The sequence below is a fragment of the Shewanella sp. SM95 genome (assembly GCF_025653595.1).
GTDB classification, from domain to species: Bacteria; Pseudomonadota; Gammaproteobacteria; order Enterobacterales; family Shewanellaceae; genus Shewanella; species Shewanella oncorhynchi.
Genome location: NZ_JAKKSE010000011.1, coordinates 1 through 115,343 on the forward strand (window position 1 = coordinate 1; position 115,343 = coordinate 115,343).

The 115,343-nt window shown below is 44.6% G+C and carries 94 protein-coding genes, 12 tRNA genes, 2 rRNA genes and 2 pseudogenes (1 of these 110 running past the window's edge); 73 read left to right on the plus strand and 37 right to left on the minus strand.

Going from position 1 to position 115,343, the window contains the following annotated elements; translation table 11 throughout:
* Both L5M29_RS12875 and rrf read left to right on the plus strand, forming a co-directional pair.
* A 23S ribosomal RNA gene (locus tag L5M29_RS12875) occupies positions 1–110 on the plus strand; the annotation flags it as partial.
* A gap of 188 nt (positions 111–298) precedes the next feature.
* A 5S ribosomal RNA gene (gene rrf, locus L5M29_RS12880) occupies positions 299–414 on the plus strand.
* Between the two features lie 559 nt (positions 415–973).
* Here rrf and L5M29_RS12885 read toward each other — a convergent pair.
* Positions 974–1,723 (minus strand): DUF2057 domain-containing protein, encoded by a 750-nt coding sequence (locus L5M29_RS12885; protein ID WP_263168125.1) that lies wholly within the window; start codon positions 1,721–1,723, stop codon positions 974–976.
* Positions 1,724–1,929: 206 nt separating this feature from the next.
* A complete protein-coding gene (locus tag L5M29_RS12890) occupies positions 1,930–3,975 on the minus strand; it encodes a bifunctional 2',3'-cyclic-nucleotide 2'-phosphodiesterase/3'-nucleotidase (protein WP_219255565.1) in 2,046 nt (681 codons plus the stop codon).
* Positions 3,976–4,681: 706 nt separating this feature from the next.
* On the opposite strand from L5M29_RS12890, the gene L5M29_RS12895 reads away from it, so the two are divergent.
* Positions 4,682–6,826, plus strand: a complete 2,145-nt coding sequence (locus L5M29_RS12895; protein ID WP_263168127.1) for a M3 family metallopeptidase — start codon at positions 4,682–4,684, stop codon at positions 6,824–6,826.
* A 207-nt stretch (positions 6,827–7,033) separates the two neighbouring features.
* On the opposite strand, the gene L5M29_RS12900 is transcribed toward L5M29_RS12895, so the two are convergent.
* The 3 genes from L5M29_RS12900 to L5M29_RS12910 form a co-directional block, all read right to left on the minus strand.
* Positions 7,034–7,417, minus strand: coding sequence for a GCN5 family acetyltransferase (locus L5M29_RS12900; protein ID WP_263168129.1), 384 nt, complete (start codon positions 7,415–7,417; stop codon positions 7,034–7,036).
* Positions 7,418–7,867 (minus strand): acetyltransferase, encoded by a 450-nt coding sequence (locus L5M29_RS12905; RefSeq protein WP_263168276.1) that lies wholly within the window; start codon positions 7,865–7,867, stop codon positions 7,418–7,420.
* A 269-nt stretch (positions 7,868–8,136) separates the two neighbouring features.
* Entirely contained in the window at positions 8,137–10,350 is a 2,214-nt protein-coding gene (locus L5M29_RS12910; protein ID WP_263168131.1) for a M3 family metallopeptidase, read from the minus strand.
* Between the two features lie 241 nt (positions 10,351–10,591).
* Between L5M29_RS12910 and L5M29_RS12915 the strand changes: the two are divergent.
* Both L5M29_RS12915 and L5M29_RS12920 read left to right on the plus strand, forming a co-directional pair.
* Positions 10,592–10,804: pseudogene (locus L5M29_RS12915) on the plus strand (hypothetical protein); the annotation flags it as partial.
* Positions 10,805–11,193: 389 nt separating this feature from the next.
* Positions 11,194–13,668 (plus strand): hypothetical protein, encoded by a 2,475-nt coding sequence (locus L5M29_RS12920; protein WP_263168133.1) that lies wholly within the window; start codon positions 11,194–11,196, stop codon positions 13,666–13,668.
* 734 nt (positions 13,669–14,402) lie between these two features.
* Here L5M29_RS12920 and ggt read toward each other — a convergent pair.
* Positions 14,403–16,142: a gamma-glutamyltransferase gene (ggt, locus tag L5M29_RS12925; protein ID WP_263168135.1), complete on the minus strand. Its 1,740-nt coding sequence runs from the start codon at positions 16,140–16,142 to the stop codon at positions 14,403–14,405.
* A 108-nt stretch (positions 16,143–16,250) separates the two neighbouring features.
* On the opposite strand from ggt, the gene L5M29_RS12930 reads away from it, so the two are divergent.
* Positions 16,251–17,591 carry a GNAT family N-acetyltransferase gene (locus tag L5M29_RS12930; RefSeq protein ID WP_263168136.1) on the plus strand — a complete coding sequence of 447 codons (1,341 nt, stop codon included), beginning with the start codon at positions 16,251–16,253 and terminating at the stop codon, positions 17,589–17,591.
* 74 nt (positions 17,592–17,665) lie between these two features.
* Here the strand turns inward: L5M29_RS12930 and L5M29_RS12935 are convergent, their stop codons facing one another.
* Both L5M29_RS12935 and L5M29_RS12940 read right to left on the minus strand, forming a co-directional pair.
* Positions 17,666–18,289 (minus strand): LysE family translocator, encoded by a 624-nt coding sequence (locus tag L5M29_RS12935; RefSeq protein ID WP_263168138.1) that lies wholly within the window; start codon positions 18,287–18,289, stop codon positions 17,666–17,668.
* Between the two features lie 225 nt (positions 18,290–18,514).
* Positions 18,515–18,997: a hypothetical protein gene (locus tag L5M29_RS12940; protein ID WP_263168140.1), complete on the minus strand. Its 483-nt coding sequence runs from the start codon at positions 18,995–18,997 to the stop codon at positions 18,515–18,517.
* A 297-nt stretch (positions 18,998–19,294) separates the two neighbouring features.
* On the opposite strand from L5M29_RS12940, the gene L5M29_RS12945 reads away from it, so the two are divergent.
* The 6 genes from L5M29_RS12945 (at position 19,295) to L5M29_RS12970 (ending at position 23,811) form a co-directional block, all read left to right on the plus strand.
* Positions 19,295–19,828 carry a YbhB/YbcL family Raf kinase inhibitor-like protein gene (locus L5M29_RS12945; protein WP_263168142.1) on the plus strand — a complete coding sequence of 178 codons (534 nt, stop codon included), beginning with the start codon at positions 19,295–19,297 and terminating at the stop codon, positions 19,826–19,828.
* 11 nt (positions 19,829–19,839) lie between these two features.
* The gene (locus L5M29_RS12950) at positions 19,840–21,006 is read left to right on the plus strand and encodes a major royal jelly family protein (RefSeq protein WP_231466222.1); all 1,167 of its coding nucleotides are present in this window, start codon (positions 19,840–19,842) and stop codon (positions 21,004–21,006) included.
* A 146-nt stretch (positions 21,007–21,152) separates the two neighbouring features.
* On the plus strand, positions 21,153–21,629 hold the full coding sequence (locus L5M29_RS12955; RefSeq protein WP_131525029.1) for a VOC family protein: 477 nt from the start codon (positions 21,153–21,155) through the stop codon (positions 21,627–21,629).
* Positions 21,616–22,605, plus strand: coding sequence for a glycine betaine ABC transporter substrate-binding protein (locus L5M29_RS12960; protein ID WP_263168146.1), 990 nt, complete (start codon positions 21,616–21,618; stop codon positions 22,603–22,605). Before L5M29_RS12955 ends, L5M29_RS12960 begins: the two co-directional genes overlap by 14 nt.
* Positions 22,602–23,087, plus strand: a complete 486-nt coding sequence (locus L5M29_RS12965) for an Atu1372/SO_1960 family protein (protein ID WP_198573679.1) — start codon at positions 22,602–22,604, stop codon at positions 23,085–23,087. The genes L5M29_RS12960 and L5M29_RS12965 overlap by 4 nt, the downstream gene beginning before the upstream one ends.
* A gap of 169 nt (positions 23,088–23,256) precedes the next feature.
* Positions 23,257–23,811: a sugar O-acetyltransferase gene (locus tag L5M29_RS12970; protein WP_131525027.1), complete on the plus strand. Its 555-nt coding sequence runs from the start codon at positions 23,257–23,259 to the stop codon at positions 23,809–23,811.
* Between the two features lie 124 nt (positions 23,812–23,935).
* On the opposite strand, the gene hppD is transcribed toward L5M29_RS12970, so the two are convergent.
* Both hppD and L5M29_RS12980 read right to left on the minus strand, forming a co-directional pair.
* Positions 23,936–24,976 (minus strand): 4-hydroxyphenylpyruvate dioxygenase, encoded by a 1,041-nt coding sequence (gene hppD / locus L5M29_RS12975; protein ID WP_028759590.1) that lies wholly within the window; start codon positions 24,974–24,976, stop codon positions 23,936–23,938.
* Positions 24,977–25,052: 76 nt separating this feature from the next.
* Entirely contained in the window at positions 25,053–26,213 is a 1,161-nt protein-coding gene (locus L5M29_RS12980) for a homogentisate 1,2-dioxygenase (RefSeq protein ID WP_263168148.1), read from the minus strand.
* Positions 26,214–26,420: 207 nt separating this feature from the next.
* On the opposite strand from L5M29_RS12980, the gene L5M29_RS12985 reads away from it, so the two are divergent.
* Positions 26,421–27,335, plus strand: a complete 915-nt coding sequence (locus L5M29_RS12985) for a LysR family transcriptional regulator (RefSeq protein WP_263168150.1) — start codon at positions 26,421–26,423, stop codon at positions 27,333–27,335.
* A 180-nt stretch (positions 27,336–27,515) separates the two neighbouring features.
* Complete coding sequence (locus tag L5M29_RS12990) at positions 27,516–28,310, plus strand: TIGR00266 family protein (protein WP_263168152.1); 795 nt, start codon at positions 27,516–27,518, stop codon at positions 28,308–28,310.
* A 113-nt stretch (positions 28,311–28,423) separates the two neighbouring features.
* On the opposite strand, the gene L5M29_RS12995 is transcribed toward L5M29_RS12990, so the two are convergent.
* The 3 genes from L5M29_RS12995 to L5M29_RS13005 all read right to left on the minus strand — a co-directional run bounded on the left by L5M29_RS12995 (position 28,424) and on the right by L5M29_RS13005 (position 30,974).
* Positions 28,424–29,695, minus strand: coding sequence for a hypothetical protein (locus L5M29_RS12995; protein ID WP_263168154.1), 1,272 nt, complete (start codon positions 29,693–29,695; stop codon positions 28,424–28,426).
* Positions 29,696–30,064: 369 nt separating this feature from the next.
* Positions 30,065–30,403 (minus strand): hypothetical protein, encoded by a 339-nt coding sequence (locus tag L5M29_RS13000; protein WP_105252185.1) that lies wholly within the window; start codon positions 30,401–30,403, stop codon positions 30,065–30,067.
* A gap of 109 nt (positions 30,404–30,512) precedes the next feature.
* Positions 30,513–30,974, minus strand: coding sequence for an EVE domain-containing protein (locus tag L5M29_RS13005; RefSeq protein ID WP_105252186.1), 462 nt, complete (start codon positions 30,972–30,974; stop codon positions 30,513–30,515).
* A 277-nt stretch (positions 30,975–31,251) separates the two neighbouring features.
* Between L5M29_RS13005 and L5M29_RS13010 the strand changes: the two genes are divergently transcribed.
* From L5M29_RS13010 to L5M29_RS13030, 5 genes are all read left to right on the plus strand, one after another.
* Positions 31,252–31,632 carry a DUF6508 domain-containing protein gene (locus tag L5M29_RS13010; RefSeq protein ID WP_168827411.1) on the plus strand — a complete coding sequence of 127 codons (381 nt, stop codon included), beginning with the start codon at positions 31,252–31,254 and terminating at the stop codon, positions 31,630–31,632.
* Positions 31,633–31,771: 139 nt separating this feature from the next.
* On the plus strand, positions 31,772–33,484 hold the full coding sequence (locus L5M29_RS13015) for an AMP-binding protein (RefSeq protein ID WP_263168156.1): 1,713 nt from the start codon (positions 31,772–31,774) through the stop codon (positions 33,482–33,484).
* Positions 33,485–33,828: 344 nt separating this feature from the next.
* A complete protein-coding gene (locus tag L5M29_RS13020; RefSeq protein WP_263168158.1) occupies positions 33,829–34,575 on the plus strand; it encodes a substrate-binding periplasmic protein in 747 nt (248 codons plus the stop codon).
* 165 nt (positions 34,576–34,740) lie between these two features.
* Complete coding sequence (locus L5M29_RS13025) at positions 34,741–35,781, plus strand: M14 family metallopeptidase (RefSeq protein WP_263168160.1); 1,041 nt, start codon at positions 34,741–34,743, stop codon at positions 35,779–35,781.
* Positions 35,778–36,668: an alpha/beta fold hydrolase gene (locus L5M29_RS13030; RefSeq protein WP_263168162.1), complete on the plus strand. Its 891-nt coding sequence runs from the start codon at positions 35,778–35,780 to the stop codon at positions 36,666–36,668. The genes L5M29_RS13025 and L5M29_RS13030 overlap by 4 nt, the downstream gene beginning before the upstream one ends.
* Positions 36,669–36,703: 35 nt before the next feature.
* Here L5M29_RS13030 and L5M29_RS13035 read toward each other — a convergent pair whose 3' ends face one another.
* The gene (locus tag L5M29_RS13035) at positions 36,704–37,111 is read right to left on the minus strand and encodes a YccF domain-containing protein (protein WP_028759602.1); all 408 of its coding nucleotides are present in this window, start codon (positions 37,109–37,111) and stop codon (positions 36,704–36,706) included.
* Between the two features lie 267 nt (positions 37,112–37,378).
* Here L5M29_RS13035 and L5M29_RS13040 point away from each other — a divergent pair, with 267 nt between their 5' ends.
* The 4 genes from L5M29_RS13040 (at position 37,379) to L5M29_RS13055 (ending at position 41,930) form a co-directional block, all read left to right on the plus strand.
* The gene (locus tag L5M29_RS13040) at positions 37,379–38,407 is read left to right on the plus strand and encodes a pyridoxal-phosphate dependent enzyme (protein WP_263168163.1); all 1,029 of its coding nucleotides are present in this window, start codon (positions 37,379–37,381) and stop codon (positions 38,405–38,407) included.
* 81 nt (positions 38,408–38,488) lie between these two features.
* Positions 38,489–39,202, plus strand: coding sequence for an NrtR DNA-binding winged helix domain-containing protein (locus L5M29_RS13045; RefSeq protein ID WP_113940909.1), 714 nt, complete (start codon positions 38,489–38,491; stop codon positions 39,200–39,202).
* 357 nt (positions 39,203–39,559) lie between these two features.
* Complete coding sequence (prs, locus tag L5M29_RS13050; protein WP_263168165.1) at positions 39,560–40,447, plus strand: ribose-phosphate diphosphokinase; 888 nt, start codon at positions 39,560–39,562, stop codon at positions 40,445–40,447.
* 10 nt (positions 40,448–40,457) lie between these two features.
* Entirely contained in the window at positions 40,458–41,930 is a 1,473-nt protein-coding gene (locus L5M29_RS13055; protein WP_263168167.1) for a nicotinate phosphoribosyltransferase, read from the plus strand.
* A gap of 157 nt (positions 41,931–42,087) precedes the next feature.
* Here L5M29_RS13055 and L5M29_RS13060 read toward each other — a convergent pair whose 3' ends face one another.
* The 5 genes from L5M29_RS13060 to L5M29_RS13080 all read right to left on the minus strand — a co-directional run bounded on the left by L5M29_RS13060 (position 42,088) and on the right by L5M29_RS13080 (position 45,632).
* Entirely contained in the window at positions 42,088–42,348 is a 261-nt protein-coding gene (locus tag L5M29_RS13060) for a hypothetical protein (protein WP_011789018.1), read from the minus strand.
* 309 nt (positions 42,349–42,657) lie between these two features.
* Positions 42,658–42,831, minus strand: a complete 174-nt coding sequence (locus tag L5M29_RS13065; protein ID WP_006082106.1) for a hypothetical protein — start codon at positions 42,829–42,831, stop codon at positions 42,658–42,660.
* A 726-nt stretch (positions 42,832–43,557) separates the two neighbouring features.
* A complete protein-coding gene (locus L5M29_RS13070) occupies positions 43,558–44,280 on the minus strand; it encodes a ChrR family anti-sigma-E factor (protein ID WP_263168169.1) in 723 nt (240 codons plus the stop codon).
* Complete coding sequence (locus L5M29_RS13075; RefSeq protein ID WP_028759609.1) at positions 44,273–44,935, minus strand: sigma-70 family RNA polymerase sigma factor; 663 nt, start codon at positions 44,933–44,935, stop codon at positions 44,273–44,275. The genes L5M29_RS13070 and L5M29_RS13075 overlap by 8 nt, the downstream gene beginning before the upstream one ends.
* Positions 44,936–45,080: 145 nt before the next feature.
* The gene (locus tag L5M29_RS13080; protein ID WP_028759610.1) at positions 45,081–45,632 is read right to left on the minus strand and encodes an LON peptidase substrate-binding domain-containing protein; all 552 of its coding nucleotides are present in this window, start codon (positions 45,630–45,632) and stop codon (positions 45,081–45,083) included.
* A 101-nt stretch (positions 45,633–45,733) separates the two neighbouring features.
* Here L5M29_RS13080 and L5M29_RS13085 point away from each other — a divergent pair, with 101 nt between their 5' ends.
* Both L5M29_RS13085 and L5M29_RS13090 read left to right on the plus strand, forming a co-directional pair.
* On the plus strand, positions 45,734–46,348 hold the full coding sequence (locus L5M29_RS13085; protein WP_263168171.1) for a class I SAM-dependent methyltransferase: 615 nt from the start codon (positions 45,734–45,736) through the stop codon (positions 46,346–46,348).
* Between the two features lie 310 nt (positions 46,349–46,658).
* The gene (locus tag L5M29_RS13090; RefSeq protein ID WP_105252200.1) at positions 46,659–47,603 is read left to right on the plus strand and encodes a chemotaxis protein CheV; all 945 of its coding nucleotides are present in this window, start codon (positions 46,659–46,661) and stop codon (positions 47,601–47,603) included.
* 184 nt (positions 47,604–47,787) lie between these two features.
* Here the strand turns inward: L5M29_RS13090 and L5M29_RS13095 are convergent, their stop codons facing one another.
* Both L5M29_RS13095 and L5M29_RS13100 read right to left on the minus strand, forming a co-directional pair.
* On the minus strand, positions 47,788–48,429 hold the full coding sequence (locus L5M29_RS13095; RefSeq protein ID WP_263168173.1) for a hypothetical protein: 642 nt from the start codon (positions 48,427–48,429) through the stop codon (positions 47,788–47,790).
* A gap of 51 nt (positions 48,430–48,480) precedes the next feature.
* Positions 48,481–48,840, minus strand: coding sequence for a DUF2750 domain-containing protein (locus L5M29_RS13100; protein ID WP_028759614.1), 360 nt, complete (start codon positions 48,838–48,840; stop codon positions 48,481–48,483).
* A 419-nt stretch (positions 48,841–49,259) separates the two neighbouring features.
* On the opposite strand from L5M29_RS13100, the gene L5M29_RS13105 reads away from it, so the two are divergent.
* Together L5M29_RS13105 and L5M29_RS13110 are read left to right on the plus strand one after the other, a co-directional pair.
* Positions 49,260–50,564, plus strand: a complete 1,305-nt coding sequence (locus L5M29_RS13105) for a lytic murein transglycosylase (RefSeq protein ID WP_263168175.1) — start codon at positions 49,260–49,262, stop codon at positions 50,562–50,564.
* 147 nt (positions 50,565–50,711) lie between these two features.
* Positions 50,712–51,200 carry a peptidylprolyl isomerase gene (locus L5M29_RS13110; RefSeq protein ID WP_105252202.1) on the plus strand — a complete coding sequence of 163 codons (489 nt, stop codon included), beginning with the start codon at positions 50,712–50,714 and terminating at the stop codon, positions 51,198–51,200.
* A gap of 167 nt (positions 51,201–51,367) precedes the next feature.
* Here the strand turns inward: L5M29_RS13110 and L5M29_RS13115 are convergent, their stop codons facing one another.
* Positions 51,368–53,311: a M1 family metallopeptidase gene (locus tag L5M29_RS13115; protein WP_263168177.1), complete on the minus strand. Its 1,944-nt coding sequence runs from the start codon at positions 53,309–53,311 to the stop codon at positions 51,368–51,370.
* Positions 53,312–53,565: 254 nt separating this feature from the next.
* On the opposite strand from L5M29_RS13115, the gene L5M29_RS13120 reads away from it, so the two are divergent.
* From L5M29_RS13120 to L5M29_RS13140, 5 genes and pseudogenes are all read left to right on the plus strand, one after another.
* Entirely contained in the window at positions 53,566–53,793 is a 228-nt protein-coding gene (locus tag L5M29_RS13120; protein ID WP_263168278.1) for a DUF3389 domain-containing protein, read from the plus strand.
* Between the two features lie 92 nt (positions 53,794–53,885).
* Positions 53,886–54,557, plus strand: a complete 672-nt coding sequence (locus tag L5M29_RS13125) for an alpha/beta hydrolase (protein ID WP_263168179.1) — start codon at positions 53,886–53,888, stop codon at positions 54,555–54,557.
* A 363-nt stretch (positions 54,558–54,920) separates the two neighbouring features.
* Positions 54,921–56,636, plus strand: coding sequence for a bifunctional UDP-sugar hydrolase/5'-nucleotidase UshA (gene ushA, locus L5M29_RS13130; RefSeq protein ID WP_263168181.1), 1,716 nt, complete (start codon positions 54,921–54,923; stop codon positions 56,634–56,636).
* A 288-nt stretch (positions 56,637–56,924) separates the two neighbouring features.
* A pseudogene (gene ushA / locus L5M29_RS13135) lies at positions 56,925–57,203 on the plus strand (bifunctional UDP-sugar hydrolase/5'-nucleotidase); the annotation flags it as partial.
* A 421-nt stretch (positions 57,204–57,624) separates the two neighbouring features.
* Positions 57,625–60,285 (plus strand): TonB-dependent receptor, encoded by a 2,661-nt coding sequence (locus L5M29_RS13140; RefSeq protein WP_263168182.1) that lies wholly within the window; start codon positions 57,625–57,627, stop codon positions 60,283–60,285.
* Between the two features lie 89 nt (positions 60,286–60,374).
* Here the strand turns inward: L5M29_RS13140 and L5M29_RS13145 are convergent, their stop codons facing one another.
* Together L5M29_RS13145 and L5M29_RS13150 are read right to left on the minus strand one after the other, a co-directional pair.
* Entirely contained in the window at positions 60,375–60,734 is a 360-nt protein-coding gene (locus L5M29_RS13145) for a TraR/DksA C4-type zinc finger protein (protein ID WP_263168183.1), read from the minus strand.
* Between the two features lie 187 nt (positions 60,735–60,921).
* The gene (locus L5M29_RS13150) at positions 60,922–61,872 is read right to left on the minus strand and encodes a tRNA-dihydrouridine synthase (RefSeq protein ID WP_105253104.1); all 951 of its coding nucleotides are present in this window, start codon (positions 61,870–61,872) and stop codon (positions 60,922–60,924) included.
* A 267-nt stretch (positions 61,873–62,139) separates the two neighbouring features.
* On the opposite strand from L5M29_RS13150, the gene L5M29_RS13155 reads away from it, so the two are divergent.
* The 11 genes from L5M29_RS13155 (at position 62,140) to L5M29_RS13205 (ending at position 71,900) form a co-directional block, all read left to right on the plus strand.
* On the plus strand, positions 62,140–62,568 hold the full coding sequence (locus L5M29_RS13155; protein ID WP_028759624.1) for a hypothetical protein: 429 nt from the start codon (positions 62,140–62,142) through the stop codon (positions 62,566–62,568).
* 116 nt (positions 62,569–62,684) lie between these two features.
* A complete protein-coding gene (locus tag L5M29_RS13160) occupies positions 62,685–63,554 on the plus strand; it encodes a DUF692 domain-containing protein (protein ID WP_263168185.1) in 870 nt (289 codons plus the stop codon).
* Complete coding sequence (locus tag L5M29_RS13165) at positions 63,554–64,300, plus strand: DUF2063 domain-containing protein (protein WP_263168187.1); 747 nt, start codon at positions 63,554–63,556, stop codon at positions 64,298–64,300. Before L5M29_RS13160 ends, L5M29_RS13165 begins: the two co-directional genes overlap by 1 nt.
* 150 nt (positions 64,301–64,450) lie before the next feature.
* The gene (locus tag L5M29_RS13170) at positions 64,451–64,573 is read left to right on the plus strand and encodes a hypothetical protein (RefSeq protein WP_006082086.1); all 123 of its coding nucleotides are present in this window, start codon (positions 64,451–64,453) and stop codon (positions 64,571–64,573) included.
* 81 nt (positions 64,574–64,654) lie between these two features.
* The gene (locus L5M29_RS13175) at positions 64,655–65,023 is read left to right on the plus strand and encodes a YbaN family protein (RefSeq protein WP_263168189.1); all 369 of its coding nucleotides are present in this window, start codon (positions 64,655–64,657) and stop codon (positions 65,021–65,023) included.
* A 268-nt stretch (positions 65,024–65,291) separates the two neighbouring features.
* A complete protein-coding gene (gene apt, locus L5M29_RS13180; protein WP_263148526.1) occupies positions 65,292–65,843 on the plus strand; it encodes an adenine phosphoribosyltransferase in 552 nt (183 codons plus the stop codon).
* A 37-nt stretch (positions 65,844–65,880) separates the two neighbouring features.
* Positions 65,881–69,183 carry a DNA polymerase III subunit gamma/tau gene (dnaX, locus tag L5M29_RS13185; protein WP_411569043.1) on the plus strand — a complete coding sequence of 1,101 codons (3,303 nt, stop codon included), beginning with the start codon at positions 65,881–65,883 and terminating at the stop codon, positions 69,181–69,183.
* Between the two features lie 223 nt (positions 69,184–69,406).
* Positions 69,407–69,736 carry a YbaB/EbfC family nucleoid-associated protein gene (locus L5M29_RS13190; RefSeq protein ID WP_028759630.1) on the plus strand — a complete coding sequence of 110 codons (330 nt, stop codon included), beginning with the start codon at positions 69,407–69,409 and terminating at the stop codon, positions 69,734–69,736.
* A 12-nt stretch (positions 69,737–69,748) separates the two neighbouring features.
* On the plus strand, positions 69,749–70,348 hold the full coding sequence (recR, locus tag L5M29_RS13195) for a recombination mediator RecR (protein WP_028759631.1): 600 nt from the start codon (positions 69,749–69,751) through the stop codon (positions 70,346–70,348).
* Positions 70,349–70,789: 441 nt separating this feature from the next.
* A complete protein-coding gene (locus L5M29_RS13200) occupies positions 70,790–71,281 on the plus strand; it encodes a GNAT family N-acetyltransferase (RefSeq protein ID WP_113940894.1) in 492 nt (163 codons plus the stop codon).
* Between the two features lie 205 nt (positions 71,282–71,486).
* Entirely contained in the window at positions 71,487–71,900 is a 414-nt protein-coding gene (locus L5M29_RS13205) for a hypothetical protein (RefSeq protein WP_263168193.1), read from the plus strand.
* 206 nt (positions 71,901–72,106) lie between these two features.
* Here L5M29_RS13205 and L5M29_RS13210 read toward each other — a convergent pair.
* The 4 genes from L5M29_RS13210 to L5M29_RS13225 all read right to left on the minus strand — a co-directional run bounded on the left by L5M29_RS13210 (position 72,107) and on the right by L5M29_RS13225 (position 72,756).
* Positions 72,107–72,183 (minus strand) — tRNA-Met (locus tag L5M29_RS13210).
* A gap of 156 nt (positions 72,184–72,339) precedes the next feature.
* Positions 72,340–72,416, minus strand: a tRNA-Met gene (locus L5M29_RS13215).
* A gap of 145 nt (positions 72,417–72,561) precedes the next feature.
* A tRNA-Met gene (locus L5M29_RS13220) sits at positions 72,562–72,638 on the minus strand.
* A 41-nt stretch (positions 72,639–72,679) separates the two neighbouring features.
* Positions 72,680–72,756: transfer RNA gene (locus L5M29_RS13225), tRNA-Met, on the minus strand.
* A gap of 257 nt (positions 72,757–73,013) precedes the next feature.
* Here L5M29_RS13225 and rlmKL point away from each other — a divergent pair.
* The 5 genes from rlmKL to rmf all read left to right on the plus strand — a co-directional run bounded on the left by rlmKL (position 73,014) and on the right by rmf (position 79,542).
* Positions 73,014–75,143: a bifunctional 23S rRNA (guanine(2069)-N(7))-methyltransferase RlmK/23S rRNA (guanine(2445)-N(2))-methyltransferase RlmL gene (rlmKL, locus tag L5M29_RS13230; RefSeq protein WP_168827462.1), complete on the plus strand. Its 2,130-nt coding sequence runs from the start codon at positions 73,014–73,016 to the stop codon at positions 75,141–75,143.
* Positions 75,136–75,390: a glutaredoxin family protein gene (locus L5M29_RS13235; protein WP_131523279.1), complete on the plus strand. Its 255-nt coding sequence runs from the start codon at positions 75,136–75,138 to the stop codon at positions 75,388–75,390. The genes rlmKL and L5M29_RS13235 overlap by 8 nt, the downstream gene beginning before the upstream one ends.
* Position 75,391: 1 nt before the next feature.
* Complete coding sequence (locus L5M29_RS13240) at positions 75,392–77,317, plus strand: ABC transporter ATP-binding protein (RefSeq protein WP_263168195.1); 1,926 nt, start codon at positions 75,392–75,394, stop codon at positions 77,315–77,317.
* A gap of 28 nt (positions 77,318–77,345) precedes the next feature.
* A complete protein-coding gene (locus L5M29_RS13245; protein WP_263168197.1) occupies positions 77,346–79,178 on the plus strand; it encodes a DUF3466 family protein in 1,833 nt (610 codons plus the stop codon).
* A gap of 187 nt (positions 79,179–79,365) precedes the next feature.
* Entirely contained in the window at positions 79,366–79,542 is a 177-nt protein-coding gene (gene rmf / locus L5M29_RS13250; RefSeq protein WP_006082074.1) for a ribosome modulation factor, read from the plus strand.
* A gap of 122 nt (positions 79,543–79,664) precedes the next feature.
* Here the strand turns inward: rmf and fabA are convergent, their stop codons facing one another.
* Both fabA and L5M29_RS13260 read right to left on the minus strand, forming a co-directional pair.
* On the minus strand, positions 79,665–80,180 hold the full coding sequence (fabA, locus tag L5M29_RS13255) for a bifunctional 3-hydroxydecanoyl-ACP dehydratase/trans-2-decenoyl-ACP isomerase (RefSeq protein ID WP_028759638.1): 516 nt from the start codon (positions 80,178–80,180) through the stop codon (positions 79,665–79,667).
* Between the two features lie 74 nt (positions 80,181–80,254).
* Positions 80,255–81,988: an AAA family ATPase gene (locus L5M29_RS13260; protein WP_263168198.1), complete on the minus strand. Its 1,734-nt coding sequence runs from the start codon at positions 81,986–81,988 to the stop codon at positions 80,255–80,257.
* Positions 81,989–82,209: 221 nt separating this feature from the next.
* Here L5M29_RS13260 and L5M29_RS13265 point away from each other — a divergent pair.
* The 11 genes from L5M29_RS13265 to L5M29_RS13315 all read left to right on the plus strand — a co-directional run bounded on the left by L5M29_RS13265 (position 82,210) and on the right by L5M29_RS13315 (position 89,906).
* A tRNA-Ser gene (locus tag L5M29_RS13265) sits at positions 82,210–82,300 on the plus strand.
* 452 nt (positions 82,301–82,752) lie between these two features.
* Complete coding sequence (locus L5M29_RS13270; protein WP_263168199.1) at positions 82,753–84,750, plus strand: methyl-accepting chemotaxis protein; 1,998 nt, start codon at positions 82,753–82,755, stop codon at positions 84,748–84,750.
* A 178-nt stretch (positions 84,751–84,928) separates the two neighbouring features.
* Positions 84,929–85,019, plus strand: a tRNA-Ser gene (locus L5M29_RS13275).
* A 376-nt stretch (positions 85,020–85,395) separates the two neighbouring features.
* Positions 85,396–85,486 (plus strand) — tRNA-Ser (locus L5M29_RS13280).
* Positions 85,487–85,964: 478 nt separating this feature from the next.
* Positions 85,965–86,609 (plus strand): UvrY/SirA/GacA family response regulator transcription factor, encoded by a 645-nt coding sequence (uvrY, locus tag L5M29_RS13285; protein ID WP_006082070.1) that lies wholly within the window; start codon positions 85,965–85,967, stop codon positions 86,607–86,609.
* Positions 86,610–86,712: 103 nt separating this feature from the next.
* Positions 86,713–88,542, plus strand: a complete 1,830-nt coding sequence (gene uvrC, locus L5M29_RS13290) for an excinuclease ABC subunit UvrC (protein WP_173497734.1) — start codon at positions 86,713–86,715, stop codon at positions 88,540–88,542.
* A 47-nt stretch (positions 88,543–88,589) separates the two neighbouring features.
* Complete coding sequence (gene pgsA / locus L5M29_RS13295) at positions 88,590–89,138, plus strand: CDP-diacylglycerol--glycerol-3-phosphate 3-phosphatidyltransferase (protein WP_028759642.1); 549 nt, start codon at positions 88,590–88,592, stop codon at positions 89,136–89,138.
* Between the two features lie 214 nt (positions 89,139–89,352).
* Positions 89,353–89,428, plus strand: a tRNA-Gly gene (locus L5M29_RS13300).
* A gap of 44 nt (positions 89,429–89,472) precedes the next feature.
* Positions 89,473–89,546: transfer RNA gene (locus L5M29_RS13305), tRNA-Cys, on the plus strand.
* Between the two features lie 49 nt (positions 89,547–89,595).
* Positions 89,596–89,682 (plus strand) — tRNA-Leu (locus tag L5M29_RS13310).
* 137 nt (positions 89,683–89,819) lie between these two features.
* Positions 89,820–89,906 (plus strand) — tRNA-Leu (locus L5M29_RS13315).
* A 467-nt stretch (positions 89,907–90,373) separates the two neighbouring features.
* Here the strand turns inward: L5M29_RS13315 and L5M29_RS13320 are convergent.
* Complete coding sequence (locus L5M29_RS13320) at positions 90,374–91,957, minus strand: glucan biosynthesis protein G (RefSeq protein ID WP_263168280.1); 1,584 nt, start codon at positions 91,955–91,957, stop codon at positions 90,374–90,376.
* Positions 91,958–92,409: 452 nt separating this feature from the next.
* Positions 92,410–93,123 carry a dipeptidase PepE gene (pepE, locus tag L5M29_RS13325; protein WP_219251641.1) on the minus strand — a complete coding sequence of 238 codons (714 nt, stop codon included), beginning with the start codon at positions 93,121–93,123 and terminating at the stop codon, positions 92,410–92,412.
* A gap of 434 nt (positions 93,124–93,557) precedes the next feature.
* Here pepE and htpX point away from each other — a divergent pair, with 434 nt between their 5' ends.
* Positions 93,558–94,421 carry a protease HtpX gene (gene htpX / locus L5M29_RS13330; RefSeq protein ID WP_006082065.1) on the plus strand — a complete coding sequence of 288 codons (864 nt, stop codon included), beginning with the start codon at positions 93,558–93,560 and terminating at the stop codon, positions 94,419–94,421.
* A gap of 109 nt (positions 94,422–94,530) precedes the next feature.
* Here htpX and L5M29_RS13335 read toward each other — a convergent pair whose 3' ends face one another.
* Complete coding sequence (locus L5M29_RS13335; protein WP_263168201.1) at positions 94,531–95,466, minus strand: LysR family transcriptional regulator ArgP; 936 nt, start codon at positions 95,464–95,466, stop codon at positions 94,531–94,533.
* Positions 95,467–95,591: 125 nt separating this feature from the next.
* On the opposite strand from L5M29_RS13335, the gene L5M29_RS13340 reads away from it, so the two are divergent.
* Positions 95,592–96,209 (plus strand): LysE/ArgO family amino acid transporter, encoded by a 618-nt coding sequence (locus tag L5M29_RS13340; RefSeq protein ID WP_028759646.1) that lies wholly within the window; start codon positions 95,592–95,594, stop codon positions 96,207–96,209.
* A 245-nt stretch (positions 96,210–96,454) separates the two neighbouring features.
* Here L5M29_RS13340 and bcp read toward each other — a convergent pair whose 3' ends face one another.
* Positions 96,455–96,922, minus strand: a complete 468-nt coding sequence (gene bcp / locus L5M29_RS13345; RefSeq protein WP_263168203.1) for a thioredoxin-dependent thiol peroxidase — start codon at positions 96,920–96,922, stop codon at positions 96,455–96,457.
* Between the two features lie 3 nt (positions 96,923–96,925).
* Positions 96,926–97,477 (minus strand): glycine cleavage system protein R, encoded by a 552-nt coding sequence (locus L5M29_RS13350; RefSeq protein WP_028759648.1) that lies wholly within the window; start codon positions 97,475–97,477, stop codon positions 96,926–96,928.
* Positions 97,478–97,649: 172 nt separating this feature from the next.
* Here L5M29_RS13350 and dapA point away from each other — a divergent pair, with 172 nt between their 5' ends.
* From dapA to nadE, 10 genes are all read left to right on the plus strand, one after another.
* Complete coding sequence (dapA, locus tag L5M29_RS13355; protein ID WP_263168204.1) at positions 97,650–98,534, plus strand: 4-hydroxy-tetrahydrodipicolinate synthase; 885 nt, start codon at positions 97,650–97,652, stop codon at positions 98,532–98,534.
* Between the two features lie 3 nt (positions 98,535–98,537).
* Positions 98,538–99,635, plus strand: a complete 1,098-nt coding sequence (gene bamC / locus L5M29_RS13360; protein ID WP_198572357.1) for an outer membrane protein assembly factor BamC — start codon at positions 98,538–98,540, stop codon at positions 99,633–99,635.
* 368 nt (positions 99,636–100,003) lie between these two features.
* Positions 100,004–101,086, plus strand: a complete 1,083-nt coding sequence (locus L5M29_RS13365; protein ID WP_198572356.1) for an efflux RND transporter periplasmic adaptor subunit — start codon at positions 100,004–100,006, stop codon at positions 101,084–101,086.
* Entirely contained in the window at positions 101,083–104,178 is a 3,096-nt protein-coding gene (locus tag L5M29_RS13370) for an efflux RND transporter permease subunit (protein WP_263168206.1), read from the plus strand. The genes L5M29_RS13365 and L5M29_RS13370 overlap by 4 nt, the downstream gene beginning before the upstream one ends.
* Positions 104,179–104,359: 181 nt before the next feature.
* Complete coding sequence (htpG, locus tag L5M29_RS13375) at positions 104,360–106,273, plus strand: molecular chaperone HtpG (protein ID WP_028759653.1); 1,914 nt, start codon at positions 104,360–104,362, stop codon at positions 106,271–106,273.
* A 184-nt stretch (positions 106,274–106,457) separates the two neighbouring features.
* Positions 106,458–107,321, plus strand: a complete 864-nt coding sequence (locus L5M29_RS13380; protein ID WP_263168207.1) for a co-chaperone YbbN — start codon at positions 106,458–106,460, stop codon at positions 107,319–107,321.
* A gap of 140 nt (positions 107,322–107,461) precedes the next feature.
* On the plus strand, positions 107,462–108,106 hold the full coding sequence (gene adk, locus L5M29_RS13385; protein ID WP_028759655.1) for an adenylate kinase: 645 nt from the start codon (positions 107,462–107,464) through the stop codon (positions 108,104–108,106).
* A gap of 112 nt (positions 108,107–108,218) precedes the next feature.
* Positions 108,219–109,223, plus strand: a complete 1,005-nt coding sequence (gene hemH, locus L5M29_RS13390) for a ferrochelatase (RefSeq protein ID WP_263168208.1) — start codon at positions 108,219–108,221, stop codon at positions 109,221–109,223.
* A gap of 164 nt (positions 109,224–109,387) precedes the next feature.
* Positions 109,388–110,692, plus strand: coding sequence for an inosine/guanosine kinase (locus L5M29_RS13395; protein ID WP_028759658.1), 1,305 nt, complete (start codon positions 109,388–109,390; stop codon positions 110,690–110,692).
* A gap of 201 nt (positions 110,693–110,893) precedes the next feature.
* Positions 110,894–111,724, plus strand: a complete 831-nt coding sequence (gene nadE / locus L5M29_RS13400) for an ammonia-dependent NAD(+) synthetase (protein ID WP_263168210.1) — start codon at positions 110,894–110,896, stop codon at positions 111,722–111,724.
* 120 nt (positions 111,725–111,844) lie between these two features.
* Here nadE and L5M29_RS13405 read toward each other — a convergent pair whose 3' ends face one another.
* Complete coding sequence (locus L5M29_RS13405) at positions 111,845–112,342, minus strand: DUF6942 family protein (protein WP_263168211.1); 498 nt, start codon at positions 112,340–112,342, stop codon at positions 111,845–111,847.
* Positions 112,343–112,581: 239 nt separating this feature from the next.
* On the opposite strand from L5M29_RS13405, the gene L5M29_RS13410 reads away from it, so the two are divergent.
* Positions 112,582–114,111: an alpha/beta hydrolase gene (locus L5M29_RS13410; protein ID WP_263168212.1), complete on the plus strand. Its 1,530-nt coding sequence runs from the start codon at positions 112,582–112,584 to the stop codon at positions 114,109–114,111.
* A gap of 310 nt (positions 114,112–114,421) precedes the next feature.
* Positions 114,422–114,498, plus strand: a tRNA-Pro gene (locus L5M29_RS13415).
* Positions 114,499–114,647: 149 nt separating this feature from the next.
* Here the strand turns inward: L5M29_RS13415 and L5M29_RS13420 are convergent.
* On the minus strand, positions 114,648–115,343 hold the 3' portion of the coding sequence (locus tag L5M29_RS13420) for a recombinase (protein ID WP_173497743.1). It continues 489 nt past the right edge of the window; the window shows 696 of its 1,185 coding nt (coding positions 490–1,185); its start codon lies beyond the right edge, outside the window — the gene reads right to left on this strand; the stop codon is at positions 114,648–114,650.

The following is a 115,343-nucleotide window of genomic DNA, read 5'->3' on the forward strand; positions in this document are numbered from 1 at the left end:
ATTTAATTCCTCTAAAGAGCCGTTCGAGACTAGGACGTTGATAGGCATGGTGTGTAAGCGTTGTGAGGCGTTGAGCTAACATGTACTAATGACTCGAGAGGCTTAACCATACAACCCAGATGGGTTTTACTGAAAATGTTCCAGACATTTTCTAGCACTTCCTCCTTCCATGGAGGTCGTACGAAAAGCCTTAGACAGAATATCGACACTTGATAAAGTTAAAGACTCAACAGAAAATCAGCTTTCCGAATTATTATTAACGTGAGCCAGAGATGGACACGGTAATAAACAGAATTTGCTTGGTGACAATAGCCTTGTGGAACCACCTGATCCCATCCCGAACTCAGAAGTGAAACGCAAACGCGCCGATGGTAGTGTGGGGTCTCCCCATGTGAGAGTAGGCCATCGCCAAGCATCCAAATAAACACCAAAGCCCTAGCCTAAACCGCTAGGGCTTTTGTGTTTATACGCTCCGCGAAAACTTATCTCGATGTCGGTCAATAAATGTTCCTCCAATATTGACACTTCCACCATCCATGGCGGTCGCCCGCCGCTAAGCGGACTCCCCGGCTACGAAGACAAGCTTCTTCGCGTTCAATCATGCTAAATACTCCGTATTTATAGCGCTATGATTTCACCCCCATGTGAGAGTAGGTCATCGCTAAGCGCCTAATGATCTCATTGAGATGTAACGAAGCCAGCTGATAAGCTGGTTTTTTTGCGTCTGCAATTTACATGTTTTAGCGTTTTTGAAACCGTTTCATTGTTTGAAATAACATTAAGCTGTGAAGTGGTAATGGGTTTACTGAACGCTTTCTTAATGAGCTTAAGTTTTACTAAGTTCTCATTTTATGAACTGTAATAGAGCCGCCAGTTCATAGTGACACTAAGCTGGCGGTTTGAAATAGATAGCTGAAGCAATGTTGATGGTTAGAGGACAAATACCCTCTTCAACGCTTGCGTGCTCTATGGGTCACTCTTTGTTGATTTTGGCTTTGAAGCTGGCTTTGGTATTGTCGTTAGCTTGTTTGTACCAGTAATCCAGCATTTGACTGATTTCAGCTTGGCTAGGTGTCGTCGCTGGAGTGATTTGCTGAGCCTTATCATTGTTCGCTGCGACTGCTGACGACATAACTGCTGGCGCGATCAAGCTCGTGGATGTGGCTGCTGATGTTTGGTGTATTTGCGGCAGGCTTGCCAATACTGGTGCAATGGCGTCGCTTGCTTGCGTTGTTGCGGTATTCATAGTGAGATTTAATGAAGCCGGATGATTGCTAAGGTTGTACTGCAGTATCTCGTGTTCGAAATCCCGTCCCAGTTGAATGCCATTCTTAATCAATTTATCGCTGGTAAAAACCACTGCTTCATCTTGAGCATTTAATAGTGTCAGCTTAGGTGACTCATCAAATTTCTTTGCATCTCTGGCTGAGTTGATAGCGGGAAGTGTCAGCGTGAGTGTTTGTGCTGATGCATCAAAACGGACGATGAGCACGTCGGAAAGATAATGCACTGAGTCAGCTTGTTGTCGATATTGCGCGGCATAGCGAAAGGCAATCTGATTGGTCCCATCGGCTAAAATGAGATCGCCACTCTTTACGGCTGGCTTGCCATTGACCGTTAGCACTTCAGCATTTTTAGGCAGATTGAGATGAACATCGGCCGTTGCAGGTTGCACTGCGCCCAGTATTAACGCAGTGGCACATAAGATTGATTGATATTTCATAAGCTTTCTCTGTTGTTGCGAGGACGCCGCTAAATAATAAGGCAGATATTTGGCGACACAAAGCAGGTTTAACCTTCAGTGTGGAGCATGATGAACTAAATGGCGACACACTGTTTATAGCGCGCAGATTAGCGTTAATTTAATCTGTATGGAATAAAAAAGGCTCACGATGAGCCTTTTTGAGCATGATATTTGGGATTGAACGCTTATTTGGTTAGGTTGATGCTATAAACGGCGAAACCCAGTTCATCCTTACCGATCTTCTTCATTTCACGTTGTTTATTGGCTTCGATAAAGGCAGCGGCTTTGTCACTGTCTTGGGTTTCGAAGCGAATGTCTAATGTGACGTTGGTAGTGATGGTTTTGAAATCCCAGTTGTAATCGGCACTTGGATTGACCATAGCTTCGTACTTACCTGTGGTTTCGTTGTACTGAGATTGCGCTGTGATATAGGCAGCTAGTGCTTCACGGTTAGTATCGGGCAGTTCAAGCACCACATGGTCGCTACCCGTACCAGCAAACTTACCCCCAAAGGCGCGGTAGTTATTTGAGGTGACGATAAATTCTTTCGCGGCAAATTCTTCACCTGTAATGACTTTGCCATTTTCGTCTTTATAGCTTAAATCAACGATACGGTTTGCGTTGGCATTAACGACGGCGCAATCGCGGTCAAACTTGCTTGGTTGAGTCACATCAATTTTATAGGTTAACCCATCGAGTACGTCGAAGTTGTAGGTTGGATGACCATCCCAGTTGATTAAACCTTGTGGGGTAGTTTTTGCTGGGTCGATTTGATTGAACTGGTTTGCTGAGCACTCGAGCCAATCTTTCAATTCGGCGCCCGTCGCTTTGACTGCCACCATAGTATTGGGATACAGGTACAGATCGGCGGCGTTTTTAAAGGTCAGTGGGCCTTTATCAACTTGCACAAATTGATCGGCATCACTGGTTGTACCGTGGCGACCGCCCGCTTTAAAGGGTGCGGAGGCTGATAGCACTGGCAGACCTTTTAATGCTGCAGGTAATTTCGCTTTCACGTTAGCGATTTGCGCATCGGAAACGATTTGTACCGTAGGGTCGTCCTGCACTAAGGTAAGGAAGCTGTACATGTCGGCTGCGGCAACGCCGATAGGTTCATCCACAAAGGCGAGGGTTCCTTGGTGCTCGGCTGCGACTGCATCTTTAATTGCGGGATCTTGGCTAACTAACTCTTCCTTAGTTGCACCATTATATATGGGGCGAGCTTGCGTTTTCGCACTAAGGACATGCCATTTGCCATCTCTACGTTCAAGTTTAAAGTCAACAACCCCTAAGTTATCACCCCAACGACCTGGCATCACTGCTGGGACGCCGTTCAGTAGGCCCTTAGTGACATCGGTATTGGGTAAGTCGGCATACTTAGCATCAGGGAAGATAGAGTGGCTGTGACCGAATAGAATCGCATTGATACCATCAACATAAGTCAAAGCGTAAGTGGCATTTTCAGCCATAGGATCGCCAGGATTTTCCGTTGAACCAATGCCAGAGTGAGGAATGGCGATAATGATATCGGCCCCTTTGGCTTTCATTTCTGGGACATATTTTTTCGCGGTTTCAATAATATCTTCGACCGTCACTTTACCCGTCAGATTTTGTTTATCCCACAATAGAATTTGCGGTGGCACAAAACCAATATAACCAATGTTAATGGTTTGATTATTACCTTCACTGTCGATGATGTTTTTTTGTTTGATGATATAAGGGGTGAATAAATGCTCACCTTTTTTAACCTCATTCCAGCAACCATTATCGTCGGCGCAATAAACGTTTGAGTTGATATAAGGGAAATCTGCACCACTAATGGATTTATTTAAGAAATCTAAACCATAGTTAAATTCATGGTTACCGATATTACCGACTTCATAATCTAATAGGTTCATGGCTTTATAGGCTGGATGAATATCACCCATTTGCAGGCCAACTTTAGCCATGTAATCGCCCATTGGGCTGCCTTGTAGTAGATCGCCGTTGTCGACGAGTACGCTGTTTTTGGCTTCGTTGCGTGCAGCGTGGATTAAGCTTGCAGTACGGGCTAGACCGATAGTTGGGTCATTTTTGCCACTGTAGTAGTTGAAATCCATGATATTTGTGTGCAGATCTGTGGTTTCGAGTACCCGTAAATCGGCTTGAACGACTTTGTCGTCATCAGAATTACAGGCGCTTACACCAAGGGCGGCAGTGATCATCACTGCGAGTATTTTCTTATTTAACATAGTTATCTCTATTTATATTTATTTGACCCCAATGCATGTTCCGTAAAAGAACATGCCCATCATCCCGTTAATTCAGCGTAATTTAACTGTTAGGTTAATTTGCCACTAAGTTAACGAGCGGGAATTATAAAGACATTTGATGATCTGAATGTGACATTAATCGGATAAAAGCTGTTTCAAATTGTGACTCAAGGTTTGCTTGCCTAAATAGTGAGCCGTTTAGCCTGTTTATTTGTTACACCTATGTTTAAATAATTACAGTAAACAGTTTATTAAGAAGAATTAATATTTGTTATTGGAATGGCATTTATTCGCTCAGCCCCTTGTCTATGTCGGGGATATTTGACTTGAAAATTCAGTAGAATTGTTTTAAATAATTCTTTTACATCAAATTTTAGCCAATGTTGATCACTTATGCTCGCATGTCTCTTGGCTTGATTGAGGCGAGTTAGGTTTAGCGTAGCGTTGGCATAGGCTTATTTAGACGAGTAATACACATAAAGTGATACAAATTAGCTGTGCTCTGGGCGGGTAAAACTTGGCTGAAATGCGCGTAACTTGTTAAGGTAGTTCATCGAAATTGACGTACGAAGCTACACAAGTTCGTTAAAACAGACTGTTGTAAACCGAAAGCCAAAATCCGTTTGCGCGCACCTTTCACCTTAAAAATACAATCGAAAGGGCAGCAACATCCAAGGGAGTTAATATGCGTAAGTCCGTTATTACCACAGCCGTAGCTGCGGCATTGTTACTTGGCGCTTGTTCAGACAAGCCTGCTGTAAGCACCAATGAAGCCAAAAATGCCGTTGCGACTCAATCCGCCGCTAAAGCGCAAGCAACTAATGTGCTGCTGAGCAAGAGTCCACTGCAAGATCAAGCGCCGCAATTTAATCTTATTCAGTCTGTAGATTATGCTCCCGCCTTCGAGCAGGGCATTAAAGCTCACGATGCAGAAATCGCTGCGATTGTGAATAACAAACAGGCGGCTAGTTTTGACAATACCATTCTCGCCATGGAAACCTCGGGTGAATTGTTAACGCGCGTATCGCGTACCTTCTTTAATCTCGCAGGTCTGATTTCTGATGATGATTTCCAGAAAACCGAAGCGGATCTTGCACCTAAGCTATCTGCCCACCGAGATAATATTTATCTCGATCCGACTTTATTTGCCCGTGTTGAAGCCGTATACCAGCAAAAGAGCAGCCTAAATGCGGAAGATCAGCGTTTAGTTGAATACTACTATGAGCAGTTTGTTCGCGCTGGCGCGAAATTGTCGGCCGAAGATAAAGCTAAGATGCGCGACTTTAACGCTGAACTTGCAACCTTAGCGACGGACTTTTCACAAAACAGCTTAAAATCATTTAAAGATGATGTGATTGTTGTGACTGATAAAGCCCTGTTAGTCGGTTTATCCGACAGCGAAATTGCTACTTTAGCTGCGGCTGCTAAAGCTGCTGGTAAAGAAGGTTATTTGATTACTTTAGTCAACACGACACGCCAACCTGTGCTTTCTAGCCTGAGCAACCGTGAACTGCGCCAAAAAGTGTGGGAAACCTCGGCGCACAGAGCCGTCGCAATCAATGGTCCATTAATTGTCAAAATGGCGCAAATACGGGCTAAAAAAGCTAATTTACTGGGGTTCGATACTTGGGCATCCTATGCGGTTGCCGATCAAATGGCGAAAACACCAGCCGCTGTGTATGAAATCCTCGATGATTTAGCGCCAAAAGCTTTAGCTCGCGCCAAAGTGGAGGCGGCTGATATTCAAGCTGAAATCAAAACGGCGGGCGGTGATTTTGAGCTGCAACCTTGGGATTGGGCTTACTACGCCGACAAAGTGCGTAAAGAGAAATACTCCCTCGATGAAAGCAGTATCAAGCCTTATTTCGAGTTTAATACTGTACTGAAAGACGGGCTGTTTTTCGCTATGCATAAATTGTATGGCATCAGCTTAAAACCGCGTACCGATTTACCTGTGTGGCATTCCGATGTTTTAGCTTTTGAAGTCTTTGATAAAGATAACAGTTCTATTGGCTTATTCTATCTAGACCCGTATGCCCGTGAAGGTAAAGGCGGCGGCGCGTGGATGGATGAGTTCGTCACCCAAAGCGGTCTGCTCGGCACTAAGCCCGTTGTCTATAACGCGCTTAATATTCCTAAGCCAGCCGATGGCCCAACGCTAATGACCTTCGATGAAGTGACCACTCTGTTCCATGAATTTGGCCATGCGATACACGGTTTATTCTCGCAAGTGAAATACCCAAGCGTGGCTGGTACATCAACCGCACGTGACTTTGTTGAGTTCCCATCACAGGTCAACGAAGATTGGAATATCGACCCTGCTGTGATTGCTAACTATGCCAAACACTACAAAACGGGTGAGCCAATTCCTAAGGCGCTGCTTGATAAAATTTTAGCGGCCAATAAGTTTGGCCAAGGTTTTGATACAGTTGAGTACCTATCAGCGGCCTTGTTAGATATGGAATGGCACTCTATCAGCGCCGACACTCAAATTAGCGATGTAGAGAAGTTTGAGCACCAAGTGCTAGCTAAACATGGTCTTGATTTTGCGCCAATACCACCCCGTTATAAGTCGAGCTACTTTAGCCATGCCTTCTCCGGTGGTTATTCCGCAGGTTATTACGCGTATTTGTGGACCGAAGTGTTTGCCGCCGATGCCTTTGCCTATATGGGCGAGCAAGGTGGCTTAAAAGCCGATAATGGTGACAAATTCCGTAAGGAAGTCTTATCTAAAGGTAACAGTGAAGATCTCATCCAAGATTATATTCACTTTACTGGTAAAAAACCGACAACAGAGGCACTGTTAAAGCGCCGCGGTTTAGTCGATTAATTGTAAAAAGATAAAGGCTTGTTAGGGAAACCTAGCAAGCCCTTTTTTATTGATGTTGGGGCGGATTTATTAACCATTTTTTGTTTCAAGACAGGAGGTTTAGAGGATAAGGAAATCTGCAGGTAACGCTCCTAATCACAGTTCCAAAATAGTTTGTTGGAATGTTGTCGAAAGACAGTCTTAAACTTTTTTTTATTGATTAAATTGTTATGTTTGATTGTCACTTATAAAGTTAGCAATAGTGTCCTCCTTACGTTGACTCTCTAATAACCACTCAACCCTCCATTCAGTTAGGCGCTCACCCTTTTTATGAATGAATTTTCCTGCTTCTGGTTCATCAATCCATTCAAGCTGTTTAATAAGTACTAAAGGCGCTTCAGACCCGTCAGTTTCATTCGAAAATTCAAGAGCCTCATTATAAGTATGAAATGCGTAATAGTAGATTTCACCATCAAATTCATCTGGAGCACCTTGCCAAGGGCGGCACCAAACACGATATTCTAAGACTTGATCATAGAAATAACCGCCGCCTGATTTTGTTTCCGCTGGATACTCTCCAACCCTATTCTCATCGATTGAATCAGGATACATCTACAATCCCTCAATGGAATGTAACGCCATATGCAACAGCGGATAAGGTTTACCTTGTCCATCAACGGGTGAGCGACCCGTTACTGAAAAACCAATATGCTGGTAAAAACCTAATGCTTGCTGATTCTGCTCATTAACATCAACCTTTGTGGCTCCCAGTTCATTAATGGCATGTGTCGCTAGCATGGAACCAATACCTTTTCCGCGCGCGTCAGGTGAGATGAACAGCATTTCAATATTGCCATCATGTATCCCGCAGAATCCGAGTATTTCTCCATTGTCATTTTTAGCGCACTTTAAGTGAACGGCGTCAAAATATTGTTCGAGGATCAACGGCTTTAATTCCTGTAGATCTTCTTCTGCTAAAAAGTCATGGGTTGCTCTCACCGATGCTTCCCAAATATTGAGCAGACTAAGATGATCTACTTTTTCTACCATCTCAATATTCATCATATAACTCTATTGAAAATTTAATGCCGCCTAAGTGGCGAATAATAGTGGGTTAACATGTGAAGCGGGAACGTACCATTATTACTAATCCGCATTTAAGAAGTTTAGGCGTAAGTTCCGTAACATCTTTTTCCCAAGATGTTAGCTGCCAAGCTGCACTCTGTCATCTTGACCTTTCTCGCTATTTACCTATTTAGTATCAGTAAAATAAAAACAGGGAGTATTAGCTCCCTGTTTATGATATTTAAAACTTCAATTTAGAGGGGCGATTATTCGGCCAGTAATCCGCGGCTACGCAGTAGCGGCTCGATACCGGCTTCTTTACCGCGGAATTTTTTATACATCAGCATAGGATCATCACTGCCGCCTTTCGACAGGATATTGTTACGGAAAGAGTCCGCAGTGGCCTTGTCGAAAATACCGTTTTCTTTAAAGGCTTCGAAAGCATCCGCACCTAAAATATCCGACCAGAGGTAGCTGTAGTAGCCTGCTGAATAACCGCCTGCGAAAATATGCGAGAAGTAAGTGCTGCGATAGCGTGGGCTAATTTCCTCAATCAGTCCCATTGCCGCTAACGAGTCCGCCTCAAACTTGGTCGCATCCTTTGGCGTAGTGTCGGTCAGTGTGTGCCAATCTAAATCGAGTTTAGTGGCCGCCATGTATTCAACGGTAGAAAAACCTTGGTTGAACTTACTGGCCGCTTGGATTTTCTTCACCAGTTCTTGCGGGATCACTTCGCCGGTTTTGTAGTGCTTGGCAAATTGGGCTAACACTTCTGGTTGAGTCATCCAGTTTTCATTCACTTGCGATGGGAACTCAACGTAATCGCGAGGTACGGCGGTGCCGCCCTGTGAGCGATATTCGACGTTCGATAACATGCCGTGTAGTGCGTGGCCAAATTCGTGGAATAGTGTGCTGGCTTCATCGAAAGTCAGCAACGCTGGCTCATTACCCGCTGGTCGAGGGTAGTTTAATACGTTGACAATAATAGGTTTAGAATCAACGCCATTCATATTGTATTGCTTGCGGAAGGAGTTCATCCAAGCGCCGCCACGTTTGCTGTCACGGGTGAAATAGTCACCCATAAAGATGGCCATCAGTTTGCCGTCTTTATCGTAAACTTCCCAAGTACGAACTTCTGCATTGTATTTGGGTAAGTCGGTACGTTCTTTAAAGGTCAAACCGTACAAACGGTTAGCCGTGTAGAACACGCCTTTTAATGTACTGTCGAGGGAGAAATACGGGCGAGTTTGTTGCTCGTTAAAGCTGTACTTAGCGACACGGATCTTGTCGGCGTAGTAATCCCAGTCCCACGCTTGCAGCTTAAAATTGCCACCTTGAGCGTCAATCATGGCTTGCATATCAGCCACTTCGTTTTTGGCTTGGGCCAATGCCGCTGGCCATACTTTATTGAGTAAGCCGTAGACGTTTTCTGGTGTTTTAGCTGTGCGTTCTTCTAACACGAAATCCGCATGGGTTTTATAGCCCATCAGTTGAGCACGTTCAGCACGCAGGGCAGCAATCTTAGCGAGGATAATCTTGTTATCGTTGGCGTTATTGTTGTTACCGCGCTCGATATAGCCTTTGTAGAGTTTTTCACGTAACTGGCGATTATCGGCATAGGTTAAAAAAGGCGTGATAGAAGGGCGAGAGGTGGTAAATACCCACTTGCCTTCGTGGCCACGTTTTTTGGCGGTTTCAAAGGCAGTGGCAATCACATCTGCGGGCAAACCCGCGAGATCGGCTTTGCTATCCACCACTAATTCGAATGCATTGGTTTCGGCTAATAGATTGTCACCAAAGGTTAAATTGAGTTTGCCGATCTCTTCGTTCAGCGCGCGCAGTTTGGTTTTATCTGGCTCGCTTAAGTTCGCGCCGCCACGGGTGAAAGATTTATAGGTATCTTCCAGTAATTTGGCTTGGGCTGTGCTGAGCTTTAGGTTGTCTTTTGCGTCGTGGACGGCTTTGACTTTTTGAAACAGTTTGTCATTAAGCAAAATATCGTCTTCGGCGGACGATAACATAGGCGACACTTCTTTCGAGAGTGCTTGCAATGCTTCATTCGTATCCGCGCCCGTCAGGTTAAAGAAGACGTTAGAAACGCGGGTCACTAGATCGCCAGAAAACTCCATGGCTTCAATCGTATTGGCGAAGGTGGGTTTGGCTTTATTATCAACAATTGCTTGAATTTGTTCGTGTTGTTGAGCGATTCCCGCTTTAAATGCGGGGAGGAAATGCTCAGGCTTGATTTTATCGAAGGCCGGAATTTCCATAAAAGTATCATAGAGTTTAAAGAATGGATTAGTCGCATTCTGGCTGATAATTTGCGCTGACACTGCATTTGGCGCCGCACTTGCTTGAACACTGGCATCGGGTTGTTGTGTGCTACAGGCGCCCAATGTTAAGGCGAAAGCGATGGCACTTAGCGTGAGTTTAGCAGTGCGTGGCGTGAGGGCTTGCGGTTTGAGGGTTAGTCCCTTCATTATTTGTTCCCCGTTAGGTTGATATTGTTATGGATGTTTGCATGATGATGGCCTTGGATTTCAAGAAAAAATTGAAGTCTACGTGCGGCTAAAACCATTAAATTAAGCTTAATGTGACTGTTTAACATGTATCGGACTAGGGGTTCCATCGATTTTGTGTTTAGTTTGTAACAAATGTTTTGTTTCAGGCTTTTAAGCAAAAAATGATGGCAAACTGGGCGAGGATATTATCGCGTCTCAGGCACGTTTTCTTGGCTTAGTCGGCCCTAAACCCATTGCAATTGGCGGCTCAACGAACAGTAAATTATTCCCCAATGCTTTAAGTTTTGCCCAAGCGATGCTGGGCGTGTAATACACAGGCCATACCGAAAAAGAGTTCATCACCCATAAGCAATTAATGCTGAACCTAAAAATGTACACCGCAGCATTTATCGAGCTATCGGCGGTGAAATAGTGCTCTTTGTTAAAGTTATTTTGGGATGACACAAAAGTGTAGGGAGCAATAAACTGTTCTGAGTATTAAAGGTTCATACGGAAACGGCGGTTAAATCTTAGAGTGAGTTATATCGTCAGTTGTGCTGGATGAATTGTCATTGTTTCCCCAGTGACTCGCCGTAAATATATCCATATAGGCTCGACGGCGGCATCCATGCCGCCAACGGTCACTGTTGCAACAATGCCAATCCTCACTGACCCTTTCGCTGTTCGTTTAGCTAAAAAGCTATTGCCCCAAAGCTCGTTAGCGAAGCGTTTTTAACCTTCTTGGTATGATGAGAGAGTTGACCAAATTTCAATACTACTACAGAGTGTCAACAGGACTATGGCTTTAACAAGTTTAGCTAAATGGAAAACAAAAAAGGCATCAATGTAAGATACTCAAATCGTCCAGTTAAAGTCGCATTTATTGTTCCTTTAGTTGATGACAACACCACTCAATGGATTTTAGATGGCATTTTTTACGAAGCATACTCCCGTTGGGGCGGAACTAAATCTTTAATAATCCCTTTTAGTAATGACGATTTTATATCTGATAGGTATTTAGACTGGCTAGAACAATATGATGCGGATTTTGTTTATTCGTACGTCGATTTAACATTAAAACAAATCAATATCATCAATAAGAAATCTCTACCTATCGAAATGATAAAGCATGAAGTTCATGGCGAAGTTAAGAGGTGGAGGCAGTTCATTCCAAGTTGGCCTTATGGCTTTACTCCTATTCGAGCAATGTCAACAATTAACAGTCCTTATGCGAAGTACCAAGATTGGTCGAATGCAAACCAGCCAAACTTGTACATAACGCAATACTATGAAAATGATGAATATCGATTCTTACCAGATAACTTTGGTATATCTCAAGGGGGGAACGGTCCTAATCTTGGGCGGCTGAATATCTTCGGTACTGTTTGCTATTGCGCACAAGACCTACCCGCATATAACGATGTTGGCAATGAGCGCTGCCATAGCTTAGCTGAACTTTTGGGTAAGCTTGCCCAAAAGCAGGTCAAAACTTTCTCAAAGCTTTCGAGCATTCATGCATCGACTATTAATCACCCAAATGATTATGAATGGGCAAATAGCTTTAATTTATTTGTTGGTGATACTGCTGCAGATAGACTACATTTTTGGAATGGTAGATTATTGTCCGAAAACAACGAACGATATGATTTCAGCGCTCTCAGTGTTTCAAGAGAGCACTTTGATAACGATGACTTTTTAACATCATTAGGTGCGTTTTTAAATGCTCATAATTTTAAAGGGCAAGGCAATGGTCCTTCTTCTTTGAGGTTACGAAGCTTATCTCTTGCCAAAGAAGACTGCGAACAGCTAGCCCAACATCTGCAAGACTATACTTATAGCTATGTTACGGTGCCAGATAATTTCGATAGTCCAGCATTACCGAGTGAGCGAGCACTTAAAGGTCAATATATTGTTGAGTCAGGAATAAGGTCTCTAAAAGTCTATGAACGCGATCACAAGTTTGTAGTAGATGACGTCGAGCACTTTAAGTATCTAACACCTGATCTATATGACTTTAAATCAGGACAGTGCATCTCTAACCTATATATTGAGAAACCAAAGGAAAATTATAAAGTAATAGGTGGCTTCAATGATTGGAAGCTACCTAGACGACTTGAAGCGGCATTAGCATTCACTAAAAATCGAGCAAAAATATCTAGACATGGTTCATTTATCGTAATCCCTGATGCGCCACAACAACTATTTAATGGAATAGCGCAACATGAGTTAACTATTTCTTTATTAATCCCTGATGAAGAAAAAGTATTCCGATGTCTCGTTTTAGAGCATATCCAAAAAATGAGGTATGAATATGATATGCGTTTACAATTAGTCACAGCTAAATACTATGATTTAGAATTGTCCGATAAAGGTCAAAAACACCGTGGCGTTATCTCATTATTTGACGGCGACCTTTCTCATGCTGGTATATTAACCAATTCCTTTTGGCGAAAAATAGTTAGAAAGTCGATAGAAAACTACAAATCGTCATTCTCTCTCAATAAGCTTACAACGATGATTGATCAGTATACCCCTGTCAGCCTCGCGCACATTACAGAGCAAATGAGACTAGATAACGTTGGCGTTACAAAACAGTACTTAAAAAACAACCTTAAAGACACCATCGAATACTTAGTTCATCAGGGCATATTAATTCAGGAATACAGATGGCGTTGTTCGTACTGTGGTAATGAAAATGGCTTGACGCTAGACACAATCAAACTGGATAACAATTGTAGTATTTGTAACAAACTACATAAAACACCAATTGATATGGAGTGGAAATACAAAGTTGCTCCGTTTATAACCTCCGCACTTATTGAGCAAAACGGATTGACTGTACTATGGGCTATTGACCATTTAATGGATGTTTTCCGTTCTCAACAGGCATTTTATCTGCCTGAGGTTAATCTGTTTAAAAATCGTGAAGGCAATGACAATAATGAAATCGATTTTCTTGCTGTCATTGATGGTAAATTCATTGCGGCAGAAGTTAAATTAAGCGCCGCTAGCTTTGTAGATAACCCTAACGAAGTAACTTCATTTATTGATGAAATCCAGAGGTTATCCCCTGACATTGCCTTTCTGATCTGTGAGCAATATTGTCAACAGCAGGCAGATATTGATGAATATAAAGGAAAATTAGAGGAAGTTATTGCCAATATTCATGAAACCATTCCAGATATTGAGGTAAAGGTTATTGTTGCGAGTGAGGTAGATGGCTTTAATTCTGTACCTATTGAATTAGGACCTTACGGCGAAAGAACCTCTGCGTTTTTTGATAGGTTGGCCGAGTAAGCATTGTGCATGTGTGTATAAATACCGTTATGTTACTTTACAGTTTTTCTTATTTAAAAATGAGTTTGTTAGAGGAGTATTACAAATTAATCTAACTTATTTTCGTCCAAAAGATTGCTGTGTATTTTTATTAGCCTTATTAAAAAGCATTTATAAGTCATCAATAAATAAAATGATTAGTCAATCTGATAACGGTAAATGTTAGATCTGTCTTTAGAAGCAACAGGTTACGTGAATGCACGAAAGGTGAGCCATGGTGATTAGCGAGACGACCGTCCGCCCCATGGATGGGGCGGTCGAGCATCCACGGACGGACTGGCTGCGCGTCGATGAGTGAATGCCATGGCAAGCCTATATGAGTGGATACCAGCCAACGCAAGTGTCCCAACGATAGAAATAACTGGCCACCCAGTACAATTCACCTACATGTTTTGTCTTGAAGTGAGTGGTGTTTAGTATGATATTTCATGATTCAGTTGCAGCGTCACTAAAGTAAAAAACAATGCAAATTAGCACAATAACTTTTCCACACAATAAAAAGCCCTGCTTATACGGTGATTTATAGCAGGGCTTTTTTAAGCGAGAGTGTGCATTCGTTGAGCGGAAGGACAAGCTTTACTCAGGGTTTATGACCTAGATCGAATAGGTCATAAATCCTTTTATCTCATCCACCTATTTCTCTCACCCATTTCTTTACACTCATCTCTTTCACTAACATTGGCATCATGGAGATGCTAGTAGCCGATGGCTTCGCTACCCGAGTGGCGTGGATCAGACGCGCCAAAAATCCCTTGTTCGGTCACCATGATTGATTGCGTACTGCCCATAGCGGATTGAACTTTTACCTTGTGTCCTTTGGCTTCGAGCAGGGAAATGGTATCGCGATTAAAGCTGGACTCGACTCGCAATTCATCGGGTTGCCATTGATGGTGAACCCGCGCCGCATTACTGGCTTCCGCGATGTTTAATCCATGGTCGATCACATTCATGATGATCTGCAGTGTGGTGGTGATAATGCGCGAACCACCTGGACTGCCAGTGACGAGGAAGGGTTTGCCATCCTTCATCACTATTGTTGGGCTCATTGAGCTGAGTGGGCGCTTATTGCCTTCGACCGCATTGGCATCACCGCCTACTAAACCATAGCCGTTTGGCACGCCGGGTTTGGCAGAGAAATCATCCATCTCGTTATTGAGCAAAATCCCTGTTCCCTTAGCCACTAAACCTGAGCCGTAGCTGAAGTTTAAGGTGTAGGTATTAGAGACAGCGTTACCCCATTTATCGACTACCGAGAAGTGAGTGGTTTGGTCGCTCTCATAGGGGGCGAGCTTGCCGGGCTTGATTTCAGCGCTCGGTGTTGCCTTATTCATCGCAATTTGGCTGGCGATTTTTTGGGCGTAGTCCTTACTGGTTAAGGCTCTGACGGGCACCTTATAAAAGTCGGGATCGCCTAAGTATTCGCTGCGATCGCTATAGGCGTACTTCATGGTTTCTGCCATCAGATGAATCGTCTGGGCGGTATTGTGGCCGAGTTTATCTATTGGGAATTGCTGCAATACGTTGAGCATTTCGATGATGTGCACGCCGCCCGATGATGGCGGTGGCATAGACACAACCTCATAGCCACGGTATTCGCCGCGCACGGGTTCACGTTCCACTACCTTATAATTTTTAAGGTCGTCTAAGGTCATAATGCCGCCAGCGTCTTTCACCGCATTGATGAGCTTAGTGGCGGTTTCTCCTTCGTAGAATCCTTTGGTGCCTTTTTCAGCGATAAGACTTAACGAATGGGCAAGCTCAGGTTGTTTAAGAATATCATCAACTTGATAGTCACTGCCGTCAGCTTTGTAGAAGATAGCGGCCGTGGTTGGCCATTGGGCCATGCGGCGTTTTAGGCCTGCAAGGGATTGGGCAAGATCTGGCGTTATGCTGATACCTTCCTGCGCCATTTTAATCGCGGGCGCAGCGACTTGGGCGAGAGTCATAGTGCCATATTTTTCAAGGGCTAAGCTCATGCCCATCACTGTACCTGGCACACCCACGGCAAGACCGTGTTCGCGGCTTAGTTTTTCAACTGCGTCGCCATTTTCGTCGAGGAAAATGTTTTTCTTGGCTTTAGACGGCGCCATTTCACGGTAATCGATAGCGATGGTTTTGTTTTCTTTGGCAATATGCACCAGCATAAAACCACCGCCGCCGATATTGCCTGCACGGGGTAAGGTGACTGCCAAACTGAAGGCGACAGCCACGGCGGCGTCAACCGCATTACCGCCTTGCTTTAGGATCTCAACGCCGGTGCGACTGGCGAGAGTTTCTTGGCTTGCGACCATGCCATGCTTAGCCCACACAGGTTGTGCGGTGGCCATCTGGCTGAAAATTGGCGATTCATCGGCAAGCAGACTGGGAGATGATAGTAAGGGAAGCGCCATCGCAATGGCGAGAATAAGAGGTCTAAAAGGTCTTGTTGGACGCATACTCAATCCTGAATTTATTTTAATTATGGCTATGCAATGTGCCGAGAATTAGGCTTAATTGCAACCTCGTATACTTGTTCACACCAGTAAAGGACGATAATTTACCCAATGAGACAGCTTATCTTGGCTTTTGCGAGCTCAATGTCGGATATTTCGGCCAGTGCGTGGAATGCCGCCATGGGTGAGGCGAATCCCTTTTGTCGCCATGTGTTTCTGTTGGCACTCGAGCAAAGCCGCTCCGCCTGCACTGCAACCGGTTGGACGCCTCGACATTTATGCGTGTTCGATGCGGGTGACACATTAAATGATGTCGACAGTAAGGATAAAAGCTTGTCGCCTTTGGCTGAAGGAGGGTTTATCAGTGTGCAAACGGCTAAGCACTTCAATCAGTTCCCACTTATTGCCGTCATGCCCTTGTACCAAAAATCCCATTCCTATGGTGAGTATGTGTTCGATTGGGCGTGGGCCGAAGCCTATGAGCGCCATGGGCTCGATTACTATCCCAAATGGGTGAATGCGATCCCTTTTACCCCAGTGCAAGGTCAACGGATGGGCATTCATCCCGCAGTAGAGCGCGCCGAGCAACTGCGCGTGGCGCAATTACTGCTGATGACATTGAATCGCCAACTAATATCAGCGCAGGATAATCTCGTACTTGAGGAAGCTATTCTTAATCAGCCAGGGCTGGGCGATAACCCGATTTCCTCATGGCACAGCCTGTTTGTTACCCCAACACAAACGCCGTTATTTGAAAGTTTGCCACATTCGCTGTTAAAACGCTTAGGCACTCAGTTCCATTGGCATAATCGCGGTTATCGGGATTTTAATGATTTTCTGGCGGGCTTTAGTTCCCGTAAGCGTAAAAATATCTTGAAGGAGCGGGCGCAGTTACAGCCTTTTAATCTTAAGTTTCAGTTTGTCGAAGGGGAGCAGATCACCGCTTCGCAATGGCAGACTTTTATCCAATGTTATCAATTAACTTACCTTAAGCGCTCCGGTCATCGCGGCTATTTAACGCCAACCTTTTTTCAGCAGTTGGGGGCACAACTCGCTGCGCAAGTCCTACTCTTGGTGGTTGAAGATGCAAAGGGCGAGATGGTCGCTGGCGCCTTGTATTTAAAAGGTGAGAATACCCGAGGGCAGAAATGCTTATATGGTCGTTATTGGGGGACGACGGTTGAGCTCGACGGTTTACATTTTGAGGCCTGTTATTACCAAGGTATTCAATATTGTATTGAACATGAGTTTCAAGTGTTTGATGCGGGCGCGCAGGGGGAACATAAGGTGCTGCGAGGCTTTGAACCCGTAGCAATGTATTCCTACCATAACATCGCCCATTTGGGATTTAAGGCGGCGATTACGGACTTTGTTGAGCAAGAAACACTGCAAATGCAGCAATATATGGCGCAGATGCAGGATGTGTTGCCCTACAAAAAAGAGCCTTCATAAAGACCGCGTTAACAGGACTTTATTAGGCTCATTTTAGGTAGGACGGGTTACATTTAAGCGGTTAGTTCAAACCGTTAGCTCATGGCTAACCAAACTCCTACGCCTATCATTAGGCTGCCTGCAATGCGGTTTAACCAGCGAATATTATCGCCACGGCTCAAGAAGATGCGCAGGCTTTTGCCACCACTGGCGTAGGCGAGCATAGAGGTAAATTCGGTCACCATGATAATGCTCAGTAAGGCGAGGAGCTGCGGCGCGACGTCGCGCTCGGCATTGATAAAAGGGGGCAATAGCGACACCATAAATGCCCAACCTTTAGGATTGGCAATGGCGGTAATAAAGCCTTGAGAGATTAAGGTAACATTGCTTGCTCTGGGGTTAGTGTCATCATCGTTTAATATGGCCATCTTGCCGCGCGCGCGCCACATCTGTACGCCGATAAAGCCTAAATAAATTCCGCCAACCCATTTGAAGATTTGAAAGACTTCGGGATAGTTGAGCATGATACTGGCAACGCCCATCACGGCGGCTGTCGCCACTAACGCCACCCCAACCAGTTCACCCAACATCATCCACAGGGTGCGGCGCACACCTATACTCATGCCCAGTGTCATGGCGAGTGTCATGCACATGCCCGGCGTAATAGAAACAAAGAAGAAGGTCGGGATAAACACTGCAAGTAAGGCAAAATCAGGCATGGTTTGGTCATTCTTGGGTGAAGATGAGAAGGTCGATAGTGTAATGAAAACGGCGGATTTAGCCAATCTGCTTATTTTGAACTTGCTCTCTTTAAATGTAATCGGTTGTGTTGGCTGGCGATATTTCACGCAAAAAGCATATTGTAGTTATTATTAACAATATGCTCACTAACCCCATTGTGATTAATTCTGCAGTTGTTCGGTTAACAGCGATTAACTTCATAGTTAACAAGATAAGACATTGACTGTAGGTTCTACATCAGTATCGATCAAGTAGACACTATCGGCGCCCACCATATAATAACTGTATAGGTCTTGGTAAATATGTTCGCCTAATTCACCATAATAAGGACGGCGTGCATTTTTTACCGACTTCCATATTGGCCAAGGTAAAGAAAAATAATCGACATTGGATTGATTCGTGATATTTAAATCTGAATCAATAGGGAATGGCGTATTGCTTTTATCATGATGTTGAATATCGCTAAAGTTATCACTTATGTTATCTAAGAAGGTTTGATAACTTGACTCATCAATTACTTGTATTCCAGATATCGTTGGGAAATATAATTCCATTGTGAATGCATCGTTATCAAGTTCCTGCCACAGAATGGTTAAAGATAAATGATCTAATCTGCAACTCAGGTTCGGGTGTGGCTTTAGGTTTCTGTTCACGGGAAACCAAGGTTGATAAGCCGCTTTAATCATAGCGAATCCTCGTTATATTATTGTATTAAGAACATATCTTAGTCGTTTGGTTGTTACTTTTTTGCATTATTTTTGCTGAAACTACCACAACCTAAAAATAACTGAGAAGCATGTTGAGATTATCCAATATTTTTTGAAACTCATATCAACCAAATGCGCCTTATCAATCATAATTTGATTGATATGCTAACCCACATTCTCAAATCAATGGTTAATGACTGTTCTAGGACAGTTCAAAAATGGGTTCAGCACATTATGAAATCGCCTTATTTCTCCTCTTTTAAAAAGACTCTCTTGGTGACTGTCGCTTTGGCCGCCAGTATTAATTACGTTATGGCTGACGACAGTGCCTCTGCGTTTAGTCTCGAAAGTAATTTAGCTGATAATTCAAGGTTCCCTCCTGAGTATTATTGGAATCAATTTGGTTGTTCGGGCGAAAATATTGCGCCGCGTTTAACTTGGCAAAATGTACCTGCCGGTACCAAGAGCTTTGCTGTCACTTTATATGACAAAGATGCGCCTACTGGCAGTGGTTTTTGGCACCGTGTTGTGTATGACATTCCGGCACAGGTGTCGACTCTCGCAGGTGGTGTGAATGGCGGAGCACTACCCAGTGGTGCCATTGAAGCTAATACCGATTTAGGTAAACCTGGATTCTTTGGACCTTGTCCACCAGAGGGACGTGAACACAGCTATGTATGGACAGTGCATGCTTTGGATGTGGCGCAGTTGCCGATAGACAAGGGATCAACACCCGCTTTGGTGGGATTCTATCTTTGGCAGCATAGATTAGGCGAAGCAAGTTTAACGCTTTTAGCTGGCCCACGTTAGGAGGAATGAAGATGACCATATTATCTACGCGCATTACATACCCAATGTTATCAAAGGTTTTTACACTACTGGCAACCAGTTTGTTGTGTTCTCACTCATGGGCGACACAGACTGAGCCGCTGGCAAAAATGGAAGTCTTTGCCGAACTTGATGGGGCTGTGGGCGGTATTACTTTCACATCAGATGAACGATTGATTTTCAGTTATCACCCTTTCTATCAACCTAACATTAAGGTGGCAGAGCTTTTAGCGGATGGTAGTACTAAGCCATTTCCTAATTCGGATTGGCAGCAATGCCATGATCCGCAGGGTAAAGCGAAAGAACCTGACACTTGCCTTAATTGGGTGTTGGGGCTGCGAACAGACGATCAAGACAGAGTTTGGCTATTAGACTCTGGCCAGCAGGCACCACGTATTGAGCCTAAATTAGTGGCGTGGGATACCAAGAAAAATCAATTAGATCGCATTATTCATTTGCCCGCGCCAGTCTCTCTTCCTGAGTCACAACATAATGACTTTGTTATCTCATCTCGACATCAAGCGATTGTGATTGCCGATGAGGGGATTGGCACGGGTCCCATTGGTGAAAAGGCTGCGCTGGTGGTTGTGGACTTAAATACAGGGAAAAGTCGGCGCCTATTACAGGGTGATAACAGTGTGATGCCAGATTTACAGCGGCCACTGATTATCGATAAAAACTCAAAAGATAGAAAGCAGATTGAAGTCTATGTGGGTGCCGATGGCATTGCTTTAGATAAAACCCAAACATGGCTCTACTTTGCCCCGATGAATAAAGACAAAGTTTACCGTGTGCGGATGACAGATCTCATCAATCCTTCGTTAACGCCTGCGGCACTCTCTGCCAAAGTGGAGGCTTATGCCGATAAGCCCGACAACGGTGGCTTAAGTATTGATGAAGCGAATAATTTGTATCTAACAGAAGTGGGAGAGCGGGCCATTGGCGTGATCCCTGCTGATTCTCGCCAGTATCGCACTTATGTCCATGATGAGCGTATGGTTTGGCCCGACGGTGTGAGTTATGGCAAGCAAGGTTATTTGTACTCTGGGGCTGCGCAATTACCGTTATCGGCGCCATTAAACAATGGCAAAGCTGAAAACAGTCCACCTTATTATATTTTCCGTTTTAAGCCGTTGGCTGCGGGCGTTCGTGGTAATTAATTCGAACAATTAATCTCATCAATTAATTTTATAACCTTACGCCAAGTGCTTATCTTAACTGAATTTATTCACACGATTTTTGCGGATTAAAACGGTTTGGATTCGCACTTGGTTATACCGAGTCAGTACTGCCAGAGGATGACAATATGAACATAAACGGATTGGATCACTTTACCATCAGAACGCCCAAACTGGTTGAAACGCTGTTGTTTTATCAAGTCATCCTTGGATTGAAATTAGGTTGGCGGCCACAGTTTGGTTTTCCTGGACATTGGCTCTATGCCTCAAATAAGCCCATTTTGCATTTGGTGGAAGCGGGCGATCAGGCGCTAGATGCCTACTTAGGGGAAAGCAGAAATATTTATGGCTCTGGACGTGTTGACCATTTGTCGTTTCGTGGTACGGATTTACACCAGATGCAGCAGCATTTATGCCAGCAGAGGATGATTTTTCAGGAACGAATTGTGCCTGAAATTGGTGAGCATCAGTTGTTTCTTGAAGATCCGAATGGCATCAAAGTAGAGATGATATTCCCCTATGCAAAGGATAACGCCATCGTAGGGATTGTGATGGATAGGCTCACTATTTTAGACACCAAGGAGCCTGAACATGGCGGAGATTAATGTCTTCAGAAGGCAATTATTGCAAACGCTGGGATTGGGCAGTTTGGCATCATTGGCATTATTTCCTCGAGGTGTGATAGGTATGAATTCATTGAATAAGAGTACAAATATGGAGATCTCACAGGGTAAGCCGATGATTCGCATGGGAGTGACGGACTTAAGTTTTCATCGCGTCACCGCCGCTGTGGTGGCCCATGTGATAGGGATTATGGGCAAAGAGGTGCAACGAAGCTATGCATTGCACGAGGCTAATTTTGAGCAGCTAGGTGAAGGCAAAGTGGATATGCTGTGTTCTGCATGGCTGCCCCATAGCCATGGGATCTATCGACAAGGTGTCGAAGAGCGAGTTGCTACGCGGCAACTCGGGCTACATTATGAGCCCTATGCGCTCTGGGGCGTACCCGATTATGTGCCTGCTGAGCAAGTGTCGAGCATTGAGGATTTACTCAAACCTGACGTGCAGCAACGTATGCGGCCCATCATTCAAGGGATTGGTGAGGGGGCGGGGATCACGCGATTTTCTAAAAATATCATGACGCAATATGGATTAACGGCGGCAGGTTATCAATTTAGAACAGGCACTCAGGCCGACTGTGTCGCCGCTTTTGAGTCTGCTGTGGCGGTAAACGATTGGGTGATCGTTCCTTTGTGGCATCCACAATTTTTACATCATCAATACGGCATTCGCGATCTTCAGGACCCTAAAGGTTTACTCGGGGGAAAAGATAAAGCGGTATTGCTCGCCCGTGAACGCGAGTTAGTGGTTAATTTCTCGCCCGCACAAATTCAGGTACTTGATAACATAGTATTATCGAATCAAATGGTTGCAGAACTCGATTATGCGGTTAATCGACAAGGAATGACGGAAGATGAGGCCGCTGCGAACTGGCTGACAGTCAATCCTCAGCATTTGACGACCTGGCTAGCCCCGCTGCTTAATCCTGCGAATGTCTCATCTCAGGAGGTGACATTATGATGATCACACCTGAATCGCGGCTAGTGGCGGCAGGGCTTGAACTACCTGAGGTTGCTGCGGCTCTTGGAAATTACGAACCCTATTCAATTGTTGGCAGTCAGTTAATGACCTCGGGTCAGTTTCCCTATTTAGAGGGCGAGCTTCAGTATCAAGGACAATTGGGCGCCGATCATACTGTGAGCGAAGGCTACGCTGCCTGTCGTCTTGCTACCCTTAATGCTATTGCCCAATTGAAACAGGCTTGCGGTGAGCTTTCGCGGATAAAACAAATTTACCGCTTGGAAGGGGTGCTAAATGTGCATCAATCTTGCTTTGAACATCCTAAAGCACTCGATGGGGCTTCGGATTTATTGCTTGAAATCTTCGGTGAAGCAGGGCGTCACAGCCGGATGATTTGGACAAATCCTGTCATGCCGCTGAACAGTTTGTGTCTAGTGTATTTATTTGCAGAACTCTATTGTGATGACGAACAAAGGCAATGACCTTTGTCTCGATTGAGATTTAATGCTTGAATGTGACTCACATTGGCTATTAGCTAAATGTTCTGTCAGCAAGACGGGTAGTTCATTCAAGAGCATATGAGGCAGTTCTTGAACTTTCATCAATCGATTGTTAGGGTTAGGTCATCATGGACGGAATGTTGACAATACGATGACTGAGAAACAAAAAATGTTGGCGGGCCAGCCCTATAAGGCTTGGGATGATGAGTTATTGGCTGAGCGGATGCGGGCGAAATCCATTTGTCATCAGTTTAATCTGGCCGAACCGACTTTACTTGATGCCCGAATGGAGCATCTTCGTGGCCTGCTTGATATTCAACACTGCGCCCATATTGAGCCTAATTTCTTTTGCGATTACGGCTATAACATCCATATTGGCAAACAATTTTACGCCAATCATAATCTAACCATATTAGATGTTTGCTCAGTCTCGATTGGTGATAATGTGATGTTTGGTCCCCATGTGATGATTTCTACCGCGACGCATCCTATTAATCCTATCGCGCGGCAAACGACGGAATACGGCGCGCCAATTCAAATCGGTAATAATGTCTGGCTAGGCGGAAACGTCTCTGTACTGCCCGGTGTGACCATTGGTGATAATTGTGTCATCGGTGCTGGTAGTGTCGTGAATAAGAGCATTCCGGCGAACTGTGTGGCGGCGGGGAACCCTTGTAAGGTTATCAAACCTATCGATGTGGACTAGCGCAGGAAAGTTAAAGCTGAGTGATGGGTGTCAAAGCTGATGGTGATTTAGATGACGATGTAGATATTCGTAGAAAGAAAAACGGTACGCAGTGCGTACCGTTTTTTATTAGCAGGATGAATACTTACAGTACGCCGCGGCGCATTTGGTCCCGTTCAATTGATTCAAACAGGGCCGTAAAGTTGCCTTCACCAAAACCTAAGTTATTCTTACGTTGGATGATTTCGATGAAAATCGGTCCAAACAGGTTTTTAGTAAATATTTGCAATAAATAGCCTGTATCATCACCATCCACCAAAATTTGGTGATGTTTAATGCGCTCACGATTCTCTGTGACCTGCGGTAACTTATCGAAAATGGTGTCGTAGTATTCAGGGATGATGTCTAGGCACTGGATTGAACTGCCTTCCATCGCATCCAGAGATTTAACGATATCGCGGCTTCTAAAGGCTAAATGTTGCACACCTGGGCCATTGTATTCCTTCAGATATTCATCAATTTGGTTTTTATCGCTGCCTTTACCTTCGTTGATCGGGATACAGAAGCTACCATCGGGTGAGCGCAGGGCGTAGGACACTAGCGCGGTTTGTACGCCGCTGATGTCAAAGTAGCGCACTTCAGTAAAACCAAAAATGTTTTTATAGAAGTTAGCCCAATGTTCCATTGTGCCTTTGTAGACGTTGTTGGTTAAGTGATCGACCTCGATAAAGCCTTTCTCTTGGGTGATAATTTGCTCGTCTAAGTCTTCAAAATCAGCGGCATAGATATTGTTATCTGCGCCAAAGGTGTCGATGAAATAAATTAAGCTGTCGCCAATGCCGTAAATCGCAGGATAAGGCAGATCTTTGTTTGCATCATCGGCGGGTTTTGCACCACGTTCAACGGCAACGCGATAGGCAAAGCCGGCATCTTCTACACGCCAGCCCATAGAACAAATGGCTGGGCCGTGGGATTTAGCAAACTTAGCTGAGAAACCTTCGCGCTCAGTGTTGAGCAGAAAATTAATGTCATTCTGTTTGTAGTACAGGATGTCTTTGTTCTTGGCTTTTTTCAGCAGAGAAAAACCAAAGTCGATAAAGACTTTGTGCATAAAATCAGTATCAGGGCTGGCGAATTCAGTGAATTCGATACCTAATAAGCCCAGTGGATTTAGTTCGCTTGCCATGATGTTTTCCTCGTTATTTTAGTGCAACACGCCGTCACTCTAATGACTCCCGCATGGGAGTGCTGGTGGCTTGGGGCTAGTCTTCTAGCCAAGAGCGGTTGTAGTCTTTGCTCATGCAATTTTGTACATGTTCGGTTAATTTCAGTGGGGCGAACGTGTCCACCATCACTGCATATTCATAGGTTTCTTTCTTGCCAATCGAGGCTTCAGTGCGGCCCGGTTGCGGGCCGTGGGCCACACCTTTTTGATGTAAGGTCATGTAACCCGCTTCAATGCCCGTGCGGCTCATAAAGTCGCCATCGACGTAATACAAGACTTCGTCGCTATCAATATTGTTGTGGTAATAAGGCGCTGGAATCGATTTCGGGTGGAAATCGTAGGGGCGCGGCACGAAGTTACAAATCACAAAGTTATGGGCGGTAAAGACCAAGTGATCAGAAGGCGGCAGATGGATTTTGCCTACCTTTGGTGCGTATTCTGTGATGTTGAATGCCCAAGGGTAAACGCAGCCATCCCAACCCACTAAATCAAAGGGATGCCATTCGAGCGTGGTGAGTTGGTACTTATCGCCAAACTTACACACTAAGGGAAAGGCGCCGCGCTCAACTACAGCCTCTTGCAGTGTAGGTACGCGCAAATCGCGCTCGCAGTAAGGTGCCGATTCTAATAGTTGACCATACTCGTTACGGAAATGCTTAGGCACTTCCACCATAGAGAATGACTCGATGACGAAAAGTCGCACATTACTGTAATCGTTGAATTTTAGTTGATAAGTAGTACCGCGTGGGATCACGAGATAGTCCCACTTTTGTACCTTAATCGTGCCGTACTCGCTGTAGAGTGTGCCTTCGCCTTCGTGGACAAAAACCACTTCATCGGCATAGGCGTTACGGTAAAACTCGTCGGTATCGACGGTGACTTTGGCGGTATATAGTGCTAAGTCATTGTTATAAAAAATCTTGTTACGGGCGCTGAAAAAATTACCTTCACGGTCGGCGTCGCGGGAATCGAGTTTATAGTTTTGGACCAGCGAATCTTCCCAATTGGCACCATGGCCTAGGCTGTAGGGCGCCACTTCTAATGCTTTGGTTGGCATGTTGTGGTGATATTTATTGGAATAAATATTGGAAAAACCATGGGTTGAGAACAACTCTTCACGGTAAAGCTCGCCGTTTTCCTTTTCAAATGCGATATGGCGCTTATGGGGAATCTGGCCTTGTTTCACATAAAATGGCATGGAGGATCCTTGGTTTTTACAGCGGCGTGAGATTAGCTCTACTTCGCTTGTCGTTATGGTTATGTGATCTTGTTATCAATTTAGTTGCTTGAATGAACAAAAAAAAGAATAATAAATCCGTTATCTAAATCTAAAAATTAGATGGTATTCTAATCTTTACGAATCGTAGTGTTTCCGTGACATGTTCATTAGAGCCAAGGAGTGACCATGCGCATCGATATTGATGCTTTTAATGTGCTGCAAGTGCTGGTGGAAGAGGGCAGTTTTGCCAAGGCGGCGGAGCGATTACACAAAGCGCAATCGGCGGTGAGTTATCAAGTTAAAAAGTTAGAAGAGCACTTAGGTGTGCAACTTTTTAGTCGTGAGCAATATCGTGCTGAGCTGACGCAAGAGGGCCGCGTGATTTTGGCCGAGGGACAAAGATTACTGCAACACCTTGCAAACATTGAACATCTTGCCAGTCGTTTCAGTGAAGGCTGGGAGCCAAAGCTAGAGCTAGTGATAGACGGTGCCTTACCGATGGAGCCTATCATGACGGCCTTAAAGCGTATGGCTGAACATCAGATCCCCACTAAAATTCAGCTGAATATGGAGTTTTTAGGCGGTGTACAACACAGATTCGAGCGTGATAATGCTGACTTGATGTTAGTGAAAGATTATCGCACTGGCCCCTACTACTATCCGCAGCCGTTGCCTGCAATTACTAGCGTACTGGTGGCCAGTGCTTCACATCCTTTATCTTTTATTCGCGAAATTAGTTTGACCGAACTGCAGCAACACGTGGAATTGACTATCGAAGACTCTTCACCCAATAAAAGTTACCGCGATGAAATGCAATTTGGCGGTGATAAAGTGTTTTATCTTTCTGGTTTTATCATGAAAAAGAACGCTTTGTTAAAAGGTTTAGGTTTTGGTTGGTTGCCAGACTTTTTAGTGCAAGAAGAGTTAGCTAAGGGCGAATTAGTTGAAATCGACTTCGTCGGTGGCAGTCGTTTTACGTTTATTCCACAGCTCGTCTCGACCTTAGAGCGTCCGTTAGGGCGTGCGGGACAACTTTTTACCGAGTTGATATTAGAGGAGTTTGCTAAGGCTGAGCAGTTTAATGGTGTGGGTTTGGGTTGATAAGTCTTCGCTTGTCATCTTTTGATACAAGTTACCGCATAAAACAATCGCATTTTGACATTTTATGTCATAAGTTAAGTGCTAGATTGAGAGTGACATTGAACTGCGATAGATAAAGAGTCGTCCATCGGGGTCAATCTACAGGATAGTAACAAGGAACTGACAGTTAAGGGGAACAGTATGTCTAGACGTTGTCATGAAGTGGATTATGAAATCATCGGCCACAGTATGCAGTTGGTTGAAGTGGAACTCGATCCTAACGAAACCGTGGTTGCCGAAGCAGGCGCGATGAATTACCTAGAGCAAGACATTAGCTTTGAGGCCAAAATGGGCGATGGTTCTGAACCTGAGTCAGGCTTTTTTTGCAAGTTGATGGGCGCGGGTAAACGGGCGCTGACGGGGGAGAGTATTTTTATGACTCACTTTACCAACCAAGGAAACCAAAAGCGTAAAGTCGCCTTTGCCGCACCTTATCCGGGCACTATCCTTGCGATCGACTTAGCCGAACATGGCGGCGAGCTTATCTGCCAGAAGGACAGTTTTTTAGCGGCGGCTCTAGGTACGCGGGTGACGATGAAATTTAATCGCCGTTTAGGCACGGGATTTTTCGGTGGCGAAGGGTTTATTCTGCAAAGCCTACAAGGCGATGGCATGGCCTTTATCCATGCGGGCGGCACTTTAGTGAAGAAAGAACTGCGAGGTGAAACCTTAAGGGTTGATACCGGTTGTCTGGTTGGATTTACGCCTGGAATAGATTACGACATCGAGCGCGCAGGCTCGTTAAAGTCTATGGTATTTGGTGGCGAAGGTTTATTTCTAGCGACCTTAAAAGGCCATGGCACGGTTTGGCTGCAAAGCTTACCGTTCTCACGAATGGCTGATCGCATTATCGCCCATGCCCCATCTGCGGGAGGCAGTGATCGCGGAGAAGGCTCTGTGCTTGGTGGTATTGGTCGCATGCTCGATGGGCGCTAAATGATAAGCTGACATGCTGTCTTCTCTATAAGGCATTCCAGACTATCCTCTGGGATGCCTTTTTAGTTGAAGCCTGTCATTTCCTTCATCATTTTCAGCATATTTAGCTGTAATTAAAGCTGCGTTTGGCCGTTGTTAAGGCTTTGCTGAATGCGTCCTTCAACTAGTTTAGATATCAGATACATCATTAAATAGCCCGTGCCCAAGGCTAAAATCACTGCGACGACATTCTCGGTATACAGGCGATAAGCGTAGAAAGTACCGACCAGTATTGCGATACCTGCGAGGCGAATGAGTAGGCTTTGGGTAAAATAGCCGTGGGCTTTGATATAGGCCAACTGATAGCCGTTGAGCATCATAAATATAAAGAACATAGAGAAATGCATTAATACTGGGGCCGCTTTAATGTATTGCTCGGGGAATAACCAAGCCACCAATGGCTTGCTCGCGAATATCATCGCGACGAAAAACACCCCGCTGATCCACAGGGAGACTTTAGTCAGCCATGACTTGATTTGTTGCACTTCATCAAAGCGCTTTTCTCGTACACACACTGCCACTTCGGGCAGCACAAAGCGGTAGATGGGGAAGACAAACAGCAAGGTGAGGTAAGTGATCATCGGCCGGACTACCACTTGAAAATCACCCAGTTCATCTATGCTGAAATAGGCAATAGTCAGCAGTACTGTGATGTAAATCATCAAGATACTGGCACCCGCTTCCATGGACGCTGTCAGGCTTTTTTTCATGAAACTACGTAAGCCCGTATCAAAATGCACCGCACTTAAGGGCGGCGTGGCGATATCTTTGCGCCGTTTTAAGTACATATATAAGGCAACGATGAGCGATGACAGTGTCATGCTGTAAAAGAGTGAGGCAATGGCCGTTTGTTTTAACCCATAGAAACACAAGAAAAAGCTGGTCACTTGCGCTATCGGTTCCAGCCAAGTCACTCGATTGGAGATGGCATATAGCCGGTACATAGCGATTTGATTGGTAAAATACACCTTGAGCCCCATGCTCAAAACAATGCCAACCAATTGAAAATATTCAACGTTAAGGTGAAGTTTGTGTTTGATATAGGGCAAGACTAAGCCCCATGTCAGCAGCACCATAGCGATCAAGCTGTAGCGGAATATATTAGTGATATCCACATCTTGCTTGGTCTGGGAGTAGGCCACCACCATAGAGGAGCGAAATCCCGTCATTAGGATTAGCGACAGTGAGATAATGTCGATCACTGTGTGATAGAGCGCTAGATCGGCTTTGGCAACCCATTGTGCTAGCCAGAGTTTAAATAGAAACCCCACAGAAATACTGGCGAGTGATGCCCAGAACCCCGCAATAATTGCCTGCTTAACCCGTTGAAGTGAGGTGTTTTCCATTATCAAAAATCCAGCGTTAGTCTACGGTCATTATCGGGATGCTATGAATTCAATTAAGATTTTGCCTTAGCCGCATGAGTATTTTTAGGTGACACTTATCTTGTTCTGTTCGATATCTTTTCACCCTGCATGAGTCTAGCATTTAGCCAATTTACGACCAATAGCCAGATAGTAAAGATATGATAAATATCAATATGTTGCTTTATTGTAAGTTAGAACGTTATTGAGTGAGGACTGGGGTGATAAATTGTCTTACAGACAACGTTTTTTGATAGATGAAAGCAGTATTAAGAAGTACAACTACGCCCAGATAAGAGCTGGGCGTAGTTGTAAATGTGTCAGTTATAAATGCCATTTTGCCATGCGAAGTTAATCGGTAATGATATTGACGATATCGAGGATTTTACGGCTGTTATTATCGAGTTTGATTAGTGCACCTTCGACTTGAATGCTAATGATGCCATCTCTGTCTAAGGGTACTACGATGCGGCCGCGATCATAAATATCATGCTCAAGCACATCACCACGGTGGAGTTTTTTCTGCCAACCGGGTGGCAGTGGCTGACCTTGGTCAATTTTTTTCTGTAATCCCGGCGGTAGGCTTTTATCCTTTTTGTGGTGCTCATGGTCATCTTTAGCAAAGGTTGAGATGGACATCGTTAAGCTGAGGACAAGTCCTGTGATTACCACTGAGGTCAATTTATTCATCTGTACTCCTAAGGGGCATTGAGTTGATGTTGTGTCCAATGCTGGATGTGGCCAACAATAGGCGATGCGAAATGAACTATAGCTGAACGTTCTAGCTCAAGAGTGCTTTCTAGCGGGTTAACATAAGTACGGCTTGCCATTGTTCGGCGGTCACAGGTTGGATACTGAGTCTTGACCCCTTAGAGACTAAATACATGTCCGCCAGTTGGGGTAAACTTTTTATCAAACTTAAGGGAATAATCTCGTTAAATTTTTCGACAAAGCGGATATCCACTCGCAGCCATCTTGGTTTGGTTGGATCTGACTTAGGGTCGAAATACTTCGATTCGGGATCGAAGGCTGTGCTGTCGGGATACGCATTGGTCACGACTTCTGCTATGCCGACAATTCCGGGCACTTTGCAGCTTGAATGGTAAAAAAATACCTTGTCCCCAATCTGCATCTCATCGCGCATAAAGTTACGCGCCTGATAGTTACGGATCCCATGCCAAGCTTCGGTTTGGTTAGGGCAAGCCTTAAGATCATCTATGCTAAATTCGTCGGGTTCCGATTTCATAAGCCAGTAGTTCATCTTGTTTCCTTTACTCATAGTTGCCGTTAAGCGCTTCAATACCGCTGAGTTTATCTGAATTTTGTCGAATACCCCAGTTCGTCACCCATATCAGATATTGTGAGTTTGATTAAGTTTCCGTTCAGATAACGTGGCTTAGCCTGTTGACAGCAATCTTATTTGGTATGCCTTATGCAAATTTTCGTTTCTAAGGCAAAGCGTCAAATTCGATCTCGGTTTGTGACTGGTGTCGTACAAGTTGTGGCAGCAGAGGCAACCAAAACCTGTGAGGTGTGTTATGGGGACTTCAACAATGACATCCGATTGTGGCTTATACACTAAATATCTTAAGGATTTTACGGCGGGTGATGTGATCTTAAGTCATGAGCGAATGCTGGAATTTATTAATGACCTGACAACGCAAGGTTGGTTATTGGCTAATTTCACTTGGGACTATTGGTATAACAACAGTTACTTAGTCGATAAACCTGCCTATATTCGTGATGCGAGTATCGCACAATGTAAGTTGCTGTTGACGGCCATGACGCGACTCGAGGTTTTTAGCCCCGGCGTGTTAGAAAATATGCGTCGCCAAGGCGTGTTACTGGCTATTGTTGAGCGGTTACAAAGCTTAAATGTGCCTAAGTCGAGTGCTCATTTTGAGTTTATCAGCCGTTAGCACTGGGCTTTAATGGATTGTTATCTAATAGTTTGTCTTACTCTTTAGTCTAATAAAGTGCTTTTTTACTTGTGACATGATCCGTGGATTGGTTAGTTTGGACCTCGCTAACCATAATAATAAATGCACGGAGGCCTTAATGTCAGTTCCTACAAGCCAAGTTATAAGCCCGCTCAATGTTAGCGAGTTTAGAGGCGAGTCATCACCGAAACTCGTTGAGAAGACCATAGGTCAATATTTTGATGAGATTGCGGCAACGTATCCCGACCAATTAGCTGTCGTCGTATACCATCAACATATCCGCTGGAATTACCGCCAATATCTTGCCCAAATCGATGCGCTCGCCACAGGACTATTAAAACTCGGTATTAAGTCTGGTGATAGGGTAGGGATTTGGTCGCCTAACAATATCGAGTGGTGTTTAACCCAATATGCGACCGCTAAAATTGGCGCCATCATGGTGTGTATTAATCCTGCGTATCGCCCTGAAGAGTTGCAATATGCGCTGAGTAACGTGGGTTGCCGCGCGGTAATTTGTGCCGATAAGTTTAAATCCAGCAATTATCTTGAGATGCTATATGAATTGGCGCCTGAGCTAACTTCTTGCCCAGCGGGTAAATTACAAGCTAAAGCCGTACCTGAGCTTGAATTTGTGATCCGTATGGGCGCGGAGAAATCCGTCGGTATGTTGAATTTTGATGACTTGATCGTTGATGTAACCGCCGCTGACAGGATAATGCTCGAGAGTATTGCTAAGGAATTAAGCCCGTACGATGCGATTAATATCCAGTTTACCTCTGGCACGACGGGCAGCCCGAAAGGTGCGACCCTATCCCATCATAACATATTGAATAATGGCTATTTAGTCGCAGAGGCGATGAAGTTTACCTGCCACGATAAACTCTGTATTCCAGTGCCTTTATACCATTGTTTTGGCATGGTACTCGGCAGTTTAGTCTGCTTAGCCAAAGGCGCAGCTGCTGTGTTCCCCGGTGAATCCTTCGATCCATTGACGACATTGCAAGTGATTGAGCAAGAGCGTTGCACCGCTTTGCATGGCGTACCGACCATGTTTATTGCCGAGTTGGAACACCCTGAGTTTGCTCGTTTTGATTTGAGTTCCTTACGTACCGGCGTGATGGCGGGGGCAACTTGTCCTGAAGAAGTGATGCGACGTGTACAAAACCTGATGTATATGAAGGAAGTGCTGATTGGTTATGGTCAGACCGAATGCAGTCCGCTCAATCACATTACTGAAATCGACTCACCCGTAGAGAAACGCGTTCTCACCGTTGGCCGGGCTTTGCCTCATACCGAAGTGAAAATTGTCGATGAATTTGGCGAAGTGCTGCCAATTAATCAACCCGGCGAAGTCTGTAGTCGTGGTTATTGCATTATGCAGTGTTATTGGAATGATCCTGAGAAAACGGCGGCAACCATAGACAGTCAAGGCTGGCTACATTCGGGCGATATTGGCCAAATGGATGAGCAAGGTTATGTGCAAATTGTGGGGCGCATTAAAGATATGATTATTCGCGGCGGCGAGAATATTTATCCCCGTGAGATTGAAGAGAAACTTTACACCCATAAAGATGTGCAGGATGCGGCGGTCTTTGGCGTTCAAAGCGATAAATACGGCGAGGAGGTGTGTGCTTGGATTAAAGTCCGCTCAGGAGCCGCGATTACAGAGGCTGATATTCGTCATTTTCTCACCGAGAAGTTCGCCTACTTTAAAGTGCCGCGTTATATCAAGTTTGTGGATCAGTATCCAATGACAGTGACAGGGAAGATTCAGAAATTCAAAATGCGTGAGCTGATGTATCAAGAGTTATATGAAGATATTAATGCTTAAGTGATGTGATTTTGCGAGTGTGCTTTTTTGACTTTCAAGCCGCGCAATGCGGCTTGAATTTTATTCTGTCTAGCTATTTCGGTTAGCAGATAAACGAACAAGCTAATTGGCTAATGAAAAAGTCGGCGAGTCATACCACCAAGTCAAGCTACACTTTGAGTTAGCTTTTGCTGCTAATGTCGTTATTCTAATTGTAACAAAACTTCACTTCCCCGCTGTGGCTTGATGGCTATACTAAAACTAGTCATAAAATCTAACCAGTCATAAAATCTCGGCAGATAAAAACGAAAGCACTAAGTTGTCGATGATGTAGTCGTAAATCCATGCAGGCAAAGGAGTACTAAATGGTTCGATGGCGTTCAATGCTCCTTGTGTATTGTCTTTCCTTTATGGGATTAAGCGTAGCTAAAGCGGATACCTTAATGCTCACTTCTTTACTTTGGCCGCCTTATTCAGGAGAGCAATTAACGGAGCAGGGTGCCAGTATTGCCGTGGTACGGGCGGCGCTGAACGTTATGGGACATCAATTAGACGTGGATTTCTATCCGTGGAGCCGCGCTGTCAAACTTACGACTATGCCGAACTCTGACTACATAGGTTATTTTCCTGAATACTATGTAGAGACTGAAAAGTTTATCTTTTCAAAACCGATTGGCGAAAGTCCATTGGGGCTGGTGGAGCAAAAGTCCCATCCAGTAAGTTGGAATTATATTGAAGATCTTAATCGCTATACCTTAGGTGTGGTGAAAGATTATGTGAATACTCAGGCTTTAGATCGCATGATCTTTTCCGGTGTACAGCGGACTGAAGCTGTGACTTCGGATGAGCATAATGTTAAAAAAGTTGCCGCAGGTCGGATTGATGCCGCGGTGATTGATGTCAACGTTCTGCACTATTTACTCAAGCAAAAGCCCTTACAGCCGCTGGCGACAAAGTTGCAAATCAATCGGCAAATTCTGGCGAATAAGCAGCTCTATATCGCGTTTCGTAATACAGAAGAGGGACGGCGTTGGCGAGATATTGTTGACCAAGGTTTAGCGCAGGTTGACGTAGAAACTATCATTGGAGAGCTACTTTATCGTGAAGACTGATGTAGGGTTTTAGGATAGTTTATTCTTTGTTTTACTCGCTATTTTTCCGCTTATTTCCCCGTAAACTCACTTCTGATATGCAGTTTGTCATCATTTTGTCTTTGTTCACTATTAGTATCACTTTAACGGCATGAGTAGTTCTCTCATTTTATTGATTAAGGTGACATGAAGAAACTTCCTTTTGAGCTTCCATTTGAGTTAGATACGCTGCAGCAACTCATTGATACTCATCATCTTAAGTTAGATTATCAGATCCTTGCCGACATTCCATTCCGCCAAGAGCATTTCCCCCTTTACAGTGTTGAGTTAGGTGGTACAGATACGCCTTGTCCGACAGTACTCTTTGTGGGGGGCGTGCATGGGGTTGAGCGTATTGGATCTCAAGTTATTTTGGCATTGTTAAACAGTTTATTGCAGCGGCTTGTTTGGGATAAACACCTACAACAGATGCTAACGGGCCTGCGGTTAGCTTTTGTACCTGTAGTGAATCCTGTTGGGTTATTCATGGGAACGCGGGGCAATGGTAATCAAGTGGATTTGATGCGTAACGCTCCGATAGAATCCCGTGAAAAAGTGTCCTTTATGGTGGGAGGACAGCGTATATCGTCACGGCTGCCCTGGTATCGCGGTATTGGGGGAATGGAGCTGGAAACTGCGGGCTTAGTTGCCTATGTACAACAACTGTTGAGTCGCAGCACAAGTTTGATTTCGCTCGATGCCCACTCGGGATTTGGCTTGAGTGATCATATCTGGTTCCCCTACGCCCATACCCGTACCGCCTTCGAAAATGCCAATTATATTTTTCATCTAAAACAATTATTTGAACAGAGTTATCCCCATCACGGCCATTATCGGTTGGCGCCGCAGAGCCAGTTTTATAGCACTCATGGTGATATTTGGGATTATCTCTATCGCCAGCACCAAGTGGCAGATCCTTCTGCTCAGGTGCCATTTTTACCTTTGACATTAGAGATGGGATCTTGGGCATGGATAAAGAAGAATCCTAGACAAATATTTAATTTTGCTGGCTTTTTTAATCCACAAAAAACACATCGTCACCACAGGATTTTACGCAGGCATACAGTACTCATGCAATTTATGATGGAAGCGGCCTATGCCCAATCGTTAGAGCAGTTAACACCTGAACGTTTGACTGAGCTGACAGAGTGCGCACGGCATTATTGGTATCGGGAGTCTCAGTCATGACCACTTGGGTGTTATTAAGGGGATTAATGCGTGATCAGCGCCATTGGAATGGTTTCGATCAGCGTCTGCGACAAAAGGGATTGCGAGTGCTGACACCGGATCTTCCGGGCAATGGGACGCTATCCCACGAATTAAGTCCGCTTAAGATTGCCGATTATGCCCATGCCGTGTGGCAGCAATTGGATGAGCAGGTACAGGAAGGGGAGACTATTTATCTCCTCGGCTTGTCTATGGGCGGTATGTTGGCGTTGGAAATGGCATGCCAGCGACCTTGGCAGATAAGGCATGCCTTTGTATTAAACAGCAGTGCGGCGAATTTATCGTCTTGGTATCAAAGATTTAACCCGCTGAATGCATTGAAGGCTTTTTTCATGCGGGCTCGGGGTGACGCTTTACATCCAATCGAGTCGACTATAGTGCGTTTAACCAGTTTTCGTCATCGGCGAGACCGAGATTTAATTGTCAAGTGGAGTGAGTTTCGCCGCGATACCACATCAAGTAGACGCAATGTATGGCGACAACTTTGGGCGGCTTTTCAATACCAATGTCCATTGACAGTGGAAGTACCGATAACTGTGCTCTGCGGTGACCGTGATGCGCTGGTGAGTATGGCATCGAGTAAGGCGTTAGCACGGCATTTTTACACCGATTTGATTGTACTCGCGTATTGTGGTCACGATGCCGCTATAGATGCACCCGCAAAACTGGCGCATTATCTGTTGGACATTGTGGGGGCGACTAAGCTGCAAGTGCAGTTTTCTGTGGATAGTGAGCCTGCCAATACTCAATATGATTGCAACGATTTATTGGAGGAAGAAATAGCCTTAAACGAAGCGATATTTGCTGTATGGGATGACAAAGCGCTATCCACTCTTGAAACCAAATAATCGAGAGTGAATAGCGCAGTTAACACATTGTCTTATTAAGCTTTAGCCACTACGGTTTGGCCTATCGGTGTGAGGCTGAGTAAAGCTAACTTAAGATGCTGTATCCCAAAGGGAATACCGATAATCGTCACAAAACAAGCTAAGGCGTGGACCAAATGCCCTATGGCTAACCAGATCCCAAACAGTAAGAACCAAATGATATTTCCTACCATGCCTAATGCACCTGTGCCCAAGTCTTCACGTCCAGTTAAGTGGCGACGGTTCATTTGTTCTTGGCCGAAGGGCCAAAAGGTCATTTCGCCGATAACAAAACAGGCGCGGCCGAAGGGAATACCAATGATACTGATAAAACACAGGATACCTGCAAGCCACCAAGCGAGTCCCATTACAAATCCGCCGAGTACAAACCAAGCTATGTTGAATATTAAGCGTAATACAGCCATTGAAAACTCCTTATGTTTACCCTGTTAGCCTTTATCGTTAGCTTCGATAAATTGAATATATGTCAATGTCTAAGCGATAACTATGCCAACTATTTAAATTATTCATAATCAATGGGTTAATTATATGTATTCGAGATTCATGTGTCATTTTCACTAGTTTTTCGCCAAATTGATAATTTCTTAAGGGCGTAACAGGAAGGGCGGAGTTACACTAGCCTTCCCTTAACTGGTTTAAAAACCAGATAATTTAATTGTTTGAGTCGCTTGATGTTTGCAAATTCCCCTGTCGAACCCTTTGCCTTTGCTGGCAGAGACATTTTCCTAAAACGTGATGATTTACTGCATCCGGCGTTTAGTGGCAATAAAGCACGCAAATTCGGCTATTTTTTAGATCATGAGTTTGCTGGCATCAGCAAGGTGATAGGTCATGGCTCGCCATTAGCTAACTCACTGTATTCATTGTCAACATTAGCGAATATGAAAGGCTGGCAATGTGATTTTTATGTAGATCATATTGCCAGTCAAGTGGTTAAACATCCTACGGGCAATTACGCTGCCGCTTTAGCGAATGGCGCTAATATTATCGATTTAAGTGTGTTAATAGCACAAAAGCAGGCGTGCACTCCGTCGCAATCTGAACCTCACGTTTTGTCAAATCTTAATGCTAGGCCTGACCCTACAGCGCAAGTGGGCGATGTGCGACTGAGTTGCCAAGATTATATCGAGGCTCAAGTACTCGTGAATGAGCCGACGGCGCTTTTTATCCCTGAGGGGGGTCGTTGTGCTTACGCTGAATACGGGGTAAATAGATTGGCGCAAGAGATAGTACAGTTTGCGAAGGCGAATGGATTGATTGATTTAACGGTGTTTTTACCTTCGGGGACGGGAACGACAGCATTATTTTTAAATCAGTATTTTATCCGTCAGCAAACGGATATTCGCGTCATGACTTGTGCCGTTGTCGGTGGCGATGATTATTTGCGCTTGCAATTTTCGTTGCTTAATACCAATACCAGTGAGCATCCACAGATTGTTAATGTCGGCAAGAAATATCATTTTGGTAAACTTTATCCGGAATTTTATGCCATGTGGCAGCGGGTCTGCGCCTCAGGCGTGCAGTTTGAATTACTCTACGATCCCTTAGGTTTTATTGTGCTTGAGGAATATTTACAAGGCGGAGGATCTCGTCCTGTGATGTATATCCACCAAGGTGGCTTACTCGGGAACGAGACCATGTTGCCACGTTATCAGCGTAAATTTGGGCAAAGTGGCTCATCCTGTGCCTCTGATCATTGACTTAGTGACGCTAAGACATAATATGTTTGAAGCTATGTAATGCTAAATTAAGCTGATGATTTGGAACGATGGGGAATATCAATGACTGAAGCGGAATATCTCGCCAATTACGATCCTAAGGTTTTTAAGGCTCAGCTACTGACAGTGGATGCCGTATTGTTTACCTATCACGATCAGCAACTTAAAGTACTCTTAGTACAACGCTCAAATCATCCATTTTTAGGTTTATGGGGATTACCTGGTGGGTTTATCGATGAAAATTGCGATCAATCCCTTGAGCAAACTGTATTACGTAAACTGCATGAGAAAACCGCGGTAGTGCCACCTTATATTGAGCAGCTATGCACTGTGGGTAATCGTAGTCGTGATGTAAGAGGCTGGTCTGTGACTGTGTGTTATACCGCCTTGATGAGTTATCAAGCTTGCCAAATTCAGATTGATTCAGTGAGTGATGTTAAGTGGTGGCCATTAGCAGATGTGTTGCAGATGCCCTTGGCGTTTGATCATCTGCAGTTAATTGAGCAAGCGCGGGAACGCTTAACACAAAAAGCCTTATATTCTTTAGTGCCAGGATTTGCACTGTCTGAACCTTTTACCTTGCCAGAATTGCAGCATGTACATGAGGTTTTACTGGGCAAGCCTATCCAAGGTAAATCTTTTCGTCGGCGGGTTGAACAGGCCGATTTATTGATCGATACGGGATTAAAGCGCACCGAACGTGGTCGTCCTGCTAATTTATACCGCTTGAAACCCAATACCGCATCGTATCGCTTCTTAAGAAATTTAGAATGTTGATCACAGTGAATATGGATTTAAGCAAGATATTCGCCTTGCTCAATATGAGTAACGGCGACTGCTTATGCCTTATTCATGGTGACTTTGAATCAGTAAAGGCTGTTTAATTACTGATTTTGCCTTAATGTCTCCGGTTCTTGTATTACTCGATACCCATATTGTGGCTTCTTAGTTGTCGCGCCCATTAATAGTGTCTAAAAGACACTATATACCATTTAAGCATAACATTTCAGGTTGCTCCGTCTGAAATAGTCTAAAAATCAACTTTACACAATAATGTCTTTAAGACACTATTGTTCATGTAGACAACAAGGGCGCCGTCAATTTCGGCAATCTTGCCACAGACAGGAGGTTACTATGTCTCAACGTATTCAAACGTCTCAAGATGCTTCTCACGCTCAATTTTCGCAAGCCGATTTTTATCGGTTACCCGCAGCTAGTGATGAGACTCACTACCGTTTATTTCAATTTGGTGCGGGGGAGAATCATGTTCAACTGCTGGTTCCTCCAGCGAAACGCGTCACAGTTTTCTTCGGTTATCGTGGCGATCATTCCATCATGCAGCTCTTGTTGTTAACTGATGCATTGCGTCGCAGTGGTGCAGAGCAAATCGATCTGTTACTGCCTTATATGCCGGGTGCTCGCCAAGATAGGGTGTGTAATGCTGGTGAGGCCTTATCGGTAAAAGTCTATGCTAGCCTGATTAATCAGCAGCAATATGCTTCAGTCAGCATTTTTGACCCTCACAGCGATGTCACCGCCGCATTGTTAGACCGAGTGCAGGTAATAGATAACCACAGTTTTGTTGCCGCGATCGCAGCCCAATTAACGGGGGAGCTAGTGTTAGTCTCGCCCGATGCGGGGGCGAATAAAAAAGTATTCGGCTTAGCTAAAGCGTTACAGGGAATGCCGGTGATCAGGGCCGATAAACATCGTGATGTGGTCAATGGCCATATTATCGCTACTGAAGTGTTCTGTGATGACTTGTCGGATAAAACCTGCTTAATCGTTGACGATATTTGCGCGGGTGGCAGAACTTTTATTGAACTTGCCATCAAATTAAAGCAAAAGGGGGCCCAAAGCGTCATTTTGATCGTGTCACATTATGAAGATAAGGCCAGTGAGTTGGCACTGCGAGAGGCGGGCATAGACAGATTATTTTGTACCGATAGTTTAGGTGTCCCCACACATATTTCGAGCGAGTTCTGCCATTGCCATGCTGTTTTGAGTTATATGAATCATTAAGGAAAATATTATGTACTTGAATCCCGTTACCGCCATTGATGGCTATAAAGTCGACCACCGTCGTCAATATCCCGATAATACTCAGGTGATTTTTAGTAACTTAACCGCCCGTAAATCCCGTCGTGGTTATACTGACCAAATGGTGTTTTTTGGCTTGCAATATTTTATCAAGCATTTCTTGATTGACAGTTGGAACCGTGATTTCTTTCAACAACCTAAAGAGCAGGTCATTCGCCAATTCTCCCGCCGTATCAATAACTATCTCGGGCCGAATAACGTCGGTACTCAGCATATTGAGGAGTTGCATGATTTAGGTTATTTACCAATTAAAATTATGGCATTACCTGAAGGCTCAGTGTATCTATTAAAAGTGCCTTGCTTGATTTTGTACAATACCGATGAGCGGTTCTTTTGGTTGACTAATTATCTCGAAACTATCCTTTCCGCTAATGTGTGGGGTATGTGTACCAGTGCCACTACCGCGCTGCAATACCGCAAAATATTTGAGGCTTATGCGTTAGAAACCGATGGTGACATCACGTTTGTTGATTGGCAGGGCCATGATTTTAGTTTCCGCGGCATGTATGGTGCAGAGGCTGCTGTTATGAGCGGCGCCGCCCATTTACTCAGTTTTACGGGCACAGATACCATTCCTGCGATTGATTTTCTTGAGCAATATTACCTTGCCGATAGTGATAAAGAACTTATCGGTGGCAGTGTGGCCGCAACGGAGCACAGTGTCATGTGCGCGGGTGGCATGGAGAATGAATTAGAGACGTTCCGCCGTTTGATTGAAGATATTTACCCAACGGGCATTGTCAGCATTGTTTCAGATTCTTGGGATTTTTGGCAGGTGATGACAGAATTCACCTTAGCGTTAAAAGACCGCATTCTTGCCCGCGATGGCAAAGTGGTGTTTAGGCCTGATACGGGTTGCCCTGTGAAAATCATTTGTGGCGATCCACAAGCACCAATCGGGAGTCCTGAATATAAAGGCGCTATTGAGTGTCTGTGGGACGTCTTTGGGGGTAGCACAACTGCCAAAGGTTACAAAGCGCTGAATAACCATGTTGGACTGATCTATGGCGATTCAATCACCATTGAACGGGCTGAAGCCATTTGTGCTGGCTTAAAGGCTAAAGGTTTTGCGTCAACTAATATTGTGTTTGGAATTGGCAGTTTTACCTATCAACACGTGACACGAGATACTGACGGTTATGCCGTGAAAGCGACCTTTGCGAAAGTTGATGGTAAAGACAGAGAAATATTTAAAGATCCTAAAACAGATGATGGCACTAAAAAATCCGCTAAGGGTTTAGTGGCGGTATTTAAAGATGAGCAGGGTCAATTTTATCTTAAAGATCAAGCCAGCTGGCAAGATGTCAACAATTGCGAGTTTGTCCCCGTATTTGCCGATGGTGAACTATTAACGGAATATTCTTTGGCAGATATTCGCGCAAGGTTGGCAGAGTCTAGAAGTTGAGCCTATCGATTTGTGATTTTTAACGGCTATCGACAATAGCGAAGATAAAACTGGCAATGTGATTTCTATTAGGGTCATATTGTCAGTTAAGTTTTGAATTTATTTTAAGTCGCGTAAGTAAAACGCCCCATAAATAGTCAAATGCAAATACAAGCGATTAAGACAGTAACTGGTTCCGTTTAAGAATTTTATAGGTACGACGGCCAATGTTTTCGAGGTTTTTTAAATCTTTTAGGCTAGGCGTCACCTCACTAAATTGCCAATAACTGATTTCGGCATCTAACATTTCCAGCATTTTCTTCGAACAACCTAAACATTGTCCCTGGCACAGTTGTGCTTCTTCTAAATTGAGTGGAATAGTCTCTTTGATCTGGTTTATCAAGGTTTGCATGGCAATTTGAGTATTGGGTTTTGGCATAGATGATGTGCTGAACAGTATTCATGTGTATGAATATTAGCGGATGCTGCAATGGAAAGAGGTGATCTAACGCTGGATTTGACTCATTTGACTCATTTGGTTCGGCAGGTATCTGTGTGAGAGAGATACAGCCTGAACCAAATGTGCTCGTCATAATGACGTAAAAAAGGATAGCGTGTTCGTGACATTCGGCTATCAGTCTACTTAAGTGCTCGGTACTGCGAAGATAATGGAAACCGATTAAATACACTTGAGTAAACGGGTACTGCGGTATTAATTTTTAACTTATCGTTTTACTTACTTTTTGACTTATTTGTTCGCGGACAATAACCATTTCATAAAGCTGATGGCTTCTGTACGTTTAGAAAAAGTCTGTCTGTTTTTACCTTGACGATCGGTAAAAGCAATTGAGGTTTTATTTACTGAGATTGAATCTACAGGGAAGTTCACTGTAATTTCATGTCCATTAATTTTGTATGACATATGCCACACTCCTTTTTGTTAATTCACCCATAGGTGAGATAGTTGTAACTATAAAATATCCTTAGCAATTGTGCGAAAGATTCGTTCTATTGAGTATCGAGGTTACCCCATCTTTGATTCATTAATCAAGAGATGCTTAATCGATAAATATTTCATGTTGTCGATTACGTCAATGGAATAACTCGATTCAACCAGTTGACCATAGCTTAATGACAATACTATGACAACAAGGAGAACGGTAAGTTCACAGACATAACCACATGATTTTAGTGATATCGAATGATTGAGCTTATGGGGTTTTGCTTGTAGTAGGCTTTCTTTATGAGGACCGAACTCTGATTGCTAAATATCAGGCTGGGTTAAAAAGGTAAACAACAAGGTGTATCTCAAAACGACGTGCAGTATATCAATAAAAATGGCTTATGCAAGTTTAATTTTTATTCTATGTCATTATTTATTTGCCAATGTTGAATTAAAGTGTGTTTTTTGTGGCCATTTACTTGATTTAAAGAGGAATTGCCAGGCCTATTTATGGGTTCGTTTTTATTTTTGTGGTAATTGACTAAGGTTAATATTGCCGTTTTATAGGTAAATGTTATAAAAAATCCCACTAAAATAGGTCATTTTAATGGGATTAATCATAGTCATTTATGTAATGGAATTATTAAACTGAATTTATAAATGAATCTATGCGTTTGCTGTTGTTTAAAAACTCAGTCAAAAGGTTTAATAAATCAGTTCACCTATGGGATTGAGTAGCTTACTCAGACCTTTGGTAAAATGCAGCGGTGCATCTAATACTGTGTAGCATAAGCAACCGTTAATGGTTTTCGGTGAGTGATGGTGTTGGCCGTCGAGCACGATAAAATCACCAGGCACATAGTCACCATTTAGATCGGAAAACTCCCCGGCTAGTAATAGTGTTAGTTCATAACCTTTATGGGTATGTTGGGGGATTTCACCTTGGGCATCTATATGCAATAGGCTAGCGCGGGTGTTCGTTTCATCGACATCAAAACGCATGCGACTGACTTTGCCTAATATTTGCCATGGACGGGCCAAATGCTGACGAAACACCGAGGGCACAGTGTAATTCTGTTGCTTTATGTCGACATCGATAGGGGCGTTATTAGGCACATTTGTCGCTGCCGGTTGAGCCATGATTTGCGCCATCATAGCGTCAATGTCCAATGCCGATTCTTGATTGCCGCCTGAGTGTTGCACCTCAACATACTCTCTGTGCATCAACTCTTCGCCCGTATCATTTGCAGCATGACTGCTATCAGGATTTAATGCTAAATTTGCAGCTTGTTCTGTGAATAGGGCAAGCTGCTCTCGACAAGTCTCACATAGGTCGCAGTGTGCGGATATTGCTATCGCCATTGATAAAGGTAAGTTCCCATTGGCATGGCTGACGAGTAATTCTTGTTGGGGATGATGTTTAATCATTGTGTGTCTCCAAGAAACTTTTCAACTTTTCTAGCCCTAATCTTAAACGGGACTTTATGGTCCCTATTGGTACCTTTAGGGCATCGGCTAGCTCTTGTTGAGTGAGTTCTTGCATGTAAATGCCTTGCACAACTTGTCTTTGTGCTATGGGAAGGGCATCAAGATGTTGGAGTAATTTAGCCGTCAACTTGTGATCAGTGAGTGTGTCCTGAGCCATGGTCGCATCACACAGCGGCCAAATATCATCACCGAAAGTATCTTCTCTATTGTGTTGTACCCGTCTAAGCATATCGAAACATTGATTACGCATAATGGTAAACACCCAAGTTGTCACTGACCCTTTTTCTGCATTATATAGATGAGCCTTAGTCCAAACGCTGGTCATGGTTTCTTGTACTAAATCCATCGCCAACCCTTGTTGATTCAGTCTTTGTAAACCAAATGCTCGGATCTTGGGCATGAAATGCTGGAATAAGTGACCAAAGGCGGCTCTGTCTCGGTTGTCTGCTACTTGTAGCATAAACGTGATTAAAGCATCCGCTTGAGGCTCGCAGGTTTGGGAAGCTGGAATTTCGTTATCCATAGCCGAATTAGTCAGAGACGTGATTGGGACATGATACCGAGTTTGCCTGCTTTGTGATTGAATATTTTCCATTATTTTCGCTCTTATCGCAGTCGTGAGTGCTGAGTGTGATATCAGTAACGACAAAATTGAGAAGTGTGTTGCACTTCTGAGCCCAGTTTTGCTGTCAAACTTTCAATCAATACGAAGTGGCTTAAATAAAGGATCATTCACAGTATTATTTAATGACGGCGCGCAATAGATCTCGGGTCATAATATGATCTAAGGCATTAATGCAGGTGTACTTTTCGGATGCTTGTACGGGTAATATTTCTAGCCAGCGCTGGCAGACCCAAGCGATATCATCGAACTGTTCTGTTTGGTAGTGCTTGAGATGTTGCGGATATTCCTTAAGAATGTTTTGTAACATTTGACTCAAGTAACGTTCATCGGTCGCAATACGTACAGCAGGCCAATTGTCGATTAAACTGACGTCTCCGCGCTTTAAACCATCAGCTTCGACACTGATTTTATCAAGTTTAAAGCGTTTTGAACCTTGAATACTGATCCCTAATAGTCCGTCTGGTAAGGTTTCAAAATCAATAATATGCACTAAGGTGCCTATGGGCTGAATGGTTTTACCATCCTCTTCAAGCATACATAAGCCAAAGCCTTGGCCTGACTTTAATGATTCGGCGACCAAGCGCTTATATCTAGGTTCAAATACCCGCAGTTGCGTGTAACCTTCGGGCAATAAACAAATGGGTAATGGAAAAAGAGGTAATTTCATCGTGGCCTCTGGTGAACTTATGTTCCTATCATTACGTACCATAATGGCAGTTCGATCAGTAAAATTATTCAACAGTAGTTTACCCATAGTGAGAGGATGGCATGAAATTAAATCCATTTGAGAAAAAGATCGTTCAGCATCCATTACGTTTTTGGCTACAAAATCATCTCGAAGCGCCCTTATTGACCTCTATGATGCCAAAACCTATGGCTTTGTGCGAACGCGCATTAGAAATAGGTTGTGGGTTTGGTAACGGCATTCAGTTGATCCGCGAACATTTTGGCGCGGGACATATCACGGCCGTGGATATCGACCCTGACATGGTTGCCTCCGCACAATCCTGTTGGCAATCTCGGCCGCAAGGGTTAAAAGGGCTGAGTTTCTCGGTTGCTGATGCAACATGTTTACCCTTTGCCGATAGCGAGTTTGATATGGTGTTTGATTTTGCCGTATTCCACCATATTCCAGAGTGGCAAGCGGCCATTAAGGAAGTTGTAAGGGTGCTGAAACCGAACGGATACTTTGTGATAGAGGATTTATATCGTGCCGCAATTTGTAACCCATTGAGCCGGCGCTTATTTGAGCATCCACAACAGAATCGCTTTAATCATAGTGAGTTGTTAACGGTATTGCGCCAGCTGGGATTTGAGATTGTCCGCGATAGAAATGCCTTTAATCTTGCGGGTATGGTGCTCGCCCAGAAAATATTGCGTTAGGCGTTAGGCGTTAGGCGTTAGGCGTTAGAGTTGATGCTTAACCTAAATTGAATCGTTAGGATTAAATGATAGCGTTAACACTAAGACCAAATATTAGCAATGCCGCGTATTATCTGAAGATATCAGCTTAGGGATGCAGATATCTGAGATGCGCTAAACGAAGTTTATGGCCGAACTTTGCGAGAGTGGTTGTAATTTTTAGATAAAATAGACTCTCGGCATGGTTCTTCATGGGAGTTTACCGCTATAATTTGAGCTAATCCGTCGCATGTGGGGAAAGGATTTTCCTCAAGAGTAGAGAAGCAGCATTATGGCAAACGTACTTGCAACCGTAGATCAGCGTACCAAACTCGTTGGTGAGAACCGACTTGAGTTGTTGCTCTTTAGCATTAATTCCACGCAGTTATTTGCCATTAACGTCTTTAAAGTCAAAGAAGTCGTCAAGCTTCCTCCCTTGAATGCGATGCCGGGTAGTCATCCGCATATTTCTGGTGTTGCTAATATTCGTGGGATTTCCATCCCCGTGATTGATTTACGTTCGGCCATAGGGTTTAAGCCCGTGCCGCCTAACGAAGATGCCAATATGATCATCACAGAATATAACCGTAGTGTGCAGGGTTTCTTAGTCGGTAAGGTTGAACACATTATCAACATGACTTGGAGCGATATTATGCCGCCGCCGAAAACGGCTGGACGTAATAATTATCTAACGGCAATTACTCGCATAGAGCATCAAGGTCAGTCGCAGTTAGTGTCTATTATCGACGTAGAAAAAGTCTTGGCGGAGATCATTCACTACGATATCCGTTTATCTGAAGGTGTACTCGACGAAACCTTAGTCCATGAAATGCCAGGTAGAAAAATTCTGATTGTGGATGATTCATCGACCGCCAGACGTCAAGTGCGTGAAACGTTAGGCCAACTGGGTATCGAAATTATTGAGGCATCTGATGGCTTACAAGCACTGACGTTATTGCAGAAATGGCGTGATGAAGGTAAACAAGTTGCCAAAGAATTATTGATGATGATTACCGATGCCGAAATGCCCGAAATGGACGGTTATAAGCTCACTTCTGAAGTGCGTAGCGATAAAGCTATGTCGGATTTATTCATCACCTTAAATACTTCGTTGAGTGGCAGTTTTAACCATGCCATGGTTGAAAAAGTGGGCTGTGATAAGTTTATTTCTAAGTTCCAACCGGATTTGCTGGTGGAAGTGGTGCAAGAAAGATTAAGACAAGTGATCAATCACTGATCGCATTTTGAGATTCGAACTATCGGTGATTGACCTTGAGTCGATCATCGGTAGGTTTAGTGCTTTGAATTAACGCTTTAATAACAGTTTTTAATACGGTCTTTGAATCACATTCTTTCAACTGCTACTTTTTTAACTGCTTTTCTGCAAACATCTGCCAACCCACTACCTGTAACATGCGTGGTTATAACGCTAATTCGGCTGCTACATCGTGTAATACTTGGCGCTTCATTTCTTTGGCGGCGGCGATATGGATACGGGCGAGCCTTAAGGCATAGTTGAATCTTGCTCGACCGACGAGGCTTACCAGTTCGGCAAAAAACTGTGGATCTAAAGTGAATTGCGTCGAATAGTATTGGATAGCGGCATTGACTGAATTAAAAGTCACGCCATCGAATTCAAAACCTGCGTTATAACCTTGGTCGTCAATTTCTTCGCCCTCTAATACCAGTGGCCAACTGGGCGCATTGATACGGTCGCGGGCAATTTGGTACATCATCCAAGCACTTTTTTTAAAACCTTCAAACACTTTGCAGGAGAATTCGGACTCAGCAAGCTCTTCTTCGGTCCAATTAATCCCTATGGCGAGGTGTTTCGCATAAATACGCATCAGAGCATCTTTGACGGCCATACGACAATCCCAAATGGAGCTAAGAGTATGTTGTTTGGCTAATCGCAAACATTCGCTGCAGGCGGGCACAGCTAACGAAGCATGTGGTGTATGTGTGTGTGCGATATATTCGAAGCGTTGATGGCTCGGTTCGCCACAAAACCAGCAAGTATGGCGTTTGTCGAAGGGAATATCGATAAGCGGAATAGCAGACATCAAGGAATGAGCACCTCAGTCCTTGATGTCATCAATGGCATACTGAAGCGATTAAACTTCTTCAACATCAACCAAATCTTTTGCTAAAACAATCGGATCAAGTTCAAGACAATCTTCATCGGTTTGCCAATCAACACCGATCAATACACCATCGTCGTTTAGATCTGAGACCCAATATTCTAGAAATTCTTCTAATGAAATAGAAACGGGTTGATAGTCGTGCCATTCGTCGCTGCAATGGGATTTTGCAGTAGCTTCATTTGACCATAATGGCATCACATCTGTGTCTTCAAATTCTGAAGAATCACAAACGACCCAGCCTTCGCCAGTTTCATCCATTAGACCCCAAAGCGTCTGATGTTGTTTTACATTTTTGATAAAGCCAGCCAAAGCCGCATTGATTTCAGTCATGATAGGTCTCTTTGATGTGTGCTGTTAACTTATCCATTATACGGTAACGTGCTGCGATACCAAGGGATTCTTTGTTAAGATTTTTTTTGTGTTGGATAACTGAGCAATAAACCTATGCCGCAAGGTATTTATGGCGATAAGGATTGTGTTACGTGTCACTATGGGTCAGGATTATTGGTAATGAGTCGCCTTGGTACAGGCTGTTTTACTGACTAAATGTGGCTCAGATAGGGGCTTTACGTAGCGGAGAAACGTGTCTTCTATGCTTTTGGCCGTTAAAGGTGTTTTGGATTCTAACCTTTCACTCGTTATGCCAAGGCGAATATCTCTCTAGGGCAATTCCCTCTTGAAGACGGAATATTGTCGTGTTTAGCCACAACAGTGTGATTGTTGTGAGATCAAATATTGGAGTTGTTGATTTGATTAAAATTAAAGGGTTAACTTATCTGTTTGCGAGTATTGCCGCCTGTGTCAGTCTGAGTGCCTGTTCAAGTGCGCCAACGGCGAGTGCCAGTGCTAATGCAACCAGCTCTAACGCAAGTGGCATAGCTGCTGAAATCAATCAAATACCCGATATCAGTGCTAGCGTACAATCTAATGCTGAGGCGTTTCCAATGTGCTTGACTGGACTGCAAGCGCGAGCACGTGCAGAAGGTCTGTCTGAGGCGACGATAAACTCTACCATTGCGAACTTGAAATTTGTCCCTCGAGTGATTGAGCTGGACCAACAGCAACCCGAATTCAGCCAGACATTTGATAATTATTTCAGTAAGCGCGCGACCGAATGGCGCGTCAATGAAGGCCGCCGTTTACTGCAAAAGCACAGTGTCTTACTTAATCAATTAGCGCAAAAATACGGCGTTCCGCCGCAATATATCTTGTCTTTTTGGGGACTGGAAACGAACTACGGTTCCTATAAAGGCAAAATGTCGGTATTGAATTCGCTGGCGACTTTGGCTTGTGAGCCACGCCGTAGCAATTATTTCACCATAGAGCTGATGCAAGCCTTAAAATTGAAAGAAAAGTATCAGTTCGATGATGACACTATGGTGGGATCATGGGCAGGTGCTATGGGACATACGCAATTTATGCCTTCTGCGTATGCCAAATATGCGGTCGATGGCGATGGCGATGGTAAGGCCGATTTATGGAATAGCACCACAGATGCGCTCACTTCTGCCGCGAATTTTTTGCAGCACTTAGGTTGGCAGCGTAATCAGCGTTGGGGGCGTGAAGTCTTGTTGCCAAAGGATTTTAGTTACAGTCATTTAGGTGCGAAACAGCCCTTGTCGTTATCGGAATGGGCTGCGCTCAATGTAACACAGTCGAATGGGCAACCTTTGCCTGCCGTCGATATTCAAGCTGCGTTGTATTTGCCTGCGGGACACACAGGCCCAGCCTTTTTAGGTTATGAGAATTTTAATGTGATCATGCGTTGGAATCGCTCCGAATTTTATGCCATTACGGTTGGGCACTTAGCCGATCGTATTAATGGTGGACAACCCTTGACGGTCAGTCCGCCTGAGCAACCACGCTTAAGCCGCGAGCAAGTAAAGCAACTGCAAACAAAACTGAACGAGGCTGGATTTGATGTTGGTAAGCCTGATGGCGTGTTGGGACGTAACTCTATGGCAGGGTTGCAAGCCTTTCAACGTAGCAAACAGATGATTGCCGATGGCTTCCCAAGCCCAGAGGTGTTTACCGCTTTAGGATTATCACTTTAGTTACAGTAGCTACTGTAGCTACTGTAGCCAAAGAGCGCTCGCTGCGGGTTTTGAGTGCTTTGAGGCCGGATAAAAAAGTGGAGTGAAAAGCGCAGTTTTGTTAAGCTCGGCCCACAATTGAAATCGAAGAAAATCAAAGGATATTCGATGAGCATTAAAGACGATATGGTTGTGCAGTTTAACTACACACTGCGCGACGAGAAAGGTGAAGTGATCGAGACGAACGAAGGTCGCGATCCGATTGCCTATTTACACGGTCATGACAACATGATGCCAGGTGTAGAAAACGCGATAAACGGTAAAGCTATAGGTGAAAAGTTCACTGTGACTTTGCCTGCCGCTGAAACCTACGGTGAGCGTGTAGCGGATGCTGACGCACACCAACGTGTGTCAGTTAAGCATTTACTGGGTGCGACTGTGTGGAAACCAGGCATGACAGCAGTGGTTAATACCGACCAAGGTCAGCGCCAAGTGACTATCGTTAAAATGGGTAAGTTTATGGCGACTGTGGATGTAAACCATCCATTAGCCGGCCGCGAACTGACATTTGATATTGAAGTCGTAGGTGCCCGTGATGCGAGTGATGAAGAAATCGCCCACGGTCATGCCCATGGTGCAGGTGGTCATCACCACTAATCTTTAGGCTTCGGGCTCGGCTTCGAACTTGGCTTTTATCTGACTCAATGTGAGTGGAGTATAAGTTCAGTATGAGTTGAATGAATCGAGGCTAAAGATTAAATAGCAAAAGCCCAAACCTAGGTTTGGGCTTTTTGTTTTTATGGTGCTAATGGCTCTTTATCTCGCTAATGGCTATGTTCATGCTCGAGTGGTTTGTCGGCAAACATCATATCTAGGCTTGCTTGGGTTTGGGGATGGTAGCCGCTGTGAGCCTTGAGATAGACACTCTTGGCCCAGTCGTATTTATCAGAGCTTGCTAGCTTTTGATATAAAGGCACGATTAAGCGCATGCGGCCAATATGGGTTAAGTGTTGTTTTAATGCGGGTAGTACTGCGTAATAGCCGTTGTCTAGGGCGAGTGAATACCATGCGAAAGCAATTTCACTGTTGCCAGTGCCCGTAAAATGGAACGCCTTATCTAGCTCGGCAAGTTTGGTTTGATCTAGATTGATCCTTGGCATTTCATTGATGAATCTTAACCACTGGTGGACTGTCCAAGTGCTGGTTTTCAACTCGCTTGCACTGAGTTTACCCTCGAGCCAAGTTTGTCTTTGGGTATCGATATCATCGAAGGCGTGGGAATTAGGCGGCACAAGAAATGACGGTAAACCTTGACCTTCAATCCAAGTATCCACTTCACCTTCACTGACAAGATGGGGATATTTGTTTAATAGATTCAAAGATAAATATTCACGGAATTGCGCCGTAGTAATACTCTGAAATGCAAAATGATTGAAGTAGCTTTTCACAAAAGTGTCGAAGCGTTCACGGCCAAATTTTTGCTCTAAAAATATTAAGAACAACTGGCCTTTTATATAAGGGACACCGCTGAAGGCTTCGTCGGGCGAACGTTTACCGAGATTGAGATGTAGCACTGAATCGGCAGAAGTAAGTTCTGCAAGCTCGGCAAGCAATTCAGAGTAGCCGATGGTTTGCTCCATCAGTGCTCGGTCACGGCCATAGAGGTCTTCCATGATGCGATTCTCAACATAGGTCGTAAAACCTTCATTAAGCCAGAGATCGCGCCAAGTGGCATTCGTCACTAAATTACCCGACCACGAGTGCGCAAGTTCGTGGGCGATGAGGCTCACTAAGCTTTTATCACCCGCGATCACTGTGGGTGTAATAAAAGACAAACGCGGGTTTTCCATGCCGCCAAAGGGGAAACTTGGTGGCAAGATAAGCAAGTCATAACGTCCCCAAGGGTAATCGCCATAACGTTTAGCCGCGATTTTGATCATTTCTGGCGTGTCGGCAAATTCTTGGCTCGCTTTGTCGAGGATCTCTGGCTCAGCCCAAATGCCCGAGATGTTATCTAAGGGAGAAAACTTTAAATGTCCTGCCGCAATAGCAATCAAATAAGCTGGAATAGCCTGCGGCATAGTGAATTGGGTCTGAGTGCTCGACAGGGTTTTGCGATCGGCACTCATGACCACAGTGATGGCTTTATCTGCAGTAATTGTTGCGCTATAGGTTTGGCGAACGGCTGGCGTATCTTGCAGTGGGATCCAACTGCGGGCGTGAATCGCCTGACTCTGACTGAACATAAAAGGTAACTGTTTACCTTGGGTTTGCTCAGGGGTTAACCATTGAATACCAGACGGATTATTCGATGTGTGATAATTGATTTTGACCTTTTGACTATTTTCATCAGCAAGTTTGATGGTTAGCGCGGTGCCTTTTACAGCGTCCGCTTTGGCTAACGTGAATGGCACGCTTTGCCATTCCCCAGCTGTATTTAAAGCACTTACGCTGTTAATCGTCAGATCTCGAGTATCTAAGATGAGTTCTTTCCCCGCCTTATGCCAAGCTAAATCGAGGGTGGCTTCACCGGATAAGCGGTTTTGCTTAAAATCGACTATAAGGGCTAGTTCCAAATGACTCACGCTGACTTCAGTGTAATTGGCGTAGGTCAGTGCATCTTGGTTCTGCTGCGTATCAGCTTGTACAACAGTGGCAGTAGGCTCAGTGGTTAAGGTATTTGGAGCGCTATTGGCATAAGTGCAGGGAAGTAGTTGCAGGGCAAAGACTAGGGTGCTGCAAAGGACGGTTCGACGAAGTGAAAGCATTATTTATAGTAGCCTAATGATGAAGTATGTTAGTTCGAGTTTGGGGTGATAAGACCATCAATTCAGCTTGGTTTTCTGTTAACCCACTCTATATAGCGCAAAAGTTTACCTGATAATTCACTGGATTTGTTATCTCACTGTTAGCTCAAATGTAATCAAACTTTAATGGCTTGGATGTTGGTCAGGAAATGCCATCGGTAAAAGAGCACAAGTTTGCTATGATGACGGCGTTTTCACATAGGGCGGTTATCATAATGGTGTTAGATTTTGCGCAGGGTAAGTTAATCGTTACTGAGTTTGAGGTTCAAGTGCGCCTCAACGTTGCCAGTATCGTACTGCAAGCGAGTGCTGAGGATATCGGCTTGAGACGTCAGCCTCCTATGCTGATCGCCGATGGTGGCGGTGTACGTTGGAGCTTAGTATTGGACTCAAATGCTCAGTTACGTGCGATTCAAGATGTGCTGGGCATGGATGCTGAATAACCTGTGCCCGAGTGGTGATGAGTGTTTAACGTATAGATTTATCATCATTTTTTAGTTGATGAGTGTTTAATATCGAATTGGGAATTTTTAGTATGTCAGTTTCTCTTGAGCGTATTGTTGTCGAACCTAAGACTCCTGCTACGGCTGTGGTTATTTGGTTACATGGATTAGGGGATTCGGGGGCCGGATTTGCTCCCGTAGTGCCTGCATTAGGCTTACCTGTAGATCATGCTATTCGATTTATTTTTCCCCATGCACCAGAGCAAGCCGTGACCATTAATGGTGGCTACGTTATGCGCGCTTGGTACGATATTAAAAGCATGGATTTGCATGACAGAGCCGATATGCAAGGCGTGCTTGAGTCGGAAAAAAGGGTTGCCGCATTAATTAATGAACAAATCGCGGCGGGTATTGCGAGTCAACGTATCGTATTAGCGGGATTCAGTCAGGGTGGAGTAATGAGTTTATTCTCTGGACTGCGTTTCCCTGAGCCACTTGCAGGGATTATGGCGTTGTCTTGCTATTTGCCGACGGGCGATGTGTTACCCGCTGAATTAAGTGTGGCGAATCGCAATACACCCATATTACAGCAACACGGTCTACAGGATGATGTTGTACCATTATCCGCTGGAATGTTAGCAAAAGAAGCCTTAACGGCGGGCGGCTATCATGTTACGTGGCAGACTTATCCTATGCCACATTCTGTCATTCCTGAACAATTGAAAGCGATTTCTAAGTGGTTATTACAGCGATTTGAAATGTAGATAAGTCTAATTGCTGATAAAAGCAGCATGCGGTAAGTTGGAATTTACCCATGCTTGTTTTTTTAAAGGAACAATCGCGATGTTTTTTCATATTTCCTAAGTTATTTATAACAAACGATTAAAATCCATTTATTCTATTTTTATTTTGTATTCTCTAAATATATAAAAATCAGTCATTCAGCTTATTTTTTATATGAAACAAATCCTTCTTAAAATGCCCGCCAAATTTCATATAAATGTCAAGTTTTTAATAAAAATGACACAATTTATCTTTATTATTTGCTATTATCCGTGACGCTGAACTTGATGGAGTTCACGGCAATCTTTCTATGATAAAATAATTAAAATCAAGGGGTTGATGTAATGAGACATATGCTTATTAAAGGATTAGTTGCAACTGCTGTTCTTGCTGCACTTGCGGGTTGTAATAATAGTGATGACGATAAAGTTCCAACAACGTGTGCTGAAGCGGGAAGTGCTTGTAAAACGTTTACCGTTTTACATACCAATGACAACCATGGCCGTTTCTGGCAAAATAGTAATGGCGAGTATGGGATGGCTGCTCGTAAAACTTTGATTGACCAAATTCGTAATGAAGTTGAAAGCAAAGGTGGTGAAGTTTTATTATTGTCTGGCGGTGATATTAATACAGGTGTGCCAGAGTCTGATATGCAAAATGCTGTGCCAGATTTTATCGGTATGAACCTAATCGGCTATGATGCAATGGCAGTGGGTAACCACGAGTTTGATAAAAGCTTAAATGTGCTTGAGATGCAAGCAAAGTTGGCAAACTTCCCTATGCTGGCTGCAAACATTTATATTAAAGATAAAGATGGTAAGGTAACTGACGAACGTTTATTTGATGCTTACCGCATATTTGATGTTAACGGTCTTAAAATTGCTGTTATTGGTTTGACGACTAAAGATACCGCCCACTTGGTGAACCCAGAAAATATTAGCAGTATCTATTTTGCTGATCCGCAAGAAGAGATCCAAAAAAACCTTAAAGATATAGAAGCAAATGAAAAAGTGGATCTGGTCTTTGCGACTACTCATATGGGGCATTACGCCGATGGTAAGCATGGTTCCGAAGCACCTGGTGATGTGTTATTAGCACGTTCAGTCGCTGAAGGTAAACTACAGGCTATTATTGGTGGTCATTCACAGAACCCAGTGTGTATGGAACCGGGTACTGATAATAAAACCTATGCTGATTTCAAACCTGGTAATGATTGTGCTCCAGACCAACAAAATGGTACTTGGATCATGCAAGCCCATGAATGGGGTAAGTATGTTGGCCGTGCTGATTTTGAAATGTTCAATGGTAAACTGAATTTGGTTAGTTATGACTTAATTCCAATTAATTTATTGGTGAAAGATGAGAATGATAAGAGTGTTCTAGCTGGCACACTTATTCCTGAGGATCCTGTTGTAAAATCAATACTTTATCCATATCAGCAAAAAGGTCAAGAATTGCTGGATGTAATAATTTCAAAAACGGATGGCTTACTTCAGGGAGACCGTAATGTTGTTCGTATTCAGCAAACTAATTTAGGTCACTTATTGGGTGAAGCTTACAGAACTGATGATTTAGTCAATGCTGATTTTGGTGTTATGAATTCAGGTGGTGTACGGGATTCAATCGCAGCTGGTGATGTGAGCTATCGTGACGTATTGAAAGTACAACCTTTTGGTAATTTTGTAACTAAGGCTACTATGGCGGGTAGCGAAGTGGCTGCTTATCTTGGCAAAGTAGGTACTTTGACGGGAGGAGCTTATGCCCAGCTAAGCAATATTAGTGTAACAATCGATTGCGATACTGCTACTGCTGATATAAGTGATATTAATAACCTCGGTTTCTCACCTACTAAGGAGTACAGTTTTTCTGTTATTAGTTTTAGTGCTGCCGGTGGTGATGGCTATCCTAAGATTGATGTATTAAATACTCAGCAAACCGACGCTGCTGTTCTACGTGAGTTTTTTGAAAAAAATCCTATGATTAAGGCTGCCGATTACGAGCCTGTGGCTGGTAAAGTCGTTCATCTTAAAAATGGCGTGGTTGTACCTAACTGTAAATAAGTTCGTGCTGAACATAAACTTAAGTTATATCGCAACGATATAGATTAAAAGACAGCTAGTTAACTAGCTGTTTTTTTATTCAATTGAAACTACCTCTTATGGAGGTAGTTTCAATTCTGTAGTACGTTGCTTATAAAATACTTCTGCTAGTTATCAAAAATAAGTATTGATATTTGCTGGGTATTTCACTTTAGCGATGTGTGAGTCGTAGTTGGTGTAAGTGTTAACTTTCACGCGTAACTGATTAACCTTTCGATAGTACTGCTATGCAAAATTACAGGCGGTTAAATGACCATTGACTGTGTGGCTAAAACAGCCAACATCAGCGACATTGGCGGCAAGGATTTTAGCCCAACAGCCACTTATAAGTTCACTGTACCTAGCTTTAATGCTGCGGGTGGTGACGGTTATCCTAAACTAACCAGCCCAATTCAAACGGGTTTTGTTGATGCTGATTTACTCTATTCTTTCTTGAAAGAGAAACAAGTGATTAAAGCTGCTGACTACAATCCTGTAGGCGATATTGTTTATGAGAACTCAAAAAGTGTTGAAGGTTGCCAACTTTAAGTAATCAATCATTACTCAGTGTTTCAATATTAATGCCACTCAAATGAGTGGCATTTTTTATTGTTAATTAATATTGAACTAAGTGTAAATTAATATTCAGCGTTTTATTTTTGATACACTTTGGTTCATTTGTGGCGTGAGTTTCTCGGTGTTCTTTTGGTTAACAATTGAGATTTATTGTATCAAATTAAATATTTAATATATTCAACAGGTCTGTATTGCTTAACTCCATGATGTATATCCGAATATCTTATATTCAAGTTGATTTATTTTGTGTCAATTTGTTTTAATTTGAGATTAATTGTTTTTAATGGTTGACTTAGATGTTGCGCATTAACATTATCCCTACAGCGAAATAGAGTTCGCTTGCCAAATATAAAAATAACAAACATAGGGTTTTATTTACCTCAAGGAGAGATTAATGCGCTATTTAAGTTTAACGGCCAAAGCCGTTCGTACTAGTTTAATTACAGTGGCGACAAGCAGTGTGGTTTTTTCTGGAATAGGCTTTTCTGCAGTGGGAAATGCAGCAGAAGAAAATGCGAAAGTTGAACGCATTGAAGTGACGGGTTCTCGTATTAAACAAGTTGATATGGAAACTGTTTCACCCGTGACTGTCATTAATGCTGCGGATATTGCCATGACGGGTGAAAAAACCGTTGCTGACGTATTGAATAACTCTGCGATAAACAGCTTTGGTTCTTGGCGTGGTATTTCTGGCTATGGATCAGGAGCAAGCTCAACCAGTGATGTCAATTTACGTGGTTTAGGAGCGTCTGCGACATTAGTGTTATTAGATGGACGCCGTATGCCGGGCACGAGTTCGAGCTCTGGCTCTGTGGCCGATACATCTTCTATCCCTATGGCTATCGTGGAGCGTATTGAAATCCTGCGCGATGGCGCCTCGGCAGTATATGGTTCCGATGCGGTTGCGGGCGTGATAAACATTATCACTAAGAAGGAGTTTGAAGGGTTTCAACTCGATTACAGCACTGAGCAGCCAAGTGTTGAAGGAGGCGATGCCAACCGTTTATCACTTGCAACGGGCTTTAATACTGATAAAGGCAATATCACGCTAACCTATGAATATTATGATACTAAAGCGGTAATGGATCGTGATATTTGGCGAATGGACGATTCAAGTTATAATGCATATAGTGGATATAGCTCAGTACCAAACGGTAAATATGGACCAGGCAATGGTAGCTGGTATAGTAATTCAGATATATGTGAAAAAACGGAAAATACCATAGACTCAGGTGATGGTCGTTGTTTATATAATCATGGCAATGTCACTAAGTTATTTGGCGATCAAACCCGTAATTCGCTGTTATCTAATTTCTCCTATGAGATTTCAGAAAATATAAAATTCCGAGGCCGTGCTTCTGCTTCATTAGCAGAAACTGAAACCCGTTATGCGGGTACGCCAGTATCAACGAATACCCCTGTGATGAGTGCCGATAATAAGTTTAACCCAGTTGGTGAAGAATTAGTGATTTCTATGCGAGGTGCGCAACTTGGCGAGCGAGATACATTAACTGAAACTAACAACTTTGATATTCTAGGTGGCTTTGTTGGTGCAATTGATTCAGGGAATGGTATCGACTGGGAATTAAATGCCCAGCACGCAACATCGACGACAAATAGTTTTAATTATAATTTACTCAATGACGATATTATTCAGCAAGAAATTGATTCAGAGCAATATGATATTTTCAATACCTCTGGAATGAGTTATGAGCAGTGGGATCAACAGATGACAGATCTGTATCGTAAAGCTGCGCATACTGGGGTTTATCAGGGAAAATTTGAAAGTACTCAATTGGATGGTCTTGCTTCGACCTTACTGCTCGATGACGGTGATCTTTCGGTCGCTATGGTCGGCGGTCTTGAATATGAAATGATCAAGTTTAAGCAAACCAGTGATCCAGAATCGGCCGCGGGTATTATCTCCGGCGGTTCGGGGGGGGATGATGTGGATGCCACGCGTGACCGTAGTGCCGCTTATTTGGAACTCCAAGTAGGCTTACCTGCCAATGTTGAGTTTTCTGCCGCAGTACGTTATGAGCGCTATGAGCAGGAAGGAACTCTCACAGGGCCTCAGGGGGAAGTTGTTAATTCATCGACCTTCGATGCCGTGGTGCCTAAGTTTGGTTTAAGCTGGCGTCCTATAGACACGTTATTACTGCGTGCTAGCTATGGTGACTCATTCCGCGCGCCGAATATGAGCGAAATGTTCTCGTCTCAATCCTTGAGCTTTGAGAACGGTGTTGATTCTTTATGGTGTAATGAACCTGGTAACGTGGATGCCATATATTGTGCGACTAATAATCAACATAAAACCTGGTATGGAGGAAATCCTGATCTAGAGGCAGAAGAGGGCAACTCGTTAACCTTTGGCGGCGTTTGGAATGTCACTGACGCATGGAACTTGGAGTTATCTTATTACTCAATCACCTATGACAACAAAATTGAGTCAATTGATGTGGATGATATCCTGCGTGATGAAATCAAGAATGGTTCTTCTCCCTATGTGACGCGCGGTCCAGATGGCAAGATTGAATATATTGAAGCCGGAGTTCGTAACTTAGCTACAGTTGAGACCTCAGGTATCGATTTTGTTACGGCTTATAACTTAGAAACAGGCTTTGGGGATTTCAATTTCAAACTGGATTTAACTCATGTGCTTGATTTTAAAAAGCAGGATAACGCTGAAGCAGACATGATCGACTACGCAGGGTCGACTGACTCGCCCGATTGGCGCGGTAACTTTGCGACCAGTTGGAAATACGATGATTTCTCTGCCGCATGGACAGTTGTTTATATTGGTAGTCAATCAGCAAGTTATTTCAACGAGTTAGAAGAAACCGACCGTTATGTTGATTACGATAATTACTTTAAACATAACATTCAGTTTGGTTATACCCATGCTTATAACGGCTCTATCACAGTAGGGGTGAATAATGTGTTTGATGCTGAAACACCAAACTATTACACCTACGCCGATTATCGCGATGTGAATGTGGGTTTATATGATGTGTTAGGTAGAACGTATTACCTGAGAATAAACCAGAAGTTTTAGGTTGTCCGCCCTCCCTGGATAACTCAAACCTCCGCTTGCGGAGGTTTTTTTGCTTATAAGGCAGTTTACTGGATGTCGAATGAGCGCTATCAATGCGTGAGGCGCAGTTCGTGGCGGTGTTCATGCTGATAATGCTCGGCGCAGGAGGTGCAGCGTTGTTCGGTGGGATCTTGGCTTAAGCGTTCGGTTTCAATTTCTGCCTCACAATCCGAGCAAAGACCGTAGAGACCTAAGTCGAGCTGGCAAAAGGCGGCATCAAGTTTATTTAATCGGCAAAATAGTGGGTGTTCAGCCAGTGGTGTCTGAGCCAATTTATCAATTAATTCTGTCAGACTCAGGCTAGCGTAATGCTCCCCTATGGCTTCGAGGAACAGAGGGAGCGCGCCTATTTCTTTCCTTAGATTAGCTTCAAGCTCTGACAATTCATGTCTGATATGGGTGGTGCTCACGTAAAATCGCCTATTTCATTTGACTCTAGGCGTCCAGTCTAATAGTTCCACTATCAACGACTATGATAAAGATCAAGTATCTGCCACATTTTCGGTTTTTTAGCCGTTAAAAATCGAAAAAGTACTTCATTCTTATCGCATTATATGTGCTACGGCAAAAGCCCTTTTATCACACATATCGTCGCGATTATTCGTCGCATAAGTTCCGTTGCGCCGTTTCTAATACGCGGACTATTTCTTCCGTTGTTTTAAAGACTCGCAGTTCCCTAAACAAGGTATCGGCTTCGGGATATTGACGGTTGAGATAGGTGAACCACTGTTTGATCCGGGCTGGATAATAGTCACTCTTACGGCCATTGAGTTCCCTTTGGGTATAACTGAGCATGAGCCCTAAGGTTTGCGCCCAAGTATAAGGAGTGGCTCCTGTCTTGATAGTATCAGCCAAGTTCGGCAATGAAATTGCCCCGCGGCCGATCATGATACTGTCGCAGCCCGTGACTTCGATACAACGCTTAGCATCGTCACTGTTCCAAATTTCACCGTTGGCGATCACCGGGATTGGCAAGCGTTTGCGTACTTCGGTGATGTATTCCCAATAGGCTGGCGGTCTGTAACCGTCGACTTTACTGCGCGCATGGATGGCAAGTTCAGTTGCACCAGCTTCATACACTGCAATGGCGTTTTCCATAAACAGTGACTTATCTTCATAGCCCAAACGTATTTTGGCCGTTACGGCATGCTCTTTTGGTACTGCTTGACGCATGGCTTTGACAATATCGTGCACACTCTCAGGATATTGCAATAATACGGCGCCACCTTTACTGCGGTTAACAATTTTTGCTGGACAGCCAAAGTTTGCATCAACACCGTGTGAGCCTAACTCAATGGCACGTAGGGCATTTTCGCCCATACATTGGGGTTCTTGACCAAGCAATTGTACTCTTACTGGCGTACCTGAAGGGGTGTTGCCGTTGTTGAGCAGTTCAGGACACAGTTTGAGAAAGACCTTTTCAGGCAGCAGTTGGTCTACCACTCGCACAAATTCGGTGACGAGCAAATCGTAGGGATTGATGGTCGATAGGATGTCACGCATCAAAGCGTCTACTACGCCTTCCATTGGAGCCAAAATCACACGCACTGCAGTAAACCCATATCTGTTGCAAAGGGCGAGCATTCTACCTTATCAGCCCTAAGTTACAAAGTGGCCTTGTGAAGGAGGATGAATAGGTACGCCAATAAATAAAATCCAAGCTAAACTGATTGTCCTAGCAGGATATTTTTACCATTTCTGTGACTTAGTGATATTTTTTGCAATAGAATCGAAATAAGGCAGGTCTTTTGTTGTAAGCCAGCTACTTAAACTGTTGTTGGTCATTATTACTCAATAAACAAGAAGGGATTATTTATGAATTCAGTTAAAAAAACAGCAGTTGCAGTAGCGTTAGGTTCAGTTGTGATGAGTTCAGCTTTTGCTGTCAATGCACAAACTAACCCATTTGGTTTTGAAGCTATGGATGCGGGCTATCAAATTGTCGGTTCAGAAGGCAAATGTGGTGAAGCCAAATGCGGCGCAGACATGAAGAAAGCCGCCGCTGAAAAAGCCAAAGAAGGTAAGTGTGGTGAGGCTAAATGCGGTGCTGAGATGAAAAAAGCGGCTGCAGATAAAGCTCATGAGGGGAAATGTGGCGAAGCGAAATGCGGTGCTGACATGAAGAAAGCCGCTGATAAGGCCCATGAAGGTAAGTGTGGTGAAGCGAAATGTGGCGCTGATATGAAGAAAACCGCCGAAAAAGTGGATGCTAAAGTCGAAGCCGTTAAAAAAGAAGTGAAATAAAGCGGGTTTGTTTTATCCCTGCAGTTATTGGGATAATTGAGCCTAAAGAGGCCAGCCAGCGCTGGTCTCTTGTGTTTTATTCTTAAGCTATTACAGGTTAGCGTTCGTGAGGTTTTATGAATGATCAAAAAAATACGGCACAGGTAGGGCTGGGGTTAAGGCGAGAAATGCTCAGTAAATTTTGTTTACAGGTGCCTGATGCTATTCATTTTTTTGAAGTGGCGCCTGAGAATTGGATGACCTTAGGTGGTAAATTTGGCCGCCAATTTCGTGAGTTGACTGAGCAACATACTTTCTACTGCCACGGTTTGAGTTTATCCATTGGTAGCCCTGAACCTTTAGATCTCGCGTTTGTAAAAAATATCAAAACCTTTATGGATTTACATCAAATCCAAGTCTATTCCGAACATTTAAGTTATTGCTCAGGGCAAGGTCACTTATATGATTTAATGCCTATCCCTTTTACCGACGCTGCGGTGAAGCATGTGGCGGCGCGGGTCAAGCAAGTAGAGGATATTCTAGAGCGGCCGCTCATTTTAGAAAATGTGTCTTTTTATGCCGCTCCAGGTGCGCAAATGACAGAATTTGAATTCGTTAATGCCGTGCTGCAAGAAGCAGATTGTAAACTGCTACTGGATGTGAACAACATCTATGTGAACTCGATAAACCATCAATACGATGCCGATGCCTTTTTACAGGCCATGCCGACGGAGCGCATCGCTTATCTGCATATTGCTGGGCACTACAAACAAGCTGAAGATCTGCTCATTGATACCCATGGCGCAGCCATTAACGATCCCGTCTGGACATTATTACAGCGCTGTTATGCTTTGCATGGGGTAAAACCGACCTTGCTTGAGCGTGACTTTAATTTGCCGACAACCGCTGAATTGTTGCTCGAGATAAATCAAATTCACGCTTATCAAATGGCGGCGTCCAGCTCCCATGCCCAAAATAGTGCTCATGCCGTAAAGAGGAGCGCCTAATGGATTTTAAGCAAGTGCAGCAATCCTTTATCGATTATATCCGCGATCCCTCTTCGCCATTGCCCGTGGATACTGATGTCCGGCGTATGCAGGTTTACCGCGAGTTATTTTTTAATAATGTGCTGGGATTTGTGTCGAACGGCTTCCCCGTGCTGAAAAGTTTGTATTCTGAGGAGGATTGGCTGACTTTGGTGCAGCGTTTTTTCAGTCAACATGATTGCCAATCGCCGATTTTTATCGATATAGCGAGTGAGTTTTTAGATTTTTTACAGCAGGAATATCAGCCCACGGCAAATGATCCTGTTTTTATGCTCGAATTAGCGCACTATGAATGGCTAGAGTTGGCCGTTGCGGTCGCACAGGCGAGTGAGGATGAATCTCAACTCAGCTCAGCGCAAATGTCGACGCAGACTTTATGTTTGTCGCAGACGGCGAGGGTAGCGCAGTATCATTTTGAGGTGCAGCACATTCGTCAGGATTATCGTCCGCAGCAACAACTCGATACGCCAGTGTTTTTTTGTTTCTATCAAGATGCCGATTGTGAAGTGTGCTTCTTACAGTTAAATCCCTTAAGCGCACAGGTGCTGGCATTTCTTCAAGCTCAAGGCCAAGCGGGTTTTAAAGAGATAGTTGATTGGTTAACAATCACTTACCCTCAAATGGCGCCAGAGATTATTGAGCAAGGTTGTATGCAGTTACTCGAGCAATTAGCGGCCAAAGGGATAGTGCGCGGACGTCAGTCTTAAGGTTGGGATAATTGCCGAAATAAATGCAATAACCCTACATTTAGAGGGTTTTTATTAATTTGACAAACCGCTACAATGTCGGCCGTTTTGTGATCTCAATCACTGTACGATTCCTGCGCACTTATACTTGCACATACTAGAGGAGCTGTAATGAGTAGTCAGCCGTTCAAAGACCCATTTAATTTTTTGTATTTTATTGGTTTTATTTTAGTTTTACTGTTGCCGACTCTGCCAGCAAGTCTGTCTTGGTTAAAGCATTTAGGTTTAATTTAAGCGAGCGTTAATCTTTAGCGCATAGCCTATTGGCCACTCTTCGAGTGGCTTTTGTTTTTTCGATAAAGGGCATTTAAACCTATGGTATTAAAGCGCGGATTATTTTTACTGTTAGGCTTAACCGCTTTAGTCTTAGGTTTAGTCGGTATCGTGCTACCGATATTGCCGACCGTGCCTTTTATCTTGCTTGCTGCCTTCTGCTTTGCCCGCTCGAGTGAACGTTTACACCATTGGTTGATGACACATCCCTGGTTTGCCGACGCCTTAACCCAGTGGCAAGAGCAGCGAGCAATGCGTAAGGGATTGAAACGCAAAGCCATAATAGTTAGCGCACTCAGTTTTAGTCTCAGTATTATTGTGGTCCCTATCCTTTGGGTAAAAGGTCTGCTGCTTGTCATGGCGTTGATCCTACTTTGGTATCTTAAAGGTATACCTGAAATAGAGGGATGATTGAGTGATTGAATGGGCTCAAGTGCTGTGACTGAAAGTTTAGTCGTGTTCTTGTTGAGGCGATTTAACTGAGTGCCAACAGGGTTTGATCTAAGGCACAAATTGATAACCTTTCCATCACTTGTGCATTGTGATTGTTGCAACTAAAACTAAAGCGGCATAAGCTTTGTCCGACTTTCGACAATGCGTCCACCCAGTGTGGACGTTTTGTTTTATACCGCCACCGCTAGGTTGGTGAATTGATTAAGTAACTTATTAAGCAAATATGATGGCTATGAATACAGAAACCTTATCCTTGATAAAGCAAAGCATTAAAACGATTCCTAATTATCCTAAGGAAGGGATTTTATTTCGAGATGTCACCAGTTTGCTTGAGAATGCAGCAGCCTATAAAGCGACCATCGACTTGTTAGTTGAACATTATCGTGGTCAAGGCTTTACCAAAATTGTGGGCACTGAAGCCCGTGGTTTCTTATTTGGTGCTCCGTTGGCTTTAGAATTGGGTATCGGTTTTGTACCTGTGCGTAAACCGGGTAAATTACCGCGTGCGACTATCAGCCAAAGCTATGAACTGGAATACGGTCACGATAGCCTAGAAATTCATACCGATGCGATTAACCCAAATGACAAAGTGCTAGTCGTTGACGATTTACTCGCGACTGGCGGTACTATTGAAGCGACCGTTAAACTCATTCGCCAACTGGGCGGTGAAGTTAAACATGCGGCCTTTGTGATCTCATTACCTGATTTAGGTGGTGAAGCACGTTTAACCGCTTTAGGGCTTGAGTTGGTTAAACTTTGTGAGTTTGAAGGCGAATAAATCTGCAGCTAAAGGCGCCTTGGGATAGTTTGATGGCATGTCAAATCATGACATGTTATCTTTCAAAGTTCTCGGGGCGCATGCTCCCGCTCTTGTATCACATACTCTGGGGAGTTCCATGTCATATCAGGTGTTAGCCAGAAAATGGCGCCCTGCCACATTTGATCAAATGGTTGGCCAAAGCCATGTTTTGCATGCCTTGACCAATGCGTTAAGCCAGCAGCGCTTACATCATGCTTACCTGTTTACGGGAACGCGCGGTGTCGGTAAAACAAGCTTGGCGCGACTCTTTGCCAAAGGCTTAAATTGCGAACAAGGCGTGACAGCGACTCCCTGTGGTGTTTGCGGCAGTTGCGTGGAAATCGCTCAAGGCCGTTTTGTCGATTTAATTGAAGTCGATGCCGCGTCCCGCACTAAGGTCGATGACACCCGTGAGCTGTTAGACAATGTGCAGTATCGTCCAACCCGTGGCCGTTTTAAGGTTTATCTCATCGACGAAGTGCATATGCTGTCGCGCAGCAGTTTTAACGCACTGCTAAAAACTTTAGAAGAACCCCCCGAGCACGTTAAATTTCTTCTGGCGACAACCGATCCGCAGAAACTGCCTGTGACTGTGTTATCCCGTTGTTTGCAATTTAATTTAAAAAGCCTGACCCAAGCTGAAATTGGCACTCAGCTTAATCATATTTTGACCCAAGAGCTGTTTCCCTTTGATGCAGAAGCTCTAAAACTGCTGGCTAAAGCTGCCAATGGCAGTATGCGTGATGCCTTGAGTTTGACAGATCAAGCCATCGCCTTTGGTGGCGGTAATGTGATGCTTGGCCAAGTGCAAACCATGCTTGGCAGCATTGATGAGCAGCATGTAGTTGCCTTGCTTAACGCCTTAACCGATGCCGATATTGGTGTGTTAATGCATACCTGTGCCCAAGTGCTCGCGTACGGCGCAGATGCCCAAGAAGTGCTACGCAGTTTACTTGAGTTGTTACATCAAATTACCTTGACCCAATTTGCCCCCGCTTGCGCACAGCAATCCTTGTATAGCGCACAAATTCGCGCCTTTGCCGAACAGCTTAAGCCGGAACAAGTGCAGCTTTATTATCAGATTTTATTAACGGGCCGCAAAGATTTACCACATGCACCAGACCCTAAATCGGGTCTTGAGATGGCGCTGTTACGGGCTGTCGCATTTGTGCCTGAAAAGCCGGTAAAGCGTTGGCAGCCTGATGCGGTCGCTGAGATCCGTTTACCCGAAGGGCAAACGCCAGTTGCGGCAACTGCTGCAGCGCAAACTCCTGATGTAAATGAACAACAGTTTGCTGAAACACATACAGCTGAAAAAAAAACAGCATTAATTGAGCCTGCCGATACCGCAGAGCAGGCACTTGATGCTGAGCTCGAAGCGGATGCGGCATTAATTGCCGAACAGGCGGTGATTCTAAGTCAGGCGCAGAGTCAGGGATTTAACGCTGGCAGCTTAAATGTTGAGATAGTGAATGCTGAGGTCGAGCCACAAACTCAAACAGTATCAACCGCTCAAGCGCCTTCTCAAGTTACTGAAGCTGCTGCTGACATTGAGTCATCGGTTGCGAGTTTAGATGCTCAGAATAGTGAAGTTCCTGAATTCATTGGGGCAACTGCCGAGTCGAGTATTATTAATCCAGCAGCGGCTGAAATGGTTGTTGGTTCAAGCGCTGTGGCTGTTGGTAGTGACATTGCAGAGAAAGACAGTGCTGTTCAAAAGACTGTTGATGAAAACACTGCTGTTGACTCCCTCGCTAACCATACTCTTACTAATAGTACGCTAGAGCAAAAGGGGCTTGATGAACATAGTCCCTATGGAACTGAAGTCGAGCATTCTTATCCAGCGATGGGAGCTTATGCCCAAGAGTCAGCGCCGCTCGATTCCTATCAAGATGCTTATGTTGAATTCTCCTCCGGCTCTTACAATGACGATGATTTTCATCACAGCTTTGACTCTCATGCTGTGCCTGATGATGTTCAACACTTAGATAATGTTCAAAATTCTGCTGATATTCAAAGCGCTGTAGGTATGGAAGGCTCAGTTGATAGTCAGTCAGTATTAATTGCTCAAGTATCTCCTCAGACATCAATTCCAATTCCAACACTAGCCTCCGCATCTTTAGCCGATGATGATATTCTCTCGGCGGTGTTGGCGGCGCGGGATTCGCTGCTATCTGATCTTGACGCCTTAAGTGCTAAGGACGGTGATGAAAAAAAGTCGTCATTGGACTCAAAACTTAAGACGCCAAACACTAAATCACATTGTGTAACCTTACCTAAATCGGTTACTAAAATTGAAGCGAGTCAGCCAAGTGTGGCATTTTCTGTTGATCCAGCATCTGATTTAGACCCTGATTTAGCGATAGATTTTGATGATGACTTCGACTTAGATCTTGAGCCTATCGATCTGCACCAAGCAGTATCTTCAGTCGTCATCTCAACTGGAATTGTCTCTGATAAGCCTGTCAAACCGTCCGCTGCAGATGATCGTCCGCCTTGGGAGGCAGCGCCTGAAGCTGAATCTATCGAAGTGACGCAAGTCGATAGCAATAAGACTGACAGTGTTCAGCCGGTGAGCGCGCAAGCTGCTGATATAAAGAATGTTCAAGCCAGTCATGCTCAAGAGCTTTTAGGCGTGAGTTACGCACCTAATCATGCACAAGATGACACTCTATCCCTGAGTGACGGGCAGGTCGCAGCATCAAGTTTGAAGTCGGAAATACTTCAAAATCAGGCTGTACGTCAAGAAGAAATACCCGCCTCAGAGTTTGCTTTGGCTAGCACAACAGCACTGACAAATGCGTCAAATACAGTGGAACACACGCAGGAGACACAAGTCGCGCTCAGTTCGACTCAACCTATTAGCGGCCATCCATTAGATTTACATTGGTACAAGTTGATGGCGAGCTTAGAGATCGGCGGGCGAGTGCGGCAACTGGCGGTTAATTCTGTCTGTCAAACTTTGAGTGATCCTTTGCCGTTGCTGCTTAAACCAAACCAGAAGCATCTAGCGGCCGATGTTGCCATAGTGCAGCTTGAGCAAGCCTTAACTACCGCGCTCGGGAACCCAAGACGGGTGCAAGTGGTCATAGGAATCGATGAACAGCGGGAAACGCCCTTAGAGTTACGTAAGCGTTTCCACCAAGAGTTGCTGCAACAAGCGCATCAATCCTTGATTCATGATGACAATGTGCAATGGTTGATCCAACGTATGGGCGCCGAACTCGATGCCGATAGTCTAGTGTATCCGCCAGAGTTGTTGAATTTACGCAGTCAGCAAATACAAGCGTTACCAGAGTTAACTGAGGCCGCGAGTTAGCCATTATTGGCGAGTCTTTGGGTAAAATTTTCATCGTTAATTTGTAGCGTTGTGGTTTAAATTTAGGCTTCGAGTGCATATTTATAGTGATGCTGCTGAGAAACTCTGCATCGAGATCATAAGTTTATTAACAAGATAACGGCATTGATTGCCAATCCCATTTATTTAAGTAAGATTAGCCGCGTTAATGCTTGCGACTAACCCTAATAGAAGAGAAATGACTATGTTTGGAAAAGGCGGTATGGGCAATTTGATGAAACAGGCCCAGATGATGCAAGAAAAAATGGCCAAAATGCAGGAAGAAATCGCCCGTATGGAAATGGTGGGTGAATCTGGTGCTGGTTTGGTGAAAGTGACTATGACAGGCGCGCACACAGTGCGTAAAGTCGAAATCGACCCAAGCCTGATGGAAGACGACAAAGAAATGCTGGAAGATTTGATTGCTGCGGCCTGTAATGACGCTGCCCGTCGAATCGAAGAAAACCAAAAAACTAAAATGGCTGAAGTTACTGGTGGCATGCAATTACCTCCAGGCATGAAAATGCCATTTTAATTGAGATAGCCGATGAAATTTAGTCCACTGTTAGATGAGTTAATTCAGTCCCTGCGTTGTTTACCTGGGGTTGGGCCTAAATCGGCGCAACGTATGGCGTTTCAGTTACTTGAACGCGACCGAAAAGCAGGGCTTAAGTTAGCCAGTGCGCTGTCCAGTGCGATGAGTGACGTCGGTCATTGTCAGTCTTGCCGAACCTACACTGAAGAAACCCTCTGTCCGATCTGTGCTAGCCATAAACGCGGTACATCCTCCACCATTTGTGTGGTTGAAACGCCGGCTGATGTGTTAGCCATTGAAGCGGGTGGACATTTCACTGGCCGTTACTTTGTGCTTTTAGGCCATTTATCACCCCTCGATGGTGTGGGGCCAGAAGAGTTAGGCTTAGCGTTACTCGAGCGCCATTTGGCATCGGGTGATGTCACCGAACTGATTTTAGCGACAAATCCAACAGTAGAAGGTGAGGCTACAGCGCATTTTATTGCCGATATGGCCAGACGTCACAAAGTGATGATAAGCCGCATTGCCCATGGCGTACCAGTGGGTGGCGAGTTGGAATACGTGGATAGCACTACGTTAGCGCTGTCCTTTAATGGCCGTTTACCACTCTAATTAAACAGTTTATATTAGATCCATACTATTGATTGTATTGGATTAATTGAAGGTTGAAGTATTCAACTCGATTATCACCTTAGTGCCTGAATCTTATAAACCCGCCAAGATCCTATCTTGAGCGGGTTTTTATTTGCCCAGAGTTGCAACCTAGATGTTGAGGCTGGGTTATGGAGACAGGGCGGTGGTTGATTCAATTCCTATATTGATTGATATCTATCTATATAAAAGCCATGTTTATCAATAGTTTTTTAAATTTCATACTTGTCTTATGTGAACTTCATCCGTAAAGTCGGTTTAATAATAATCGGGTTGAGTTGCATAATCACAGTGATCCACAGCATGCCTAAGTCAATTCGTTGGGCTTAGACCTGTGTGCTTAGCTTTGTGTACGTTGAATTGGTCACGTCTTTTTTATTTGAAAACCAGGGAGGGGACTCATTGGGAAATATTACGATTAGGCATGCAGAGAAGAGTGACGCTGCAGCCATTCAAGCAGTATATGCCTGTCCAAATGCCTATGCCGGTACCTTGCAATTACCTTTGCCATCGACCGATAAATGGGAGGCGCGTCTTGCAGCAACATCGAATCATGTTCATCGTTATGTCGCAGAGATTGAAGGTGAAATTGTCGGTGAGTTGGGTTTTGAAGTGTATGAGCAACCTCGCCGTAGGCATGTTGCCTCCTTTGGTATGGGTGTAAAAGACAGTTGGCAAGGCCGCGGTGTAGGCAGTGCCTTAATTAACGCGATGCTTGAGCTTACCGATAAATGGATGAATATAAAACGAATTGAATTAACGGTTTATACAGATAATCATGCCGCCATTGGTCTATATAAAAAGTTTGGCTTTGTAATGGAAGGTGAGTCGAAGGATTTTGCTTTTAGAAATGGTGAGTTTGTCAGTGTGTATCATATGGCGCGGTTAAAATAACATGCTGATCTCTATGTATTTTATCTATTGCTTAAGGCTCTCACTCTAAGTACTAACTTTAAGAATTTGCTCTAAGCGCTCAATTTAAGAACTTACATCAAGAGGTCACTTTACGAACCGAGGCCTTGGAATAGCATTAAGCGCTTATTTTCAGAGCTCGCTTTAGGTGCTAAGTGTATGTCTGTCTCAACTTTTAAGGATAAAAATGGGACTCATTTTATTGCCGCTGCTGATACTTTGGTTGGGTGTCGGTATTTATGCCATTCGTATCGGCTATCAAGTGTTGGTCGGGGCATCGGAGTTAACTTATACACTCAGTGTCTGCGTTATCGCCTTAGTGGCATTATTGCTCTATCTCTACTTTGGTTTTGCCCAATTTAAGGAAAATAAAGAGTTGTGGGCATTCGAAATCTCGATGTTTTTTGCCGCGAATAAGTTCGCTTTTGGCATCATGATTCTTGGTCTGATACTGCACTGGTTCGGTCAAGGTGTTCTGACTTCCGCTTATTTGAAACCTCTACCTTTCATCATGATTTTCACCGTTTCCTTTGGTGCTATGGCAGGAGTCATATTGTCCGACACTTTTATGACGAAATTTGACATCCAAAAAATGCATTGATGTCAGCTGATCAGTTTAAATCTTATTTTGGACGCTGTTGTTGAAGATGATTTGAACTGATGGCTTTCATCGGTTGTTTATAGGTCGTTGAATCCGATGAGCGCTACCATGGTGATCTGGTTAGGATTTTACAGAGGGTTATTACGAATTTTAGATACAAAAAAACCAGCTTATGCTGGTTATTTTTCTCTTTCATTAAAGAGAATTGGTTGCGGGAGCCAGATTTGAACCGACGACCTTCGGGTTATGAGCCCGACGAGCTACCATGCTGCTCCATCCCGCGTCCGATTGTTGCTGTTAATAACTGTTTTAATTCTGTCATCTAAGAATTGGTTGCAGTAGCCGGATTGCTAATGTTAAATCAGCGACTACCTTCGCCTGTTGTTTATAAGGAATTGAGCCCGATAAGCTGTTTCTCTTTATAAACACATATAGAAAGTGGTTGCGGGAGCCGGATTTGAACCGACGACCTTCGGGTTATGAGCCCGACGAGCTACCATGCTGCTCCATCCCGCGTCCGATTSTTGCTGTTAATAACTATTTTAATTCTGTCATCTAAGAATTGGTTGCWGKAGYCGKATTTKAACTGAYTACCTTCGYCTGTTGTTTATAAGGAGTTGAGCCCGATAAGCTGTTTCTCGTTATAAACACATATAGAAAGTGGTTGCGGGAGCCGGATTTGAACCGACGACCTTCGGGTTATGAGCCCGACGAGCTACCATGCTGCTCCATCCCGCGTCCGATATCTATCTGTATTACTTTACTATTTTGCTTTTAAATGGTTGCGGGAGCAGGATTTGAACCTACGACCTTCGGGTTATGAGCCCGACGAGCTACCATGCTGCTCCATCCCGCGTCCGTCTTCAAAGCGGGGCAGACTATAACGGCAGCGCCTTGGCATTGCAAGGACGAAGATCGAAAAAGGTGGTGAACGCTTAAATATAAAGCGGAGTGGGGGGCTTTCATACAATTTAAACATAAGTTAGGGATTTTTCGTTGATTATCTTAGGTCGAGGATGAGACTAAATGGGGTTTCGACTAATAACTGTTTATCTTTTATGTATTCGAGCAGGTATAATGTCGCTTTGATTTTGACTGCGTACTGATTATCCCATGCTTAATTTTTTTGCCGCCGCCCCTAAGGGCTTTGAATATAGCTTAGCCCAAGAGCTGACAGAATTTGGTGCGACTGAAGTAAAAGAGAGTGTTGCTGGTGTGTATTTCACTGCCCCCTTAGCTTTAGCGTATCGGATTACTTTATGGACACGCTTAGCCAGCCGTATCGTGTTGGTTATCTATAAAGGCAGCTGCGAGTCGGCAGAGCAACTTTATAATGCCGCCTATTGTGTTGATTGGCCGGCGCATTTTTCCAATAAAAGCACTTTTAGTATCGATTTTCATGGTACGGGTGGTTTTATCAATAATACTCAGTTCGGCGCCCTCAAGATTAAAGACGCGGTTGTGGATAGATTCCGGGACGATGACGTTGAGCGCCCAAATGTGTCACGCGTCGATGCTGACTTTAAAGTTGATGCCCATTTTCGTAATGGCGTAATCACGATTGCGATGAACTTCTCTGGTCCATCATTGCATCAACGTGGCTATCGTTCTACTACTGGTGAAGCGCCTCTGAAGGAAAACTTAGCCGCCAACATGTTAGTACGCAGTGGCTGGCAAGCAGCGCCTTCGACCTTGCTCGATCCTTTCTGTGGTAGTGGAACTGTGCTGATTGAAGCGGCTTTAATGGCGGCCGATATTGCCCCAGGCTTACAGCGTAGCCGTTTTGGGTTTGAACATTGGCGTCGTCATGATAAAGCTGTGTGGCAAGAAATTGTTGAAGAAGCAAAAGCGCGTGCCTCATTAGGCGTGAAACGTTGCGAGATTAAATTCTACGGCTCAGATATCGATTCGCGCTTAGTCGCGTTAGCCAAACGTAACGCCGAAAATGCCGGTGTGCTCGAGTTAATCGAGTTTCAAGTTGCAGATGCGTTGACGATAACGCCGCCTGCAGAAAGTGGATATTTGATCACTAACCCACCTTATGGTGAACGTTTAGGCAATGTGTCTGAGTTATTGCAGCTTTACTATCAGCTAGGTGACAAGTTTAAGAAAGAGTTTGGCGGCTGGAAAGTGGCCATGCTGTGTAGTGATATCGAGCTTGTATCATCACTTAAGCTTAAAGCCGACAAACAGATGAAGATGTTCAACGGTGCCCTAGAATGTGCCTTTAACATTTATACCTTGCATGCGACCAGTACGCGTCGTGATACACCAGTGCTGCCAGACGGCGTCGACATTGCCGATATCGCCCCTGCATTTGCTAACCGCATTAAGAAAAATGCCAAGTTATTAGAGAAATGGGCCAAGAAAGAAGGCATCGACAGCTATCGTATTTATGATGCCGACATTCCTGAATATAACGTCGCAGTAGATAAATACTTAGATTACGTGATTATTCAAGAATATATGGCGCCAGCAACTATACCTGAAGCCGTAACCAAGCGTCGTTTAAGCGATGTTTTGTTAGCACTGCCGTCGGCCATTGGTATCAATCCGAACAAGATGATCATGAAGACGCGTGAGCGTCAAAAGGGCACGAGTCAGTATCAAAAGCTGGATGAGCGTAAGTTAGAGCTTATCACTACTGAATATGGCGCTAAGTTCAAACTGAACTTAACTGGTTATTTGGATACAGGTTTATTCCTCGATCACAGATTGACACGCCGTTTAGTCGGTCAAAAATCTAAGGGACGCCGTGTACTTAACCTGTTCTCTTACACAGGTTCTGCTTCTGTGCATGCGGCGCTTGGTGGGGCTAAATCGGTGACGACGGTGGATATGTCCAATACCTATATTGCTTGGGCGAAGGACAACTTTGCACTCAATGGGCTTCAAGGTAAGCAGTATGAGTTTGTTCAATCTGACTGCATGCAGTGGATCCGTGATTGCCGTGAACAGTACGATCTGATTTTTATCGATCCGCCGACCTTCTCAAATTCTAAGCGTATGGAAGATTCATTCGATGTGCAGAGAGACCATGTGAACTTACTGGCATCCTTAGTGAAACTGCTCAGCCCAACGGGCGAACTAGTGTTCTCTAACAATAAACGTAAGTTTAAGATGGACATAGAGGCACTGACCAAGATGAACATTAATGTGAAGAACATTGATGACGTGACTTTGCCTATGGACTACAAACGTAATCCACATATTCATAATACTTGGCTTATCACCCATGCCTGAGTTGACTCAAGCAGAATTAGATAATAGGCATTATCTGCTATATCACACAGAGGGATGTCATCTGTGTGAACTGGCCGCGGCCTTATTGGCAGCGGCTGACATTGGCTATCGGGCCATAGATATTTGTGACGATGAATACCTCGCGCAGCGTTATGGCGTATCGATCCCTGTGCTTAAAGCTTGGGATGATAGAGAATTACATTGGCCATTTAACGCAACGCAATTACAAGAGTTTACAGGAGCTTAGTTTGAGTCTGGTTCGTATCAATAGTGGCTCTTTAGCCTATGGTTACACTCCGTTGTTACAAAAAGCGGATTTTACTATTCAACGCGGCGAGCGCGTGTGTATTGTTGGCCGTAATGGTGCCGGCAAGTCGAGTTTATTAAAAGTGTTATCTGGTGATGTACTGTTGGATGAAGGCGAATTCAACATCGCTGGTAATGTGACCGTTAGCCGTCTGCAACAAGATCCGCCAAAGGCTGAGCAAGGCACGGTATACGCTTATATTGCTGCGGGATTAAAGGAAGTGGGCGAGGCGCTTGAGCGTTATCATCAACTGTCCCACGATGTGGCCCATGCCGATCCCGAGCAAATGGAGCGTATGCTGAATGAAATGCAAGGTCTGCAAGAAACCTTAGACCACTACAATGGATGGCAGCTAGATTCTCGTATCCAACAAAACTGCGAGTTGTTAGGTCTCGATCCTGACAAATCCTTGAGCGAATTATCGGGTGGTTGGCAGCGTAAAGTGGCGTTAGCCAGAGCACTGGTGAGCGAGCCAGATCTGTTGTTACTTGATGAACCGACCAACCATTTAGACATAGACACTATCGAGTGGCTTGAAAAGTTTTTACTCGATTATCAAGGCGCTATCGTCTTTATCAGCCACGATAGGGGCTTTATTGCCCGTATGGCGACGCGGATTGTCGATTTAGACCGTGGTGTGGTGACCTCATGGCCGGGCAACTATCAAATGTATCTTGATGGTAAGCAAGAATGGTTGCGCGTCGAAGCCGAGAAAAATGCCTTGTTTGACAAGCGTCTCGCCGATGAAGAAGTGTGGATCCGTCAAGGCGTTAAAGCCAGACGTACCCGTAACGAAGGTCGAGTTCGCGCACTGAAGGCGCTACGTGAAGAGCGAAGTGAACGTCTGAATCGTCAAGGCAATGCTAAAATGGCAGTATCGGATACTGAACGTTCTGGTAAGTTAGTCTTTGATGTGACCGATCTTAACTTCAATCTGCCCGATAAAAATCTGGTTAAAAACTTTAATACGACGGTTATCCGCGGTGACCGTATTGCGCTGATTGGGCCAAACGGTTGTGGTAAATCAACCTTGATCAAGCTGTTAATCGAGAAGCTGCAACCGCAATCGGGCGAAATTAAAGTCGGTACTAAGCTCGAAATCGCTTATTTCGACCAATATCGTGAAGCGTTAGATCCTGAGCAAACCGTTGAAGATAACGTTGGTGAAGGTAAAAAGACCATCACGATCAATGGTCAAGACCGCCACATTTTAAGTTATTTGCAGGACTTCTTGTTCTCGCCTATGCGTGCCAGAACGCCAGTGAAAGCGCTGTCGGGTGGTGAGAAGAACCGTTTGTTATTGGCTAAGTTATTAATTCGCCCAGCAAACTTAATCATTCTCGATGAGCCAACTAACGATCTTGATATTGAGACCTTAGAATTGCTAGAGTCGTTGCTCACTGAATACCAAGGTACGTTGTTGCTAGTGAGCCATGATAGGGCATTTATCGACAATACTGTGACCAGTAGCTGGTGGTATGCGGGTAATGGCCATTGGAGCGAGTATGTAGGTGGTTATCAAGATGCCGTGAACCAAGGGGCAAAGTTTTATTCTGAGGAACCTAGTTCACAAAAGGCGGTCGAAGCTCCTGCGGTTGAAACTAAACCCGTTGAAGTTAAAACTGCAGAACCTGTGAAAACGGTAAAAAAACTGTCGTATAAGCTACAGCGTGAGTTAGAGTCGCTACCTAATGTGATGGAGCAATTGGAGGCAGAAATTCTCGCATTGCAGACCACTATTGGACATTCAGACTTTTATAGTCAGGCGCAGGATAAAGTCAACCAGGTATTGAGTCAGTTGGCTGATAAAGAAAAGCAATTGGAAGTTTGCTTCGAGCGTTGGGAAGAGCTTGAGTCACTGAAGTAAACCAATAATAAAAATGGGAATAGAATTAATGAAGTCAAAGTTGGATAAAGCCCTTTCCTTGGTTGCCTTAGGTGTCCTTGGTGTATTAAACAGTGCCCATGCTGCACCTGTCTACGAAATCGTTAACATCGATAATTATGACCTGCAGGGCACGCTTGAAGGCACTCGTAACGGTTATGCTTTAGGTGTAAATGCTAGTGGTGAATTAGTCGGTATTTCAAAGGGTAAGAAAAAACTCAGCAGCTCAGATGTCGAAGGCGGCGTGATTGATGTTGCCGACGGTATCGCACCAGAAGAAACCATTACTTATTCTATTACCGCTGCCATTGTTGCAAATAACTTTGCTTTTATTGCTGCAGAAAATGGTGCAGCTGGGGCTTGGTTACCGACATTCGACAGCATTAATGGTACTACACCGCCAAATGATACTGCTGTGATTAACTCTGTTGATACCTTTTATTACGGTATTAATGATGCCGGTATTAAAGTGGGCAGCATGACTGCGCCTGAAAAGAAAACAGAGAACACTGCAACTACTGATGTTACCGATGATTATTGGTATTACCGAGACTATGAGTTCCGCGGTGTTGTAAAAGTGGGCAGCACTGAAATTCCATTAGTTCCTCCCTACACGCAATTTGTTAATGCTGATAAGACTAAAACCGCAGAGTTAGGTGGATGGTCTGCAGCAACGGCGGTCAATAACAATAATTTAGTAGCAGGCTACGCCAGTACTGCCATCAGTAAATATGGTAGTGAGCGTGTGACTTACTGTTTAAGTACCGATAATACTTTGCCGTTGGATGTATGCGTTCAACGTGAACAATACCCGAATACAACGGGTACACGTAATATTCAGTACCAGACGCGTGCTTATGTATGGCAAATTGACAATGATGTTGCTACTGGGACTGAGTTACCTTTGGGGCTGACTCCAGCGACTGATAATACCTTGACCTTTACCGCCCAAGCACTGGGTTTGAATGATAATGGCGTCGTTGTGGGTCGCTCACATGTTTATCGTGGTGGTGACACCAATAATTTGCGTCAAGATGCAGCTTATTGGGCTAAAGATACTGAAGGTAAATACCAATACCATTGGATCCCTATGGTCGATTCGATTTCTAGCTCTATTGCCTATGACATCAACGATAGTGGTATTCTTGTCGGTAGTTATCGCAGCTATATTCAAGGTTATTTGCGCGACAAGTTTTTCTATTTTGATACGAATCAAGCTGATGCAACAATAGTAACCCCGAATGATTTCGCCGCTTCTACAACGGATCTTTCGAGTAAACCAAAGGATATTAATAATAAAGGTCAAGTCGTAGGCTATATAGAAACCACCTATGATAAGGAAAAACCACGTCCTAAGGCGGGCTTCCTGTATGAGAAATCTACCGGTGAATTTAGTAATCTTAACAACTTGTTGACCTGTGAATCTAAGGGCTATGAAAAGGGCTCTGATGGCAATTGGACCCGTCATAAGGTTGAATTTACGGATGGTACTGGAAAAGTACTGACTTATAACAGTGATATTCTCGTTGTTGAAGCGACCAGCATTAATGAAGATGGCACCATTGTGGGAACTGCCTTTATTCGTAAGCCTTCTTTCCAGTTAGACTCTAATGGTAATATTATTGTTGGTGAGAATGGTGAACCACTATTTGAACTGAATGGTAATGGTGATCCAGTGACTGCTTATGTTCTACGTATGGTTGTGCTTAAACCTACAAGCAGTGGCGCAGCCTGTACTATGGATGATAGTCAAGATACCGGTAATTTTGAGCGTTCTGGTGCGGCAACGTTAGCTTGGTTATTTGCCTTGCCATTGGTGTGGTTCCGTCGTCGAATTCGTTAAGTTTTAAGCTTCAATTCAGATTAAAAAAATCGAGGCGAAATGCCTCGATTTTTTTTCGCTAGGATCTCAATAGTTTAATAAATAGTCAGTATAATAGCCGATTTTTTGATTGATCTTGGCGTCAAAAAGCACTATTTCTATGGGTGAAGCTTTTGCTTCTATTTTATGTAGAACAGAGGACGCTTGCATGAAAAGACAAAAACGAGATCGTTTAGACAGAGCTTTTTCAAAAGGATTCCAAGCTGGGGTTGGTGGACGCTCTAAGGAGCTCTGTCCATATGCAAATCTTGATTCGCGATCGCAGTGGTTAGGCGGTTGGCGTGAAGGTGTGGATGGCCGAGTTAATGGGCTATTTAATAAATAATTGAGTTTTACTCATTAATTAAATAGCCCAGAACAAGCAAAGTAATGCAGCATATTGCCCTCAGATGAGGGCATTTTTATATCAGTACTACAGATATCTTCAGTGTATTGGAGTAAGACTGATCAGAATGTAGACGTATCGCTAAAGACACCGACTTTAAGATCGGTTGCACTGTAGATTTGACGGCCATCAACTTCAAGGATTGCATCGGCAATACCCATCACCAGTTTACGGTGAATAGTACGTTTGATATTGAGCTTATAAGTGACTTTCTTAGCGCCTGGTAATACTTGACCCGTAAACTTCACTTCACCTACACCCAGAGCACGTCCTTTGCCTTCTGCGCCTTCCCAGCCTAAATAGAAGCCAACGAGTTGCCACATGGCATCTAGCCCTAAACAACCAGGCATTACCGGGTCGGTAATAAAGTGGCAGTCAAAAAACCATAAGTCTGGATTAATATCGAGTTCAGCGACAATTTCACCTTTGCCAAACTCACCGCCATTATCATTGATAGTAACGATTCTATCTATCATCAGCATGTTATCGACAGGCAGACGAGGTGAGTTTGGACCAAATAATTTCCCATGGCCACAGGCGATGAGTTCTTCTTTATTGAAACTGTTTGCTTTGTTCATTGTTTTACTACTCCAGCAATAAGAGCCGCCAAGATTAGCGAACACGTGTAAGCTAAACAACTCCGATCAGCTAATTAGCGGCGAAAAAATCCCAATTTTGCGAGTAATCTCGTGATTATGCCGATTTCCTCCTCGCCATTTCCTGCGAGCTTGTCTAATCGTTCCTGTACAAGGCCGTATAACGAATCATGTGGAAAATCATTATCTTCATCGGCTACACCCGCAGGCATTTGCATTAATAGCTCAACAGCTTGGTCCATATGTTCAATGGCATAGATGTGAAACAGGCCTTTGCCTACAGCTGTAATCACTTTGGGATTGAGATTAAGCTGTAATACGTTTGACTTCGGCATAATAACGCCTTGTTCTCCCGTAAGTCCGCGACGTTCACACAGATTAAAAAAGCCTTCAATCTTCTCGTTGATGCCGCCAATCGCTTGCACATTACCAAATTGATCCAATGCGCCGGTAATCGCCAGTGATTGAATAATGGGTTGTTCGGCAATCGCTGACATCAAACAGCAGTACTCTGCGAGTGATGCACTATCCCCATCAATTTCTTGATAAGACTGTTCGAAAACGATATTGGCATTCAGGTGTAATGGCGCATCTCGTCCAAAGATACGGTACAAACAGGCTGAAAGGATCATCATGCCTTTGGCATGTATATTCCCGCCAAGTTCAGATTTTCTTTCAATATCGGCTACTTCACCATCACCGTAGTGAACAGATGCCGTGATACGCGCTGGTTCACCATAGCTATAATCGATAGCATCAATCACAGTTAAGCCATTGATCTGGCCAACCATAGCACCCGAAGTTGGCAGATTTATGAAATTGTCATCGAAGCTCTGGCCCGAATATTCTTCCGAACTGTTATGACGATAGTTGGCTTGGGTTAACGCGTGCTCAATACTGCTTGCATTGATGCTCGGTTTACCACGATAGGCTTTAGCTTGCATCATGAGCTGGGCGAACTCGAGCATAGATAAACTGAGGCGACGCTGATGTTCGGTTAACCGTGCACTATAGCGAAAGAGTGGCGCTAAGCTTGATTGTTCAAGCGTGACATCCACACTTTGGGCAACTGCTTGCAGCCATGCGACGTATTGTGACTCTTTAAAACGGACCAAGTCGATTTCACTGGCAAGTTCCGCTAATAGGGTAAAGTGACGTTGAAATTGCCAATCTTCAGTTCTGACTTGGCTATAAATCATCCCAGCACCAACCAGGACTATCTTACAGTTCAATGGAATAGGACTTAAGTTATTGCTAATTCGATACTCTTTATGGGTGAGGATTTGCATCACTAACTCCCATAAACCTTCACGTTTCCACAGTGACTCGGCGCAAATAAACACATAATGGCATTGGGCTAGGGCACCAGCTTGATACTGACTCGTTGTTCCTGTTTGCGCCATACGGCCAATTAAATCTGCGCGGCGAATATTGCCACTCAGGTAGCGATAGTGAGTTGTTTTCTCGGCAATACTTCCTTGATTTTCCTGCGGCTTATCGGGCTGCCACTGAAATGTTACCGCCTTATCAATCGGACGTGTCGCCACTAAATACGCAGGGGACAAAGGTGCAAGGCTATCGATACAGGCTTTGATCATTAACTGGCGGTCAATGCTCGGGAAATCGGCCAGATACAAGTGTTGATCGACAATAGCTTGGTGGAGTTTAAACGCGTCCACAGTGCGCTCTTGCCCTAAGAGCAATGCGCTTAGATTGGCAGCCGTTTCGGAAAGGGTTGGCAGGCTAAATTCAGGTGCGAGTGAAGACGTGGGTATCAAGAGTGAATTCATATAAGCATTTACCGTGAAAAGTTACAGTGATTTTACCATACCAAGACGACAAGTCTCTCACTGTATAGGTGTTTTTACCTCTGTTTACTCGATTATTCGTTGAAACTGGGCATGTATTTGTTGTAAAAAACATCGGGGTGAACATAAGTTGAGCATTTGACTCGATATTTAAAAATTGAGGTTTACAAGTTAGCGGTATACTTATATTATTTTCGGCGTTCGGAGGGGTGGCAGAGTGGTTTAATGCACCGGTCTTGAAAACCGGCGTGGGTTTATAGCCCACCCAGGGTTCAAATCCCTGCTCCTCCGCCATATTTAGTCAAAAAGCCGCTAAGCAATTAGCGGCTTTTTGCATTCATATCGTTTGAACCCTTGGGTTCCTGATTTGAAGCGCAGCTACTGCGCTTATTCAAGAGAAAGGCCATCAGTAATGATGGCCTTTTTTGTTTGTGCTATTTCCGCTCTTGGGTTTTGACCTTAAACGTGGCGTCAGTGCCATGCTTTAGGGAAAGGCTATCTGTCATGATTGTTCATTGTGTTAACCCTAGATTCTTCATTCTGATATCAGTAACTGCTACTGATTAATGGGCTTTTTTATCCGCGCTTCTCATTTATGGTCTACACTAAGTTTGTGGCCAAGTTAATGGTTTTTATGGCCTTTAAAATTTGCACTAGGATGGTGCGACGTATGATTCTCGACAGTCTTGGACCATACGGCCGAACAATTCTCCCATCTGGGTGACTTATTTTAAGTAGAGAAAGCTATGTTGTTACCTACACGTATTTCGCAGCGGCTCACAATGGGCAGTGTAGTGCTGCTTCTACTGACCGGGCTCGCGGTTTTTGGTGTGATGTCACTTCGAGGGCAGCCTCGAGTGGTGGCGGCGAGTCAAGAGTTAATTGAGCAAACCGGTAGCAGTATAGTGAGGCAACTCGCCCTTAAGTTGGCAAGCATTGAGGGGATTACTTTAAGCCTTGCACACCTCGCCGAAGTGTTGCCCCACGAGCAAGCTCTTTATCTTAACTCCTTACCTAATTTGATTGATAACAATGGCGATCTCACTATTGCTGGCGGTGGGATCTGGCCTGAGCCAGATAAATTTGTCGCAGGGAGTATTCGCCACAGTTTTTTCTGGGCGCGTGGTAGCGATAATCTACTGGCTTATTCGGATGACTATAATGCGCCATCTGGCCCTGGGTATCATAATGATCCTTGGTATACGGGCGCGCGGACTAGCTCAGTATCTCAATGTTTATGGTCAGAGGCTTATCAAGATCCAGTCACAAAGGTGGCTATGGTGACATGTAGTGTGCCATATCGTCTCACGGGGACATTTGCAGGGGTCGCAACGATAGATTTAAAACTTGATGATTTAGCCAAATTTTTAACAGAACATGGCAATGTAACTGACGGTTATGCTTTCGCTTTAGACCAAGCGGGTAATATCTTACATTTTCCTGAAACGAATAAGTCCGACACTATGTTGCGTTTTACGGATCTCGTCGGGCAGTTACCTTGGCTTGCCCCCGTTGAAACTGCACTTAAGCAAACCTCAATCAACAAAGTGGTGTCTGTAAGCTTAAATAAGGATGGAAGACTTAATCAGGCGAGTGAGGTGAGCCTTTTTGTAATGCCTGATACTGGATGGGTGATTGGCCTTGTGACGCCTAAAACGCGAGTCACAGGGCTTGCCCGTGAGCTAACATTTGATATTTTATTGTTTTTATTACCATTACTCGCCATTTTACTTTCTCTGGCTTGGTTATCGGGTAAAAAACTGTTGGCGCAACTTGAGGAAACCACAGATCAAATTGCTTCCCTTGGGAGCGGTAGTTTGGGGGCGAATGTTGAGCTGCAAATTCAGCAAGATGATGAGATTGGCGCTTTGCGCCGAGCCGTAAACACCTATGCAGGGACGTTAAGGGCAATGTTAGATCTGATCACTCAAGAAGCGAAGAAAATTCAATTTGAGGCAACGCAATTAAGCGGACTTAGCCGTAAGTTAGCTCAGCGCGCAGAGCAACAGCGGCTGGAGAGTGCACAATTAGCCGCTGCGATAACGCAAATGTCTTCAAGCGCCATGGAAGTTGCGAATAATACCAATGATTGTGCTGCAACTGCGCAATCGTCTTTGATTGTAGTGCGAGAAGGGCAAACTCGTGTTGCAGCCAGCAATACTTCCATCGAGGCATTATCAGGAGAAATTGCCAACGCAACTAAGGTGATATCCCAATTGGCCCAAGACAGTCAAAAGGTGGGCGCTGTATTAGATGTGATTAAGGCGATTTCTGAGCAGACTAATTTGCTCGCTCTCAATGCGGCAATTGAGGCGGCTAGAGCGGGCGATCAGGGTCGTGGTTTTGCAGTCGTTGCTGATGAAGTTCGAACCCTTGCGGGGCGAACTCAAGATTCGGCCAATGAAATTAGTACCATGATTAACGCTTTGCAATCGGCTTCGCGGCTCGCTGTGCAAGCAATGCAAGCTGGGGAGTCCCGCACTGTCCATGCGGTTGCGGAGGCTGAGGGCGCTGCCGATTCTCTATCGAGTACCGTACAAAGTTTCGATGATATTTCACAGCGTGCCCAACAAATCGCGTTAGCTGCTCAGCAGCAAAGCCAAGTCACTCAAGAAATTAATGAGTTGGCGGTGCGAATAAATAGCATCAGTGAAGATAACTCTCTCGATGCAACGGCGCTTGATGTGTTAAGCCTTGAGATGCAGAAACTATCTGACCGTTTAATCAATATCAATCGAGCTTAGTCTTAATATAGTGTGAAGTGTGCCACCTTAAAATGGCGCTTCAACTGACAAGGGTGTCAAAGATAAGTTGAATAACGCGATATTTTTAAGCGGATTGGATGTAGATTGACCATGTAGATTGCTTCTTTAAATTAAGGGTTTACAGCAGAGTAGTAGATAGCTATTATCTCGCTCGTTCGGAGGGGTGGCAGAGTGGTTTAATGCACCGGTCTTGAAAACCGGCGTGGGTTTATAGCCCACCCAGGGTTCAAATCCCTGCTCCTCCGCCATATTTACGAGAAAGGCCATCATTACTGATGGCCTTTTTTGTTTGTGCAATTTGAACCAAGGTTCCTCATTCTAAGTTCAGCTCCTCCGCCATATTTAGTCAAAATGCCGCTAAGCAATTAGCGGCTTTTTGCATTTATACAGTTTGAACCCTTGGGTTCCTGATTTGAAGCGCAGCTCCTGCGCCATATTCACAAGAAAGGCCATCAGCATTGATGGCCTTTCTTGTTTGTGCAATTTTCATTTCAGTTTTCTCATCCTAAGCCCTTTGTTGTTCACGGCTTTCGATTTAAGTGAATATGAAATAGTCAATCAACGCTATTAACCATAAATTTAAGTTTACAGTGGCGACAGAGATAGCTATTATCTCGCTCGTTCGGAGGGGTGGCAGAGTGGTTTAATGCACCGGTCTTGAAAACCGGCGTGGGTTTATAGCCCACCCAGGGTTCAAATCCCTGCTCCTCCGCCATATTTTACAAAAAAGGCCATGTTTATTCATGGCCTTTTTTGTGTGTGAAATTTGAACTAGGGTTCTTCATTCTAAGCGTAGCTCCTACGCTTTTTTGCATTTAAGCTATTTAAAAACCTTAGGTTCCTGATTCTAAGCGTATCTCTTCTGCTATTTTCACGTGAAAGGCTATCAGTAATGATGGCCTTTTGTTTTTCTTGAACTGAAAAATTGCCTATATTTGCTGGATATTTTGATATCGATTTAACAGGGATTTTAGGCTGGTCATTCTGGGGTTATTGCTTCGTTTTTAAACGCTTTTTATTGGTATGCTATTCTGGAATCGTTCCTTTAAATATCATCTAGTTAACAATGTTGAATTTATGCTTTGCGAAATGGGGTTGTTGGGCTAAATTAGCCCTATGAACTCGTTATCCGTTTGCCATGTTGCTTTTTCTAACACACGGATCGAGCTGTAAATTGTAAAAGGTGGGTTAAGTTGATTTCGATATATTTGGTTGACGATCATGAGCTTGTGAGAACTGGGATCCGCCGCATCTTGGAAGATGAACGTGGGATCAAAGTCGTGGGCGAAGCCCCTGATGGTGAGACTGCGGTGCAGTGGGCTCGCCAGAATGAAGCGGATGTGATCTTAATGGATATGAATATGCCTGGGATGGGCGGATTGGAAGCCACTCGAAAAATTTTACGATATCAACCCCATGCAAAAATTATTGTATTAACTGTACACACGGAAGATCCGTTCCCAAGTAAGGTGATGCAGGCTGGCGCTTCGGGCTATTTAACAAAAGGAGCGACGCCGCCGGAAGTACTGCAAGCGATTCGTCAGGTCTCTCGCGGACAACGTTATTTGTCCCCAGAAATTGCCCAACAGATGGCGCTGAGTCAGTTTAATCCCGCCGATGAAAACCCGTTTAAGTCTTTGTCTGAACGTGAGTTACAGATCATGTTGATGATCACTAATGGCGAGAAGGTTAACGATATTTCTGAGCAACTGAACTTAAGTCCTAAAACCGTTAACAGTTACCGTTATCGTTTATTTGCTAAGCTGGGGATCAGTGGTGATGTCGAACTAACGCGGTTAGCTATTCGCTATAAGATGTTGGATGCTGGCCATTTTTAATGGAAAGTGGATTGCGTTGGTCGATGACTTTAATCTAGCGAGTTCTTGGGTTACATGTTCCTATGTTGTTTGTGTTAAGTCTTCAAAACTGTGGGTGTGAATGATGTCTAATGAATTTAACGCCCAAAGTTTCTTACGTACTGTTTCATCCTCTGCTGGGGTTTATCGCATGTATGACGTCAAGAATGACGTCATTTATGTGGGTAAAGCAAAAGATCTTAAAAAACGGCTCAGCTCGTATTTTCGTAAAAACCTCGGTAATGTTAAGACCCAAGCCTTAGTCTCACATATTCACCATATTGATGTGACGCTGACCCACAGTGAAACAGATGCTCTGTTGCTTGAGAATGATTACATCAAGCAATACATGCCAAAATACAATGTGTTGTTGCGTGATGACAAATCTTACCCTTACATCTTATTAAGCCAGCATGAGCACCCAAGGCTTGCCTATCATCGCGGTCCGCAGCGGGAAAAAGGCCACTATTTTGGTCCTTATCCCAATGGCGGTGCTGTGCGTGAAAGCCTGCATTTGATGCAGAAGCTGTTTCCAATTCGTCAATGTGACGACCTTTACTACAAATCGCGCTCACGGCCCTGTTTACAATATCAACTTTCCCGTTGTAGCGCGCCCTGTGTGGGTAAAGTCAGTAACGCTGATTATGATGAGCAAGTGAAATTAGCCAGCCTGTTTTTAAAGGGGAAAGATCAGCAAGTGATCAGCGCCTTGGTTGATAAAATGGAACTTGCGGCTGAGCAGCAAGCCTATGAACAGGCAGCACGATTTCGCGATCAGATCATGGCGCTGCGTAAAGTTGCCGAGCAACAGGAAGTCTCTAATAATAAAGGCGATATGGATGTTATTGGGGGGCATTATGCGTCAGGCATCGCCTGTTTCCACCTGCTATTTATCCGCGAAGGTAAAATTTTTGGCAGTCGTAGTTATTATCCTTCAGTGCCAGCCCAAACTGATATGGATGAAGTGCTGCGCTCCTTTATCCTACAGTTTTATTTAAATGCAGATATTCAACGCACTATTCCAAAAGAAGTGGTGATTAGCCATAATTTTGAAGAATTACATGAACTTGAAGCGGCAATTTCAGAGGCGCTAGATAAAAAGTTTTCGATTAAGACCAATGTTCGCGCCGACAGGGCGAGCTTCTTACGTTTAGCCGTGACCAATGCGACGAATGCAGTGGTTACGCGCTTGTCCCATAAAAATACGGTCGAGCAGCGTTTTGTGTTACTCGAAGAAATCTTAGAGTTGAGTGGGCCTATCCAGCGGATGGAATGTTTCGATATCAGTCATACCATGGGAGAGAGCACCGTTGCCTCCTGTGTGGTATTTAATCGAGAAGGGCCGCATAAAGGCGAGTATCGTCGTTATAACATCGAGGGTATTACGCCGGGCGATGATTACGCGGCAATGAAGCAAGCGGTAAGCCGCCGTTTCGATAAGATTGAGGCAGGCGGTAAAATCCCTGACATTCTGTTTATCGATGGCGGACTAGGGCAGTTGCGTATTGCCCAAAAGATAGTGGATGAAAAGTTTGTTCATTTGGATAAAGCACCGCAGCTTATTGGGGTGGCGAAAGGTGAGGGCCGTAAACCTGGGCTTGAAACCTTGATCTTAGGGGATACCGAAACCAGCTTTTCCCTCGAAGGGGATTCGCCAGCACTGCACCTTATCCAACATATTCGTGATGAATCCCATCGATTTGCAATCACTGGCCACCGTAACCGTCGCCAGAAAACCCGTAATACTTCAACATTGGAATCGATTCCTGGTATTGGCCCTAAACGTCGTAAAGCTTTGTTACAGCATTTAGGAGGATTGCAGGAAGTGAAAGGGGCAAGTGTGGCGGAATTAGTCAAAGTACCAGGGATCAGCATAGAAATGGCACAAACCATTCATGATGCATTGCGAGGGTGATAAAATTAAGGCAAGATTGGCGCTGCTTTTGACTAACTGGTTTGATCATGCCGTTTAACTTACCTATAGCATTAACTCTTTTCAGGCTTTTTTTACTGCCCATTTTTGTGGTGCTGTTTTATTTACCCTATGACTGGACCCCTTTTGTTGCCGCATTTACCTTTTGGCTCGCGGCGTTAACGGATGCATTAGATGGTTATGCTGCCCGTAAATTGAAACAATTAACTCGTTTTGGCGCTTTTCTTGACCCAGTCGCTGATAAGTTGATGGTGATTACAGCTTTAGTTTTGTTGGTCGATCAATACGCGAATATCTGGCTGACATTGCCCGCCCTGTTTATGATTGGTCGCGAGATTGTCATTTCAGCGTTGAGGGAATGGATGGCTGAAATTGGTAAACGTGGTACTGTCGCCGTGTCTTGGATTGGTAAATATAAGACGGCTGCGCAAATGGTGGCAATTATTGGGCTGATTTGGCAATACAATCCTTTAATGACTAATGCCGCATTTGTACTGTTATATATCGCCGCTGTATTAACGTTTTGGTCAATGATGAGTTACATTTTAGCCGCTTGGAAAGATCTTACCGCTGAATAGTGCAATAAAAAATCAAAGAGATTATTTAGTGTGCAAGCAGTAAGTTATCGATAAAACAGCGGTTGACACTGGGTGGTAAATCGGTAGAATGCCACCCCGTAGACAAGAGGCAATGTGCAAACAAAGTCTTAACGTTACCAAATATTGATGTTTGATATTAGCTAGGTAATAAAGTGAAATGCTTTGTTTATCTGAGTGACTAGTAAAACAAGATGCGACATTAGCTCAGTTGGTAGAGCGATACCTTGCCAAGGTATAGGTCATCGGTTCGAACCCGATATGTCGCTCCAATATTTTTAAAGTCTAATTCTACTCAACATGAGTTAGCAACTATGGCGCGATGGCAGAATGGCTATGCTGCGGATTGCAAATCCGTCGATCTCGGTTCGACTCCGGGTCGCGCCTCCATAGATTAAAATATTAATGACACGATTCCCGTCGTTAATATCAAGAGTTTGCCCGAGTGGTGGAATCGGTAGACACAAGGGATTTAAAATCCCTCGCTGGTAACAGCGTGCCAGTTCAAGTCTGGCCTCGGGTACCATTATTTTGATAGTGATGGTAAAAATAAAGTCCGAATCTTCAATAGGCTTTATTAAATAGATTTATTAGTGTTAAGCGTTAATGATTTAGAGTTAATAATATTTTTGACATGATTCCCGTCATTAATATTCAGCGTTTGCCCGAGTGGTGGAATCGGTAGACACAAGGGATTTAAAATCCCTCGCTGGTAACAGCGTGCCAGTTCAAGTCTGGCCTCGGGTACCAAAAAAGAAAAAGCCTCGATATTCATATCGAGGCTTTTTTGCATTCAGATTTCTACTTTTAGTCGGCATTCTTCGTGAGGGGTTTAAGGTCAAACTTGACTGACACACTTAACGTGCTGCTTACTTTAGTTCGCAGAGGTCCTTGCTGCGACGCACATCAGGAAAGGCTAATAACCCTAAAATCACACAATAGTGCTATGTTTTAAGCTGATAGTGTCATTTTGAAGTAAGCCTGTAGTTATGCTGGCAGAGAAGTCGAGTGATAAGGTATGGGATTATGTTTGCTGAAAAGCAGGTCGTGAGTTTTTAGCCTTGGCTTGTTCTATTTATGTTAGAGATAAAACCTATAAATAGTAAGCCTATAAATAAAACCCTAGGCATAAAAAAGCGCCAGTAAATACTAGCGCTTTTTATTCACTTACTCGGTCAGTTTATGCTTGTTAGACAGTGATACTAGTGAATATCAGCTTATTGCCAATCATCGCTATTCCAGCGGTACAGCCAAGTCGCTGCAAGTGGTTTATCGTCTTTCTTAAGCTGTATTCTCAGTTCGGCTACATTGGTACTTTCTGGTTCGAAGCTGATAAATACTCGAGCGCCATTGATGTCTGGGTGGGCGACAATCCGAGACGACAGGATTTTACCTTTGCTGATGCTGGCATCGATGATAATTTTATCAATATCTTGCGGCTTGATGTTACTGAAATCGATAAGTAATTCTTTGCCTTTTGCTAAGACTTGCCCCTTAGTACTGCGGACAACACGTGCTTTTGACGCCGTAGAAGGGCTGTCGTTTGAGGCTGTTATGCGATAGGAGTATTTATAGGGCTGATCCTTTTTCAGTCCGCCTTGCGGCTCCCAATAGGCAACTATGTTGTCGTTGGTTTCAGCATTAGAGGGAATTTCAAGCAACACCAGTTGGCCTTTGCCCCAATCATTGAGGGGTTCAATCCATGCAGAAGGTCGAAGTTGATAGTTTGCACTCAGATCTTGATAGTCTTCAAATTTACGATGGCGCTGGATAAGACCAAACCCCTTTATATCTGCATCGCCAAAAGCACTGATCTGCAGTTTGTTAGGATTATTTAATGGGCGCCATAGGCGTTCGCCATTACCACGATCGATTTGTAGGCCGTCGGAGTTATGTACTTGTGGGCGGTAATCGGGTTTATCTGAGTTATCGAGTCCGCCAAAGAGGAACATAGAGGTCAGCGGTGCAAGACCCACATGCTGGATATCTTTGCGTGGGAATAAGGTTACATCCACTTCGACACGTGATGGTGAACCGGGATAAATACCAAAACGATAGGCGCCAGTGACACTTTGGCTATCTAGCAGAGCATGAACCACAATTGCTGTCTGATATTTAGATGGACGCTCGACCCAGAAACGCTTAAACAGGGGATATTCTTCACCTTTTGGCTGAGCGACATCAATCGCTAAACCACGATTAGACAAGCCATAGGTTTGCCCTTTAGAGAGCACGCGAAAATAGCTCGCACCTTGAAACATGATGAATTCATCTTTTATTTCATCATCATTGATAGGGTAATGTAAACGCACACCCGCGTATTGGCCCACTTGAGTGATGAGTTTTTCAATGGTGTCGTTAGGGACATCGAACGAAGCTTCTGTTAGCTCAATTGGAATAGCTTTGCTGTTTTCGACCACGTCGATATCGACAAGGTTTTTATAGAGAAAGCCTGGAGCAAAAAGTTGTACCGAAAATTTGGTCGGTGTTCCGCCCCAAATCGCGGCATTTTCTTGGTAATTGATTTTGCCATAGGTCGCGAAATCGAGATCAACCAGTTCTTTAGGTGCTTTTTTCGCTTCTTTAAATGGCTTTTGCGACAGTTGTTGAGCGAGTTCAATGACTGTGTCTTGGGAGAATTTTTTGGATTTCTTCTCTGGTGCAGGCGTTGGTGTTGTCTCTGCCGCTGCGGCATTGACGTTGTTTATGCCGACGACATAGACGATGGCGGTCAAGATGACAAAAGGTAGTTTTTTGAGTAATGCCGGATAACCGGTAGGGTAATTCATCATAAGATTCATTCGCAAAATGGAAACTCCTTACTAAAATGACGCTGATTCATAGGCACAATATATGCTTCAGTCTATCTAATCCCTAAATATTAATAACTTGTCTGCTATAAAATCCTCAGTCGTGGGATTCGAGTAGCTGAGGTGAGGGATAATTTTACCTGCGTAGCTAGAGATTTGTAACATAAATTATGCTTGGCGCTATTTTAGGTGCCGTTCTCAATACTTTGCGGTGTGATTTTACGATAAGTAATAGCAATTGGTACTGCAGTAAAAACTGTCTTGGCTGAGCTAACCCTGTTCTCATTGAATTCAGTGGCATTTTTACACAAAATTGGCGCAGTTGAATCGAGAGTGTTAATTAAAAACTTACAATATCAAATAGTTAATCTTAATTATTGCTAATGAGTGATTCAGACTCACGGTGTTAACTGTGAGCCCATTTAGATATGCTAACGTGGATATTAGGACTTGAGTAAGTGCGATAGGTCACTGCCCACAGGAATTAGGATCTCTTGCTGCTCACCACAGAATAAATACGCAGGTTTGTCACCTAAGAGTGATAGTGTGTCTCCTTGTCGCCACAAAGCTGAGCCTTCAACTATGCCGATCACTGGGGTTAATGGGTCGACTTTAGTGAATTCTAATAATCGCTGGGCACGGGTTTCACCATTGTGGCCCGGTGCTTGGTAATTGGAATAGTGTGGATTGAGCTGGAACGGCACTAAGTTTAATGCGTTGAACGAAGGCGGTTCGATGATCGGCATATCATTAGTGGTGCGAATACTCAGTCCCGATACGTTTGAACCCGCACTCCAGCCGATATAAGGTTTACCAAGGGCGACTTGCTCACGAATAAGCGTGACCAGATCATAATGATATAGTTGGTGTAACAGGTGAAAGGTGTTACCCCCACCGATTAAAATTCCATCGGCATCTTTTATTGCTTGTTTAGGGTCTGGATGCTGATGAATACCACTGATATCGAGTTCAAGCTCAGCTAGCCCAGTCACGACAGACGCTAAATAAGTGTCATAACTCATGCTAACCCCTGCATAGGGGATAAAAATCCATTTTTGTGCGTTGGCGGTGAGCGGTTTAATAAAAGGGAGCGCGTGGGCAAGATAAGGCGTATCACCGACACGAGAGCTGCTCAGTAGTAGGGCGTTGATTGTCATTTTGTATCCTGAAATCTCGGAGTGTATTGGTATGTTAACAAAGATTAATTCCGATAAACATAGAGAGTTAAAGCAGAATTGCGCTCTAGCACGGCTAGCGGCGGTGTTTTTCAAGATAGTGATCCCCACCAAGATGGAGCGTTCGGGGCATTCTACTTCTGTGTGGCATCAATGCAAAAGTCAGTGATTGATGCGCCTTGAATTAAAGCTCTCAGAACGCGATGAAACTCGTCTCTTGAGGTTGCTTGGGCATAAGTTTAAGTTTCGATTAATATACTGCCCCTAGACTCTCGGCCATGAAAGGCAGTGTCTATATACGAGAAAGATACCTATTTTAAAAACTCTTTTCTTTTACCACTTGAATTTCGATGATTTGGACATATTATGTCTTTGAACAAAGTTAAATGGCCTATTCTTGCCCTAAAGGAGCTGAAATGAAGCGTATATTTCTATTGATTGCGACTAACCTAGCTGTGTTGCTAGTAGCCTCAATTGTGATGTCTATTCTAGGCGTGAACACGTCTACTATGGGTGGACTGCTGGTGTTCGCTGCCATTTTTGGATTCGGTGGGGCCTTTATCAGCTTAGCCATTTCAAAATGGATGGCGAAAAAGACCATGGGTTGTGAAGTCATCACCACCCCACGTGACAGTACCGAACGTTGGTTAGTGGAGACGGTTGCCCGTCAAGCTAAGCAAGCAGGGATTAAAATGCCAGAAGTGGCGATTTATCAATCGCCTGACATGAATGCGTTCGCTACTGGTCCAAGTAAAGACAATTCATTAGTGGCTGTCAGTACGGGTCTGTTATATGGCATGAGCCAAGATGAAATTGAAGGCGTATTAGCCCACGAAGTGAGCCACGTTGCTAACGGTGACATGGTGACCTTGACACTTATTCAAGGTGTGGTGAACACGTTCGTGATCTTCGCGGCCCGTGTGGTTGCTGGTATTATCAACAACTTCGTGTCGAGTAATGATGAAGAAGGCGAAGGTTTAGGTATGTTTGCTTACATGGCCGTTGTTTTCGTACTGGATATGCTATTCGGTATCTTGGCTTCAATTATCGTCGCTTACTTCTCACGTATTCGTGAGTACAAAGCCGATGAAGGTGCGGCACGTTTAGCGGGTAAAGGTAAGATGATTGCTGCGCTTGAGCGTTTACGCCAAGGCCCTGAAAGTACGGCAATGCCTGCACAAATGTCAGCCTTCGGTATTAACGGCAAACGTTCAATGGCAGAAATGATGATGAGTCATCCTCCATTAGAGAAACGTATTGCTGCGTTAAGAGCGAGCTAATAAAGAGTGAGTTAACTCTTAAATGTTAAATCTGAGTCTTTAAGACTCACTTGATATTAGATTGAAGGCTTTTAACATCGGGCTCAAACTTTGGTTTGAGCCCGATTTTTTATGCCTGCAGCAAATTATGCTGCGCGGTTGCCGCAAGGGCACGGTAAACCAGTGTCGTTTGTTTTGCTTTGATATTCCAATGCTGCCAAAACAGCGGCACGCGCATGCGCCGTTCTGGGGTGATCTCAATCAGTATCCCTTTATCGATTAATGGCTTCGCTTGCAGATGACCGACGAGTCCATAACCTAAGCTTAAGTTAATCGCTTCTAAAAAACTTTCTGAAGAGGGGATAGTATGTTGCCACCATTGCCCTGGCGTCATATTGAAATACTGGGCGAGAAACTTCTCGTGAAGCTTATCTTTGGTGGAGAACACCACTGCTGGCGCCTTTGCTAACTGAGCTTGGTTGATGGTGTTGAATGACGAGGTGTTACTAAATGATGGAGTGTCGCTCAGATCGCTAAAATAGCGCGCGGCAAATTCGGGCGTGGCCACACACAAATATTCCATGGTGCCTAAAAACTCACTGCTGCAACCCGCCATCGGCACTTCGGTTGTGGTGACACATCCGACCGCTTCACCATTTTTCAATAGATGATGGGTGTAAGACTCATCATCGACAATTAATTCCAATAACCAAGCGTGGCGACTGAACATGCCTGCTAGCGCAGGTAAAAACCACGTGGCCAAACTGTCGGCGTTCACAGCAATGCGTACTGTGGTTGGATGGTTGGGATCGTCGGCGTCCATCTCGGCTCTTAATTCACTCTCGAGTAATTGTACCTGTGAATAGTGACGCAACAGGCGCTTACCTGTGGGCGTTGCGACCACAGGATTGGAGCGAATAAGCAGTGACTGACCGACTTTTTCTTCAAGTTGTCGAATGCGCTGTGATACAGCCGACTGGGTGATGTGCAGCACTTTGGCAGCGCGGTCGAAACCGCCTTCCGAGACCACAACGGCGAGCGCTTTGAGATTCGCGTATTCCAGCATAGTCATCCTCAAATGAGTGTGTTTGGACCATTATTAATTTTACTTATGATACATAAAAAACATTAGTTATATTAATTTTGTTGTTTTGACTATGCTAGCGCCTTCTTTGAACATGAGAGGTGGTTATGCAAGCGGCATTTATACAGGGTATGGGGATTGGTGGGAGTTTGATTATTGCTGTGGGCGCGCAAAATGCCTTTGTGCTCAAGCAAGGCATCAAGCGCTCATACCCGTTACCGATTGCCTTACTCTGCTCTATCATTGATGCGCTGATGATCACTGCGGGTGTGGCGGGGCTGGGGCACATTATTGAATCTTTCCCGACCATTAAGCATGTGGCGAGTTTCGGTGGCGCCGCGTTTCTACTCTGGTATGGTGCGAATGCGCTAAAGGCGTCGTTTGTGGCTAAGGGCATTGAGATGGATCAAGCCGATAATGCGGACACATTTAAGAAAGCCGTACTGACGACGCTTGGGATCAGTTTGCTTAATCCGCATTTGTATCTTGATACTGTGGTGTTGCTCGGCAGCATTAGCACTCAATTTGATGATTTTGATCGGCCTTGGTTTGGCGCGGGTGCCGTACTGGCATCATTTATTTGGTTTTTTGGCTTAAGTTTTGGTGCGCGTTTGTTAGCGCCCATTTTTACTCGCCCAGCGGCATGGCGTTACCTTGACCGTTTTATTTGGTTAACCATGTGGAGCATTGCCGCTGCGATTATTTGGCCCTATGTGGCAGGATAAACCGACGTTGTGATGCCATAGAATACGGGCATAGCTGAATGCTTTTGCGGTTTTTTCGCTCGGTTTGACTGCATCTTGTGATATGAAAGTGAAAATTTTTCATGAAAAAGGTCCTGATTTCAGGACCTTTTCGTTATCGATTGCCGATTATTTATTCAGGCTACCAAGTTCAACTGACAACGTTTACACTTTTGTGTCGATTAAAGCAGCAGCTTGAAGCCTTGTATTCGTCGTCATATCTGTCATTAACCCGCGATTTGCGCGAGTACGACTTCATGGTGATCTTTGGTTTTAAACTTATCGAATACGTGGGCGATGGTGCCGTCGGTATTGATAAGGAAGCTTAATCTGTGGATGCCATCATAGGTTTTACCCATGAATTTTTTCTCACCCCAGACCCCAAAAGCATCGGCGACACTGTGGTCTTCATCGCTCAGCAAAGTGAAGTTGAGTGCTTGTTTCTCTGCAAATTTAGCCAGTTTAGCCACAGGATCTGGGCTAATGCCAAATACAGTGACATTATGACTATCGAGCTCGGCTTTGCTGTCACGTAGACCGCAGGCTTGAACTGTGCAACCCGGCGTTGATGCTTTCGGGTAAAAATACACTAAAACAGGGCCTTGCTTAAGGCTGTCTGCCAGCGATACTGAGTTACTATGTTGATCTTGCAGTGTAAAGTGAGGCGCTTTTGCCCCAGCCGTTAAGGTATTCATCTATTATCCTCTGTCCTCTAAGATGGCAGTGCCTTCCATACGACGAATAGTACAATCTAAGGTCATATCTTGGGCGAGCTGATAGATACTCTGTTCGAGCTTTTCTAGTTCAACTTTTTCAGGAATATTAATGGTTAGCGACACATTTTGCGTTTGTTCACCACCGGGGAGTTCCTCAGAAAATGAACGTACTGCGGCAAGATCTAATGACCTGTCAGCAAGGAACTGGGTAATGCGTTTAATGGTGCCGCGTTGGTCTTTACCCGTGAAGCGTACTTCGAGGCGAGAAAGGTAGTTTTGTGGTGTGTGTTTAGAGGTGCGTTTCATCACCGTCAGCAGTTCTAACTCAACGCTGAGACTGGGGAACATACTTTCAATTTTCGTTATTGATGCCCACGAGCCAGACAACATCATAATTAGGGTAAATTCGTTACCAAATAATGCCATACGGCTGTCGACGATATCGCAGTCACAGTCACTGGCAAGTCGAGCTAGTTTACTTACAAGTCCAGGACGGTCGAGACCCATCGCTGTTACGACCAGGAAATTGGTCATGAATTTTCCTCACTTTTTCGATATCATAGAGCGAAAACTCAGGGTTAAAGCTGAGTTTTTGTGCGGGATGTAATGCTACCATAACTAATTCAATTTGAGAGCCCCGTTAATGCTTGTCATTAGTGGTTGGCATCAGTACCATAGCGAATCCTGAAATCTTGGGGAAAGTCAGATGATAAACGGAAGCATCGTAGCCTTAATCACGCCAATGAACAGTGATGGCTCAGTAGATTTTGCAAGTCTTGAAAGGTTAGTCGAATTCCATATTGACCAAGGCACAGATGCCATTGTTGCCGTTGGTACTACTGGCGAGTCAGCGACTCTGCCTATGCCTGAGCATGTAGCGGTCGTTTCACAAACCGTTAAATTTGCTGCGGGACGTGTTCCTGTCATTGGTGGCAATGGCGCCAATGCCACATCTGAAGCCGTTGAGCTCACCAAGTCCTTATCTAAGGTGGGTGTTGCCGCTATGCTTGGTGTAACGCCATATTATAATAAGCCAACGCCTAAGGGATTGATTGCGCATTATAAAGCCGTGGCCGCTAGCACAGATATTCCACAAATTCTTTATAATGTTCCAGGTCGTACTGCCGTTGATATGCTGCCAGAAACTGTTGCCGAGCTTGTTAGCGTAAGCAACATTATTGGTGTAAAAGAGGCGACCGGTGACATATCCCGTGTAAAACGTCTGCGCGAACTGTGCGGCGATGATTTCCTCTTGTATAGCGGTGATGATGCCACTGCCAGAGAGTTTTTACTCTTAGGTGGAAATGGCGTAATTTCTGTGGCTAACAACATAGTACCAAAGGCTTTTAAAGCTATGTGTGATGCGGCGCTCGCTGGCAATGCCGAGCTTGCTCAGAGCATAGATACCCCGCTGCGCGGTTTGTATAGCACACTGTTTTGTGAAGCCAACCCTATCCCAGTAAAATGGGCTGCCCATCGTATGGGTTTGATTAAATGTGGCCATATTCGTTTACCTTTGACTGAACTTTCTGAGCAATGTCATGGTCTGTTGATAGAAGCAATGACTCGTGCCCAGATAGAGGTTAAATAATTAATGTTAAAGAAAGTCACTCCACTGATCTTAGTTGCTGCAGTTGCAGCCTGTAGTTCGCCACTTGATCGCCGCCAAGCGAACGGTAACGACGACTATGTTCAGGCCGAGCAAGCGCCTTTGCTTAAGATCCCCGCGGGATTAAAAACGCCACCCTACAATAAAGAATTCGATGTACCAGCACTGGGTTCTAAAGTGAATGCTTCGCTGTATGGCAAAAACTTAGATATCCGTCCGCCACTGCAAGTACTGCCAATGGCGGAAGGTACTCATGTGGAAGAGGGCAGTGACAACATTAAAATCGTGGTTGAATCCATCGACAATGCTGTGGATTTGAAACAAGAAATCTTCACAAACTTAGATGGTTTCTTTGCTCAAAAAGGTATTGCTGTTCGTAGCCGTGATTTTGACAAAGGCAACGTAGAAACCGATTGGATTGAAAGCCGTGAAGTGATTGAATCGAGCATGTGGGGTGCGGATAAAGTTTATCTATTGCGCCAACGCTATCGTTTTGACGTGGAAACGCGTCCACATGGTCGCACTGCCAATATCGTTATTCACTTAGTTGAACACGAAGAGTTCTACGACGATAAAGCGCAACAAGTTTTATTAAGCGGTGAAGATAAGCAAAGATACACTATTGATATGCTGAACAGCGCCATTGCGTATATCAGCGTTAAGCGCGACCAAGCGATCCAATCGAATCGTTTGAAGCAAACCTTAGGTATTAATGTTGATCTCGTAACGCCTGAAGAAGGTAAAGCTTACTGGTCTGCTAAAGCCTCTTACAAGCAAGTGTGGGATCGTCTACGCATAGTGCTACCAGAAATGGGCTTTGAAATTGCCGATATGGATAGTGCTAAAGGATTGTACTTTATCAAGTTTGACGATAACTCTGGTTTCTGGAGTTCATTGTGGGGCGAAGATAAGTTAGCACTGAAAGAAGGTAGCTACCGTTTACTGCTTGAAGATGGTGATACTCCAGAAGAAACGAAAATCTTCCTTCGCGATAACGAAGATCAGCCATTAAGCGATGAAGTAGTTAGCAATGTGTACCAGTCACTGTCAAACCTGATGAAAGAAGAACGTCAAATACGTTAATTTCAGCAGTTGACTAGAAAAGGGCGAATTATCGCCCTTTTTTATTGGCCGCAATTTGAGTCTTAAGCAGGGGATTGTCGATTATCTAGGCGATCTGTGTTGCAGAATTAAATTATCTATATACCAATCTTTTTCAAATGGTTTTAGTGATAAATGTTGATTTAGTGGCAATAAGTAAAATTAATCACTTAACAACCTTGTTATCGTACTACATTCTGGCAACTCAACCATTGATATCGCCAAAGACACTTAATCATACATATTTTGCGCTATCAGCGTAATTTGTAAGAAAAAGTAAAACGTATTGATGCGATGATGTGAGTGAGTAAACTAGCCGTCATTAATGCGAGTCATTCCTTGGAAGCCCGATGAAAAAAATTATTCTAATAATCGCCATATTGGCCGCGGCATGGTTTGGATACCAAGCCATGCAACCGCAAGAGATTGCTGCAGCCCAGATTAAACTCATACCTAATGTGGTGATTGCCACTGCCGCTATGGCGCCCATTCGCGATGAAGTTGAAGCTATTGGTAGCAATAAAGCCGCAGAATCTGTAACGATAACGCCTAAAGTCACCGACATGGTGATAGCGCTTAAATTTGACGACGGCGATATTGTTAAAAAGGGCGAGTTATTAGTCCAACTGCAAAATGCTGAGCAGATCGCTAAGGTTAAAGCCGCGCAAGTCAAAGTCAGTGATAATCAACGTGAATTAGCTCGTATCAGTTCGTTGGTGACTAGCCGCACTGTGGCCGAGTTAGAACGCGACAGATTACAAACCCTTATTGATACCACCCGTGCCGAGCTCGAACAGGCGCAATCATCACTCAATGATCGCAGTATTTTGGCGCCTTTTAATGGCCGTTTGGGCTTACGTCAAATCAGTGTAGGCAGCTTAGTGTCGCCCGGCACTGTAATTACGACATTGGATGATATTTCTACCATTAAGCTCGATTTTTCAGTGCCAGAGCGCTTTATTCAAGATTTAGAGCCAGGTAAAAAGGTGGAAGCCAAAGCGGTCGCTTTCCCTGATGTGACTTTCAAAGGTGTGGTGACATCGATTGATAGCCGCGTGAATCCAACCACACGCACAGTGATCGTTCGCGCCGAAATCCCCAATCCTGAGCTGCGTTTATTACCGGGCATGTTGATGAAGGTCAAACTCATCAAGCGTAGCCGCGAGGCCTTGATGTTGCCTGAATCTGCCATTATCCCGATCCAAAACAGCCATTATGTTTACAGCGTCAATGCTGACAAGGTGATTGAACGTAAACAAGTCACTATTGGTATTCGCACTCGAGGCTGGGTGGAGATCTTAGACGGTTTAGCCTTGGGCGAAAACGTGGTGATCCGCGGCTTACTGAAAGTTCATCCTGGGGATAAAGTGCAAACTGAGTTCGCGGAAAAGTTTAGTTATCTTGCCGATACGAACGCGGAGCCAAGTGTATGATCCTTACTGATCTCTCGGTCAAACGTCCCGTATTTGCCTCAGTGATCAGCTTGCTGCTGGTTGCTTTCGGGCTTGTCTCCTTTGATAAATTACCCCTACGCGAATACCCGAATATAGATCCACCAGTGGTATCTATCGACACGAATTACCGCGGTGCCAGTGCTGCTGTGGTGGAAAGCCGCATTACCCAATTGATTGAAGACAGGATCAGTGGCGTCGAAGGTATTCGTCACGTGAGTTCATCGAGCAGTGATGGCCGCTCATCGGTTACCTTAGAGTTTGATATTAGCCGTAATATTGAAGATGCAGCTAACGATGTGCGCGACAGGATCTCAGGTTTACTCGACAATTTACCCGATGAAGCTGATCCCCCAGAAGTACAAAAGGCCAATGGCAGTGATGAAGTGATCATGTGGCTCAATCTCGTGTCGGATCAAATGACGACCCTAGAATTGACCGATTACACCAACCGTTATTTGTCGGACCGCTTTTCGGTGGTCGATGGTGTGGCGCGGATGCGTATTGGTGGTGGTAAGGTTTACGCCATGCGCGTTTGGCTTGACAGACAAGCCTTGGCCTCTCGCAGTTTAACGGTTGCCGATGTTGAGGCCGCGCTCAGAGCTGAGAACGTCGAGTTACCTGCAGGTTCGATAGAGTCGAAGGATCGGCACTTTACAGTGCGACTAGAGCGGGGTTATCGCACCGCCGAAGATTTCGCAAACTTAGTGATCACCCAAGGGGAAGACGGTTATTTAGTCAAACTGAGCGATGTCGCGCGGGTGGAAATTGGCTCTGATGAAGAGCGGATTATGTTCCGTGGCAACAAAGAGGCAATGATAGGTTTAGGCGTGTCTAAACAGTCAACCGCCAATACGTTAGAAGTGGCGCGCGCAGTGAATGCGCTGGTTGACAAAATCAACCCGACCTTGCCAGCGGGGATGTCGATTAAACGCAGCTACGATAGCTCAGTGTTTATCGAAGCCTCGATTAAAGAAGTGTATCAAACCCTGTTCACAGCGATGATTTTAGTGATTATCGTGATTTATTTGTTCCTTGGCAGTGTGCGCGCTATGTTAATCCCCGCGATCACTGTGCCAGTATCTTTGCTCGGCACCTTTATTGTGCTGTATGCGCTAGGTTATACCATTAACCTCTTGACCTTATTGGCGATGATCCTCGCCATCGGTATGGTGGTGGATGATGCGATTGTGATGCTGGAAAACATCCATAGACGTATCGAAGAAGGAGATTCCCCACTCAAAGCTGCTTTCCTCGGTGCGCGTGAAGTGGCTTTTGCTGTTATCGCGACCACACTCGTATTGGTCGCGGTATTTATGCCAATCACTTTCCTTGAGGGTGACTTAGGTAAATTATTTAAAGAGTTTGCTGTGACCATGAGTGCGGCGGTGCTGTTCTCTAGCCTAGTGGCGCTCACACTCACGCCTATGATGTGCTCTAAGTTGCTTAAGCCGAGCTCGCAGGATTCTTGGTTGGTACGTAAGGTCGACGGCATAATGACAAAAGTGTCAAATCGGTATCAATTGTCCTTAAAATCCGCCATGGCTCACCCGATATTGGTGTCGATTCTGGTGTTAGTCGCATTAGGCTCTAGTGTCTATTTAGTCCAAAAAGTACCGCAAGAATTTGCGCCACAGGAAGACCGTGGTTCGTTATTCTTGATGGTCAACGGGCCACAGGGCGCGAGTTACGAATACATAGAATCCTATATGAATGAAGTGGAAAACCGCTTGATGCCATTGGTCGAAACGGGTGATATCAAACGTCTGCTCATTCGTGCCCCCCGTGGCTTTGGCCGCGCGGCGGATTTCTCTAACGGAATGGCAATCATAGTTCTGGAAGACTGGGGCAAACGTCGTCCAGTAAAGGAAGTTATCGTCGACATTAATAAACGTCTTGCCAATCTCGCCGGAGTGCAAGCGTTCCCTGTAATGCGCCAAGCCTTTGGTCGCGGTGTAGGTAAACCTGTGCAATTTGTGATTGGTGGACCTAGCTACGAAGAGCTTGCCCGCTGGCGCGATATCATGATGCAAAAGGCGGCACAGAATCCCAAATTATTGGGATTAGATCACGATTATAAAGAGACTAAGCCTCAACTTCGTGTCGTCATCGACAGAGACAGAGCGGCGAGCCTTGGAGTGTCGATTTCAAACATTGGCCGTACGTTGGAATCCATGCTGGGCTCACGCTTAGTGACGACGTTTATGCGTGACGGTGAAGAATACGATGTGATCGTTGAAGGCGAGCGCGATAATCAAAATACTGCGGCGGATCTGCAAAATATCTATGTTCGTTCCGAGCGCAGTCAGGAGCTTATTCCGCTGTCTAACTTAGTGACTGTGGAGGAGTTTGCCGACGCCAGTTCGCTGAACCGTTACAACCGTATGCGCGCGATCACCATAGAAGCCAGTTTAGAAGATGGCTATAGTCTAGGTGAAGCCCTTGATTATATGAATCAATTGGCGCGTACCTATTTACCAGCGGAAGCGGTGATTAGCTACAAGGGCCAATCCCTCGATTATCAAGAGTCGGGTAGCTCTATGTACTTCGTATTCATCCTCGCACTGGGGATTGTATTCCTCGTGCTCGCGGCGCAGTTTGAGAGTTATATCCACCCTGTGGTGATCATGCTTACTGTGCCGCTGGCTACCGTCGGTGCATTAATTGGTTTGTGGCTTACGGGGCAGAGTCTTAATATTTACAGTCAGATAGGCATTATTATGCTGGTCGGGTTAGCCGCGAAAAATGGCATCTTGATTGTCGAGTTTGCTAACCAATTGCGGGATAAAGGCGTTGATTTTGATAAGGCCATTATCCAAGCGTCAGCGCAGCGGTTACGACCTATCTTAATGACAGGGATCACTACTGCTGCTGGCGCCGTGCCATTGGTATTGGCGGTAGGCGCGGGTGCTGAAACTCGTTTTGTGATTGGTGTAGTGGTGTTGTCGGGGATTTTACTGGCAACCTTATTCACTATCTTCGTGATCCCCGCCGCTTATGGACTCTTTGCCCGCAACAGCGGATCGCCGGAAGCCATCGCCCAACAGTTAGAAAAAGAATTAGCCCAAGACTAACGCCTCGTGCAGGTTGATGTTGAAAGCATACATATAGGCGCTTGGTATTCATCAAGCGCCTTATTTTTCGCCATTCGAACCTCGTTTTAGCCCTTGCCCTTGAAAAGCAAATTTGGAGCCCCATTTAGTAAACACTAAGCGTTACTTTTACCAAATTGCGTAACAAATAAAGGAAAATTTCATGTCACAACAAGAAACTCATGGTTTTCAAACAGAAGTCAAACAGCTGTTGCATTTGATGATCCATTCTTTGTATTCCAACAAAGAAATTTTCTTGCGTGAACTGGTCTCCAACGCTGCGGATGCGGCGGACAAGCTGCGTTATCTGGCGTTGACCAATGACGCACTCTATGAAGGCGACGGTGAACTGCGAGTCCGTATCAGTGCCGATAAAGAAAAAGGCACTGTGACCATCGAAGACAACGGCGTGGGTATGACCCGCGACGGCGTGATTGAGCATTTAGGCACAATCGCAAAATCAGGCACCGCTGATTTCTTTAAGAATCTATCGGGCGAATCTTCAAAGGATTCACAGTTAATCGGTCAGTTCGGTGTCGGTTTCTATTCAGCCTTTATCGTGGCGAAGAAAGTCACTGTTCGCACTCGCGCTGCCGGTCATAAGGCCGATGAAGCCGTATTGTGGGAATCAGAAGGCGAGGGTAACTTCACCGTTGATACCATCACCAAGGCGAGCCGTGGTACTGAAATTACGCTGCACCTGCGTGACGAAGAAAAAGAATTTGCCGATGATTGGCGCCTGCGTTCGATCATCACTAAATACTCAGATCATATCTCTGTGCCAGTCGAAATGTGGCAAGAAGGCTCGCCAGAGCGTGATGGTCCTGATGGCGAAAAAATTCCTGCGACCGAAGGTCAATGGAAAGTCATGAACAAAGCCACGGCTTTGTGGATGCGCAATAAAGCTGATATCAGTGACGAAGAGTATCAAGAGTTTTACAAACACATTTCCCACGATTACACCGACGCACTACTGTGGAGTCATAATCGGGTAGAAGGTAAGCAAGAATACACTAACCTATTGTATATTCCTGCAAAAGCGCCTTGGGATATGTGGAATCGCGACCGTAAACACGGCCTAAAACTGTTTGTACAACGTGTGTTCATCATGGATGACGCTGAGCAATTTATGCCATCTTATCTGCGCTTCGTGCAGGGCTTAATTGACTCAAACGATCTGCCGCTGAACGTATCCCGCGAAATTCTGCAGGATAACCACGTGACCAAAGCGATGCGTACTGGTATCACCAAACGTGTGCTTGGCATGCTGGAAAAACTGGCGAAAGACGATGCGGAAAAATATCAACAGTTCTGGGCTGAATTTGGGCAAGTGCTGAAAGAAGGGCCTGCGGAAGATTTCGCCAACCGTGAGCGTATTGCTGGCTTATTGCGTTTTGCCTCGACCCACACGGGCAGTGCTGCGCCGACTGTGTCACTTGATGACTACATCAGCCGCATGAAAGAAGGTCAAACTAAGATTTACTACATTGTTGCCGACAGCCATGAAGCCGCAGCTAACAGCCCACATTTAGAGTTGTTACGTAAGAAAGGCATTGAAGTCTTACTGATGTCAGAGCGTATCGACGAGTGGCTAATCAACCACTTAACTGAGTACAAAGAGAAACAACTGCACTCAGTGACCCGTGGTGATTTAGAACTTGGCGAGCTGGAAGATGCATCTGAAAAAGAAGCGCAAGAAAAGCTTGAGCAAGAATCGGTAGCTTTAGTTGAACGCATTAAAGCGGCATTAGGCTCAACCGTTGCGGATGTGAAAGTCACGTCACGCTTAACTGACACCCCAGCCTGTGTGGTGGCGGGTGAAGGCGAAATGTCGACTCAGATGATCAAGCTGATGCAAGCTGCGGGTCAACCTGTGCCAGAAGTGAAGCCGACATTTGAGATCAACCCAGCGCACCCATTAGTATCGCGCTTAAATGATCTTCAAGATGAAGCCGCCTTCGCGGATTGGTCAAATCTGCTGCTGCAACAGGCGCAATTATCTGAAAAAGGTAGCCTTGCGGACCCATCGGCCTTTATCAAGCTGATGAACCAAATGTTACTGGCTAACATGAAGTAAATGACTATCGGGGCCCTTCTTTGAACGGCCCCGATATGGTTTCTAGTGCAGGAAGAGTGGTTTGCGCCTAGCCTGTCACTCAATTCGTTAGCGATAAGACTCGATTTTAAGACTTGGTTCTAACGCTTAGTTTTAAAAGAATAAGGCCTCCCATGATAGAGGCCTTAAATGTTAAGGGAATACTATGGATAATATCCTCAGCCTGACTAAAGACAATATTCAGCAAGTGGTTGACGCCTCGATGCAACAGATCGTGGTGTTAGCATTTTGGGCACAGCCACAGGAACAAAGTGTGGCTATGCTGCGCACCTTAGAGCAAATTGCCGCGCAAAATTCGGGTCGTTTCGTGCTCGCTAAAGTCGACTGTGAAGCCGAATTAGAAATTGCCAATTACTTTCGCATTCAAAGTCTACCGACCACGTTAGTATTGGATAAAGGTCAGCCTGTAGATGGTTTTGCTGGCCTGCAAGATGCGGCGCAAGTCACGGCTATGCTGGATAAATATTTACCGCCTATGTGGCAGTTACAGTTAGCACAGGCAAAAGCATTACTCGCCCTGAGTCAAGTTAGCGCAGAGGATCTTGCCACTGCCGCCGTGTTGCTTAAAGAAGCACATACAGGGTCAAATCAAGCGGGTGAGGTGAGTCTAGTGCTTGCCGATGTGTATCTGATGCAGGGCGAATTAGTGTTAGCACAAGCCATGCTTGAGAAAGTAGGGCTTGCCGACCAAGATGGTTATTACCAGAGTTTAAAAGCTAAGCTCGCACTGGCCTTGGATGCGGCGGATACCCCTGAAATTCGCGATTTGCAGCAAAAGTTTGAGCAAAATCCAACAGATTTAGTGTTATTACTCGAGCTGAGTAAGGCATTGCATGCTGCCCACCGCGATGATGAAGCATTAGAACTGTTATTCGGTGTGCTCAGTAAAGATTTAGGTGCTGAAAATGGCACAGTAAAACAAGTATTTATGGAAGTATTAACGGCACTTGGCCAAGGTAATCCCATAGCCAATCAATACCGCCGTAAGCTCTATACTTTGCTCTATTAATGAAAAAAATCGCTTAGTAACCGCAGTTTATTTGCGGTTTCTGAGGCTAAAGTCGAAGCTAAAACCCTTCTCAATGGCGGCCAGATGTGCGAAGATCGCCGCCCTAAGAAGAATATCAATGCGAAAAGAGGACTCTTGAGATGCGCATTATCCTATTGGGCGCCCCAGGTGCCGGTAAAGGTACCCAGGCCCAGTTCATTATGGAACAGTATGGTATCCCACAAATTTCCACTGGTGATATGTTACGTGCCGCGGTAAAAGCGGGTACTCCACTGGGTTTGGAAGCGAAAAAAGTGATGGATGCTGGTCAACTGGTTTCTGATGATCTGATCATCGGTCTGGTTAAAGAGCGTATCGCACAGGAAGACTGTGTTAAAGGTTTCTTGTTAGACGGTTTCCCACGTACTATCCCACAGGCGGATGCGATGGCGGCAAACGGTATTAGCATTGATCACGTGATTGAAATCGACGTGCCAGACGAAGAAATCGTTAAGCGCATGAGCGGTCGCCGTGTTCACCCAGGTTCTGGCCGTGTTTACCATGTGGTTTTCAATCCACCTAAAGTGGAAGGTAAAGACGACGTGACGGGCGAAGATTTAGCTATTCGTCCAGATGACGAAGAAAGCACAGTGCGTAAACGCCTCGCGATTTATCACGAGCAAACTAAGCCGCTCGTTGAATACTACGGTAAAGTGGCTGCCGCTGGCCAAACTCAATACAACAAGTTTGACGGTACTCAATCGGTTGCGGCCGTGAGTGAGCAGTTAGCTAGAGTGTTGAAATAACCGAATAAAGGTTAATTTACGAGAACAAGTTCTCATATTAAGAAAAAGCCTGCCGATGCAGGCTTTTTTTATGGGTATCGCAATGTTAGCCTCCAAGTGAACTTCATTAACCATGAGCCTAACGTTGAATCCTTCCCCTGCTTTTGGTGTGTTATTGGTTAACCTCGGCACGCCTGATCAACCTAGTCCTAAGGCCGTTAAACGCTTTTTAAGGCAGTTTTTAAGTGATCCGCGTGTCGTCGATTTATCGCCGTGGATTTGGCAACCGCTGCTGAACGGTATTATCCTCAACACCCGTCCGGCTAAAGTCGCCAAACTTTACCAAAGCGTGTGGACGCCAGAAGGTTCGCCCTTGATGGTGATAAGTGAGCGCCAAGCACAAAAACTGGCGGTGGACTTAAGTGCAACCTTTAACCAGACCATCCCGGTTGAACTGGGTATGAGTTACGGCAATCCCTCCATCGATGCGGGATTTGAACGCCTGAAAGACCAAGGGGCAGAGCGCATTATTGTGCTGCCTTTGTATCCCCAATATTCCTGCTCGACGGTGGCAAGTGTGTTCGATGCCGTTGCCCGTTATCTTAAAACCGTGCGTGACATGCCGCAGGTTCGCTTTAATAAAGACTATTTTGACCATAGCGCTTATATTGCTGCGCTGGCACACAGTGTGACGCGCCACTGGAAAACCCATGGGCAGGCCGACAAGTTGCTCTTGTCATTTCATGGTATTCCACTGCGTTATGTGAAAGAGGGCGATCCATACCGCGAGCAGTGTTTTGTCACGGCTAAACTGTTGGCGCAAAAACTTGAGCTGAGCGAGTCGCAATGGCAAGTGTGCTTCCAATCGCGCTTTGGCCGCGAAGAATGGTTAACGCCCTACGCCGATAAATTACTGGCCGAGTTACCTGCGCAAGGGATCAAAAGTGTCGATGTGATTTGCCCTGCGTTTGCGACCGATTGCCTCGAAACCTTAGAAGAAATCTCCATCGGTGCTAAGGAAACCTTTTTACATGCGGGTGGCAGCGACTATCGGTTTATCCCTTGTTTGAACGACGATGAGTTACACATTGAATTATTACGGCAATTAATCCAAGAACAAGCGGTATCTTGGGTATAGGAGCACTGGCTTCGAACTGATTTTGTGATAGAATCTGCGCCCTTCCGGCTAAGGGGGTGGTTTTTTTGTCTCGCTAGCCTAGACTCAATATTTTTAGGATGCTGCTTGGCTTGACCGCCTCGGCAGACGCCAATTAGCATGGATGCCAGGAAAAGAGAGCCACTATGAAGTTTCCCGGTCAGCGTAAATCTAAACATTATTTTCCGGTTAAAACCCGAGATCCGCTGCTTGAACAGCTGACTCAACAGCCTCAGCCGTTTGCGACCTATATCAGCGGTATTGATCAAACCTTAGTGGATATCGAAGCGAAAGTGGAAGACGAATTGCTGAGCCGTTATGGCTTGCCCAAAGGTAATTCTACCTTGATCAATGATGAACAGGCCCACAGACTCTACACTGAGTTAAAAATTCATGGTTTGATTAGCGATGAATTTGCTGGTGGCACTATTGGTAACACAGTGCACAACTATTCTATTCTGGCCGATGACCGTTCAGTGCTGTTTGGAGTAATGAGTCAAAATATCGAAGTGGGCAGTTACGCCTACCGCTATTTATGTAATACCTCTTCTAAAGTCGACCTTAACTTTCTACAACCTGTAGATGGTCCTATCGGTCGCTGTTTTACCCTGATTTCTGAGTGCGGCGAGCGAACATTTGCGATCAGCAAAGGCGCTATGGATAAACTCACACCTGAATTTATCGATAAAGACGTGGTGCAGGGCAGTTCAGCCTTAGTGTTGACCGCGTATTTGATGCGCGCCAGTGATGGCGACCGTATTACCGATGCGGCCATGTGCGCTATCGAATATGCAAAAGCCGCCGAAGTTCCCGTGGTATTAACCTTAGGCACGCGTTTCTTGATTGAAGAAGATCCACAATGGTGGCAAAACTTCATCAAAGAACATGTCACCATTTTGGCGATGAATGAAGACGAAGGTGAAGCCTTAACGGGTTCACGGGATCCTCTGCTTGCCAGTGAAAAAGCTTTAGAATGGTGCGACATGGTATTAACCACAGCGGGTCCAATCGGGCTTTATACTGCGGGTTATACCGAGGACTCAGAAAAACGCGAAACGACTCACACGCTGTTGCCGGGTGCTATCCCTGAATTTAACCGTTATGAATTTTCCCGTCCAAAGCTTAAAAGTGACTGTGAAACACCAATCAAAGTGTTTGCCCACATTTCACCTTACATGGGCGGCCCAGAAAAAATCGGTAACACTAATGGCGCTGGCGATGGCGCATTATCGGCGTTATTGCACGATCTGGCGGCCAATACTTTCCACAAGACTAACGTGCCAGGCTCAAGTAAACATAAGCGCGATGGCCTATGTTATTCCTCGTTTTCTCAAGTGTGTAAGTACGCTAACCGCGTCGCCTACGAAGTCTTAGCCCAGCATAGCCCGCGTTTATCCCGTGGTTTACCTGAGCGCGAAGACAGCTTAGAAGAATCCTACTGGGAAAGATAAGTTGGTAGCTGTATTGGTATTAAGCTGACTGATTTACGCTAGGGCAATAACGGCAAACCGTTGTTGCCCTTATTTTTATAGCGTTTATCAATAATCAATTAACTAAGCATTAATTTTAACTACAGGCAGTTGCGAATAAATGTTAACGTTAGTTGGGTTCAGGTAGTCCAAATACAGCGATAATTTAAGGTGGAATTTTCGGTGAAAGCGCAAATCTTAAGAGAAATGAAGGTACTCACGGCCATAGAGCCTGAGTTCGAAGTGCAACGTCGTGTCGCGTTTATTAAAACCAAACTAAAAGAAGCGCGTAGCAAGGCATTGGTATTAGGGATCAGCGGTGGGGTGGATTCTTCTACTGCTGGGCGTTTGTGTCAGTTAGCGGTGGACAGTTTAAACCAAGAAAGTAGCCAAGGTGGTTATCAGTTTATCGCAGTACGATTACCCTATCAGATCCAAAAAGATGAGCATGAGGCGCAATTAGCCTGTCAGTTTATTCAACCTTCTAAATTGGTCACAGTGAATGTGCATCAAGGTGTTGATGGTGTGCATAGCGCTGCTGTTGCCGCGTTAGTCGAAGCTGGATTGCCTTTGCCCGATGTGGCGAAGGTCGATTTTGTGAAGGGTAACGTCAAAGCCCGTATGCGGATGATAGCGCAATACGAACTCGCTGGACTCGTAGGAGGGTTAGTGGTGGGGACAGATCACAGCGCCGAAAATATCACAGGTTTTTATACCAAGTGGGGTGATGGCGCTTGCGATCTTGCACCTTTATTTGGTCTTAACAAGCGCCAAGTTCGCCAACTCGCCGCGTATCTTGGCGCGCCAGAATCGTTAGTCTATAAAGCGCCGACCGCGGATTTAGAAGACAATAAACCGCTACTCGAAGATGAAGTCGCGCTTGGCTTAACCTATGCGCAAATCGATGATTTCCTTGAGGGTAAGGACGTCGGCAAGGCGGTTGAAGACAAGTTAATTGGTATTTATAAGGCGACACAGCATAAACGTCAGCCTATTCCAACCATTTACGACTAACCCTGAATCGTCCTTGAATATGCACTCGTTTGAACTCTGTTCACGAGTGCTTTTTTATGCCTTTGTTATTTGGTGACTAATGCTGTGGTGACAGCCGTTACCACAATCATAATGGAATTATTAACTGTGTTGGGGCTCTGGCGTTGCTAAGTGTTGGCGTGTCAGGGCGATCAGTTGGTTTGGGTATTGGCGATAATCCAAATAGGGCGTGAGTAAACAATGCTGTCCTGGCGAAGATGGCAGCTTAAGTACGGTTATGGATTTATTTTGGGCAGTTAAATGCTGCGCACCGGAATCGTTCACGGACATGGTGAGCCCTAAAGCATTTGCAGCTACTTGCCCCGCGACAAGATGGATCTTCGCGTTTGCCATCAGCTCTATAGCGCCTATGCAGATCATTTCATTTTGCTTGAGTAACACTTGGTCACGATAGCTGCGCCAGTCATCTCCAACCGTACTTATTTTGGCCATAATAGTGAAGATCTTACGCCAATGATTGCCATTGAGAGCTATAAGAGTCGCGACAGCGTCTGGCTGAGTGTAATGCCAGTTCTCAGGTACCAGCGGCGCGGTAGGAAGATAGTAGGCGAACCTAGCGTGTGGATTACCGATTATCATCGAGAGTGTATAAGTTTCGTTGGAATAAGACTATTTTCGATCCTAACCCGATTAAGGCCTATGCGGCTAATAAAATTGCGAGATGAGTAAATTGGGGTGACTAAATTGAAGTGATTAAATTGGAGTGATTAAATTGTACTGCTTACACTAGTGGTTTTTATCGCGGTAAAACGTTTGAAGGATGTTTTTATCTACCCGTATAATCTAGTTGCATATTTTATCTCCATGTAGGAACAGCGATGAAGGCCATCATCATAGGTTCGACAAAACACCTATTTTTAGCTGCAGTGTATGCGAGTACTGGCATAGTGGTGGCGTTACTCGCGACAGGGATCTATTTTCTTAATGCGCGCCCTGAGCTGTCACTTTGGCATACGGTCGAGCTAGAAAATGAGTTCCATTATAATACTAAACTCGCTAATTTTAATGAGTACTTAGCGCTAGAAGACCGCTTATTCGGCGAAGTTGAGCGCAAAGTTGTACAGAAGATTCCTACCTCTGAATTATCTCCAGTGAATCGCTATGTTAAAAATAGCTTGTCTGATCCTGCCCATTGGCCACAAAACTGGAATCGCAGTTATGAATGGCCTGTGGCTAATGCCGAATTTGGAGTATTACTGCTCCACGGTATGTCGGATTCGCCCTATGCTCTATCCAATGTGGCAGTACACTTTAAAGGTAAAGCCCATGTGCTCGGTTTAAGACTGCCAGGACATGGCACGATTCCAAGTGGATTGACTGAGCTTTATTGGCAAGATCTGGCCGCAGCGGTGAATTTAGCCACAGCGCATATGCGGCAAACTCTGAAAGATAAACCATTATTTGTGGTGGCTTTTTCGACGGGGGCCGCCGTCGCGCTGAACCATGAGTTAGAACGTATAAGCCATGATAAAGCCCCTGATTATGATGGAATGATTTTTATCTCTCCCGCGATAGGGCTAGCGCCATCTGCGGCGGCAGCACGCTGGCAGAGTTGGATAGGACGATTGTTGGAGCTGGATAAACTGCAATGGAACAGTATTCAAGTAGAGTACGATCCCTTTAAATACACCTCTTTTGCGGTTAATGCGGGCGATGTAGTTTATCAATTAGCCCTGCGTAACCAAGGTTTATTGGCAGGATTAACGCCGCAGCAACGGGCGCAAGTTCCGTCGATACTCACCTTTCAGTCGGTAGTGGATGCAACCGTTTCAACCGCGGCGGTGGTGAATAATCTGTATCAAACATTGCCAGAAAAAGGTCATGAGCTAGTGCTGTTTGATATGAACCGACTCGATGTGAATGCCAAGATGGTATCCAATGATCCGCTTGCGGGCTTGTTGGCGAACATTAATAATCCTGAGTTACATTATCGTGGCACTGTGGTGGAAAATATCAGTAATGAAACCACGCAGGTTCAGGCGCGATACTTTGGTTTAGATGAACTGGGTTTAGATGAACAGAATTTAGATACACAGGATATAGACGCACAGGGTAAAGTGCTCACTCAGGTCAGTGAAAACGTGCGGATATTAGATTTATATTGGCCTGCAGGCGTGTATTCTTTATCCCATGTTGCGCTACCTTTTGGCATAGATGATGGGCTTTATGGCGCCGTGATCCAGCCTGATTTACATAGGATCCAAATCGGAGCCTCAGCTTCGCGGGGAGAGCGCGGCTTGTATAGCGTGTCAGCGTCTGAAATGTTACGACAGAAATGGAATCCCTTTTTCCCGTATCTACTCGAGCGCATGGATGAGTACCGACTCGCCCATATGCACTCGCATTGAATGATGATTTAGTAAACGGGTGTCATTATGTCTGTTCTGCAGCTAAATCCTGTTTGAGTATGGACGTAATCAGTATCGAGCAATCATTATCGACGAAAATTGTGTCATTCAGAACATAAACTAAGCAGTTGATCAAAGAGATGTAATGAAGCCCTTGCGCAGTTGCGAGGCAATTGCTACAGTTCTGGCTCGCTTAAGATAAACCCCATAAACAGTATCTTAAGTGATAAGTAATTGAGCAAAGCCGTAAAGATTATCGCTAAACTGTATTTAGCTAAGTCAGAACAGGTATGCAATATACTTAAAAATTCGGTATGTAGCGCAGCCCGGTAGCGCACTGTCATGGGGTGTCAGGGGTCGGAGGTTCGAATCCTCTCATACCGACCAAATTCATAAACAATAAAGCCTGCAATCTTAATCAGTTGCGGGCTTTTTTGTGTCTGCTTGTTTATATCAGGGTGGACTAACGGGGGACTAATGGGGGACTAACGGAATTCAAAAATTCTTTTTCCTATTAGTGCTTTGCCTTAGTTTTATTAATGGCTGAATTTAATCTCAGCGTGTGGAACTTCGGTCCATTGCAGGTGATCCCGCACATAGATTTTGGTGGACTTGGCATCGGTGTGAGCCATCCGACCTTGAGGGTCAACACCCATATCAGAAAACAATCTGGCAGATAGCGCGCGGATCTCGTGAAAGGTTGGGCGCTGGCTCATTTCTAAATGGTCACACAGACCTAACTCATCCCTCAACGCCGAAAAGGCTCTGCTAAGGTAATTAGGATCAAGCTGATAGCGGTGGTCTGTGGCCACACTTTGTTTATTCTGTTTGTCTGGTCGGCGATGAACCACATAAGGGCAAAGTAGCCCGTCTCGACTCTTATCAATAATGGCCTTCAATACTTCACCAATCGGTATGGCCACATGGCTGGCTTCTTTTTCTTCTACCTTTTGGCGGTGAATAAATAGGGTGCCGTAAATGCCATCGACAGGTTCATCAAACCATAGGCAACCGCATTGGCCTTCCTTAGGTTTTTTAATGCTGTATTTAATCCGCGAAACTTCAAGGCGCGCTTGGGTCGATTGCAAAGCAAGGTCCATTGCCGTTTGTAACCACAGTGGCGCCGCGGCATGGATTCGTTGATACACTTCAAAGCTTAGGCGTTGGCGTTCTTTGCCTTTGGTTTTACGCTTTTTCATTTTTCGAGAGGCTGGATTATCTAACATGATGGA

Excerpts from the sequence above, each read along its gene's own strand:
- L5M29_RS12885 (WP_263168125.1), bottom strand. The coding sequence starts at position 1,723 with ATGAAATATCAATCAATCTTATGTGCCACTGCGTTAATACTGGGCGCA.
- L5M29_RS12890 (WP_219255565.1), bottom strand. The coding sequence starts at position 3,975 with ATGTTAAATAAGAAAATACTCGCAGTGATGATCACTGCCGCCCTTGGT.
- L5M29_RS12895 (WP_263168127.1), top strand. The coding sequence starts at position 4,682 with ATGCGTAAGTCCGTTATTACCACAGCCGTAGCTGCGGCATTGTTACTT.
- L5M29_RS12900 (WP_263168129.1), bottom strand. The coding sequence starts at position 7,417 with ATGTATCCTGATTCAATCGATGAGAATAGGGTTGGAGAGTATCCAGCG.
- L5M29_RS12905 (WP_263168276.1), bottom strand. The coding sequence starts at position 7,867 with ATGAATATTGAGATGGTAGAAAAAGTAGATCATCTTAGTCTGCTCAAT.
- L5M29_RS12910 (WP_263168131.1), bottom strand. The coding sequence starts at position 10,350 with ATGAAGGGACTAACCCTCAAACCGCAAGCCCTCACGCCACGCACTGCT.
- L5M29_RS12920 (WP_263168133.1), top strand. The coding sequence starts at position 11,194 with ATGGAAAACAAAAAAGGCATCAATGTAAGATACTCAAATCGTCCAGTT.
- ggt (WP_263168135.1), bottom strand. The coding sequence starts at position 16,142 with ATGCGTCCAACAAGACCTTTTAGACCTCTTATTCTCGCCATTGCGATG.
- L5M29_RS12930 (WP_263168136.1), top strand. The coding sequence starts at position 16,251 with ATGAGACAGCTTATCTTGGCTTTTGCGAGCTCAATGTCGGATATTTCG.
- L5M29_RS12935 (WP_263168138.1), bottom strand. The coding sequence starts at position 18,289 with ATGCCTGATTTTGCCTTACTTGCAGTGTTTATCCCGACCTTCTTCTTT.
- L5M29_RS12940 (WP_263168140.1), bottom strand. The coding sequence starts at position 18,997 with ATGATTAAAGCGGCTTATCAACCTTGGTTTCCCGTGAACAGAAACCTA.
- L5M29_RS12950 (WP_231466222.1), top strand. The coding sequence starts at position 19,840 with ATGACCATATTATCTACGCGCATTACATACCCAATGTTATCAAAGGTT.
- L5M29_RS12955 (WP_131525029.1), top strand. The coding sequence starts at position 21,153 with ATGAACATAAACGGATTGGATCACTTTACCATCAGAACGCCCAAACTG.
- L5M29_RS12960 (WP_263168146.1), top strand. The coding sequence starts at position 21,616 with ATGGCGGAGATTAATGTCTTCAGAAGGCAATTATTGCAAACGCTGGGA.
- L5M29_RS12965 (WP_198573679.1), top strand. The coding sequence starts at position 22,602 with ATGATGATCACACCTGAATCGCGGCTAGTGGCGGCAGGGCTTGAACTA.
- L5M29_RS12970 (WP_131525027.1), top strand. The coding sequence starts at position 23,257 with ATGACTGAGAAACAAAAAATGTTGGCGGGCCAGCCCTATAAGGCTTGG.
- hppD (WP_028759590.1), bottom strand. The coding sequence starts at position 24,976 with ATGGCAAGCGAACTAAATCCACTGGGCTTATTAGGTATCGAATTCACT.
- L5M29_RS12980 (WP_263168148.1), bottom strand. The coding sequence starts at position 26,213 with ATGCCATTTTATGTGAAACAAGGCCAGATTCCCCATAAGCGCCATATC.
- L5M29_RS12985 (WP_263168150.1), top strand. The coding sequence starts at position 26,421 with ATGCGCATCGATATTGATGCTTTTAATGTGCTGCAAGTGCTGGTGGAA.
- L5M29_RS12990 (WP_263168152.1), top strand. The coding sequence starts at position 27,516 with ATGTCTAGACGTTGTCATGAAGTGGATTATGAAATCATCGGCCACAGT.
- L5M29_RS12995 (WP_263168154.1), bottom strand. The coding sequence starts at position 29,695 with ATGGAAAACACCTCACTTCAACGGGTTAAGCAGGCAATTATTGCGGGG.
- L5M29_RS13000 (WP_105252185.1), bottom strand. The coding sequence starts at position 30,403 with ATGAATAAATTGACCTCAGTGGTAATCACAGGACTTGTCCTCAGCTTA.
- L5M29_RS13005 (WP_105252186.1), bottom strand. The coding sequence starts at position 30,974 with ATGAACTACTGGCTTATGAAATCGGAACCCGACGAATTTAGCATAGAT.
- L5M29_RS13010 (WP_168827411.1), top strand. The coding sequence starts at position 31,252 with ATGGGGACTTCAACAATGACATCCGATTGTGGCTTATACACTAAATAT.
- L5M29_RS13015 (WP_263168156.1), top strand. The coding sequence starts at position 31,772 with ATGTCAGTTCCTACAAGCCAAGTTATAAGCCCGCTCAATGTTAGCGAG.
- L5M29_RS13020 (WP_263168158.1), top strand. The coding sequence starts at position 33,829 with ATGGTTCGATGGCGTTCAATGCTCCTTGTGTATTGTCTTTCCTTTATG.
- L5M29_RS13025 (WP_263168160.1), top strand. The coding sequence starts at position 34,741 with ATGAAGAAACTTCCTTTTGAGCTTCCATTTGAGTTAGATACGCTGCAG.
- L5M29_RS13030 (WP_263168162.1), top strand. The coding sequence starts at position 35,778 with ATGACCACTTGGGTGTTATTAAGGGGATTAATGCGTGATCAGCGCCAT.
- L5M29_RS13035 (WP_028759602.1), bottom strand. The coding sequence starts at position 37,111 with ATGGCTGTATTACGCTTAATATTCAACATAGCTTGGTTTGTACTCGGC.
- L5M29_RS13040 (WP_263168163.1), top strand. The coding sequence starts at position 37,379 with ATGTTTGCAAATTCCCCTGTCGAACCCTTTGCCTTTGCTGGCAGAGAC.
- L5M29_RS13045 (WP_113940909.1), top strand. The coding sequence starts at position 38,489 with ATGACTGAAGCGGAATATCTCGCCAATTACGATCCTAAGGTTTTTAAG.
- prs (WP_263168165.1), top strand. The coding sequence starts at position 39,560 with ATGTCTCAACGTATTCAAACGTCTCAAGATGCTTCTCACGCTCAATTT.
- L5M29_RS13055 (WP_263168167.1), top strand. The coding sequence starts at position 40,458 with ATGTACTTGAATCCCGTTACCGCCATTGATGGCTATAAAGTCGACCAC.
- L5M29_RS13060 (WP_011789018.1), bottom strand. The coding sequence starts at position 42,348 with ATGCCAAAACCCAATACTCAAATTGCCATGCAAACCTTGATAAACCAG.
- L5M29_RS13065 (WP_006082106.1), bottom strand. The coding sequence starts at position 42,831 with ATGTCATACAAAATTAATGGACATGAAATTACAGTGAACTTCCCTGTA.
- L5M29_RS13070 (WP_263168169.1), bottom strand. The coding sequence starts at position 44,280 with ATGATTAAACATCATCCCCAACAAGAATTACTCGTCAGCCATGCCAAT.
- L5M29_RS13075 (WP_028759609.1), bottom strand. The coding sequence starts at position 44,935 with ATGGAAAATATTCAATCACAAAGCAGGCAAACTCGGTATCATGTCCCA.
- L5M29_RS13080 (WP_028759610.1), bottom strand. The coding sequence starts at position 45,632 with ATGAAATTACCTCTTTTTCCATTACCCATTTGTTTATTGCCCGAAGGT.
- L5M29_RS13085 (WP_263168171.1), top strand. The coding sequence starts at position 45,734 with ATGAAATTAAATCCATTTGAGAAAAAGATCGTTCAGCATCCATTACGT.
- L5M29_RS13090 (WP_105252200.1), top strand. The coding sequence starts at position 46,659 with ATGGCAAACGTACTTGCAACCGTAGATCAGCGTACCAAACTCGTTGGT.
- L5M29_RS13095 (WP_263168173.1), bottom strand. The coding sequence starts at position 48,429 with ATGTCTGCTATTCCGCTTATCGATATTCCCTTCGACAAACGCCATACT.
- L5M29_RS13100 (WP_028759614.1), bottom strand. The coding sequence starts at position 48,840 with ATGACTGAAATCAATGCGGCTTTGGCTGGCTTTATCAAAAATGTAAAA.
- L5M29_RS13110 (WP_105252202.1), top strand. The coding sequence starts at position 50,712 with ATGAGCATTAAAGACGATATGGTTGTGCAGTTTAACTACACACTGCGC.
- L5M29_RS13115 (WP_263168177.1), bottom strand. The coding sequence starts at position 53,311 with ATGCTTTCACTTCGTCGAACCGTCCTTTGCAGCACCCTAGTCTTTGCC.
- L5M29_RS13120 (WP_263168278.1), top strand. The coding sequence starts at position 53,566 with ATGGTGTTAGATTTTGCGCAGGGTAAGTTAATCGTTACTGAGTTTGAG.
- L5M29_RS13125 (WP_263168179.1), top strand. The coding sequence starts at position 53,886 with ATGTCAGTTTCTCTTGAGCGTATTGTTGTCGAACCTAAGACTCCTGCT.
- ushA (WP_263168181.1), top strand. The coding sequence starts at position 54,921 with ATGAGACATATGCTTATTAAAGGATTAGTTGCAACTGCTGTTCTTGCT.
- L5M29_RS13140 (WP_263168182.1), top strand. The coding sequence starts at position 57,625 with ATGCGCTATTTAAGTTTAACGGCCAAAGCCGTTCGTACTAGTTTAATT.
- L5M29_RS13155 (WP_028759624.1), top strand. The coding sequence starts at position 62,140 with ATGAATTCAGTTAAAAAAACAGCAGTTGCAGTAGCGTTAGGTTCAGTT.
- L5M29_RS13160 (WP_263168185.1), top strand. The coding sequence starts at position 62,685 with ATGAATGATCAAAAAAATACGGCACAGGTAGGGCTGGGGTTAAGGCGA.
- L5M29_RS13165 (WP_263168187.1), top strand. The coding sequence starts at position 63,554 with ATGGATTTTAAGCAAGTGCAGCAATCCTTTATCGATTATATCCGCGAT.
- L5M29_RS13170 (WP_006082086.1), top strand. The coding sequence starts at position 64,451 with ATGAGTAGTCAGCCGTTCAAAGACCCATTTAATTTTTTGTATTTTATT.
- L5M29_RS13175 (WP_263168189.1), top strand. The coding sequence starts at position 64,655 with ATGGTATTAAAGCGCGGATTATTTTTACTGTTAGGCTTAACCGCTTTA.
- apt (WP_263148526.1), top strand. The coding sequence starts at position 65,292 with ATGGCTATGAATACAGAAACCTTATCCTTGATAAAGCAAAGCATTAAA.
- dnaX (WP_411569043.1), top strand. The coding sequence starts at position 65,881 with ATGTCAAATCATGACATGTTATCTTTCAAAGTTCTCGGGGCGCATGCT.
- L5M29_RS13190 (WP_028759630.1), top strand. The coding sequence starts at position 69,407 with ATGTTTGGAAAAGGCGGTATGGGCAATTTGATGAAACAGGCCCAGATG.
- recR (WP_028759631.1), top strand. The coding sequence starts at position 69,749 with ATGAAATTTAGTCCACTGTTAGATGAGTTAATTCAGTCCCTGCGTTGT.
- L5M29_RS13205 (WP_263168193.1), top strand. The coding sequence starts at position 71,487 with ATGGGACTCATTTTATTGCCGCTGCTGATACTTTGGTTGGGTGTCGGT.
- rlmKL (WP_168827462.1), top strand. The coding sequence starts at position 73,014 with ATGCTTAATTTTTTTGCCGCCGCCCCTAAGGGCTTTGAATATAGCTTA.
- L5M29_RS13235 (WP_131523279.1), top strand. The coding sequence starts at position 75,136 with ATGCCTGAGTTGACTCAAGCAGAATTAGATAATAGGCATTATCTGCTA.
- L5M29_RS13245 (WP_263168197.1), top strand. The coding sequence starts at position 77,346 with ATGAAGTCAAAGTTGGATAAAGCCCTTTCCTTGGTTGCCTTAGGTGTC.
- rmf (WP_006082074.1), top strand. The coding sequence starts at position 79,366 with ATGAAAAGACAAAAACGAGATCGTTTAGACAGAGCTTTTTCAAAAGGA.
- fabA (WP_028759638.1), bottom strand. The coding sequence starts at position 80,180 with ATGAACAAAGCAAACAGTTTCAATAAAGAAGAACTCATCGCCTGTGGC.
- L5M29_RS13260 (WP_263168198.1), bottom strand. The coding sequence starts at position 81,988 with ATGAATTCACTCTTGATACCCACGTCTTCACTCGCACCTGAATTTAGC.
- L5M29_RS13270 (WP_263168199.1), top strand. The coding sequence starts at position 82,753 with ATGTTGTTACCTACACGTATTTCGCAGCGGCTCACAATGGGCAGTGTA.
- uvrC (WP_173497734.1), top strand. The coding sequence starts at position 86,713 with ATGTCTAATGAATTTAACGCCCAAAGTTTCTTACGTACTGTTTCATCC.
- pgsA (WP_028759642.1), top strand. The coding sequence starts at position 88,590 with ATGCCGTTTAACTTACCTATAGCATTAACTCTTTTCAGGCTTTTTTTA.
- L5M29_RS13320 (WP_263168280.1), bottom strand. The coding sequence starts at position 91,957 with ATGAATCTTATGATGAATTACCCTACCGGTTATCCGGCATTACTCAAA.
- pepE (WP_219251641.1), bottom strand. The coding sequence starts at position 93,123 with ATGACAATCAACGCCCTACTACTGAGCAGCTCTCGTGTCGGTGATACG.
- htpX (WP_006082065.1), top strand. The coding sequence starts at position 93,558 with ATGAAGCGTATATTTCTATTGATTGCGACTAACCTAGCTGTGTTGCTA.
- L5M29_RS13335 (WP_263168201.1), bottom strand. The coding sequence starts at position 95,466 with ATGCTGGAATACGCGAATCTCAAAGCGCTCGCCGTTGTGGTCTCGGAA.
- L5M29_RS13340 (WP_028759646.1), top strand. The coding sequence starts at position 95,592 with ATGCAAGCGGCATTTATACAGGGTATGGGGATTGGTGGGAGTTTGATT.
- bcp (WP_263168203.1), bottom strand. The coding sequence starts at position 96,922 with ATGAATACCTTAACGGCTGGGGCAAAAGCGCCTCACTTTACACTGCAA.
- L5M29_RS13350 (WP_028759648.1), bottom strand. The coding sequence starts at position 97,477 with ATGACCAATTTCCTGGTCGTAACAGCGATGGGTCTCGACCGTCCTGGA.
- dapA (WP_263168204.1), top strand. The coding sequence starts at position 97,650 with ATGATAAACGGAAGCATCGTAGCCTTAATCACGCCAATGAACAGTGAT.
- bamC (WP_198572357.1), top strand. The coding sequence starts at position 98,538 with ATGTTAAAGAAAGTCACTCCACTGATCTTAGTTGCTGCAGTTGCAGCC.
- L5M29_RS13365 (WP_198572356.1), top strand. The coding sequence starts at position 100,004 with ATGAAAAAAATTATTCTAATAATCGCCATATTGGCCGCGGCATGGTTT.
- L5M29_RS13370 (WP_263168206.1), top strand. The coding sequence starts at position 101,083 with ATGATCCTTACTGATCTCTCGGTCAAACGTCCCGTATTTGCCTCAGTG.
- htpG (WP_028759653.1), top strand. The coding sequence starts at position 104,360 with ATGTCACAACAAGAAACTCATGGTTTTCAAACAGAAGTCAAACAGCTG.
- L5M29_RS13380 (WP_263168207.1), top strand. The coding sequence starts at position 106,458 with ATGGATAATATCCTCAGCCTGACTAAAGACAATATTCAGCAAGTGGTT.
- adk (WP_028759655.1), top strand. The coding sequence starts at position 107,462 with ATGCGCATTATCCTATTGGGCGCCCCAGGTGCCGGTAAAGGTACCCAG.
- hemH (WP_263168208.1), top strand. The coding sequence starts at position 108,219 with ATGAGCCTAACGTTGAATCCTTCCCCTGCTTTTGGTGTGTTATTGGTT.
- L5M29_RS13395 (WP_028759658.1), top strand. The coding sequence starts at position 109,388 with ATGAAGTTTCCCGGTCAGCGTAAATCTAAACATTATTTTCCGGTTAAA.
- L5M29_RS13405 (WP_263168211.1), bottom strand. The coding sequence starts at position 112,342 with ATGATAATCGGTAATCCACACGCTAGGTTCGCCTACTATCTTCCTACC.
- L5M29_RS13410 (WP_263168212.1), top strand. The coding sequence starts at position 112,582 with ATGAAGGCCATCATCATAGGTTCGACAAAACACCTATTTTTAGCTGCA.